The sequence below is a fragment of the Bradyrhizobium sp. BLXBL-01 genome (assembly GCF_051853025.1).
Classification (GTDB): Bacteria; Pseudomonadota; Alphaproteobacteria; order Rhizobiales; family Xanthobacteraceae; genus Bradyrhizobium.
Genome location: NZ_CP182471.1, coordinates 3,231,334 through 3,343,260, shown reverse-complemented (window position 1 = coordinate 3,343,260; position 111,927 = coordinate 3,231,334). Strand labels below are relative to the sequence as shown.

104 protein-coding genes, 3 tRNA genes and 1 pseudogene (2 of these 108 cut by a window edge) are annotated in these 111,927 nt (G+C 65.1%); 58 read left to right on the top strand and 50 right to left on the bottom strand.

All coding sequences use genetic code 11. The features are described 5' to 3' along the window. Nucleotides 1-373 carry the 3' portion of an iron-sulfur cluster assembly scaffold protein gene (locus ACNJYA_RS15310; protein ID WP_172783113.1) on the top strand. The gene continues 83 nt to the left of window position 1, outside the view, so the window shows 373 of its 456 coding nt (coding positions 84-456); the start codon falls outside the window, past its left edge; its stop codon occupies nucleotides 371-373. A 141-nt stretch (nucleotides 374-514) separates the two neighbouring features. On the opposite strand, the gene ACNJYA_RS15305 is transcribed toward ACNJYA_RS15310, so the two are convergent. After that, complete coding sequence (locus ACNJYA_RS15305; protein WP_439366785.1) at nucleotides 515-1,408, bottom strand: hypothetical protein; 894 nt, start codon at nucleotides 1,406-1,408, stop codon at nucleotides 515-517. Between the two features lie 255 nt (nucleotides 1,409-1,663). Here ACNJYA_RS15305 and yidD point away from each other — a divergent pair, with 255 nt between their 5' ends. Continuing rightward, a complete protein-coding gene (yidD, locus tag ACNJYA_RS15300; protein ID WP_212260308.1) occupies nucleotides 1,664-2,002 on the top strand; it encodes a membrane protein insertion efficiency factor YidD in 339 nt (112 codons plus the stop codon). Nucleotides 2,003-2,092: 90 nt separating this feature from the next. Beyond that, nucleotides 2,093-2,299: a hypothetical protein gene (locus tag ACNJYA_RS15295; protein ID WP_212260307.1), complete on the top strand. Its 207-nt coding sequence runs from the start codon at nucleotides 2,093-2,095 to the stop codon at nucleotides 2,297-2,299. Here the strand turns inward: ACNJYA_RS15295 and ACNJYA_RS15290 are convergent, their stop codons facing one another. Both ACNJYA_RS15290 and ACNJYA_RS15285 read right to left on the bottom strand, forming a co-directional pair. Then, the gene (locus ACNJYA_RS15290; RefSeq protein ID WP_439366784.1) at nucleotides 2,300-3,514 is read right to left on the bottom strand and encodes a hypothetical protein; all 1,215 of its coding nucleotides are present in this window, start codon (nucleotides 3,512-3,514) and stop codon (nucleotides 2,300-2,302) included. Between the two features lie 2 nt (nucleotides 3,515-3,516). Then, on the bottom strand, nucleotides 3,517-4,884 hold the full coding sequence (locus ACNJYA_RS15285) for an APC family permease (protein ID WP_260379778.1): 1,368 nt from the start codon (nucleotides 4,882-4,884) through the stop codon (nucleotides 3,517-3,519). Nucleotides 4,885-5,215: 331 nt separating this feature from the next. On the opposite strand from ACNJYA_RS15285, the gene ACNJYA_RS15280 reads away from it, so the two are divergent. Then, entirely contained in the window at nucleotides 5,216-6,538 is a 1,323-nt protein-coding gene (locus ACNJYA_RS15280; protein ID WP_172783107.1) for an alpha/beta hydrolase, read from the top strand. A 25-nt stretch (nucleotides 6,539-6,563) separates the two neighbouring features. On the opposite strand, the gene ACNJYA_RS15275 is transcribed toward ACNJYA_RS15280, so the two are convergent. Both ACNJYA_RS15275 and ACNJYA_RS15270 read right to left on the bottom strand, forming a co-directional pair. Further along, nucleotides 6,564-6,941 carry a hypothetical protein gene (locus tag ACNJYA_RS15275; protein WP_172783106.1) on the bottom strand — a complete coding sequence of 126 codons (378 nt, stop codon included), beginning with the start codon at nucleotides 6,939-6,941 and terminating at the stop codon, nucleotides 6,564-6,566. 89 nt (nucleotides 6,942-7,030) lie between these two features. Next, the gene (locus tag ACNJYA_RS15270; protein WP_439366783.1) at nucleotides 7,031-8,206 is read right to left on the bottom strand and encodes an MFS transporter; all 1,176 of its coding nucleotides are present in this window, start codon (nucleotides 8,204-8,206) and stop codon (nucleotides 7,031-7,033) included. 187 nt (nucleotides 8,207-8,393) lie between these two features. On the opposite strand from ACNJYA_RS15270, the gene thrS reads away from it, so the two are divergent. From thrS to ACNJYA_RS15255, 3 genes are all read left to right on the top strand, one after another. Then, nucleotides 8,394-10,436 carry a threonine--tRNA ligase gene (gene thrS / locus ACNJYA_RS15265; RefSeq protein WP_439403190.1) on the top strand — a complete coding sequence of 681 codons (2,043 nt, stop codon included), beginning with the start codon at nucleotides 8,394-8,396 and terminating at the stop codon, nucleotides 10,434-10,436. 93 nt (nucleotides 10,437-10,529) lie between these two features. After that, the gene (locus ACNJYA_RS15260) at nucleotides 10,530-11,093 is read left to right on the top strand and encodes a nitroreductase family protein (protein WP_212260297.1); all 564 of its coding nucleotides are present in this window, start codon (nucleotides 10,530-10,532) and stop codon (nucleotides 11,091-11,093) included. A 63-nt stretch (nucleotides 11,094-11,156) separates the two neighbouring features. Continuing rightward, nucleotides 11,157-12,425, top strand: a complete 1,269-nt coding sequence (locus ACNJYA_RS15255) for a serine hydrolase domain-containing protein (protein ID WP_260379780.1) — start codon at nucleotides 11,157-11,159, stop codon at nucleotides 12,423-12,425. On the opposite strand, the gene ACNJYA_RS15250 is transcribed toward ACNJYA_RS15255, so the two are convergent. The 3 genes from ACNJYA_RS15250 to ACNJYA_RS15240 form a co-directional block, all read right to left on the bottom strand. After that, nucleotides 12,411-14,873, bottom strand: coding sequence for a putative bifunctional diguanylate cyclase/phosphodiesterase (locus ACNJYA_RS15250; RefSeq protein ID WP_212260294.1), 2,463 nt, complete (start codon nucleotides 14,871-14,873; stop codon nucleotides 12,411-12,413). The genes ACNJYA_RS15255 and ACNJYA_RS15250 overlap by 15 nt on opposite strands. A 1,125-nt stretch (nucleotides 14,874-15,998) precedes the next feature. Next, a complete protein-coding gene (locus tag ACNJYA_RS15245) occupies nucleotides 15,999-16,238 on the bottom strand; it encodes a hypothetical protein (RefSeq protein ID WP_246571525.1) in 240 nt (79 codons plus the stop codon). 325 nt (nucleotides 16,239-16,563) lie between these two features. Then, nucleotides 16,564-17,637, bottom strand: a complete 1,074-nt coding sequence (locus ACNJYA_RS15240; protein ID WP_172783100.1) for a hypothetical protein — start codon at nucleotides 17,635-17,637, stop codon at nucleotides 16,564-16,566. A gap of 248 nt (nucleotides 17,638-17,885) precedes the next feature. Between ACNJYA_RS15240 and ACNJYA_RS15235 the strand changes: the two genes are divergently transcribed. Beyond that, nucleotides 17,886-18,932: a patatin-like phospholipase family protein gene (locus ACNJYA_RS15235; protein ID WP_439403189.1), complete on the top strand. Its 1,047-nt coding sequence runs from the start codon at nucleotides 17,886-17,888 to the stop codon at nucleotides 18,930-18,932. On the opposite strand, the gene ACNJYA_RS15230 is transcribed toward ACNJYA_RS15235, so the two are convergent. Both ACNJYA_RS15230 and ACNJYA_RS15225 read right to left on the bottom strand, forming a co-directional pair. Continuing rightward, nucleotides 18,933-19,361, bottom strand: coding sequence for a CBS domain-containing protein (locus tag ACNJYA_RS15230; protein ID WP_439403188.1), 429 nt, complete (start codon nucleotides 19,359-19,361; stop codon nucleotides 18,933-18,935). Between the two features lie 189 nt (nucleotides 19,362-19,550). Then, nucleotides 19,551-20,381 carry a rhomboid family intramembrane serine protease gene (locus tag ACNJYA_RS15225; protein WP_172783097.1) on the bottom strand — a complete coding sequence of 277 codons (831 nt, stop codon included), beginning with the start codon at nucleotides 20,379-20,381 and terminating at the stop codon, nucleotides 19,551-19,553. 432 nt (nucleotides 20,382-20,813) lie between these two features. Between ACNJYA_RS15225 and ACNJYA_RS15220 the strand changes: the two genes are divergently transcribed. Continuing rightward, a complete protein-coding gene (locus tag ACNJYA_RS15220; RefSeq protein WP_439403187.1) occupies nucleotides 20,814-21,368 on the top strand; it encodes a PAS domain-containing protein in 555 nt (184 codons plus the stop codon). A gap of 43 nt (nucleotides 21,369-21,411) precedes the next feature. Beyond that, on the top strand, nucleotides 21,412-21,918 hold the full coding sequence (locus tag ACNJYA_RS15215; protein WP_212258134.1) for a GNAT family N-acetyltransferase: 507 nt from the start codon (nucleotides 21,412-21,414) through the stop codon (nucleotides 21,916-21,918). Between the two features lie 434 nt (nucleotides 21,919-22,352). Here ACNJYA_RS15215 and ACNJYA_RS15210 read toward each other — a convergent pair whose 3' ends face one another. From ACNJYA_RS15210 to ACNJYA_RS15195, 4 genes are all read right to left on the bottom strand, one after another. Then, entirely contained in the window at nucleotides 22,353-22,838 is a 486-nt protein-coding gene (locus ACNJYA_RS15210; RefSeq protein WP_246708693.1) for a phasin, read from the bottom strand. Nucleotides 22,839-23,243: 405 nt separating this feature from the next. After that, entirely contained in the window at nucleotides 23,244-25,169 is a 1,926-nt protein-coding gene (locus tag ACNJYA_RS15205; RefSeq protein WP_439403186.1) for a DEAD/DEAH box helicase, read from the bottom strand. A gap of 223 nt (nucleotides 25,170-25,392) precedes the next feature. Beyond that, nucleotides 25,393-25,815 carry a VOC family protein gene (locus ACNJYA_RS15200; RefSeq protein WP_439403185.1) on the bottom strand — a complete coding sequence of 141 codons (423 nt, stop codon included), beginning with the start codon at nucleotides 25,813-25,815 and terminating at the stop codon, nucleotides 25,393-25,395. Between the two features lie 139 nt (nucleotides 25,816-25,954). Next, nucleotides 25,955-27,106, bottom strand: coding sequence for a zinc-binding dehydrogenase (locus tag ACNJYA_RS15195; RefSeq protein ID WP_439403184.1), 1,152 nt, complete (start codon nucleotides 27,104-27,106; stop codon nucleotides 25,955-25,957). Nucleotides 27,107-27,512: 406 nt separating this feature from the next. Here ACNJYA_RS15195 and ACNJYA_RS15190 point away from each other — a divergent pair, with 406 nt between their 5' ends. From ACNJYA_RS15190 to ACNJYA_RS15180, 3 genes are all read left to right on the top strand, one after another. Continuing rightward, nucleotides 27,513-28,703 (top strand): MFS transporter, encoded by a 1,191-nt coding sequence (locus ACNJYA_RS15190; protein WP_439403447.1) that lies wholly within the window; start codon nucleotides 27,513-27,515, stop codon nucleotides 28,701-28,703. A 140-nt stretch (nucleotides 28,704-28,843) separates the two neighbouring features. Then, a complete protein-coding gene (locus ACNJYA_RS15185; protein ID WP_025037137.1) occupies nucleotides 28,844-29,455 on the top strand; it encodes a PilZ domain-containing protein in 612 nt (203 codons plus the stop codon). Nucleotides 29,456-29,785: 330 nt separating this feature from the next. Further along, a complete protein-coding gene (locus tag ACNJYA_RS15180; RefSeq protein WP_212258130.1) occupies nucleotides 29,786-30,412 on the top strand; it encodes a transglutaminase-like cysteine peptidase in 627 nt (208 codons plus the stop codon). A 117-nt stretch (nucleotides 30,413-30,529) separates the two neighbouring features. Here ACNJYA_RS15180 and ACNJYA_RS15175 read toward each other — a convergent pair whose 3' ends face one another. Both ACNJYA_RS15175 and ACNJYA_RS15170 read right to left on the bottom strand, forming a co-directional pair. After that, nucleotides 30,530-32,290, bottom strand: coding sequence for a CYTH and CHAD domain-containing protein (locus ACNJYA_RS15175; protein WP_439403183.1), 1,761 nt, complete (start codon nucleotides 32,288-32,290; stop codon nucleotides 30,530-30,532). A 176-nt stretch (nucleotides 32,291-32,466) separates the two neighbouring features. After that, complete coding sequence (locus ACNJYA_RS15170) at nucleotides 32,467-34,014, bottom strand: FAD-dependent oxidoreductase (RefSeq protein ID WP_212258128.1); 1,548 nt, start codon at nucleotides 34,012-34,014, stop codon at nucleotides 32,467-32,469. Nucleotides 34,015-34,717: 703 nt separating this feature from the next. Here ACNJYA_RS15170 and ACNJYA_RS15165 point away from each other — a divergent pair. Further along, nucleotides 34,718-35,695: a Bug family tripartite tricarboxylate transporter substrate binding protein gene (locus tag ACNJYA_RS15165; RefSeq protein WP_349628422.1), complete on the top strand. Its 978-nt coding sequence runs from the start codon at nucleotides 34,718-34,720 to the stop codon at nucleotides 35,693-35,695. 38 nt (nucleotides 35,696-35,733) lie between these two features. Here the strand turns inward: ACNJYA_RS15165 and ACNJYA_RS15160 are convergent, their stop codons facing one another. Continuing rightward, nucleotides 35,734-36,441, bottom strand: a complete 708-nt coding sequence (locus ACNJYA_RS15160; RefSeq protein WP_172783088.1) for a GntR family transcriptional regulator — start codon at nucleotides 36,439-36,441, stop codon at nucleotides 35,734-35,736. 258 nt (nucleotides 36,442-36,699) lie between these two features. Here ACNJYA_RS15160 and ACNJYA_RS15155 point away from each other — a divergent pair, with 258 nt between their 5' ends. The 6 genes from ACNJYA_RS15155 (at nucleotide 36,700) to ACNJYA_RS15130 (ending at nucleotide 42,276) form a co-directional block, all read left to right on the top strand. Beyond that, entirely contained in the window at nucleotides 36,700-37,686 is a 987-nt protein-coding gene (locus tag ACNJYA_RS15155; RefSeq protein WP_439403182.1) for an ABC transporter ATP-binding protein, read from the top strand. A 43-nt stretch (nucleotides 37,687-37,729) separates the two neighbouring features. Next, nucleotides 37,730-39,019, top strand: coding sequence for an ABC transporter substrate-binding protein (locus tag ACNJYA_RS15150; RefSeq protein ID WP_172783086.1), 1,290 nt, complete (start codon nucleotides 37,730-37,732; stop codon nucleotides 39,017-39,019). A 5-nt stretch (nucleotides 39,020-39,024) separates the two neighbouring features. Then, entirely contained in the window at nucleotides 39,025-39,978 is a 954-nt protein-coding gene (locus ACNJYA_RS15145; protein ID WP_212258126.1) for an ABC transporter permease, read from the top strand. Between the two features lie 3 nt (nucleotides 39,979-39,981). Next, complete coding sequence (locus tag ACNJYA_RS15140) at nucleotides 39,982-40,860, top strand: ABC transporter permease (RefSeq protein ID WP_157333548.1); 879 nt, start codon at nucleotides 39,982-39,984, stop codon at nucleotides 40,858-40,860. Between the two features lie 20 nt (nucleotides 40,861-40,880). Beyond that, nucleotides 40,881-41,612, top strand: coding sequence for an aspartate/glutamate racemase family protein (locus tag ACNJYA_RS15135; protein ID WP_439403181.1), 732 nt, complete (start codon nucleotides 40,881-40,883; stop codon nucleotides 41,610-41,612). Between the two features lie 169 nt (nucleotides 41,613-41,781). Further along, entirely contained in the window at nucleotides 41,782-42,276 is a 495-nt protein-coding gene (locus ACNJYA_RS15130) for a hypothetical protein (RefSeq protein WP_172783083.1), read from the top strand. 181 nt (nucleotides 42,277-42,457) lie between these two features. Here ACNJYA_RS15130 and ACNJYA_RS15125 read toward each other — a convergent pair whose 3' ends face one another. Both ACNJYA_RS15125 and ACNJYA_RS15120 read right to left on the bottom strand, forming a co-directional pair. Continuing rightward, nucleotides 42,458-42,814, bottom strand: coding sequence for a hypothetical protein (locus tag ACNJYA_RS15125; RefSeq protein ID WP_439403446.1), 357 nt, complete (start codon nucleotides 42,812-42,814; stop codon nucleotides 42,458-42,460). A gap of 106 nt (nucleotides 42,815-42,920) precedes the next feature. Further along, entirely contained in the window at nucleotides 42,921-43,256 is a 336-nt protein-coding gene (locus ACNJYA_RS15120; protein WP_260379791.1) for a hypothetical protein, read from the bottom strand. A 93-nt stretch (nucleotides 43,257-43,349) separates the two neighbouring features. On the opposite strand from ACNJYA_RS15120, the gene ACNJYA_RS15115 reads away from it, so the two are divergent. Then, nucleotides 43,350-43,514 (top strand): hypothetical protein, encoded by a 165-nt coding sequence (locus ACNJYA_RS15115; protein WP_212258121.1) that lies wholly within the window; start codon nucleotides 43,350-43,352, stop codon nucleotides 43,512-43,514. Here ACNJYA_RS15115 and ACNJYA_RS15110 read toward each other — a convergent pair whose 3' ends face one another. Both ACNJYA_RS15110 and ACNJYA_RS15105 read right to left on the bottom strand, forming a co-directional pair. Beyond that, nucleotides 43,515-44,045, bottom strand: coding sequence for a gamma carbonic anhydrase family protein (locus tag ACNJYA_RS15110; RefSeq protein WP_212258120.1), 531 nt, complete (start codon nucleotides 44,043-44,045; stop codon nucleotides 43,515-43,517). An 84-nt stretch (nucleotides 44,046-44,129) separates the two neighbouring features. Continuing rightward, on the bottom strand, nucleotides 44,130-44,459 hold the full coding sequence (locus ACNJYA_RS15105) for a DUF6949 family protein (RefSeq protein ID WP_172783078.1): 330 nt from the start codon (nucleotides 44,457-44,459) through the stop codon (nucleotides 44,130-44,132). Nucleotides 44,460-44,682: 223 nt separating this feature from the next. On the opposite strand from ACNJYA_RS15105, the gene ACNJYA_RS15100 reads away from it, so the two are divergent. The 3 genes from ACNJYA_RS15100 (at nucleotide 44,683) to ACNJYA_RS15090 (ending at nucleotide 49,384) form a co-directional block, all read left to right on the top strand. Beyond that, nucleotides 44,683-45,390, top strand: a complete 708-nt coding sequence (locus ACNJYA_RS15100; RefSeq protein WP_439403180.1) for a hypothetical protein — start codon at nucleotides 44,683-44,685, stop codon at nucleotides 45,388-45,390. Between the two features lie 288 nt (nucleotides 45,391-45,678). Further along, complete coding sequence (locus ACNJYA_RS15095) at nucleotides 45,679-47,508, top strand: caspase family protein (RefSeq protein ID WP_439403179.1); 1,830 nt, start codon at nucleotides 45,679-45,681, stop codon at nucleotides 47,506-47,508. 37 nt (nucleotides 47,509-47,545) lie between these two features. Then, a complete protein-coding gene (locus ACNJYA_RS15090) occupies nucleotides 47,546-49,384 on the top strand; it encodes a caspase family protein (RefSeq protein WP_439403178.1) in 1,839 nt (612 codons plus the stop codon). Between the two features lie 480 nt (nucleotides 49,385-49,864). Here ACNJYA_RS15090 and ACNJYA_RS15085 read toward each other — a convergent pair whose 3' ends face one another. Together ACNJYA_RS15085 and cysE are read right to left on the bottom strand one after the other, a co-directional pair. Continuing rightward, nucleotides 49,865-50,083, bottom strand: a complete 219-nt coding sequence (locus tag ACNJYA_RS15085) for a DUF3126 family protein (protein ID WP_007602550.1) — start codon at nucleotides 50,081-50,083, stop codon at nucleotides 49,865-49,867. 131 nt (nucleotides 50,084-50,214) lie between these two features. Beyond that, a complete protein-coding gene (gene cysE, locus ACNJYA_RS15080; protein ID WP_172783075.1) occupies nucleotides 50,215-51,039 on the bottom strand; it encodes a serine O-acetyltransferase in 825 nt (274 codons plus the stop codon). Between the two features lie 286 nt (nucleotides 51,040-51,325). On the opposite strand from cysE, the gene ACNJYA_RS15075 reads away from it, so the two are divergent. Together ACNJYA_RS15075 and ACNJYA_RS15070 are read left to right on the top strand one after the other, a co-directional pair. Then, nucleotides 51,326-52,729: a hypothetical protein gene (locus tag ACNJYA_RS15075; protein WP_439403177.1), complete on the top strand. Its 1,404-nt coding sequence runs from the start codon at nucleotides 51,326-51,328 to the stop codon at nucleotides 52,727-52,729. Nucleotides 52,730-52,863: 134 nt separating this feature from the next. Beyond that, complete coding sequence (locus ACNJYA_RS15070) at nucleotides 52,864-53,685, top strand: dienelactone hydrolase family protein (RefSeq protein ID WP_439403176.1); 822 nt, start codon at nucleotides 52,864-52,866, stop codon at nucleotides 53,683-53,685. Nucleotides 53,686-53,892: 207 nt separating this feature from the next. Here ACNJYA_RS15070 and ACNJYA_RS15065 read toward each other — a convergent pair whose 3' ends face one another. After that, entirely contained in the window at nucleotides 53,893-54,306 is a 414-nt protein-coding gene (locus tag ACNJYA_RS15065; protein WP_439403175.1) for a hypothetical protein, read from the bottom strand. A 108-nt stretch (nucleotides 54,307-54,414) separates the two neighbouring features. Between ACNJYA_RS15065 and ACNJYA_RS15060 the strand changes: the two genes are divergently transcribed. Continuing rightward, nucleotides 54,415-55,350, top strand: coding sequence for a LysR family transcriptional regulator (locus ACNJYA_RS15060; RefSeq protein ID WP_439403174.1), 936 nt, complete (start codon nucleotides 54,415-54,417; stop codon nucleotides 55,348-55,350). A gap of 94 nt (nucleotides 55,351-55,444) precedes the next feature. Here ACNJYA_RS15060 and ACNJYA_RS15055 read toward each other — a convergent pair whose 3' ends face one another. Both ACNJYA_RS15055 and ACNJYA_RS15050 read right to left on the bottom strand, forming a co-directional pair. Further along, a complete protein-coding gene (locus ACNJYA_RS15055; RefSeq protein WP_439403173.1) occupies nucleotides 55,445-56,200 on the bottom strand; it encodes an alpha/beta fold hydrolase in 756 nt (251 codons plus the stop codon). A gap of 165 nt (nucleotides 56,201-56,365) precedes the next feature. Then, nucleotides 56,366-57,502, bottom strand: a complete 1,137-nt coding sequence (locus ACNJYA_RS15050; RefSeq protein ID WP_439403172.1) for a hypothetical protein — start codon at nucleotides 57,500-57,502, stop codon at nucleotides 56,366-56,368. A gap of 307 nt (nucleotides 57,503-57,809) precedes the next feature. Here ACNJYA_RS15050 and ACNJYA_RS15045 point away from each other — a divergent pair, with 307 nt between their 5' ends. Then, on the top strand, nucleotides 57,810-58,055 hold the full coding sequence (locus ACNJYA_RS15045) for a zinc-finger domain-containing protein (protein ID WP_007602543.1): 246 nt from the start codon (nucleotides 57,810-57,812) through the stop codon (nucleotides 58,053-58,055). A gap of 20 nt (nucleotides 58,056-58,075) precedes the next feature. Then, nucleotides 58,076-59,278: an FAD-dependent monooxygenase gene (locus ACNJYA_RS15040; protein WP_439403171.1), complete on the top strand. Its 1,203-nt coding sequence runs from the start codon at nucleotides 58,076-58,078 to the stop codon at nucleotides 59,276-59,278. A 25-nt stretch (nucleotides 59,279-59,303) separates the two neighbouring features. Here ACNJYA_RS15040 and ACNJYA_RS15035 read toward each other — a convergent pair whose 3' ends face one another. Continuing rightward, nucleotides 59,304-59,726: a twin-arginine translocation pathway signal gene (locus ACNJYA_RS15035; protein ID WP_260379800.1), complete on the bottom strand. Its 423-nt coding sequence runs from the start codon at nucleotides 59,724-59,726 to the stop codon at nucleotides 59,304-59,306. 172 nt (nucleotides 59,727-59,898) lie between these two features. Here ACNJYA_RS15035 and ACNJYA_RS15030 point away from each other — a divergent pair. Beyond that, nucleotides 59,899-59,987: transfer RNA gene (locus ACNJYA_RS15030), tRNA-Leu, on the top strand. 9 nt (nucleotides 59,988-59,996) lie between these two features. On the opposite strand, the gene ACNJYA_RS15025 is transcribed toward ACNJYA_RS15030, so the two are convergent. Further along, nucleotides 59,997-61,298, bottom strand: coding sequence for a hypothetical protein (locus ACNJYA_RS15025; protein ID WP_439403445.1), 1,302 nt, complete (start codon nucleotides 61,296-61,298; stop codon nucleotides 59,997-59,999). Nucleotides 61,299-61,639: 341 nt separating this feature from the next. On the opposite strand from ACNJYA_RS15025, the gene ACNJYA_RS15020 reads away from it, so the two are divergent. Continuing rightward, entirely contained in the window at nucleotides 61,640-62,887 is a 1,248-nt protein-coding gene (locus ACNJYA_RS15020) for a multidrug effflux MFS transporter (RefSeq protein ID WP_439403170.1), read from the top strand. A gap of 54 nt (nucleotides 62,888-62,941) precedes the next feature. Then, the gene (locus tag ACNJYA_RS15015) at nucleotides 62,942-63,082 is read left to right on the top strand and encodes a hypothetical protein (RefSeq protein ID WP_172783065.1); all 141 of its coding nucleotides are present in this window, start codon (nucleotides 62,942-62,944) and stop codon (nucleotides 63,080-63,082) included. A gap of 159 nt (nucleotides 63,083-63,241) precedes the next feature. Here the strand turns inward: ACNJYA_RS15015 and ACNJYA_RS15010 are convergent, their stop codons facing one another. The 3 genes from ACNJYA_RS15010 to ACNJYA_RS15000 form a co-directional block, all read right to left on the bottom strand. Further along, nucleotides 63,242-64,831, bottom strand: coding sequence for a glycosyltransferase family 39 protein (locus tag ACNJYA_RS15010; protein WP_439403169.1), 1,590 nt, complete (start codon nucleotides 64,829-64,831; stop codon nucleotides 63,242-63,244). 74 nt (nucleotides 64,832-64,905) lie between these two features. Further along, on the bottom strand, nucleotides 64,906-65,028 hold the full coding sequence (locus tag ACNJYA_RS15005; protein WP_260379802.1) for a hypothetical protein: 123 nt from the start codon (nucleotides 65,026-65,028) through the stop codon (nucleotides 64,906-64,908). Nucleotides 65,029-65,044: 16 nt separating this feature from the next. After that, complete coding sequence (locus ACNJYA_RS15000) at nucleotides 65,045-66,652, bottom strand: ABC transporter substrate-binding protein (RefSeq protein WP_439403168.1); 1,608 nt, start codon at nucleotides 66,650-66,652, stop codon at nucleotides 65,045-65,047. On the opposite strand from ACNJYA_RS15000, the gene ACNJYA_RS14995 reads away from it, so the two are divergent. The 9 genes from ACNJYA_RS14995 to ACNJYA_RS14955 all read left to right on the top strand — a co-directional run bounded on the left by ACNJYA_RS14995 (nucleotide 66,639) and on the right by ACNJYA_RS14955 (nucleotide 77,284). After that, a complete protein-coding gene (locus ACNJYA_RS14995) occupies nucleotides 66,639-66,917 on the top strand; it encodes a hypothetical protein (RefSeq protein WP_172783062.1) in 279 nt (92 codons plus the stop codon). The genes ACNJYA_RS15000 and ACNJYA_RS14995 overlap by 14 nt on opposite strands. 1 nt (nucleotide 66,918) lies before the next feature. Next, nucleotides 66,919-68,049, top strand: a complete 1,131-nt coding sequence (locus ACNJYA_RS14990; RefSeq protein ID WP_439403167.1) for a M20/M25/M40 family metallo-hydrolase — start codon at nucleotides 66,919-66,921, stop codon at nucleotides 68,047-68,049. Nucleotides 68,050-68,274: 225 nt separating this feature from the next. After that, the gene (locus ACNJYA_RS14985; protein ID WP_172783060.1) at nucleotides 68,275-69,216 is read left to right on the top strand and encodes an ABC transporter permease; all 942 of its coding nucleotides are present in this window, start codon (nucleotides 68,275-68,277) and stop codon (nucleotides 69,214-69,216) included. A gap of 18 nt (nucleotides 69,217-69,234) precedes the next feature. Then, nucleotides 69,235-70,122, top strand: coding sequence for an ABC transporter permease (locus tag ACNJYA_RS14980; protein ID WP_212258103.1), 888 nt, complete (start codon nucleotides 69,235-69,237; stop codon nucleotides 70,120-70,122). 133 nt (nucleotides 70,123-70,255) lie between these two features. Continuing rightward, nucleotides 70,256-71,905 (top strand): ABC transporter ATP-binding protein, encoded by a 1,650-nt coding sequence (locus ACNJYA_RS14975; RefSeq protein WP_439403166.1) that lies wholly within the window; start codon nucleotides 70,256-70,258, stop codon nucleotides 71,903-71,905. A 214-nt stretch (nucleotides 71,906-72,119) separates the two neighbouring features. Next, complete coding sequence (locus tag ACNJYA_RS14970; RefSeq protein WP_439403165.1) at nucleotides 72,120-73,625, top strand: M81 family metallopeptidase; 1,506 nt, start codon at nucleotides 72,120-72,122, stop codon at nucleotides 73,623-73,625. A gap of 13 nt (nucleotides 73,626-73,638) precedes the next feature. Next, nucleotides 73,639-74,811 (top strand): M20 aminoacylase family protein, encoded by a 1,173-nt coding sequence (locus tag ACNJYA_RS14965; protein WP_439403164.1) that lies wholly within the window; start codon nucleotides 73,639-73,641, stop codon nucleotides 74,809-74,811. Further along, complete coding sequence (locus ACNJYA_RS14960) at nucleotides 74,804-76,225, top strand: amidase (protein WP_439403163.1); 1,422 nt, start codon at nucleotides 74,804-74,806, stop codon at nucleotides 76,223-76,225. The genes ACNJYA_RS14965 and ACNJYA_RS14960 overlap by 8 nt, the downstream gene beginning before the upstream one ends. 168 nt (nucleotides 76,226-76,393) lie before the next feature. Continuing rightward, complete coding sequence (locus tag ACNJYA_RS14955; RefSeq protein ID WP_172783054.1) at nucleotides 76,394-77,284, top strand: crotonase/enoyl-CoA hydratase family protein; 891 nt, start codon at nucleotides 76,394-76,396, stop codon at nucleotides 77,282-77,284. Nucleotides 77,285-77,422: 138 nt separating this feature from the next. Here the strand turns inward: ACNJYA_RS14955 and ACNJYA_RS14950 are convergent, their stop codons facing one another. From ACNJYA_RS14950 to ACNJYA_RS14940, 3 genes are all read right to left on the bottom strand, one after another. Next, entirely contained in the window at nucleotides 77,423-78,400 is a 978-nt protein-coding gene (locus ACNJYA_RS14950; protein WP_439403162.1) for an NADPH:quinone oxidoreductase family protein, read from the bottom strand. Beyond that, nucleotides 78,400-79,008: a 2-hydroxychromene-2-carboxylate isomerase gene (locus ACNJYA_RS14945; protein ID WP_172783052.1), complete on the bottom strand. Its 609-nt coding sequence runs from the start codon at nucleotides 79,006-79,008 to the stop codon at nucleotides 78,400-78,402. Before ACNJYA_RS14945 ends, ACNJYA_RS14950 begins: the two co-directional genes overlap by 1 nt. 134 nt (nucleotides 79,009-79,142) lie before the next feature. Further along, the gene (locus ACNJYA_RS14940) at nucleotides 79,143-79,844 is read right to left on the bottom strand and encodes a glutathione S-transferase N-terminal domain-containing protein (RefSeq protein ID WP_439403161.1); all 702 of its coding nucleotides are present in this window, start codon (nucleotides 79,842-79,844) and stop codon (nucleotides 79,143-79,145) included. Between the two features lie 146 nt (nucleotides 79,845-79,990). Between ACNJYA_RS14940 and ACNJYA_RS14935 the strand changes: the two genes are divergently transcribed. Next, entirely contained in the window at nucleotides 79,991-81,013 is a 1,023-nt protein-coding gene (locus ACNJYA_RS14935) for a methionine synthase (RefSeq protein WP_439403160.1), read from the top strand. 19 nt (nucleotides 81,014-81,032) lie between these two features. Here the strand turns inward: ACNJYA_RS14935 and ACNJYA_RS14930 are convergent, their stop codons facing one another. The 3 genes from ACNJYA_RS14930 to ACNJYA_RS14920 form a co-directional block, all read right to left on the bottom strand. Then, complete coding sequence (locus ACNJYA_RS14930; RefSeq protein WP_439403159.1) at nucleotides 81,033-81,650, bottom strand: hypothetical protein; 618 nt, start codon at nucleotides 81,648-81,650, stop codon at nucleotides 81,033-81,035. 156 nt (nucleotides 81,651-81,806) lie between these two features. Continuing rightward, entirely contained in the window at nucleotides 81,807-82,334 is a 528-nt protein-coding gene (gene gpt, locus ACNJYA_RS14925; RefSeq protein ID WP_439403158.1) for a xanthine phosphoribosyltransferase, read from the bottom strand. 35 nt (nucleotides 82,335-82,369) lie between these two features. After that, a complete protein-coding gene (locus tag ACNJYA_RS14920) occupies nucleotides 82,370-83,107 on the bottom strand; it encodes a competence/damage-inducible protein A (RefSeq protein WP_172783047.1) in 738 nt (245 codons plus the stop codon). Nucleotides 83,108-83,384: 277 nt separating this feature from the next. On the opposite strand from ACNJYA_RS14920, the gene ACNJYA_RS14915 reads away from it, so the two are divergent. The 6 genes from ACNJYA_RS14915 (at nucleotide 83,385) to ACNJYA_RS14890 (ending at nucleotide 88,928) form a co-directional block, all read left to right on the top strand. Continuing rightward, a complete protein-coding gene (locus tag ACNJYA_RS14915; protein WP_172783046.1) occupies nucleotides 83,385-84,803 on the top strand; it encodes a circularly permuted type 2 ATP-grasp protein in 1,419 nt (472 codons plus the stop codon). Between the two features lie 4 nt (nucleotides 84,804-84,807). Further along, nucleotides 84,808-85,752: an alpha-E domain-containing protein gene (locus ACNJYA_RS14910; protein ID WP_172783045.1), complete on the top strand. Its 945-nt coding sequence runs from the start codon at nucleotides 84,808-84,810 to the stop codon at nucleotides 85,750-85,752. 108 nt (nucleotides 85,753-85,860) lie between these two features. Then, nucleotides 85,861-86,709, top strand: a complete 849-nt coding sequence (locus ACNJYA_RS14905; protein ID WP_439403157.1) for a transglutaminase family protein — start codon at nucleotides 85,861-85,863, stop codon at nucleotides 86,707-86,709. A gap of 61 nt (nucleotides 86,710-86,770) precedes the next feature. Then, complete coding sequence (locus ACNJYA_RS14900; RefSeq protein WP_172783043.1) at nucleotides 86,771-87,178, top strand: carboxymuconolactone decarboxylase family protein; 408 nt, start codon at nucleotides 86,771-86,773, stop codon at nucleotides 87,176-87,178. 206 nt (nucleotides 87,179-87,384) lie between these two features. Then, nucleotides 87,385-88,143, top strand: coding sequence for a proteasome-type protease (locus tag ACNJYA_RS14895; protein WP_025037198.1), 759 nt, complete (start codon nucleotides 87,385-87,387; stop codon nucleotides 88,141-88,143). Between the two features lie 26 nt (nucleotides 88,144-88,169). Further along, entirely contained in the window at nucleotides 88,170-88,928 is a 759-nt protein-coding gene (locus tag ACNJYA_RS14890) for an SDR family oxidoreductase (protein ID WP_212258092.1), read from the top strand. Between the two features lie 209 nt (nucleotides 88,929-89,137). Here ACNJYA_RS14890 and ACNJYA_RS14885 read toward each other — a convergent pair whose 3' ends face one another. Next, nucleotides 89,138-90,376 carry an MFS transporter gene (locus ACNJYA_RS14885; RefSeq protein ID WP_439403156.1) on the bottom strand — a complete coding sequence of 413 codons (1,239 nt, stop codon included), beginning with the start codon at nucleotides 90,374-90,376 and terminating at the stop codon, nucleotides 89,138-89,140. Nucleotides 90,377-90,537: 161 nt separating this feature from the next. Between ACNJYA_RS14885 and ACNJYA_RS14880 the strand changes: the two genes are divergently transcribed. Next, nucleotides 90,538-91,788, top strand: coding sequence for a NupC/NupG family nucleoside CNT transporter (locus ACNJYA_RS14880; protein ID WP_439403155.1), 1,251 nt, complete (start codon nucleotides 90,538-90,540; stop codon nucleotides 91,786-91,788). A gap of 110 nt (nucleotides 91,789-91,898) precedes the next feature. Here the strand turns inward: ACNJYA_RS14880 and ACNJYA_RS14875 are convergent, their stop codons facing one another. After that, complete coding sequence (locus ACNJYA_RS14875) at nucleotides 91,899-92,744, bottom strand: rhomboid family intramembrane serine protease (protein ID WP_439403444.1); 846 nt, start codon at nucleotides 92,742-92,744, stop codon at nucleotides 91,899-91,901. An 18-nt stretch (nucleotides 92,745-92,762) separates the two neighbouring features. Here ACNJYA_RS14875 and ACNJYA_RS14870 point away from each other — a divergent pair, with 18 nt between their 5' ends. Next, nucleotides 92,763-92,999, top strand: coding sequence for a hypothetical protein (locus ACNJYA_RS14870; RefSeq protein WP_439403536.1), 237 nt, complete (start codon nucleotides 92,763-92,765; stop codon nucleotides 92,997-92,999). A gap of 250 nt (nucleotides 93,000-93,249) precedes the next feature. Here ACNJYA_RS14870 and ACNJYA_RS14865 read toward each other — a convergent pair whose 3' ends face one another. Continuing rightward, nucleotides 93,250-93,777, bottom strand: coding sequence for a cupin domain-containing protein (locus ACNJYA_RS14865; protein WP_439403154.1), 528 nt, complete (start codon nucleotides 93,775-93,777; stop codon nucleotides 93,250-93,252). A 413-nt stretch (nucleotides 93,778-94,190) separates the two neighbouring features. On the opposite strand from ACNJYA_RS14865, the gene ACNJYA_RS14860 reads away from it, so the two are divergent. Next, nucleotides 94,191-96,317 carry a tetratricopeptide repeat protein gene (locus ACNJYA_RS14860; protein WP_439403153.1) on the top strand — a complete coding sequence of 709 codons (2,127 nt, stop codon included), beginning with the start codon at nucleotides 94,191-94,193 and terminating at the stop codon, nucleotides 96,315-96,317. 128 nt (nucleotides 96,318-96,445) lie between these two features. Here the strand turns inward: ACNJYA_RS14860 and ACNJYA_RS14855 are convergent, their stop codons facing one another. Beyond that, on the bottom strand, nucleotides 96,446-96,733 hold the full coding sequence (locus ACNJYA_RS14855) for an usg protein (protein WP_036029809.1): 288 nt from the start codon (nucleotides 96,731-96,733) through the stop codon (nucleotides 96,446-96,448). Between the two features lie 399 nt (nucleotides 96,734-97,132). Between ACNJYA_RS14855 and ACNJYA_RS14850 the strand changes: the two genes are divergently transcribed. The 3 genes and pseudogenes from ACNJYA_RS14850 to ACNJYA_RS14840 all read left to right on the top strand — a co-directional run bounded on the left by ACNJYA_RS14850 (nucleotide 97,133) and on the right by ACNJYA_RS14840 (nucleotide 99,559). Next, nucleotides 97,133-97,447: a co-chaperone GroES gene (locus ACNJYA_RS14850; protein ID WP_025037205.1), complete on the top strand. Its 315-nt coding sequence runs from the start codon at nucleotides 97,133-97,135 to the stop codon at nucleotides 97,445-97,447. A 47-nt stretch (nucleotides 97,448-97,494) separates the two neighbouring features. Beyond that, on the top strand, nucleotides 97,495-99,135 hold the full coding sequence (groL, locus tag ACNJYA_RS14845) for a chaperonin GroEL (protein ID WP_212258087.1): 1,641 nt from the start codon (nucleotides 97,495-97,497) through the stop codon (nucleotides 99,133-99,135). Between the two features lie 141 nt (nucleotides 99,136-99,276). Further along, nucleotides 99,277-99,559: pseudogene (locus tag ACNJYA_RS14840) on the top strand (GIY-YIG nuclease family protein). 112 nt (nucleotides 99,560-99,671) lie between these two features. Here the strand turns inward: ACNJYA_RS14840 and lepB are convergent. The 6 genes from lepB to ACNJYA_RS14810 form a co-directional block, all read right to left on the bottom strand. After that, entirely contained in the window at nucleotides 99,672-100,418 is a 747-nt protein-coding gene (gene lepB / locus ACNJYA_RS14835) for a signal peptidase I (RefSeq protein WP_439403152.1), read from the bottom strand. A 160-nt stretch (nucleotides 100,419-100,578) separates the two neighbouring features. Further along, nucleotides 100,579-101,712, bottom strand: a complete 1,134-nt coding sequence (locus ACNJYA_RS14830) for a slipin family protein (protein ID WP_439367477.1) — start codon at nucleotides 101,710-101,712, stop codon at nucleotides 100,579-100,581. A 365-nt stretch (nucleotides 101,713-102,077) separates the two neighbouring features. Beyond that, nucleotides 102,078-102,143 (bottom strand) — tRNA-His (locus tag ACNJYA_RS14825). 4 nt (nucleotides 102,144-102,147) lie between these two features. Beyond that, nucleotides 102,148-102,217: transfer RNA gene (locus ACNJYA_RS14820), tRNA-Phe, on the bottom strand. 203 nt (nucleotides 102,218-102,420) lie between these two features. Beyond that, entirely contained in the window at nucleotides 102,421-102,708 is a 288-nt protein-coding gene (locus ACNJYA_RS14815; protein WP_439366741.1) for a GIY-YIG nuclease family protein, read from the bottom strand. 140 nt (nucleotides 102,709-102,848) lie between these two features. Then, on the bottom strand, nucleotides 102,849-103,682 hold the full coding sequence (locus tag ACNJYA_RS14810) for a LysR family transcriptional regulator (protein WP_439366740.1): 834 nt from the start codon (nucleotides 103,680-103,682) through the stop codon (nucleotides 102,849-102,851). 128 nt (nucleotides 103,683-103,810) lie between these two features. On the opposite strand from ACNJYA_RS14810, the gene ACNJYA_RS14805 reads away from it, so the two are divergent. Together ACNJYA_RS14805 and ACNJYA_RS14800 are read left to right on the top strand one after the other, a co-directional pair. Continuing rightward, entirely contained in the window at nucleotides 103,811-104,404 is a 594-nt protein-coding gene (locus tag ACNJYA_RS14805; protein ID WP_439366739.1) for a cysteine hydrolase family protein, read from the top strand. A 12-nt stretch (nucleotides 104,405-104,416) separates the two neighbouring features. After that, the gene (locus ACNJYA_RS14800) at nucleotides 104,417-105,055 is read left to right on the top strand and encodes a glutathione S-transferase N-terminal domain-containing protein (RefSeq protein WP_439366738.1); all 639 of its coding nucleotides are present in this window, start codon (nucleotides 104,417-104,419) and stop codon (nucleotides 105,053-105,055) included. A 93-nt stretch (nucleotides 105,056-105,148) separates the two neighbouring features. On the opposite strand, the gene ACNJYA_RS14795 is transcribed toward ACNJYA_RS14800, so the two are convergent. Continuing rightward, the gene (locus ACNJYA_RS14795; protein WP_439366737.1) at nucleotides 105,149-106,240 is read right to left on the bottom strand and encodes a DUF2778 domain-containing protein; all 1,092 of its coding nucleotides are present in this window, start codon (nucleotides 106,238-106,240) and stop codon (nucleotides 105,149-105,151) included. A gap of 667 nt (nucleotides 106,241-106,907) precedes the next feature. On the opposite strand from ACNJYA_RS14795, the gene ACNJYA_RS14790 reads away from it, so the two are divergent. Both ACNJYA_RS14790 and ACNJYA_RS14785 read left to right on the top strand, forming a co-directional pair. After that, nucleotides 106,908-107,432 carry a FecR domain-containing protein gene (locus ACNJYA_RS14790; protein ID WP_439366736.1) on the top strand — a complete coding sequence of 175 codons (525 nt, stop codon included), beginning with the start codon at nucleotides 106,908-106,910 and terminating at the stop codon, nucleotides 107,430-107,432. Nucleotides 107,433-107,492: 60 nt separating this feature from the next. After that, nucleotides 107,493-109,382 (top strand): CHASE2 domain-containing protein, encoded by a 1,890-nt coding sequence (locus ACNJYA_RS14785; RefSeq protein WP_439366735.1) that lies wholly within the window; start codon nucleotides 107,493-107,495, stop codon nucleotides 109,380-109,382. A 218-nt stretch (nucleotides 109,383-109,600) separates the two neighbouring features. On the opposite strand, the gene ACNJYA_RS14780 is transcribed toward ACNJYA_RS14785, so the two are convergent. Both ACNJYA_RS14780 and ACNJYA_RS14775 read right to left on the bottom strand, forming a co-directional pair. Further along, nucleotides 109,601-111,103 carry a glycosyltransferase family 39 protein gene (locus ACNJYA_RS14780; RefSeq protein WP_439366734.1) on the bottom strand — a complete coding sequence of 501 codons (1,503 nt, stop codon included), beginning with the start codon at nucleotides 111,101-111,103 and terminating at the stop codon, nucleotides 109,601-109,603. 6 nt (nucleotides 111,104-111,109) lie between these two features. Then, nucleotides 111,110-111,927, bottom strand: the 3' portion of a protein-coding gene (locus tag ACNJYA_RS14775) for a glycosyltransferase family 2 protein (RefSeq protein WP_172783026.1). The gene runs 310 nt beyond the window's last position; the window shows 818 of its 1,128 coding nt (coding positions 311-1,128); its start codon lies beyond the right edge, outside the window; the stop codon is at nucleotides 111,110-111,112.

The window sequence follows — 111,927 nt, the reverse complement described above, 5'->3', positions numbered from 1 at the left end:
CAGCGCGACCGCCCACTCCAAGCTGTGCGGCTCGACGGTGAAGGTCGATCTCAAGATGGACGGGGACACCGTCACCGACTTCGCCCATGACGTGAAGGCCTGCGCCTTGGGCCAGGCCTCTTCATCCATCATGGCAAGTCACGTGGTCGGCTCGACTGCGAGCGAACTCCGTGAGTTACGCGAAACCGTTCGCAAGATGCTGAAGGAGAACGGCGCGCCTCCTCAAGGCAAATGGGAGGAGATCAAGTTCCTCGAGCCGGTCCGCGACTACAAGGCGCGCCATGCCTCGACGCTTCTCACCTTCGATGCCGTGGTTGATGCCATCGGCCAGATCGAGGCCAGAACCAAGCAGCCGGCCGCAGCGCAGGGCTGAAGCCCCTCTCCGTCATTCCGGGGCGATGCGCAGCATCGAACCCGGAATCGCGAGATTGCAGCGCGAGATTCTCAGGTGCGCACTTGCGCACCATGGTTCGCGCTGAGGCGCGCCCCGGAACGACTGCCAGGATTTAAGAGCTTACTTCTGCGTCGCCGCAGCCGGCGTGGCAACGCTACCGGTCGGCACCACGGCCTCCGCCGTCTTGGTCGACTTGGAAGCCTGCTCCGGTTCCGCGCCGAACCTAGCCTGCGTCTTCGCTGCAAGCTCCGCCATTGCCGGCGCCGAGATGTCCACGTGCGGGAGCACGTCAGCTACGAGATCGGTCGTGACCAGATTGGTGAGCTTGAGCTCGCCGGCGTCAAGCTCGTGCAGGTCCTCCCAAGGCGGGACGCTGAGCGCAAGCGACAGCAGGTCGCCGGCCCCGCCCATGTCGAAGGTGTACTTGGCGAGGCGGCCGATGTCGCGCTCTACGATCATCAGGTCCTGCGCGCTGTAGCTCGCCGCCTTGGCATCGTCGGCGCGGTCGCCCATCCAGATCTGGTGAACCCGGACATGGGCGGCTTCCGGCACGTAGCGCTTCTTGCCGGCCAGCAGCAGGAACACGCACATGGATTCGCAATAGGCTTCCGGCGCGACCGCCGGGCGCGTCGATGGGCCGCCACGGAGGCTGACGCCGACCGTGGTCAAAAGCCCGAGGTTACGGAAGCGCCGGCCGAGCGTGATCGCGTCATTGACGGAACCGCCGCTGGAATCGAGCACCACCGTGGCGCCGCCGAGCTGCCGGCCGCGCGAAAACTCTTCGAATTCTTTGGGCGTATCGGCCGTGATGATGCCGACTGCGCTGACCCAGCCGCGGCAGTTCGGCTCACAGGCGACCCAGTTGAACTTCATCGGCAGCTTGCGCTCTTCGAGGGCAACGCCGGCGCGGGCCGACGATCCGAATGTTGCGACGGCGCCAGCCAGCGCGACTCCACATACGGCTGTTCCCACCAGCAACCAGCCGCGAAGATTAAGGGAGTTCAGAAGTCTCAATCTGGTTCCTTCCCCAAGCCCCAATGCCACAAGGTCCCCAAACAATCCCCGGTAGCGCTATCTGAGTCCATCATACAGGCGTATGTTTCTACACACGGCCGTCATAAAAATGGTATCCGGGCGAATACAGATCGTCCACAGATACTTGCTGCACTGCTCCCAAAAAGCATGCAAAATATGGCGTGGAAACAACAGCTTACAGTTCCCTGCGCCGGAACCGGGCAACACCTCGCTCAACATTGCAGCATAACGCACATGAAGCATTCAGCCTGCGAGCATTGTTCCAGTTCCGGCGATGGTGCGCTCCGGCTGCCGCGCAGATTCGGCCGCGCGCTGATCTGGCTGTATCGCCATACGCTGTCGCCTCTGGTCGGGTACAATTGCCGGCACCTACCGACCTGCTCCGTCTATGGCGATGAGGCGATCGACCGGTTCGGGCTCTGGGCCGGCGGCTGGATGACGCTCGCGCGCCTGCTCCGCTGCAATCCCTTCGGCACATCCGGCATCGACAACGTGCCTCTCACCGCGCCGCGAGGCGCACGCTGGTATCTGCCCTGGCGCTACGGCCGCTGGCGCGGGGTCAATGCATCCTGACGTTGCCGCGCACTTATGCGGCGCTGCCTCGACCGGAACCTTGAAGTTTCCACTTGCGTTGTTTTGGTGCTCCCACGGGAGGAAACAACAATGCGCTGGAAAATCAGCCCGCACTTTCACGTCAAGCCTGGTCCGAATCTCGATCACAGGGGCCACGATCCGAGAACCATCGACCTGCTCGCCATCATCGCTTTGCTTGCGCTCGTCCTCGGCTCCGGCTGGTATCTGACGAGGAGCCTTACGACACAACCGAGCACGACGACCTTCATCGTGCCAAGCCAGAGCGTGCATTGGTGATCACCGGAACCAGAAAAAACGTCCCTGTGACGGCGGGACCGATTCCGGCGGCCGTAGCCGCTTCGGGCGCGGCGGCTTCGGCGCCGGCTCGGCCGCCGAAGTGGTCTCCATAGCCGGTGCGGCGTCGCTGCCCGGCACCTTCACCGACAGCAGCAAATTCGATTCATGCATGCGCCAGCGATAGCCGACGCCGAAATCGATCGGCTGGGCCCGCGTGAACAGCTCGGCGTAGCGCTGCTGGTGGCGGCCGGGGAATTCGTCAATCGGACCGAGATAGCGGCCGAACGGAAAGAACCGCCATTGCCGCGCATTGTAGTTCGCGAGCGGGATGCCGGAATCGTCCTGGACGATGGTGGCGCTGTTGGCGAGCAACCAGTCCCGAACGACGGTGAAATTGCCGGAATGCAACAGGTAGGACGCACTCTTGAGCAGGCTGTTGCCGGGTCCGAGCGTCTCGCAGAACTTCAGGAAGCCTGCGGCACGTGCGCCGGAATTGGAGAGGTCGGTCGAGAAATAATACAGCGTGCGCGTTTCCCCGTCGCTGCCGGCGAAGGTGATGCGGACGCCGCGCGTGGCGTTTCGTCCGGGATTGTCGTCGCCGACATGTACTCCGCCCTTGTCGTCGAGCGCGACCATCTCGACATTGCGGATGGTCTTGCCGGAGCGGGCGAGGAAGACGTAGAGGATCGGCAAGGTGCCGTTGACCTGGTTGGCGTGCAGGTCGACCTTCATCTGCTTGGTGATGAAGAAGGAGAAGCTCAGGATCGAGCCGAGCGAGCGTTCGACGTTGTAGAGCGCAGCGCTGACCGAGCCGCGCGGCAGCCGCGTCAAATCGGGCACCGCGCCGACCGGCTCCAGCGCGCCGAGCACGTAGGTGCTGGCCTTGGAATAGAAGGCATTGGCGTAGAGGAAATCGGGGCCGCTGAACATGTAGAACATGGTCGGCCGCGGCGCGGCGAGATTGAGGTCGGCCCAGCTGCGGATCTTGGAGAGCTGTCGCTGCTCGAGCTGAGCGAAGGCGCCGTCGAAGAATTTCGCGTGACGCTGCCAGGCCGGGTCCCTGGTGAGCGGCACCAGCGGCGAGTCCGCCGAAGGCTGCATGCCCGCAAGGAAGCGCGCCGTGTCGTCGAAGGTGACGTCAGCGGCACGCGCGAACGAGACGGCCGCAGCCAGGAGGGCGAAGGCAACGGCCGCAATTCTCAGGGGGCGGAGCATGTCTATTTGCGATGCGGTGAGGCGGCAGCAGCAGCGGGCCGCCTGCGGAAAACAGCGTAAATCAAAAGGCCGGAGAGCATGACCAGCATTCCCGACAGCGACTGAACCGGCCGCTCCGTCAAAAGGTAGTACATCATGAATGCGGTCACGAGCAGGAAAACGAGCGGCGTGAACGGGTATCCCCAGGCGCGATAGGGCCGCGGCAGATCGGGATCGGTGATACGCAGCTTGATGACGCCGGCGACCGTGAAGAACGAGCAGAACAACAGCGCGAACTGGATGAAGTCGAGCACCGCCTCGAAGCTGCGCGTGAACAGCAGGAGATTGGCGACGGCCAGTTGGAACAGGATGGCATACGCCGGCGCGCCGCTTACCGACCGCTTCGAGAAGACGCGCAAGGCAGGAATGTCCTCTCCCATCGTCATCATCACGCGCGGGCCGATCCACATCATCGCGCTGATCGACGAGATCAGACCGAAGCAAATCATGGCGCCGACGATCCGACCGCCGAGACTGCCGAAGATGGCGGTGCCGGCGACACTGGCGACGTCGAGCTGGCCGGCGAGCGCGCTGACCGGCGTGGAATGCAGAAAGACCGCGTTCAGCGCGACGTACAGCACGAGCACGATCAGCGTGCCCGCGAGCAGCGCGCGCGGCAGGCTGCGCTGCGGCGTCTTCATCTCACCGATGATGTAGGTCGCCGCATTCCAGCCCGAGAACGAATACATCACGAAGACGAGTCCGATCGCGAACGGCGCGCTGACGATGTGGGCGATATCGCCCGGCTGCGGCGTGAAGGTGATCGGCTGCGGCACGGCGATGACGAAGCCGGCGACCAGGAAGGCGACGATCAGCACGACCTTGAGGACCGTCGAGATCAGCTGGAATGTGGATGAGTGCCTGACGCCGGTCAGTTGCACGAGGGAAACCAGCCACACGACGCCGATGGCGAGCGGAATCGCCGGCAGATCGGGTACGACCGACTTGGCATATTCGCCGAACGCCATCGCGGCGAGCGCGACCGGCGCCGCGAAGCCGACCGTGGCCGACACCCAGCCGGCGAGGAAGCCGAAGGCCGGATGAAAGGCGCGGCCGAGGAAATTGTACTCGCCGCTCGAGCGCGGAAACATCGCACCCAGCTCGCTGTACGCGAACACCCCGCACAGCGCGACGATGCCGCCGACCGTCCAGAGCAGGAGGATGGAGAAGCCGGACGGGATGTCCTTGACCTGAAAGCCGAGGCTGGTGAAGACGCCGACCCCGATCATGTCGGCCACGACGATGGCGGTTGCGACCGGAACGGAGACCCCGGCCCGGCTCCCGGTCAGCCGGTCCGTCCAGGGCGGGGTACCCGCATCTGATGCCGTCATCGGGGTCCTTAACCTCAGGCGCGTCGCCTCGTGGGCCCATCGTGCACTTTGGCCCAGTCAATTCAAGCAGGGTTAACAAGGGTTAAATGAGGCAAGGGAAGCAGGTACCGAAACACCGTAAACGCGCGTTTTTGGTCTACGGCACTGGATTTACCGGGATTTGCCCGTTTCCCTTCCCCACAATCAGGACACGATTGCATGGTCCTTTTGAGCGTTCCGGATGTGGGGAGTTTCTCCGGACGCTTAACGTCGCCTAAACGCCAGTCGGCTCAATTGTCTCAAGATTGCCGATGGGCGTGTGACTTGGGTCGTGACTTGGGGTCATGGGTGGATGGTCGGGGCCGCTCCGAAACTGAGAGCTGATGATCGTGCCGATCGGACACCGTCCGGTCGGCATGGTCGTGCGCTCCGGGCCGGTCTGATCTCAACCCTGGTGCCGCTGTCGCTGACGCTGGTTCAATGCGGCAAGGCGCCAGATCCGGCGGCGCTGGCGGCGAACTCCCAGGCGAATGTCCAGGTGGTCGCCAAGACCAATTCACAGACGGCGAACGCGCGCGTGGCAGGCGGCGACACGTTCGAGGATCGCTTCCCTGCCCCGCAGTTCAAGGAGCGCTTTCCCTCGGCGAGTGAAGGCTTTCTGCAACGCCAAATGTCGGACTTCTCGCCCAAGCGCGCGGTCCAGCGACAAGGGCCGGAGCAGGCGCCCTACAAGGTCGCCTCGCTCGAGCCGCAAGTCCCCTACAAACGCCCCGCGCGCGAGGACCTGACGACACTCGTCAGCATGAAGTCGTCGGCCTTTCCCTATTTCGGCAACAACCCTGCCTCCGACGCGCCCTTCCTCAACATTTCCAAAGGCGACCGCCGCGGCCACCGCAGCTATTCCGGCCGCGTCTACTGGCAGGACGAGACCTACAGCGACAGCCGCGTGCTGGTGCACGTGCCCGAGCATTTCGACCTGCGCAAGCCGGGCGTGATCGTGGTGTTCTTCCACGGCAATGGCGCAACGCTCGAGCGCGACGTCCGCGACCGGCAGATGGTGCCGAAACAGATCACCGATTCCGGCGCCAATGCCATATTGCTTGCGCCGCAGATGGCGGTCGACGCCGCCGATTCCAGCGCCGGCAAGTTCTGGCAGCCGGGCGGCTTCAAGCGCTTCATGGCGGAATCGGCTGACCACCTCGCCCGCCTCACCGGCGATCCCAGCAGCGCGCGCGCCTTCGCCAACATGCCGATCGTGATCGTCGGCTATAGCGGCGGATTCCTGCCGACGGCCTGGAGCCTCGAGGTCGGCGGCATCAGCGACCGCGTGCGCGGCGTGGTGCTGCTCGATGCCGTCTATGGCGAGATGGACAAGTTCGCGTCCTGGATCGAGAGCCACCGCTCCGGCTTCTTCGTCAGCGCCTACACCCGCTACACCGCGCGGCGCGACCGCGAGCTGATGAGCATGCTGAGGCAGAAGGGCATCAGCGTCGCCGAGGACATGGACGGGCCGCTACGGCCCGGCAGCGTGGTGTTCGTGGAGACCGGCGAGGGCATCACCCATCGCGACTATGTCACCCGCGCCTGGACGCGCGATCCGCTCAAGGACGTGCTGGTGAAGATGGCGGCGACGCCGTCGCTCGCGCTCACGCGCGTCGCCTCCACAAATCCCTAGCCGGCGCAGATATCAGTTCCAAATATTAGTTTTTGGGCAGCTTCGGAATGCTCTCGGCAAAGCCGTTGAAGCAGGACAGACGCTCGTCCTCTTCCTTGAAGAAGCGACAATCGGCGTAGCCCTTGGCCTTGGCTGGCTTCGGCTTCGGCGCCGGCGGGATGACGGCGTCGTAGCAGTTGAGGCGATCCTTGGTACCGTCGTCGATCTCGAGGCAGGCCTGGAGGCGGACGGCGACCGATTGCGGCTTGCCCTTCGCCGCCGCGGCGGGCTTGGCCGCTGCCTCCTTGGTCCCTTTGGGCTTGACCTGCACGAGCGGCTTGTCCCCCACCATCGGTGGCTTCTCGGTCTGCGCAAACGCGGAGGCTGAATAGAGCACCGCGGCAACCGCCAGAATCATCCTCATCTCAGTCAACTCTCTTTGATCCCCACGCCGGCCTTCTACCGCTCCGGCGCGAGGTTTGCCAAGCGCCTTGCGCATACGACCTGCAGCGTTCAGGCGGTGGCGGCAGCCGCCCGCCGGGGCCGGGTCACGACCACGAGGATCAGTGCCAGCACGACGAAACCGACCGCGACGAAGCCGAGCGTGTGCAGGAGCTCGCGGGCGAACAGCAGCCCGCCGACGGCGGAGCCGACCGCCTGGCCTATATAGAGGACGGACGTGTTGAGCGCGACGGTGGCCGAGGCCAGCGGCGGCGCAGCCGCGACCAGCCGGACCTGCTGCATCGAGTTGGTCGAGGCGAAGCCAAGGCCCCAGACTGCGACCGCGCCCGCCATCATGACGAGCGAGCCGGCACCGAGCGCCCAGCCGCTCATCCCGGCAAGCAGCAGGCACGTGAACAGCAACGAGGTGCGGTAGGGCCCCGAAGTGTCGACGATGCGGGTCGCGACGACGACGCCGAGGAAGCCGCAGATCCCGTAGAGCGCGAAGACCGAGCCGATCGCATCGGGGCCGGCGCCGGTGAGCTTGTTGAGCAGCGGCCCCATATAGGTGAACACGACGAACTGCCCCGACATTTGCAGCATCGTGATCGCAAGCAGCAGCAGGATCGTCCTGCTTCGGCCGACGGCGGCCCATGTCTTCAGATCGACCGGTGCGCCCTTCAGGCCGCCCGGCAGACGCAGCAGCAACAACAGCAGGCTGGTGCAGCCGAGCGCGCCAATCCCGCCATAGGCCGCGCGCCAGCCATAACGGCTGGCGATGAAGGTGATCAGCGGCAGGCCGATGGCGGCTGCGAGCGACCAGCCGAGGAAGATGTACGCAATGGTGCTGCCGCGCCGTTCCGCCGGCACGATCAGTGCAGCCGTGCCGGCGGCCTGGGGCGTATAGAGCGCGCCGATTGCGAGCATCACGAGGCGAATGATGAGCAGGCTGGTGTAATCAGGCGCAAACGCGGAGGCGAGATTGCCGAGAGCGAGCACCGCCAGCGTCGTGGCGAGCAGGGTCCGCCTTTCGATGCGGCTGGTCAGCCACGCCGTCAGCGGCGAGCCGACGCACAGCGTCACCGCCCCGAAGGTGATCAGGAGCCCCGCCGCGTGGATGCTGATCCTGAGCCCAGCCGACAATTCGGGCAGCATGCCCGCCGGTGCCAAGACCGAGCAGCCGGTGACGAGATTGCCGAGCATCAGGGCGGTCGGCGCGAAACGACCGGCGGCGGGGGCATTTTCCATGCAAACGCATGTAGCGGCGGCCTGCGGCAGGTTAAAGGGTACAACGTCAAATAGTTGCGGGCTCCGCCCCGGGTTTTGCGCGCCACTTTCTTGGAAATGCCGGATTGCACAGGCCGAATCGCCTGATATATCGCTCGTTCCCGCTTACCTGCGCTCGTTCGCAGGAGTGAGCCTCAGGAGAAAAGCAATGTCCGACCAGCCCAAATCCGAGTCCGGGTTCCAGTACAGCCTCTCCAATTTGAAGCCCGTGACCCCCGCTCCCAAAGTCACCCTCACCTTCCCCGACGGCGCCCAGCGTCAGTTCGACAAGGGCATCACCGGCCTCGATATCGCCAAGGGCATCTCGCCCTCGCTCGCCAAGCGCACGGTTGCAATGGCGCTCGACGGCGCGCTCGCCGATCTCAACGATCCAATCGAGGCCGACGCCAGGATCGAGCTGGTCAATCGCGACGATCCGCGCGCGCTCGAATTGATCCGCCACGACTGCGCGCACGTGCTGGCCGAAGCGGTGCAGACGCTGTGGCCGGGCACCCAGGTCACGATCGGCCCGGTGATCGAGAACGGCTTCTATTACGACTTCTTCCGCAACGAGCCGTTCACGCCGGAAGATTTTGCCGCGATCGAGAAAAAGATGCGCGAGATCATTGCGCGCGACAAGCCCTTCACCAAGGAAGTCTGGGACCGCGAAAAGACCAAGCAGGTGTTCCGCGACAAGGGCGAGGCCTTCAAGGTCGAGCTGGTCGACGCCATTCCCGGCACCGAGCCGATCAAGATCTACTACCAGGGCGACTGGTTCGACCTGTGCCGCGGCCCGCACATGACATCGACCGGCAAGGTCGGAGGCGCCTTCAAGCTGATGAAGGTGGCCGGCGCCTATTGGCGCGGCGATTCCAACAACCCGATGCTGACCCGCATCTACGGCACGGCCTTCGCGAAGCAGGAGGACCTCGACGCTTACCTGAAGCAGATCGAGGAAGCCGAGAAGCGCGACCATCGCAAGCTCGGGCGCGAGCTCGACCTCTTCCACTTCCAGGAGGAAGGTCCGGGCGTCGTGTTCTGGCACCCGAAGGGCTGGACCATCTTCCAGCAGCTGATCGCCTATATGCGCCGGCGCCTCTCCGGCGACTACAGCGAGGTCAACGCGCCGCAGATCCTTGACAAGGTGCTGTGGGAGACCTCGGGCCATTGGGGCTGGTACCGCGAGAACATGTTCGCGGCGCAATCGGCCGGCGACGAGGCCGAGGACAAGCGCTGGTTCGCGCTGAAGCCGATGAACTGCCCGGGTCACGTGCAGATCTTCAAGCACGGCCTGAAGAGCTACCGCGACCTGCCGCTGCGCCTCGCCGAGTTCGGCGTGGTGCATCGCTACGAGCCCTCGGGCGCCATGCACGGGTTGATGCGCGTCCGCGGCTTCACCCAGGACGACGCGCACATCTTCTGCACCGAGGATCAGCTCGCCGAGGAGTGCCTGAAGATCAACGATCTCATTCTGTCGACCTATGCCGACTTCGGCTTCACCGGCGACCTCACGGTGAAGCTGTCGACCCGGCCGGAGAAACGCGTCGGCACCGATGCGATGTGGGATCACGCCGAGCGCGTGATGGCGACGGTGCTGCGCGAGATCCAGTCGCAGAACAATCACATCAAGACCGAGATCAACCCGGGCGAAGGCGCGTTCTACGGGCCGAAGTTCGAGTACGTCCTGCGCGATGCCATCGGCCGCGACTGGCAGTGCGGCACCACGCAGGTCGACTTCAACCTGCCGGAGCGGTTCGGCGCGTTCTACATCGACCATGACGGCGGCAAGAAGCCGCCGGTGATGGTGCACCGCGCGATCTGCGGCTCGATGGAGCGCTATATCGGCATCCTGATCGAGCACTATGCCGGCAACTTCCCGCTCTGGCTCTCGCCGGTGCAGGCGGTGGTCACCACCATCACCTCGGAAGGCGACGAATACGCCAAGGTGGTGCTGGAGCACGCGCGGCGCGCGGGGCTTCGGGTCGAGATCGACCTGCGCAACGAAAAGATCAACTACAAGGTCCGCGAGCACTCGCTGGCCAAGATCCCGGCCCTGCTCGTGGTCGGCAAAAAAGAGGCCGAGACGCATTCGGTCTCGGTCCGCCGGCTCGGCAGCGACGGCCAGAAGGTGATGACCACCGCCGAGGCGATCGCCGCCCTGGTCGACGAGGCGACGCCGCCGGATGTGAAGCGGGCGCGCGGCGCCGTCTGAGCCCTGAAATCGATCTAAATTCGCTTCCGGTTGCGGGCGTGCATGCTTATCTCGGCATGGCACGCCCGCCGACCATTTGAAGAGGATATCGCAGTGCCCGATGCCATCGAACTCCTGAAGACCCGCCGCTCGGTCAAGCCGCGCGAGATGACGGGGCCCGGCCCCTCGCCGGCCGAGCTCGAGACGATCCTCACCATCGGGGCGCGCGTGCCCGATCACGGCAAGCTCGCGCCGTGGCGCTTCATCATCTTCGAGGGCGACGCCCGCGCACGTGCCGGCGAGGTGATCGCGAGGGTCTTCGCCAGGAAGAATCCCGGCGCGCCTGCGGCCGACGTCGAGACCGAGCGCAAGCGCCTCATGGACGCGCCGCTGGTGATCGGCATCGTCAGCTTCACCAAGCCGCATCCGAAGGTGCCGGCGTTCGAGCAGGAATTGTCGGCGGGCGCCAGCGCCATGAACATCGTCACGGCCGCCACCGCGCTCGGCTACGGCGCCTGCTGGCTGACCGGCTGGTTCTCGTTCGACCGCGACGTGCTCGAAGGCCTCGGCCTCAAGCCGGATGAGAAGCTCGCCGGCTTCATTCATGTCGGCACCCCGACCAAGCCGAGCGAGGACCGTCCGCGTCCGTCGCTTTCGGACATCGTGACGCGATTTTAATCGATGTCGTGTTGACGCACCGAGCGTCTTGCGGCTTGATCCCGCCGAGGGAGGAAGGTGCGGATGAGACGCCGTGAATTTCTGGTCGGGGCCGCGATGCTCGCCGGTACGATGGCGCGAAGCCGGGCCGCGGACGTCCCCGCCCCGTCGCCCGACGGGCTCGACCGCATCACCGCGTTCTTCGACAACGAGGTGACAAGCGGCCGCCTGCCGGGCGCGGTGATCATGGTGCAGCAGCACGGCAAGCCGGTCTACCTCAAGACCTTTGGCGTGCGCGACACCAGGACCGGCCTCGCGATGACGCCGGATACGATCTTCGCCATCCACTCCATGACCAAGCCGATCACGTGCCTCGGCGCGATGATGCTGATCGACGAGGGCAAGCTTGCGCTGACCGACCCCGTGTCGAAATACGTTCCGCTGTTTGCCGAGACCAAGGTCGGCCTCGAGGTGACCCGGCCCGGTGGCAAGCTGGAGCTCGACTTCGTCCCACCTGACCGCCCCGTCAACATCGAGGATCTGCTGCGGCATACTTCGGGCATCAGCTACGATTATATCGGCAGCGAATGGGTCGAGCACGCCTACAAGGCCGCCAACATTTTCGAGGGGAACTTCAACAACAGGGAATTCGCCGATCGCATCGCCAAACTGCCGCTGGCGCGGCAGCCCGGAACGCTGTGGCGCTACGGCCATTCCACCGACGTGCTCGGCAGCGTCATCGAGATCATCTCGGGACAGACGCTGTACGCCTTCCTGAAGGCCCGCATCTTCGATCCGCTCGGCATGAACAGCACCAAATTCGCGCTCGCGACCGAGGACGAGCTGGCGCGGATGGCGCGGCCGCTGCCGAACGACTTCATCCTGCTCGCCGGCGAGCGCGACCGCCTGGACCATCCAGAATGGCAGTCGGGCGGCGGCGGCCTGCTCTCGACCATCACCGACTATCAGCGCTTCGCGCAGATGCTGCTCAACGCCGGCGAGCTCGAAGGCAGGCGCTATCTCAGCCCCGCCGCGTTCAAGGCCATGACGAGCGATCAGATCGGGCCGGGCTCCGGCGTCGGACGCGACTATTTCTATTTCCCGGGCGACGGCTTCGGCTATGGCTACGGCCTTGCGGTACGCACCGATCCCGGCAATGCAAAGCCGCCGCCGCCGGGCTCGCTCGGCGAGCTGAAATGGGACTCGGGGAGCGGCACCTATTTCGGCGTCGATCCCAAGCTCGACATGGTCTACCTCATGATGCAGCAGACCCAGAACGAGCGCGGCCGCATCACGCCCGCGTTCAAGGCGCTGGTCTACGATTGCTATCCGCCCGCATTACGCCGCCCGTGAGGTGCGCTGGCCGAAATCGGCGAGGAGCTTTCCGATCTCGGCAGCCGGCCGCGCGGCGCTGAACAGAAATCCCTGCACCTCGTTGCAGCCTTCGGCGCGCAGCCAGTCGAGCTGATCCTCGGTCTCCACGCCCTCGGCCGTCGTGGTGATGTTGAGGCTGCGGCCGAGCCCGGAGATCGCGCGCACGATCGCACCACAATCGGGCCGCTGCGCCAGATCCTTGACGAAGGAGCGGTCGATCTTGATCTTGTCGAACGGAAAGCTGCGGAGATAGCTCAGGCTGGAATAGCCGGTGCCGAAATCGTCCATGGAAATGCCGACGCCGAGCTCGCGCAATTGGTGCAAGGTGGCGACATTGGCATCGGTCTCGGCCAGGAAGATCGACTCGGTGATCTCGAGCTCGAGCCGCTTCGGCGACAGGCCGGACTGCGCCAGGGCCGAGATCACGATCTGGACCAGGTTGCGGCTGCGGAATTGCGCCGGCGACAGGTTGACGGCGACCTTGACGTCGACGGGCCATTTCACCGCCTCGGTGCAGGCTTCGCGCAGCACCCATTCGCCGAGCTGGGTGATCAGGCCGATGTCCTCGGCGACCGGGATGAACTCGGCGGGCGAGATCATGCCCTTGTCCGGATGACGCCAGCGCAGCAGCGACTCGAAGCCGGAGATGCGGTCGGAGGCGATCGACACCAGCGGCTGGTAGTGCAGCTCGAACTCGCCATTGGCGAACGCCCGGCGCAGATCCAGCTCCATGTCGCGGCGCCTCTGCGCCTGGAGGTCCATCTCGCGCTCGAAGAAGTGGTGCACGCCGCCGCCGTCGGCCTTGGCCCGGTACAGCGCCATGTCGGCATTGCGCATCAACTCTTCCGGCGTCGTGCCGTCGCCCGGCGACAGCGCGATGCCGATGCTGGCGCCGATCACCATCTCCTGTCCATCGACGTCGTAAGGCGCCTTCAGCATGTCGATCAGCAGGGACGCGCAGGCGCTTGCCTCGTTCGGCGAGACGTCGGTTGCCAGGATGACGGCGAACTCGTCGCCGCCGAGCCGCGCGGCGAGATTGCTGCCGCGGACCGCAATGGTCAGGCGCTCGGCGACCTGCTTCAACAAGCGATCGCCCACCGGATGACCGAAGGAATCGTTGATGTTCTTGAACAGGTCGAGATCGATGTAGAGCACGCCGACCCGTTTTCCCGCGGCCTGGTCCAGCGCCTGCTTCAACCGCTCCTGGAAGTGTTCGCGGTTCGGCAAATCGGTGAGCCCGTCGTGGTGCGCCATATAGGCGATGCGCGCTTCGGCCTTGCGCCGCTCGGTGATGTCGACCACGGCAACCAGATAGCCATCGCGCTCGTCGAAGGCGACGCGACGGCCGAAGGTGAGCACCTCGATCTCGCTACCGTCGGCGCGCAAGTGTCGCCAGTTGCGCGACGAGTGGTAGGCGTCGCCGAGACGCTCCAGCGCCGCGGCGTGGCTGTCCCATTCGTCCTCCGGCCATATCTCGTGCAGCTTCATGCGCAGGAAGGTCGCGCGGCTGTAGCCGTAATGCTGGACCGCGGCGTCGTTGACGCTGAGGAACGCCTTGGTCTCTGCGTCGAACACCCACATCGGCATCGGGTTGTTGTCGAACAGCAGTCGGAACGAAGCATCGCGCCGCTTCAAGACGGTGACATCGGAGATGGTCAGCGAGACCACGTCGGCGAAGGCGGTGGCGCTGAGCCTGAGGTAGCGCCCCGCGCTCTCGATCTCGAGCTGCTCGCCGCGGCCGCCCGACACGGCCTTGAGCAGGAATTCCATCACCTCGGGCAAGGCCAGCAGCGTGCTGCCCTCGCCGATCCGCCACCACAGCAGGCTTCCACCCACAACCTTCAACAGCTCGCCCGCGCTCCTGTTGTGGTGCACAACCTGAAGGTCGAACGCCTTGCCAGCGGCATCGCGCAGCGTCGCCAGCGAGACCACCGCGTCGTCGGTCGCGGAAAAGATGGCGTCGAGGAGATTGTATTGCGCGCCGCGCTCGTTGACATAGGCGCCGATCAGCGTCGCGCCCCAGCGCGAGGACGTCGGCAGCGCCAGCACGTCATAGGTCCTGACCATGCCGTCGCGCACGCAATGCGCGCTGGCGCGGTGCGGCCGCCCGGCCGCCAGCGCGCTCGCCGCCGCTTCCGACAGCGCGGTGGCGCAATCGGGCGACAGCTCGGCAAGGGGAATGTCCCAGCGCTCCTCGCCGAGCCATTTCTGCACGTAACGTCCGCTGCGCGACAGCTCGAGCACACCATCGTTCTTGAGCAGCGCGATGTGGTCGGCGAGGCGTCCGAGGCTGCCGAGCATGACGTCCTCGTAGCGCGGCAGCCGCTCGCCCGGCTTCAACGCCGCACGCCATTTGCGCTGAAGCACCGGGATGTCGTCGAACATTTCGGCGGCCGGTTTTCCCGGCATCTTCTTCGCGGCAGTCATTGCAGTCCCCAACGCACTTTCCCGCCGCATCCAATGCAGGCGCGCTTAACGACGTGTAAAAAGCGCGAAGGCGTGGGTTCCATTCGGCGATTATGACAGTTTTAAGTCAGGTGTTGGTTAGTGGGCGTTAGAGACTGTGACGGTTGCGCGAAAGGTGCTCTCGTGTCCCGGAGGCGACGCGGAGCGCAAGTGATGCGGCGCAGAGCCGGGACCCAGCACGCTGCGGAGTCGCTGATGCCTGGGCCCCGGCTCTGCAGCGCATCGTCGCACCGGACGATGCTTCGCATCGCCGGGGAGACGCTGCGCTGCGTCCGGGGCACGCGAGCGGGAGTTTTCGCACACCTGCCTCAACATCGTCATTGCGAGCGCAGCGAAGCAATCCAGGAATGCATCCACGGAAAGACTCTGGATTGCTTCGCTGCGCTCGCAATGACGGCGTGTGGCAGGAAATCGTCCTGCAAATGCGATGGATCGCCCGGTTAAACCGGGCGATGACAGCGAGTGTGTCGTTGCAGACGCGCTTCCGCGTCCTCGCGGCGCATTTCGCCCGAGCTTTGCTCGTCGTCTCACCCTCAATTGAAAGAGGGCGCAGGGAAGACCGGGTGCCGGCCGGGCACCCACGGTCCACTGTGCGAAAGGTGGCAACAAGAATTTGCACAGCGGCATACAGGTGAAGCCAAACATCCGGCCTTCCCTGCGCAGTGGTTTTACGGCTTATGTCGCGCTCTCCCCGGGGAGCGATGCACTATTGCCCCCGTCGCCTTGCGGATGGCTGATGCGCATCGCCCGGTCGGGCAACCACATCACCACAAGACTTGACGCACAGACCCCGGGCGTCAGGACCACACGATTTTGCCGTACGCGAACCGCACCCGTCGTTGGCACGAGGTCTTCGCTCACGGCTCTCCGCCCTGCGAAGCTTTTCGCGCCGATGTGGCTCGCGTCCACCGCCCCCCGGCCCGCGTTCGTGACGATCGCGATACGCCCCTCTTCCTTGGGCCGGGTTGCGCGACACATACGCGGTTTCCGAATTTCGGTAAAGCGGAATATTTTCGACCGAATGCATTGACCCATGAATCGGGTGTTTTGCCCGTCGGGCAGCGCAAGGGATTGTGGCCCGCCCGACTAATCCTCGCTGGAGGCCGCCGAGCGGTTGCGCAAATGGGCCTGGGAAAGCAGGAAGAACAACGCGCGCTCGCCTTGATATTTGGCGGACGGACGCGTGCGCTCGAAGCCGTCGGCAAATATCTTGCCGGACTGGTCGCACACCTGCCACCGCCAGCCGAACCGCTTGCGCCTGGTGAGGATCACTTCGAACATGCCGACGAGCCTGGTCCCCTGCTCCGAGCCGGTCCTGCAAGGCAAGCGCCTGCTCCGGCTTCCCCCGTTGGACGGACGCCAGACATATAGCGCAGCAGGATGGAAAGAGAATAAAATTGATGATCGGAAATACGTATCGTCCACGGTCGTGAGCGAGACGCGCCGCTGCTGGAATAAGCCGATGCCGCCGGTGTTTGTTGGCCGCTGCAGGGGACTGGTGGCGCTACCAGTGTTCAAGACAGAACACTGAAGAGTGGGGGACGGTTACTTGGCAGAAACCCGCTGAAGCCGACGGTAATGGAGGATGCACATCCGTGCGCGCGATGAGAATTGTCGTGCCGGAGTTTCTCGCCGCGGGCCGCCCCCCGCCTTAGCGCGCGATGACTTCGACTTCGCCGTCGACGCCGTTGACGACGTTGAATCCGCGCTCGTAGACCTTGCCCTCGTTCTTGGCGATGGCGCGGTACTCGCCTTCGGACAGCACGACGCGCGGGAACGCGCCGATCGATTCCTTGATGACGTCGCCGCCCGGCGTCAGCACCGACCAGGCGGTGTTGGCGAGCGCCTCGCCGCCACGGTCGCTGACCAGCTTGAGGGTGATGACGGCGGCGCGGTGGGTGATGGTGACGTCGGTGAGCTTGCCGGCCTGAACGCGGATGTCCGAGCGCACCACCGAATTGGCATCGCCGTAGTTGGAGACAATGTAGTAGGTCCCCTCCGGGATCAGCACGACGTCGCCGGCGGCGACGTTCGGCACCAGGGAAGCGCGCTCGCCGGATTCGAACTGGCTGCCCTTGTAGATCGCGAACGAGATCTGATTCTGCGGAATGCGGCTGGTGCCGACGCGGCCCTCGATGCGCAGGCCGCCGGCCGGCAGCACGAAGGATTCGCGGTTGGTCTCGGATTTCAGGCTGACGGTGCGCACCGCGCTGACGAGGCCGAAGGCAACGTGGACGACATAATTGCCGGGCGGCAGCACGATGTTCGGCGTCCCGCTGCGGTCCTCGCGGATCAGCTTGAAGGTGCCGTTCTCGTCGGGCCGGTCGGCAAACACGCGCCAGACCAGGCCACTGGTGATCGGAGCCGAGTCCTTGCCGTATTTCGCGGTCAGCGACAGCACGCCCTGTCCGGGCACGGCGGCATTCAGCGGGGCGGCCGGCGGCACGGTCGAGACCGCGGGCGGCGGCATGCTCGGGGTCGCCGGCTGCATCAGGGTCGGGGGCAGGCTTGGGGGTCCCGCGCCCGGCCCGGAGGGCGGCGCCAGGCTGACGGCGTTGCCGGGGTCGGGCACAGAGGCCGGCGGCACCGGCGGCGGACGATCGGAGAAGAGCTGCGCCTGGGCAGCGTTTCGGCCGGAGATAATGACGCACGCGGCAAGGATCAGCGCCGGCAGCAGCCTGCCGCTGCGCCGCCATCCGATAATGCCGTCACCCCCGCGTGTCATGCTCCTTGCTTTTCACCGAAAACGCGGCAAATTCAAGCCTCTGAAACCCCAGGAAATACGGCCCCGGAGGGTTCTGTGGAACCGGGTTGACGGCTGCGTGATTAGTTCGCAAGCAACCGCCCCTCGCCATACTCCTGCCCCGTGCCCTTTCCAAAGCGGCATAAACCATGCCTCGCGCCTGATATGGCGGAGGGCACGTGCGATGCCTAGTCTGACGATGCGGGCTGGCCCGGCGTAGGAGAGTTGCGGTGCTGGACAGATTGAAAGGCCGGGGCGCGAACGGCTCGAACGGCGAGAAGGTGGGCGAAAAAGTCGGCTTGGGCAGCATCCGCCGGCCGGTCATCGGCCTTGCCCTCGGCGGCGGCGCGGCGCGCGGCTTTGCCCATATCGGAATCCTGAGGACACTGATTGCCAATGGGATCGTGCCCGATGTCGTGGTCGGCACGTCCATCGGCGCCGTGGTCGGCGGCCTCCATGCGGCCGGCCGGCTCGATACGTTCGAAGACTGGGGACGCAGCCTGCAAGGGATGCGCAACATCCTCGGCTATCTCGATATCCGTCTCAACGGCTCCGGCCTGCTTGGCGGTGAGAAGCTCGCGACCCGGCTCGAGGAGGCGATCGGGCAGGTGCTGATCGAGGACCTGCCCATCAAATTCGCGAGCGTCGCGACCGAGGTTCGCACCGGCCACGAGATTTGGCTGACGCGCGGCCGCGTCGTCGACGCCATGCGCGCGTCCTACGCCCTGCCCGGCATCTTCGCGCCGGTGCTGATCGGCGACCGCTGGCTGGTCGACGGCGCGCTGGTGAACCCGGTGCCGGTCTCGGCCGCCCGCGCGCTCGGCGCCGAAATCGTCATCGCCGCAAATCTTTCCAGCGACATCTTCACCCATTCCACCACGATCTATTCACACGGCGCAGCGCCCGCCCCGGTCGTGCCGACGGCCGAGGAGCCGGCGGCCAAGCGGCGCTTCCCGCGCCTGTTCTCGCCCGAGAAGACGATGAAGCGCGAGTTCTTCGGCGGCAACGGCCGGCCCGGCATCTCGTCGGTGATGGTCGACGCCTTCAACATCATGCAGGACCGCATCACCCGCGCCCGTCTGGCCGGCGATCCGCCCGACATGCTGATCACGCCGCGGGTCGGCCAGTTCGGCTGGTTCGACTTCCACCGCTCCGAAGACCTGATCGCACATGGCACGCGCGCCGCCGAGCGCGCATTGGAGTCCATCCAGGAGGCGATCCACGTGCTGGCGCCGGCGCCCGCGGGCACCGCGCCGAAAGCCGACGACCAGGCCTGATCAGGCCGTCTTGATGTAGTCGCGCAGGGCTTCCTGCTCGGTCTCGTATTCGCGGACACGCCATTTGACGATGTCGCCGATCGAGATCAGGCCGACCACCTTGCCGTTGTCGATCACGGGCAGATGGCGGAACTTGCCCGTCGTCATCGTCTCCATGAGCTCGGCCACGGTGTCGGTCTCCTTGCAGGTCACGACCTTGCGGGTCATCACCTCCGAGACCGGCGCCTCCAGCACGCCGGCGCCGCGCTCGCCGAGCACGCGCACGATGTCGCGCTCGGACAGAATGCCCTCGAGCCGGCTCTGGTTCATCACCAGCACCGCGCCAATCTTCTTCTCAGCCAGCAGCTTGATCGCGTCCGCCAGCTTGGCGTCGGGCTCGACGCTCATGATCTGGTGGCCCTTGGTGTTCAGAATGGAACGTACCGTCATTGCCGCCTCCCTGAATCCGAGCCCGTCCGCCTTCGGCGGTCCGGACTTGTTCGCGAGTCTTCAACTAACAGTTTCAGCGCCGGTTTCACGCTCGTGCGCTTTGCGAAGCATCGTCGCTAAAGACGTGTCGCTTCGGAACATTCTCGCCCGGAATGATGGATGAATTCGGGCTGCGTCGCAAGCGCCGCATCAGATACGGTCTGAAACGTCTCGTGATGACGCATCCGCAGCATCGCTTCGCACGCGCGGCACGGGATCGAACAGCGCGAACAACAGCAGGCCGGCGAAGAAGCCGCCGATATGCGCCTGCCAGGCCACGCTCGTGGTTTCGGCATCGATGCCGATCGCGCCCACGCCGAAGATGATGTTGACGCCGAACCAGACGGCGAGGAAGCCGACCACCCGCCCGTCGCGGAGCGCGCGCGACAGCGGCAGCGCCGGAACTTTCGCGGCGGTATCGGCATCCGATCGGCTGAACGACAGGAAGCTGCCGCGCACGAAGGCGAAGCGGATTGCGGCGGCCATCGCGCCCGATACCGAGGCCGAGGCGCCGATCATCGGCGCCACCGCATGCTCGTGGGTGACGAGATGGGCGAGCGCGCCGGCCGCCGCCGTCACTGCCAGGAAGACGAAGAACCTGACCGTGCCGAAGCGCCGCGCCAGCGCGCTGCCGAACGGCAGCAGCCACAGCACGTTGAAGCCGAGATGGGTGAGATTGGCGTGCAGCAGCGAATAGGTGACGAAAGTCCAGACCTTCGCCCCCGCCCCGCCCGGGATCTGCAGATTGAGCAGCGAGGAATCGTAGCGCTTCGGGATGAAGCCGAAGACGTCGATGGTCCAGTTCTCGAGTTCCGGCGGCAACAGCACCCGCAGATGGATCGCCGCCAAGAGCAGGACATAGGCGGTCAGCGCCGGAGGCAGCGTCAGGATCGGCTCGCGCGGAGCCTCCTCGTTGACGGCCGGCGCATCCGGCGACGAATCTTGCGGGGAATCCAAGGCAGCTTCGCTTTCAGGCGACATCGGAGCGACAGGCTTGGAGATAGTCGCCTTTGCCGTCCCTGCGCAAGTGCACAAAAGGAAAAGGCAGGGCCCTGGGAAAGCCCTGCCTGTCCGTGTCGGTCTTCCGATGGCCGGAGAGATAAGGCGTATCCCCACCCCTCCCCGCGGCCCGTGACCAAACTGTTTGACGCCCTCAAGTACAGGCCCCGCCGAGAACCTGGAGAAAAGCGGCGAGGCTTGCGACCGCGATCACCATAGCAGGCGCGCGGCCGACACGAAGCGCATAGTTAATTTAACGTTAACGACGCAAAGACCGCCTTAACGGGCGCGAAAACGCCCCCGCGGCATGGACGCTGCAAATCCCCTCCTGCACAACAATAGAAGGGATCGCGGGTGCACTGAAGCGGGACAGGTCTGTCTCTTCGAGGTCGCACCCCGGGCGAGCGTTCAGTCATGAAACATCCGTCGAGCCGCGCGTTCTTCGCGTATTGGGACAAGAAGCGCGGCACTGCACGGGCCCCTGACCGGGCCGACATCGATCCGGCCGCGGTCCGCGGCCTGCTCGGTGACATCTTCGTGCTGTCCTGCGAGCCAAAACTCGGCTTCCCGTTCCGCGTCGCCGGCACGCGCGTCTGCGCGCTGGCCGGAACAGACCTCAAGGACCAGAGCTTTGCGGCGCTGTTCACGCCAGCCAGCCGCAGCGAGATCGAGGAGATCACCACGATCGTCGCCGACGAGACGCTGGGCGCGATCGCCGGCGTCACCGCTGCGCGCGAGGACGGCAGCAAGGCGCATCTCGAGCTCCTGCTGCTGCCCTTCAACGCCCGCCCACATACGCCGGTGAGCGTCACCGGCGTGCTCGCGCCGTTCGACGACGAATGCAGCACGCTTTCCGCCTTCAGCCTCACCTCCTGGCGCTACCTGCATCAGCCGGAGAAACTGCTGCCGCGCGCCATCCGGAAATTGCAGATCGCCCGCGGGCTGATGGTGTATGAGGGGCTGCGATAGAAGTCGCGCGTCCCGGCTCGGCTGCGCAAGGATACGCACCGACATGAGCAAGCCGCATTGGCGTCCCGCGCGCGCCTCGGACCTCGCTGCAATCGGCGCGATTGCAGCACGCATCCATCCGGCGTTGCCCGAACGCGCCGAGGTGCTGGCGGAGAAGATGCGGCTATGTCCGGACGGCTGCGGCGTGCTCGATACGGACCAAGGCATCGTCGGCTACGGACTGGCGCATCCCTGGATGCAGTACCGGATTCCGCCGCTCGACGGCTTTCTGCAGGAATTGCCTGACGGCGCGGACTGTCTCTACGTCCACGACGTCGCCGTATTGGCCGAGTTCCGCGGCGGCGTTGTGCGCGCTTATGTTGCCGATATCGAGAAGCTGGCGCGAGCGTCGGGCATCGCAACACTCGCGCTGGTCTCGGTCTACGGCACGCGGCCGCTATGGGAGCGCATGGGCTTTCTGGCCGTGACGGCGGATGCTGAGTTGCGCGCAAAGCTCGCATCCTATGGCGACGGCGCGACCTATATGCTGCGCGACCTCGCCGCGACGTAAGCCAACCCCCAGGGGGCGGCTCACGCCAGCAGAAGCTCAACCGCAGCAAGGTGATGAGCCCGAGGATCGATCGGATTGTTTCACAGGACGCCGTCAGGCCGCTTCACGCCGCCCCCGCGTCGAACGACTGCCTGCCCCCGGACTTGCCGTTTCGTAGACCCAGGCCTCCTTGGCAAACCACTCGTGCGTTGCCGCACACATCCCGCAATAGGTGCGAGAAAAGAATACTGCACTGCACCGAAATCTTTCGCGGTCCATCTCGATGCCGGTCGAAATGGCCCGGCCCGTTTCCGGGCACTTGATCATCACCATACCCATCTGATTTCCTCCAGCTCGGCATCCCTTCACGAAAAGGCGTCGCCGCCATCGGCCGGACGGCGTCTCTTCTGGCGAAGACGCTCGTCCAGCCGATTCACGCGGCCGATAGCCTCGATTCAGGCAGCCCTATGCAGAACCCGGTTGAAGCTCTTCTTGATCGGCTCGGCCGTCTCGGTTGCAACCTTCTGGGCAAGGTCCCAAAGCTCCCGGTTTTGGCCTGACGCCATTTCAAAGGTCCTGCGGCTGTGGGCGGTGGAGAGGTTCACGACATCCGCAAACGACCTTGCATCCGCGAGCTGGGACAGGAATTCCAGCGTGGAGCTGGTATTGATTTTCGATATTTCGATGACCTTGGTGCCGTAGTGGGCGGCATGCGTGGCATTGGTCGCACAGGCTTCGCGGAGAGCGTCGGTGATCTCCTCGGAAGCCGCCTTCATCTGCTCGAGATTTGCCTTGGCCCGTGCGGCGCCCTGCTCGGCAAGATCGCCGAAGATCCCCTGGATATTGAAAAACGGCACGTCGAACTTGAGCCTTGCGTCACCATTCCCACCCGCGGGAGTGGCATTCGTTTCGGCTTTCACATTGGCATCATTCATCGTCATTCCATCCTTTCACGCGAAACCAGATTGTTGGATTGAAGACTTTCAGAAGCTCCCGGGTGCGGGCCGCACCGGGAAACCAGTGCCCCTACTCTCAAAATGGAGGGATGCTGCTGATGAGCTGCTCTCGCCCCCTGCCGCCGACTATGACCAACCAGGATCGGACCTTCAGTTCGCTTTCAGACTCTCGACTTGATTAAATTCGGTTCAAGCGACGACTCGCCGCAGGCGCTGCTATTGTTTCTTTGAAGTTGCCGAAAAGGTTTCTGCCAACTCGAGAAAGCGCGGGCTCCCAACGCGTCCGGATGGCGCCATGTTACCGATTGATTGCGAGTGGATGCAGCGCTCCATAGCGCAACGCGCGAGCCTTCGGCGGCACTAGTCAAGCCGTGGACGGAAAGCGGCAGATCAGCCCCGACGCTTCTTCTTCGCATTCTTTCCGGGCGCGCCCTTCACAGGCCATGGCGTAACCGACGGCTCTGCGTGGCCCAACTTGTTCTTGTGCTTCTTTTTCTTTGCGAAAGAACGCGCATCGTCGAATTTCGGCGCGCGCTCGGCGTGAGGCTTGCTGCGTGGCTTGAATCCACTTGCCTCGCGCGGGCGATCATCGCGCCGTTCATGATGAGCGCCGGCCTCGCGCTGCGGCGCGCGAGACCGCTCCCGGGGAGCTTCTTGGCGCTGCGGTGCATCCGCCATCGGCTCGATCCGGATGCTGTCTTCCTTGTCCGGACGCTTGATCTTCGCCGCAAAGGATTCGGCGACCCGCTCGGAGATCTCGAACTCGGTGGTGGTGTCCATGATCTTGATGGCGCCGATGTCGCGCTTGTCGATGCCGCCGCGGCGGCAGATCATCGGCAGCAGCCAGCGTGCCTCCGCGTTCTTGCGGCGCCCGATGGCGGCGCGAAACCAGACGCTGCCCTCAGCCATGCCGTGCTTCGACGCCTTCCCGGCCTTCGATCGCGGCTTGCCGCGGTCGTCGCCCTCTTCCAATCTATGACGTCCGCGTTCCGGCTTGCCGCTTCGCTCGCCGGGATCGATGATGTCCTCGGGCGACGGCAGCCGCGCGCGATAAAGCCGCGCGAGCGCGGCGGCGATATCCTCGGGCGAGCGCTCGGCCAAGAGCGCCTGCGCCAGGGCCAGATCGTCGGGCGTCGTCTCCTCCGTGAACAGCACGTCCTTCATGCGGGCGTGATCGAGCTTGCGGATGTCATCCGCCTGCGGTGCCGTGCCCCAGGCCGCGTCGATACCGGAGAGATTGAGCAACAGCTCGGCGCGCCGCCGCCGCGCCGGCGGCACCAGGAGAACGCTCGTGCCCTTCCGGCCCGCGCGCCCGGTGCGGCCTGAGCGATGCTGCATGACTTCGGCGTCGTTGGGCAAATCGGCATGAATGACGAGGTCGAGGCTCGGCAGGTCGATGCCGCGGGCGGCAACGTCGGTCGCAACGCAGACGCGGGCGCGGCCGTCGCGCAGCGATTGCAGCGCCAGGGTGCGTTCGTTCTGCGTCAATTCACCCGACAGCGCGACCACCGAAAAGCCGCGCTCCAGGAGCGCTGCCTGCAAATGCCTGACGGCATCGCGCGTGCTGCAAAACACCAGCGCGCTCGGCGCCTCGTAGAAGCGCAGCACGTTGACGACGGCATGCTCGACGTCGGCGGGCGCGATGCGGATCGCGCGGTATTCGATGTCGGCGTGGCCGCCCTCGTCGCCGGCGACCTCGATCCGGAATGCGTCGCGCTGATATTGCCGTGCCAGCGCGACGATGCCGCGCGGAAACGTCGCCGAGAACAGCAGCGTTCGGCGCGCCTGCGGCGTGGTCTCGAGGATGAATTCCATGTCCTCGCGAAAGCCGAGATTGAGCATCTCGTCGGCTTCGTCGAGCACGACCGCGGCGAGCTCGGAGATATCGAGGCGGCCGCGCCGCAGATGATCGCAGAGACGCCCGGGCGTGCCGACGACGATGTGCGCGCCGGCGGCGAGCTCCCGCTGCTCGCGCCGCGGATCCATGCCGCCGACGCAGGACACGACACGCCCGCCGGCATGCCCATACAGCCAGGCCAGCTCGCGCTGAACCTGGAGCGCAAGCTCGCGGGTCGGCGCCACGATCAAGGCGAGCGGCGCGGCCGCTTGTGCGAACTGCTCGGCGTCATCGAGGATGTTCTTCGCGATGGCCAGACCGTAAGCGACGGTCTTGCCGGAACCGGTCTGGGCCGAGACCAAGAGGTCGCGGCTGGTGGCTTCATGAGCGAGCACCGCGAGCTGGACGGGCGTCAGTGAATCATAGTTCCGCTCGGCCAAAGCGCGGGCGAGCGGCGGGGTCAGGGCCGGAAGAGACACGAGATGGAGACCTTGGTTGAATTCAGGCGCGCAAACGGTGAACCGGCGCCTAAAGCTGCGTGCGCGGCAAACGGCCCGGCCGCACGCTGGATTTGATCTGGGCGCTCTTTACGCCATGCGCCGGGAAATCACCATGGCTTTGATGCATGGCTTGACGGGGAGCCGCGCCTGAAGGTGGACAGGCGATTTCTGACGGCCTCCTGGATATCGATCCGGAGCCTCCTCAGATCTCTCCGTACACCTCCAGCAAATTCCCGTCGGGATCGCGGAAGAACAGCGTGCGATGACCGAAGGACTGGTCCGTCGGCGACGACACCAGCGCCACGCCCCGGCGCACGAGTTCATCGGCGCACGCGTCGACCTCGGCGGCCGAGACCTTGAACGCCAGCTGCAGCGAGGCGCTGCCCGGCGGCACTGGTGCATCACCTGAGGTGCGGCTCGGCCGTGCCAGCGCCAGCGTGTTGCTGCCGATGCCATACTCGATCCAGTTCGGCGACAGTTCGCGCGAGAGTGGAAAGGCGAGGACGTCTTCGTAGAAGCGGCGCATCGCCGCCATGTCGCGCACGAAGATGACGGTGTAGTCGATCGCGCGGATGGCGTTGAAGGGGGAGCGAGCGTGCTGGCCAGGTGTCTGCCGGTCCGTCATTTCATCATTGATCCAAACTCCGACTCGTAGCCCGTATGGAGCGCAGCGGAATACGGGGAGTCGCGGGCGAGAATCCCGGATTGCGCTTCGCTCCATCCGGGAAGACTCGCGAAATATCTTGAGGCGCGGACGGCACTGTCTACTCCACCAGCTCCGGCCACGGCACGATGGTCGACTTCACCGTCTTCATCGCCATCGCGTCCTTCACCGCCTGCGCAACGCCGGCTTCCGTGAACGGGTAGATCGTCTGCATCTTCAGCCACGGATATTTGTCACGCGTGCGGTAGAGCATGTCGACGCCGAGCGGGAGATCATTGCCGGTGAAGCCCCAGGATCCCAGCACGTTGAGGTCCTTGGTGCAGATGCGGTGCCAGGAGGTGTCGATCGAGCCGGCATCGGTAAACTGGCCCATCTCGACATAGGTGCCGCCATCGCGCAGCATCTCGATGCCTTCGGGGCCGGCGGTCGGATGTCCCGAGCAATCCATCACGAGATCGGCGCCGAAGCCGCCGACGATGTCGCGCACGCGCGCGATGCGCGCCTCGGGTGACTTCAGCTCCTCGATGTTCACGGTCGCCTCCGCGCCGAACTCGCGCGCCAGCTTGAGCCGCGGCTCCTCCGGCGCGCCGACGCAGATGACGCGCCCTGCCCCCATCTCCCTGGCGGCCGCGACCGCCAAAATGCCGATCGGGCCGGAGCCCTGGATCACGACGGTGTCGCCCCAGCTGAATCCGCCGGCGCGCGTGGCGCGATTGAAGGCGCGGATGCAGGATGTCAACGGCTCCGACAGCGCACCCAGGCGCAACGACATGTCGTCCGGCAGCTTGTAGATCTTGGTGCCCGGCAGCATGTCGAGATCGACATAGACATATTCGGCCCAGCCGCCCCACAAATGCGGCGGCTTGTCGAAGCCGAGATAGCGGCCGTAATAGACCGGCGTCAGGCACTTGTTCGCGGTTTGCGGATAATGGATGCAGTAATAGCAGCGGCCGCACGGCATCAAGGGCGGGATCATCACCTTGGAGCCGACTTGAAGCGGCTTGCTCATAAAATCCTCGGAAAATTCATCGCCGCATTCGACGATGATTCCGCCGAGCTCGTGTCCCAGCGTGAACGGCCAGGGCAGCGGCTTCGGCCAGTGTCCTTTGAGGATGTGCAGGTCGGTGCCGCAGACCCCGCAGGCGCCGACCTTGATCAGTGCGGCCTTCCGGCCGACCTTCGGCCACGGCACGGTGCGGATGACGGGCTCCGAGCCGGGACCAGCGTGGGTGCAGACGCGGATTTGCTGCATGGCTGTTTCCTCAGTGCCCGTCTGTTATGATTGGTGGTGCGGGCTGATGGCAAAGCGTATGTGAGATGCGCGGTCGTGCCAAGCGGGCAGACTCGTAGCGCGCAGGAAGCGACGTGCGCGAATAGCGACCCGGGATCTCGCTCCGCTCATCCGCTAAACGCGCCACAAGCTCGACCGTCATCCTGAGGCGCGAGTGGCGCGATGCGAAGCATCGCGCCGGGAAATTTGCTCGCGCCTCAGGATGACGGTCGAGTGTGTGGCTGCAGTGCATGGCTGCTGTTCAAGCACGTCCAATTGTCTTGAGCGCCGTCCGGCGAACGTGTAATGCGCCAAAAGTCTCACCTCAGGTCATCCCGTGAACCCCCTTCCCCAAAATCCCATGGCCGCGTCCGGCTCGTTCGCGGCGATGAGGTCCGTGCCCTACCGTCTGCAGTTCGCCTCTTACGTGCTGGCGATGATGGCGGACAATATCGAGCATGTGATCAGCTATTGGGTGGTGTTCCAGAAATTCCATTCGCCGACGCTGGGCGGGTTTGCCGTGCTGTCGCACTGGCTGCCGTTCCTGCTGTTCTCCGTCGCGGTCGGTGGCCTCGCCGACCGGTTCGATCCGCGCCGCATCATCCAGTGCGGCATGCTGCTGTTCATCGCCGCCTCCGCCGGTTGGGGCTACTTCTTCCTGACCGATACGATCCAGATGTGGCACGCGATGCTGCTCCTGGTGATCCATGGCTGCGCCGGCGTGCTCTGGCAGACCCCGAACCAGCTGTTGCTCTACGACCTCGTCGGCCCGGCCGATCTGCCGAGCGCGGTGCGGCTGAACGCGATGGCGCGCTATCTCGGCATCCTGGTCGGGCCTGCGGTCGGCGGGATCATCATGCTGACGCTCGGTCCCTCGCACGGCATCATCTTCAACACGCTGTTCTATCTGCCGATGCTGATCTGGCTGTTCTGGGCTCCGATCAGGGACAAGAGCGTGGCGGCGCGCCGCTTCGCGGTGCGCGGCCTTGCCGACATCGTGCTCACCATCCGCGCCATCGGCACCCAACCGGTGCTGTCGGCGATGACATGGCTTGCCGGCCTCACCTCCTTCATGATCGGCAACGCCTATCACGCCCAGATGCCGGGCTATGCCGGCGATCTCGGCCATGGCGATCCCGGCGTCTCCTACAGCGTGCTGCTCGCCGCGGACGCGGCCGGGGCACTGCTGGCCGGCATCGCGCTGGAATCGTGGGGACGGCTGAAGGGCACCCCGCGCACCGCGATCACGCTGGCGATGCTGTGGAGCGTGGCGCTGCTCGGCTTCGCACTGGTGCCGGTCTATCCGGTCGCGATCGCGCTATTGTTCTTCGCAGGCTTCTTCGAGCTCTCGTTCAACACCATGGCGCAGGCGCTGGTGCAGCTGAACGCGCCGCACGACATCCGCGGCCGCGTCGTCGGCCTCTACAACATGGCCGGGCTCGGCATGCGGGCCTTCAGCGGCATCACGGTCGGAGTAGCAGGCGCGGCGATCGGCATCCACTGGTCGCTCGGCCTGTCGGCCGCCGTGCTGCTGGCGCTGCTGTGCCTGCTGTATGGGCACAGGGCACGGACGGCGTGACGATCACTCCCTTCGGGATGTGGCTTTTCGAGCGCATCGTGTCTGTCCGCAACCGGCGCGCCCGATCATAACGCGGCATTAACCCTATGCACCTTAGGGTCGTCCCGGACTCCGCCCGGGCGGGGGGTCGGGTGTTGGAAATGGCGTTAGCGAACAAAAAATTTCTTCCGGCCGCCGAGGAGCGCAGGCGCTTCCAGCGGGTGAAGGTGCACCTGCTCGGCCGCTACATGCTGCCGGACCGCCGGGAATTCCCCTGCCAGGTGATCAACATGTCGCCGGGCGGCCTCGCCTTGCTCGCCCCCGGCATCGGCAATGTCGGCGACCGCGTGGTCGCTTATCTCGACCATATCGGCCGCGTCGAGGGCAAAATCACCCGGATCATCGACAACGGCTTCGCCATGACGATCGGGGCGACGCCCAGAAAGCGCGACAAGCTCGCGGCACAGCTGACCTGGCTCGCCAATCGCGACATCCTCAATCTGCCGGAGGACCGCCGCCACGACCGTATCGTGCCGCGCAACCCGATCGCGGTGCTGACACTCGAGGACGGCACCAAGATGACCTGCCGCATCATCGACCTCTCGCTGTCGGGCGCGGCAATCGCCGCGGAGAACCGGCCGCCGCTGAAGTCGACCGTTCTGCTCGGCCGGGTCCAGGGCCGCGTGGTCCGAAACCTCGAAGACGGCTTTGCGCTCGAGTTCATGCACGAGCAGCCGGTGGAGACACTCGAAGAGAGCGTTACCGCGCGGTAAAGCGCCGGGACGCGAAAACCCTGATATTTCCAGGCTCGAAGGCGGCTTCCGCGATGCGGACGCCGCCTTTTTCACGTCCCGCGGCGAGCGGCCAGCGGTTAACGGAGGGGCTGCAGATGAGCGCAAACAACGCTTCGCCCAGCGCTTCCGCGTTAACAGATAAAATTTGAATCAATTTCAGTCGTATCGAATTTTACGCAAATTCTATTCAAGTATAGATCGAATTCGCCGCTCGTTTTACTTGTATTCGTCTCGACTTGACTTGGTCGACTTAGCGGCAACTCAAAAGCTCCGTGCGAAATGTGGTCCCAACAAGAAACGGGGGCCGCAATGTTTGACTTCAGGGGACAGGGGAAGGGACTGGCGCTGGCCGCCATGCTCTTCGGGATCAGCGCGGCGGCGCAGGCCGGCGAAGGCCGTCTGCTCTACGCGAGCCTCGGCGACACCACGCGTGCGCCGATCGGCTGGGTCGAGTTCTGCGCGGACAATGCTGCTCAGTGCCAGGGCGCGCCGCTGCAGCCGCGCGACATCGTGATGTCGCAGGCGGCATGGCGCGACCTTATCAAGGTCAATCGCTGGGTCAACGAGACCGTCAAGCCTCTGACCGACCAGGAGCACTGGGGCGTGATCGAGAAGTGGTCGCTGCCATCAGACGGTTACGGCGACTGTGAAGACTACGTGCTGTTGAAGCGCAAGATGCTGATGGATGCAGGCTGGCCGCGCCAGGCCCTGCTCATCACCGTGGTGCGCGACAAGAAGGGCGAAGGCCATGCGGTGCTGACGGTGAAGACCGACAAGGGCGAGTTCATTCTCGACAATCAGAACGAGAATGTCCTCGCCTGGACGGAGACCGGCTATCGCTTCGTCAAGCGCCAGTCGCAGGGCGATCCCAACGTCTGGGTCTCGCTGGGCGATACCAAGCCGGCGGTCTCCACCGCCAGCGCCAAAGATCAGTAGGAACGAGACAACAGGTTACGCGACCCGGTCACATCCCCACCCCTCCCCGTCCCAGACCGGTTCGCGCGCGGCCAGCCATCCCCCAATGGCTGGCCGCAACTTTTTGAGGCGACGCGATCAGCTCTGCTGGCCCTGGCGCGACCAGGGCACGCGCGCGGCGGTGAAATCCCGCCAGCTATCCTGCAAGCCCTGCTGCACGCCGATCGATGCCCGCGCCTGCCAGCCGGCGATCGCGGCCGCCGCAATGGCGCTGTCGCGATCTTCGGAACCGAGCCCGTCGAGCAACGAGGCCGTCACGGCCATGTCGTTGAAGACGCCGAGCTCCTCCTGCAAGCCGGCGAGCCGGCGCGCGAATTTTCGGGCGGACTTACGATCCTCGTACAGCGGCAGCAGGAACTCGCTGAGATAGCGCAGCCGCTTGGTGGCGAGCCGCAGGCGGTGCAGCTCGTCGATCGTGAGCGACTTGAAGCGGCGGCCGCGCTTGAGCACCTTGGCATACTGCTCGGACAGGACGCGCTGCGCGAAATTGACGGCGGGCTCGGCGAGCCGGCCGAGATCTTCCGGCGCGACGCCGTTTCGCCAGCCGCGCGTCTCGATCCAGCCGCCGAGGCCGATCAGGAAGACGGCACAGCGGCGATCATCGAGCGCATTGCGAGCCCTGCGATAGGCTTGCGCCTGACGCTGAGCCGCGACCTGCCCAAGCGCATCGAAGCCCGCGACCGAAGGACAGGCTTTTGCGATCGCCGGCAAGGTGGCGAGCTGGAACACGTCCCAGTCGCGCGCCGCGGACAGGCCTTGCGCCAGCCATTTGGCTTCCGAGCGCAGCGCATCGACGTGGCTGAGCGCGCCGACCGATCGCATCAGGTCGAGCGCAGACCGCAGCCGGCGCAGCGAGACACGCAGCTGATGCACGCCTTCCGGATTGCGGCCGTCCTCGGCCGCCGGCAGCGATTGCAGCAGGTGCAGGAAGCAGGCGCGCAGGATGGTCGCGAAGGCCTCGTCGAGCGTCACGGAAGGATCGAGGCGAAGCTTGCGCGGCCGGCGCGCCGACGGCGGCAGGTCCCCGGCAAGGTCGAAGCCGCGTGCGGACTTGCTGCGGATGGACGGCTTCACCGTTCCGTGCTCCGCAAGGCGCAGCGCGATCTCGTAGATCGCGCTCGGGCTGCCGCTCTTCAGCTCCAGCTCGATCTCGCTCACCGGCATTGACCTGCCGCCTGCGCTCAGCCCGCCCTGGTCGAAGGCGACCTCGACCGTGCCGGACGGCAGGTCGACGATGCGCGTGTGCCGATGCACATCGGCCGAGAACACCGCTTCGAGCGGTTGCGCGTCGAGATGGCCGCGGAGCTTGTCCGGAATGAACGGCATCGCCAAAGCGAAATCGGGCGCAAGCGACGGCACACTTGCTTCCCATTCGCCGCGGCGCAACGGATCGTCCGCAACCTCGGTCTTCACGGTCTGCACGAAACGCGTGCCGCTCTGGCGGACGCGCAAGCTCAGGCCGGCGCGTCGTAGCGCCCGCTCGGGCGTGTCGTAGTAGACGGATTTGAGGCGTTTGCGCGCGCCCTTGTTGCGCGCGTTCGCCGCGATGACGGGCGCTGCGCGGAAATCCGCCATGCGATCGGCATCGACGAGAAGCTTGAGCTCGATTTCACCGGCGGGATGAGCGGGCTGCGTTGGGTTCGGCGCGGGCGTCACATCCTGCGATGGCGTCTGCTCAATGGGAGTGCGCTCCTCGGCCGTCGCGGGTTCCACGCTGACTTCCTCTCGTTGCCCCAGGAAGCCGGTGCGGAGCTGCGTTCTCTTGGTGTTCCCGAGAGCAGGACTGGTTTCCGGCGCGCTCGGAGTCTTGCGAGCCGGCGCAGCGTCTGACTTTAGCATTTGCGGTAACATGACAGTTCAATGACAGGCGACAGGATATAGCCTGTACAGCCTGCGAGGACTAGTCACATCAGATCGGCGCGCATCATGATTCACATGCAGCTCGCCAGGTAAAAGCTGCAGCCGTCGGCGCAAGCCCCCTTAAATCCTGACCACAACACGCCGAGGGATGCCGGTCATTCTGCCGCTTCAAGATTGGCCGGCTTTTCGGCCTCGCCGAGCGGGGAAACTGCCGGGCCGTTGAGCGCGGTGCCATCGGGTGCAAACTGCGATCCGTGACATGGGCAATCCCAGCACTGTTCGAGTGAGTTCCAGTGCACGACGCAGCCCAAATGGGTGCAGCTCGCCGAATGCAAATGCAAATGTCCGCTTCGGTCCCGGCACGCCGCGATCTTCTTCAGGCCACTTCGGAAGAGACGCCCCTCGCCGGGCCGCAGATGTTCAGCGCTCGCGATTTCACTTGCGGTGAGATACTCCGCGAAGTTCTTGATAGGGGTGATGTTCTCGCTGATGAACTCGCCGATATTCCTCTGAATCTTCCGTGACGGAGCGTAGACGTCCTCCCAGGGACTGGCGCCGCTGGTGATGAGATCCGCGATCAGCATGCCCGCCACGAGTCCGTTCGTAATCCCCTGCCCGGAATCGCCGCTGACAATGAATACATGCTCCTCGTCGGGGCTGCGGCCGATGAAGCCGGCGAAATCGACCGGTTCCAGCACCTGACCCGACCACCGATGAGTGACCTCGCGCAAATCCGGCAATCGCTCGCGCGCCCAGCGCTCAAGCGCGTCAAGTCGCTGTGCGCCATCATTCGCCTCACCCGACTTGTGATCTTCGCCGCCGATGATCACGATGTCCTCGTCGGCAGACAATGGTTGGAGGCGGACATAATGATAAGGATCGAGCGTATCCCAATAGAGCGCATCCTCCACGGCGCCGGCCGCAATCTTCGCGGCGAGCGCATAAGTGCGGTAAGGCGCCTGCTTGGTGTGGATCGCCACCTGCACGTTGACGGGCGAGTTGGTCGCCACCACCACGTCGGCGGCATGAACCTCGTAGCCTGAGGCGGTGCTCACGACCATGCTGCCCTGGCGTTGCTGGATGCTCTCGACACAGGTGTCGGCGTAGAGCTGGGCGCCCCGGCGCTGCAGTGCGCTCGCCAGACCGGCGAGATATTTAGTCGGATGCAGGCGCGCCTGGCGCGGAAAGCGCAGAGAACGCGTCTGACCCCTGTCATGGAATGGTGTCGGCTCAAGGCGATTCTCGACCGGAATCTGCAGCTTGCGACAGCGGTCCAATTCACTATCCAGCTCGGATGCGGACGTTTCGGGTGCCTGTACCCAATAGCCATCGACGCGTTTGAAACCGCAATCGATGTGCTCGGCGCCCTGGATGGCCTCGACGCGGTCGATCGCGGCAGCAACGCTCTGATAGTAACGCCGCGCACAGTCAGGGCCGCGGACTCGCACGAACGCATCGTAACCGTCATCGAGCGCGGTCGCCAGATGCGCCGTGGTGCGCGCCGTCATCCCGCTGCCGATGCGGCCACGATCGATGACTGCGACCGAACGTCCATGGCGGGCAAGTTCATATGCGACCGAAAGTCCGGCTATTCCGGAGCCGACCACGGCAACGTCCACGCCGACCGTACGCGACAGCACCGGAGCCTCCGCGACAGATACGTCCATCCAGAGGGACCGCGTGTGCTCATCCCGTACGTTCATGGCGCTGCTCCTCGAAACAACAAACGATGCAGCAGAATGACGGTTCCTACGTGCGCTGCCGAACGACACGCCGATGAGATAGCCGCATTCATTAGGAACCTTCACCGTGCTCAGGCTTGAACCGGCATGAAAGATCCGTCACCCGGAATGCGAAGGGCATTGCGTCAGGCCCAATTGTACGGCCACTTGCTCGTCCGAAACGACAGGCTGTATTACCCAGGAGGCAATCATCCGATCTGCTCAGTGCAGCTCGCACGAGAGATGGTCAGGTCAGGATGGATGACAAAGCAGGACGGCGAATACGAGATCACGCCAGAGGGGCAGCTTGCCGCCGAGAGCGAACTCGGCCGCTGAGGAGCCAATGCGGTGCCCGCGCGCGGCTTGTCGCGCTTGGGGTCGGAGCGCGACTTGCTCGGCGGGCAGCCGGGATATGTTTGACTGATCCGGCGATTGCTTCATGGACGAGCAGCACGGTCCCACAAAGAGCTGCCATGCCATTATTCCGTCCCGAGGAAGATCTCCGGCGCCGCCTCGCACTGGCCTAGGCGCTCGCCGCCAACCTTGCTGCGGCAGGCCCGTCTTCGTCGTCAGGAGACCGCCATTTCACACAGTAAAATGTTGTTTCTATTTGCCTCCGCTCGTGTGACATCTCTGCCCGGCGACCGCAGGGCGCCCAAGACGCAGAGCGAAACGGGAGGGGCAAGTGAGGACATTCGTCGGAATGGTGGGCGCGGCAATTGCAAGCCTGGTGATAGCGACCGCTGACGGATCTGCGGCCGAAGCCTGGCCCACCAAAGCCATCAAGATCGTCGTTTCGACGCCCGCCGGCGGCATCACCGATGCATTCGCCCGCGCCTATGGCGATTACATCTCCCAGAAACTCGGGCAGCCCGTCATCGTCGAAAACAAGACGGGAGCGAGTGGCGCGCTGGCAGCGCAATCGGTCAAGGAGTCGCCGGCGGACGGCCACACGCTGATGTACACGATCTCATCCACGTTGCTTGGAAACCGGCTGCTGCTGAAATCGCTGGCCTATGATTCGGACAAGGATTTCACGATCGTCTCGGTGACGCCATCGGGTCATCTTCCGCTGGTCGTCCATTCCGCCACCGGTGCAAAGTCCATCGAAGATTTCGTCGCCTATGCACGCCGCAACAAGGTCACGGCAGGCTCGTATGGAATCGGTTCGTTCGCACACATCGCGATCGCCGAGCTCAACCGCCAATATGGCCTCGACATCTCCATCGTGCACTACCGCGGCGAAGCGCCAATGTGGCAGGACCTGGCGGCCGGCGTCATCCAGGCGGCGACCGGCAGCTATCAGGCTGCGCTTCCAGTCCTCGATACCGGCGTCGGCCGCGCGATCGCCGTTCCCTCACTGGTTCGCATGAAGAAACTGCCGGACACCAAGACGTTCACCGAGCAGGGGGTCACCGGCAAGGTGTTCCAGCTCACGAGCTTCACGACCCTGGTGGCGCCCGCTGCAACACCGCCCGACCGGATCGAACTGCTCGCCAAGCTCATGGTCGAAGGCGGCAAGACAGAACGTGTCCAGAAGCTGCTCGACGCCTTCGGCGTCGACTCGCCGGCAATGGATCGCGCATCCTCGATCGCCCTCTACGAAAAAGAAGGGCCGGTCTGGCTGGAGTCGATCAAGAACCTCGGCCTGGAGCCGCAATAGCTCCCGGCTCGCCGGTCCCATGCCGACGCAAGCAGCCCTCAGGCCCCCAGCACATCCGCCAGCCGCAGCTCGTCGGCGGCGGGATCCTTCAGGAAAAGCTCTGCCTCGATCTCGTTCAGGTGCGACAGCATCAAGGCGCCCGCGCGCGCCTTGTCGCGCTTGCGGATCGCGGCGACGATCTCGGCGTGATGATCGGTGCCGCACGCCGGCGTGTCGTGGCGGCGGTAGAGCAGGATGATGAGCGAGGAGCGCGCGATCAGCTCCTTCAGGAAACCGACATAGATGCTGTGGCCGCTCATCTCGGCGACGAGGCGATGAAACTCGCCGGAGAGACGGACGGAGGCGCGCGCATCGCCGCGCAATTCCGCTTCACGCTCCTCATCAAGATGCTGGCCGAGGCGATCGAGCCAGGCCGGCGAGACCGCCTCGATGGCGTGATCGACGATGCTGGGCTCGATCAGCCGGCGCGCCTCGAACACCTCGCGGGCGTCGGCCGGGGTCGGGCGCGCGACGAAGGCGCCGCGATTCTTCTCGATGCTGACGATGCCCTCATGCGCGAGCTGCTGCAGCGCGGTGCGCACCAGCGTCCGGCTCGCGCCGTAGATGTCGCCGATCTCGTCCTCGCCGAGCTTCGTGCCGGGCAGCAGGCGATGCTCGAGGATCGCGGCGGTCACACCCTCCCGGATGCGGCTGACGCGATCGCTCGCATCGGGCGCATCGGGTTTCTGGCGGGTCTTGGCGGCCATGATTGTGAGGGCTCGATCGACGAACGTTCGGCCTGCAATGTTAGTCGACGAGCTGTATCCAATCACAGGCGAAACTTTATACAATCTTCGCCCGTTTTGTGTGCAGGTGACTGCACAGGCGGCGGGCGGACAAATTGGCCCGGAATCGATCTAACGATCTGACTCCGTTGCACAGTTTTGGAAATTCGCACTGTCGTTGGCTGTTGGCACGGACCTTGCGGAGAGAGGCGGGACGCATCGCCCCTCCTCGGATACGCCATGGCCATTCCCGCCGCTCTCGAACTGGTCGCCGTCACCAAGCGCTACGACGCCACGCTGGCGGTCGATAACGTCAACCTGAAGATCCCGGCCGGCACCTATTGCTGCCTGCTCGGCCCCTCCGGCTGCGGCAAGACCTCGACGCTGCGCATGATCGCAGGCCACGAGGCTGTGAGCGAAGGCGACATCCTCCTCGGCCCGCAGAACGTCACCGACCTGCCGCCGGCCGAGCGCGGCACCGCGATGATGTTCCAGTCCTATGCGCTGTTTCCGCACCTCTCCGTGATCGACAACGTCGCGTTCGCCTTAAAGATGCGCGGTATCGACAAGCCGACGCGGCACAAGCGCGCCGGCGAATTGCTCGAGCTGGTGGCGATGAGCCAATATGCAGGCCGTCTTCCCGCGCAGCTCTCCGGCGGCCAGCAGCAGCGCGTGGCGCTCGCCCGCGCGCTGATCACCGAGCCGCAGATCCTCTTGCTCGACGAGCCGCTCTCGGCGCTCGACCCGTTCCTGCGCGTCAAGATGCGCGGCGAATTGAAGCGGCTGCAGCGCGAGCTCGGCATCAGCTTCATCCAGGTCACCCACGGCCAGGAAGAGGCGATGGCGCTCGCCGACCACATCGTGGTGATGAACCACGGCAAGATCGAGCAGCAGGGCACGGCGCGCGACATCTTCCATCATCCCCGCACCGAATTCGTGGCCCGCTTCATCGGCGGCCACAACGTGCTCAGCGACGCCGGCAATCTCATCGCCGTCCGCGCCGATCAGCTCGGCATCGCGCCGTTCACCGACGGCGCCTTCGGCGCGCCGGCGCTGCTGACCCAGACCGAGTACCAGGGCTCCTACATCGCCGTCTCGCTCACGCTCGACGACGGCACCGCCCTGTTCTCTCACGTTCCCGAGGCCACCTTCGACGTGCATCCGTTCCGTCCGGGCGATCGCGTCCTGGCGACCTGGGATCCCGCCAAGGCGCAACGCCTGCAATAGCACCCTTCACCACGGAAATGCGCAACACAGAGGAGTGAGCGAAATGACCGAGACGACCAGGAAGACCGGCGTCAGCCGCCGCACGCTATTGAAGGGCACCGCAGGTCTCGCCGGCCTCGCCGCCGGCTCCGGCGCGATCACCGGCTTTCCCTACGTGAAGTCGGCCGATGCGAAGGTGCTGCGCTATCTCGGCACGGCGGTGAACGAGGGCGACGACATCTCCAAGCAGTGCCTGAAGGACACCGGCATCAAGATCGAATACATCACCGCGACCACCGACGACGTCACCAAGCGCGTGATGACCCAGCCGAACTCCTTCGACGTGCTGGACACCGAATATTTCTCGCTGAAGAAGCTGGTGCCGTCGGGCAACATCCTCGCGCTCGACGCCAAGAAGATCAAAGAGTTCGACAACATCACGCCCGTCTTCACCAAGGGCGAGACGCCCGGCGGCAAGAAGATCGGCGGCCAGGGCACCGCGCCCTGGAAGGTGCTCTATCTCGAAGGCAAGGATTCCAAGAAGTTCGCGACGTCGGCGACCGAATTCGTCACGCTGATCCCGACCGTCTACAACGCCGACACGCTCGGCATCCGCCCCGACCTGATCAAGCGTCCGATCAGCACCTGGGCCGAGCTGCTCAACCCCGAGTTCAAAGGCAAGGCCTCGATCCTCAACATCCCCTCGATCGGCATCATGGATGCCGCGATGGTCGTGGAAGCCTCCGGCAAGTACAAATATGCCGACAAGGGCAACATGACCAAGGAAGAGATCGATCTCACCATGAAGGTGATGACCGAGGCCAAGAAGGCCGGCCAGTTCCGCGCCTTCTGGAAGGATTTTAATGAGAGCGTCAACCTGATGGCATCGGGCGAGACCGTGATCCAGTCGATGTGGTCGCCGGCGGTGACGAAGGTCCGTTCGATGGGCATCCCCTGCACCTTCCAGCCGCTCAAGGAAGGCTACCGTTCCTGGGCGTCCGGCTTCTGCGTCTCCAAGGGCGTCTCGGGTCAAAAGCTCGAATGGGCCTATGAATTCGTGAACTGGTTCCTGTCCGGCTTTGCCGGCGCCTATCTCAACCGCCAGGGCTACTACTCCGCCGTGCTCTCCACCGCGAAGGCGCACATGGAGCCCTACGAATGGGCGTACTGGATGGAGGGCAAGCCGGCCGAGAAGGACATCAAGGCGCCCGACGGCTCGCTGCTGGAAAAGGCCGGCGCGGTGCGTGACGGCGGCTCCTACGAGGACCGCATGGGCGGCGTCGCGTGCTGGAACGCCGTGATGGACGAGAACGACTACATGGTCCGCAAGTGGAACGAGTTCATCGCGGCGTAACGGACATGTCGGAAGAAGTCCTGCAACAGGCTACCCCGGGCTTGATCCCGGGGTCGGGCACAGCGCGCGCCGCAAAGCCGACGCGCCTGTCGCCGTCCTTCATCTCCTGGCTCCAGGCCGGGCCGATGATGCTGGTGTTTCTCGCCTTCTTCCTCATTCCGCTCGTCTTCGTCGTCATCGTCTCGTTCTGGGACTACAACGAATACCAGCTGCTGCCGGCTTTCTCCGGCCGCGGCTACACCGACACGTTCGAGGGCTGCATCGCGCAGCTTCCCGACCTCTGCACCATCGGCAAGACCTATCTGATGACGCTGAAGCTCTGCTTCATGGTCTGGGCCATCACTCTCTTCGTCGGCTTCTGGGTCGCCTACTTCCTCGCCTTCCACGTCAAGTCCAAGACCTGGCAGATGGGCTTGTCGCTGCTCTGCACGATCCCGTTCTGGACCTCCAACGTGATCCGCATGATCGCCTGGATCCCCCTGCTCGGCCGCAACGGCCTCGTCAATTCCGGTCTGGTCAAGACCGGCTTGATCAATCATCCGCTGGAATGGCTGCTGTTCTCCGAATTCTCGGTGGTGCTGGCGCTGGTGCACCTCTTCACCTTCTTCATGGTGGTGCCGATCTTCAACTCGATGGTGCGCATCGACAAGTCGCTGATCGAGGCCGCCTATGACGCCGGCGCGACCGGCTTCCAGACCCTCGTCAACGTCGTCATTCCGCTCGCCAAGCCCGGCATCGTGATCGGCTCGATCTTCGTCATCACCATCGTGATGGGCGACTTCATCACCATCGGCGTGATGGGCGGCCAGCAGATCGCCGCCGCCGGCAAGATCATCGAGACCCGGGTCAACGCCCTGCAATTCCCCGCCGCCGCGGCCAACGCCGTGATCCTGCTCGCGATCACCTTCCTGATCATCACCATGATGTCGCGCATCGTCGACATCAAGAAGGAGCTCTAGAGCATGAAGGAAGGACGCCCGCGCTCGTTCTACGTGCTCGCGATCTTCTTCGCGGCCTATGTGCTGTTTCTCTACGGGCCGATGATCGCGATCTACGTGCTGTCGTTCCAGGGGCCGCAGGGCGGCCTCACCTTCCCGATGAACGGCGTGTCGACGTTCTGGATCGCAAAGCTGTTCCAGGGCACCGGCATCGTCGATCTCGGCGCCGCCTTCCGCCGCTCGCTGCTGCTCGGAATCATCGTGATGATCGTCACCGTCGTGCTGTCGGTCGCCGCCGGCATGGCCTTCCGCCGCAAGTTCAAGGCACAGAGCATCCTGTTCTACTCGGCGATCGCCAGCCTCATCGTGCCCTCGATCATCACCTCGCTCGGCATCTCGCTCGAGTTCCGCATCATCGACGACCTGATCAAGGCGCATTGGAACGAGAATTTCGAGACGTCGATGGGCCTGCTCACGTCCGGGCTCGGCGCGCACCTGACCTGGACGCTGCCGTTCGGGCTGCTCATCATGTTCGCGATCTTCAACCGCTTCGATCCGCGCCTGGAAGAAGCCGCGCGCGATCTCGGCGCAACACCGTGGCAGACGTTCCGGCATGTCGTGCTGCCGATCATCCTGCCCTCGGTGATCGGCATCGGCCTGTTCGGCTTCACGCTGTCCTGGGACGAGCTCGCGCGCTCCAGCCAGGCGATCGGCGCGGTGAACACGTTGCCGCTCGATCTGCAGGGCCTCACCACCACCGTGACCAATCCCGACATCTACGCGCTCGGCACCGTCATCTCGGCGGTCTCGTTCACGGTCATCACGCTTGCGCTCGGCACCATCCACATGCTCAACAAGCGGCAGGCGGCCAAGGGCTCGGACGCCGGCAAGGGACTCGTCTGAGAAGGGACTCGTCTGTTCCGATGCGGCTTCACGTGGTGAATCCCAACACAACGGCGTCGATGACGGCGAAGATCGCCGCTGCCGCGCGCAGCGTTGCCCTCGCCGACACCGTGGTCGATGCGCGTCAGCCGGCGATGGGCCCGGTCTCGATCGAGGGGTTTTACGACGAAGCTTTTGCGGTACCGGGCATGCTCGGCTGCATCCGCGAGGCCGATCGCGACGGCGCGGACGCGCACATCATCGCCTGCTTCGACGACACCGGCTTGGATGCCGCGCGTGCCGCCGCCAAGGCACCGGTGATCGGTATCGGCGAGGCCGGCTTCCACCTCGCGAGCCTGATCGCCGCGCGCTTTGCCGTGGTGACCACGCTCGGCGTCTCCATCGTGCCGATCGAGCACAATCTGCGGAAGTACGGCCTGGCCGAACGCTGCGCCCGCGTCCGTGCCGCCGAGGTCCCGGTGCTGGCGCTCGAGGCGCGCAACGCTGAGGCGCTCGGCAAGATCTCGGCGGAGATCACCGCCGCGATCCGTGACGACCGGGCAGAGGCCATCGTGCTCGGCTGCGCCGGCATGGCCGATCTCGCGGGCGAGCTCGCCGCCGCGCACGGCCTGCCCGTGGTCGATGGCGTCGCCGCCGCCGTGACGCTGGCGGAATCACTGGTGCGGCTGGGACTGACGACGTCCCGCGTCGGCCCCTATGCGGCCCCGCGCACGAAGAGCTATTCCGGGCCGTTTTCTCAATTTCAGCCTTGATCCTTACCGTTCGGGGCCGGCAAGGCTCGCTGAACACTGGTTTTTTTGCGCTCAGCCTCTTTTTGGTCCCATTCCTTGCCGAAACGTAAGGCTTTCGGGACGCCCCGGTGACCCCTCTGGGTTGCCGGTCTTCGCCACTCACCAAGTTTCAATTTGGGTTTTGTCAGCGATGATCGATCTCGCCCAGGACACGCCGTCCAACCCCCTCCTTCGCCTCGGCGCCCAGCCGATCGCGCTGACCGCCGCCGCCCTTCTCCTGCTGATCGCCGGCGTGACCTCGATCGCGATCTGGCGAGCCTATTCCGGCGCCGCCCCCGAGTCCGACCGGGTGGTGGCCTCGCGGCAACTTCAGGCCCGCACCGCCCAGGCCTCCGAGCAGCTGGTCGAGAAGACCAAGGGGCTGGAAGCGACCCAGCAGGAATCGATCGACCAGCTTCAAGTGGTGCAGGACCAGCTCCAGACGATGAAGCGGCTGATGGCGGCGCAACAGGCCGACACCAAGCGTCTGTCCGAGCAGGTCACAGCCTTGAACGAGTCCATCGACGGCCTGCGGCAGTCCTTTGCCAGTGCACGGGCGACCGAGGTCGAGACACCATCGGTCACCCGCAGGAAACCGGCACGGCACCGCGTCCAGGCCAGCGCGCGCAAGCGCTCGCGCGGCTGAGCCGATCACAAGGCGGGAACTTTATTTTTGGCCAGTTGTGAACTGGATCACATTCGCCGGTGTGATTCCGCGCGATGCTCGCAATCACCGGATGGCGTGAGCCGATTTCAATATCCGGGGCTGGCAAGGTCGTTGACGGTATACTGCGTCAACGGCCTTGTTTTTTAACAGCTATTCCGCCTCACTCGCAGACGTCGACCCGGCGGTAGCGCCATCCCGATGGCGTCATGACACGCTTCCGCGCGACATAGCAGCCGCCATAGCCATCGTTGTAGGCGGGGCCATAGTCATCGGGTACGGCGTAATAGGGATAGCCGTAGCCATATCCGTAATAGCCGCCGTACAGGCCGGCACCGGCGACGCCTGCTCCGATCGCCACGCCAGGCCAGAAGCCGCCGCCAGGCCAGTGGCCGCGATGGCCCCAACCGCCACCATGACCCCACCCACCGTGTCCGAATCCTCGCGCCTCGGCCGCCTGCGGCGCTGACAAGCCGATCACTGCAACGGCCAGCGCCGCTTTCATCATCCTGCGTAACATCACTCTCGATTCCTGGGCGTGGACACGCTCCACGCTTCAACGCAGGACCAAGCTAACGTCAGCCGGTCATTCGTGACAGCCACACTGTCTCACTTCCGCGCGAGTGTCAGCAACCGCGGCAGATGCTCTTCAATTTCCTGTCGAGCTGGCGGTTCTCGGCGTTGACGGCGGCATCAACCCCGCCGCCACCTGCGCCACTGCCGGTCGTGACTCCGGAGCCCGGCCCGGAAGATTGCGCCGTCCCCAGGCTGTTGGTGCCAGGCGGCGGTGCTGGCGAATTGGCGATACCTCCGGTCGATCCCACCGAGCCTCCCGGCGACCCCATCGAGGCTCCGCTCGATCCGGCAGACCCGCCCGCCGTTTGCGCGAATGACGCGGCCGGCATCGCCGCGAGTGCGAGGATCAGAAGCGCGGTCTTGATCGAAGCGCACGACCTGGCCATCGGAAATTCTCCTTTGCCAGTCAACGGTCGCCGCGAAGACCTGTTCCGGAACAAACGCCGTCACATCAGCTTGACGTCGCAGGAGCAGTCACGATGACCGATCGCGATCCATTTGCAGAGGGCGAACGCGCCGCGCGCGAAGACATTCCGGCTGAGGCCAATCCCTATCGCGACGGCAGCGACGAGCACGCGCTCTGGGCCGCCGGCCACGAAAAGGTGGCAGGCGCGATCGAAGCGCGCCAATCCGAAGGCAGCTGATCAGCCGATCCGCTTCAGGCCCTGCTTGAAGCGCGGACCGTTGGCCACGTAGAACCTCGCCGCACTCCCCATCTTCTGCACCTGCGCGTCGTCGAGGGTGCGGATCACGCGCGCGGGCGAGCCGATGATCAGCGAGCGCTCGGGGAACTCCTTGCCCTCGGTGATGACGGAGCCGGCACCGACGATGCAGTTGCGGCCGATCTTCGCGCCGTTCATCACGATCGAGCCCATGCCGATCAGCGCGCCCTCCTCGATGGTGCAGCCGTGCAGGATGACGTTGTGGCCGACGGTGCAGTTCCTGCCGATGACAAGCGGAAAGCCGAGATCGGTGTGGCAGGTCGAACCGTCCTGCACGTTGGCGCCCTCGCCGATCTCGATCCACTCATTGTCGCCGCGCAGCACCGCGCCGAACCAGACGCTCGCGCCCGGCTTCAGGCGCACCCGGCCGATCACGGTCGCGGTCTCGGCGATGAAATAGTTGCCGTCGGCGGGAAGGTCGGGCGCCTGCCCGTCGAGCTCGTAGATGGCCATGGGGGTCTCCTGTCGCGTTGACGACTGGCATAGCCAAACGGCCGCCCCGACGCAAAGGGCCGGCCGCGCTCGAGCGCGCGGGCATCAGGCCAGAAGGCCGGCGGCGCGCAGCGTCATCAGGAAGAAGGTGCCGCTCATCATGCTCCAGAACCCGGCGATGAGGGTTGCCATCATCACGAACTCGACGCGGCGGCTTTCCACCCGCATGCCGCGCAGCGTGTTGCGCATGATGATGAAGGGCGCGGCGAACACCAGGAACGGAACCGCCGCGAAGGTTTTCGGCGCCACGCCGTCCTGCAGCAGGCCGAAGCCGGCGGGCCGCTGCGCGAGCGCCTGGTATCCGTTCACGAGCGCGCCCGCGAGCGCGAAACCGATGCAGATCGAGAAGAAGGTGTTGAAAGCTTCAGGTGTCATCGGAACTGCTCCGCCCTTACGCAACGCGCGTGCCTTCCTGTGACAAAGAGTGCGCCTTAACGCTACATTATCCTTAAGGAAAGGTTAACGCGGCCGGCCGGCCCGCGCAGGGGCCGTCCCCGCTTCCCGCAGCCGGGAACGCTCCGCGAAATCGCCGTCGCATGGCATATTCGCCGCTGATTCGTCGGCCATCGGCCGACCTCCGGTCGACCTTGCGCAATTCATGACCTTGTTCTCGGCAGCTTCCCTCAGGTCCCCTCGCACGCGCACCCGGGCGCACGTCGTCCCGATCGTGCTCGGCGGTGCTGCCGCGGCGTGTGCGGTCGCGCTCGTCGCCTATCTGTTGTGGCCGACCTGGGGCAGCGGCGGCGCGAATGCCCCGGACAAGCTGCCGGTGAGCGTCGGCGGCACGTTGTTCAACCTGCCGGTCACCGCGATCCGGATGAAGATCCAGCGGCACTCGGGGCCGCAGGAACGCATCGATCTCGACTTCCTCTATCCTTCGCTGGAGCCGCCCGGCGCGCCCAAGCACGTCACCTCCGACACGGCGGAAGCGGCGCTGCAATCGATCGACCGCATCTTCCTGTCGATCGCGGCCCATCACGATGCGCTCTCGCCCGAGCAGCGAACGACGACGATCTATCCGCGCTATCTCGACCAGGCCGCGGCGATGCCGGTGGACGGCCTGACCATGCGGATGTTCCGAACCGTCACGCCCTACGGCAGCGAGGACCTCTATTCCGCTGCGAGCCCCGCGCTGACCGCGCGCTGCACGCGCGATGCGGCTACCCCGGGCATGTGCCTCGCCGAGCGCCGCGTCGGCGGCGCCGACCTCACCTTCCGCTTTCCACGAAGCTGGCTGTCGCAATGGCGCGACGTGGCGGAGGCGATGGACAGGCTGACCGCGCAGCTGCGCGGGCCGCGGGGCTGAGCGAGGCCGGCTGCAGCCTCCGAAATAGAAAATCGAAAACAACCCCATGCACAGTAGCCAAGCGTGGGCAGCATCGAGCTTTTTCGTATTTTTCGAATAATGATTGACCTGTCGGGGCAAAACAGGGCATGATGCCACGATGCGGTGGCCCACTGGGGGGGCCGGCGTCTTTCACCGGCACCGGGGTTTGCCCGGATGGCCGCATGGATATGTGACTGATATCACTGAGCACAGATTGCGTTTGGCTATCCTGCGAATAATCTGACGCTATTGCATTCGGGGGCTGGAATGCGGCTTCGGCTGTTTGTTTTGTTGATTGTTGCGATCTGGGTCGGAACCGGACCGGCGTTGGCCGAGAAGCGCGTCGCGCTCGTCATGGGCAACTCGGCCTACACGAACGTGGCGAGGCTGGCGAACCCCGCGAACGATGCCGCCCTGGTCGGTGGCATGTTCAGGAAGGCCGGGTTCGATATTGTCGACATCAAGCTTGATCTGAACGTCGTCGACATGCGCAAGGCATTGCGCGAGTTCGGCAGCAAGGTCCGAGATGCGGACGTTGCAGTCGTCTACTACGCCGGCCATGGCATCGAGCTTGACGGCACCAATTATCTGATCCCGACCGATGCCGCGCTGGAGACCGACACCGACGTTCTCGACGAGGCGTTCCCGCTCGACCGGGTGCTGTTTGCGGTGGAGCCGGCCAAGCAGCTGCGCCTCGTCATCCTGGACGCCTGCCGCGACAATCCCTTCGCCAAGACGATGAAGCGTACCATCGCCTCGCGTGCCGTCGGCCGCGGGCTCGCCAAGGTCGAGCCGACCAGCCCGAACACGATGGTCGCCTTCGCGGCCAAGGCGGGCTCGACTGCCTCGGACGGTGATGCGAAGAACAGCCCGTTTGCCACGGCTCTGGTCGACCGCCTGCCGACGCCGGGGCTCGACCTCGGCAAGGCCTTTCGCTTCGTTCGCGATGATGTGCTCAAGTCTACCAGCAACAAGCAGGAGCCGTTTGTCTACGGCTCGCTCGGCGGCGACGACGTGGCCCTGGTTCCGGCCAAGCCAATCGTCACCGGCCCTCAAGCCAATCCACAGGACACCGTACGTCGTGATTATGAGCTGGCGCTTCAGCTTGGTACGCGTGACGGCTGGACCGCCTTCCTCGCTAGCTTTCCCAGCGGTTTCTATGCCGATCTTGCCAAGGGTCAGTTGAACAAGATTGCCGCCGAAGAAACCCGCGCCGCCGCTGCGGAGAAGGCCAGACAGGCCGAGGACGAGAAGGCAAAGCTGGCGTCCGACCGCGCCAAGAAGGCCGAGCAGGAGAAAGCAGCAGCCGCCGCGAAGGCCGCTGAGGACGCCAAGGCAGCGGCGGAGAAAGCCAAGCAGGTCGAGGAAGCCAAGGCAGCTGCTGCCGAGCAGCGCAGGAAGGACGCAGAAGCGGCTGTCGCCAAAGCCTTGGCCGACAAGCAGGCTGCCGAGAAGGCGCTCGCCGACAAGACTGCGAACGACAAGGTCGTCGCCGAGAGGCAGGTGACCGAGAAGCCGCAAATAGCCGATGGTCCACAGAAGGTTGCAGCCGTTGCCCCGACCTCATCGCAGCCGAGCCTGTCCCCTGCGGAAACGGCGAAGCTGGTTCAGTCCGAGCTGCGCCGTGTCGGCTGTCTGGCGGCCGCGGCCGACGGCGACTGGAATGGGTCATCGCAACGCTCGCTGACGCTGTTCAACAAATATGCCGGAACGAAATTCGACGCCAAGCTCGCGAGCTTCGAGGCGCTCGATGCGATCAAGGCCAAGCCGGGCCGGGTCTGTCCGCTCGTGTGCGATCACGGCTTCAGGGCCGATGGCGATGCTTGCGTGAAGATCGCCTGCCGCGCCGGCTATCGCGTCAATGACGACAATGAATGCGAGAAGGTGCAGGACAAGAAGCCGGTTGCCACCCGCGAGGACGCCAAGGCGCGGGACACGGAGCGGAAAAAAACTGAAGCGGCTCCTTCGAAGCCCTCCGCATCTGGGCAAATGTACTGCAACAACGCGGGCTGTCGACCCGTAGCCAAAGGGTGTCACCTGGATCCCCAGCCTCGCAATGGCAATGTCATTACTTCGCCTCGCGAAATCTGCGATTGAGCGGCCGTCGGCGGCTGCTTGGTGACTTGGGGCTGTTATGAGCGCGCTTCGGTTTCTCTTGTTGATTCTTGCGGTATGGCTCGGATGCGGTCCGGCAATGGCCGAACGGCGCGTCGCGCTCGTCATGGGCAACTCGGCCTACAAGAACGTGGCGCGGCTGGCGAACCCGGCGAATGATGCCGCCCTGGTCGGCGGCATGTTCAAGACGGCAGGCTTCGATACCGTCGATGTCAGGCTCGACCTCAACGGTTCGGAGATGCGCAGGGCGCTGCGTGACTTTGGCGGCAAGGCGCGGGATGCGGAGGTCGCCGTGGTTTATTACGCCGGGCACGGCATCGAGCTGGACGGCGTCAACTATCTGATCCCGACGGACGCGACGCTGGAGACCGACAGCGACGTGCTCGACGAAACGATTGCGCTGGACCGCGCGCTGTTCGCCGTCGAGCCGGCAAAGCAGCTGCGCCTGATCATCCTCGATGCCTGTCGCGACAATCCGTTCGCCAAGACGATGAAGCGGACCATCGCCTCGCGCGCCATCGGCCGCGGCCTTGCCAAGGTCGAGCCGACCAGCCCCAACACCATGATTGCGTTCGCGGCGAAGGCAGGCTCGACGGCGTCCGATGGCGACTCCAAGAACAGCCCATTCGCTGCAGCCCTCGTCGAACGCCTGCCGACGCCGGGGCTCGACCTCGGCAAAGCTTTTCGCTTCGTGCGCGACGACGTGCTCAAGAGCACCGGCAACAAACAGGAGCCGTTTGTCTACGGCTCGCTCGGCGGCGACGACGTGACCCTGGTGCCGGCGAAGCCGGCAGCAGCGCCGGGCCCGCAAGCCAATCCCCAGGACAGCATCCGCCGGGACTATGAGCTGGCGCTCCAGACCGGAAACCGGGACGCATGGGAAGCCTTCCTTCAGGCTTATCCGGACGGCTTCTATGCAGGCCTCGCCCGCGCGCAATTGAAGAACGTCGCAGCCGAGGAGACGCGCGCAGCTGCGAGCGCGAAGGCTCGCCAGGCCGAGGACGAAAAGGCAAAGCTCGCCGCCGAGCGTGCGAACAAGGCCGAGCAGGAGAAGGCCGCTGCCGCCGCCAAAGCCGCCGAGAATGCCCGCCTTGCCGCCGAGAAGGCCAAGCAGATCGAGGAGGCCAAAGCGGCGGCCGCCGAGCAGCGCAGGAAAGATGCAGAAGCAGCCGTCGCCAAGGCGCTGGCCGACAAGCAGGCCGCCGAAAAGGCGCTGGCCGAGAAGATTGCAAACGACAAGGCAGCTGCCGAGCTCGCCGCCAAAGAGAAGGCTCAGCGCGACGCTGAGCAGAAGGTCGCGGCCGTGGCCCCTACTCAATCGCCGCCCTCTCTGTCGCCGCAGGAGACAGCCAAGCTCGTGCAGTCGGAACTGCGCCGCGTCGGCTGTCTCGCGAGCAATGCCGACGGCGACTGGAATGCGACCTCGCAGCGCTCGCTGGCCCTGTTCAACAAGCATGCCGGCACGAAGTTCGACGCCAAGCTCGCAAGCTTCGACGCCCTCGATGCCATCAAGGCCAAGCCGGGCCGGGTCTGCCCGCTGGTGTGCGATCGTGGCTTCAAGGCGGACGGCGACACTTGCGTGAAGATCACCTGCCGCGCCGGCTATCGCGTCAATGACGACAATGAATGCGAGAAGATGCAGGACAAGAAGCCGGTCGCGGCCCGCGAGGATGCCAAGCCGAGGGACGACGCCGGGAAGAAAGCCGAAACTGCCCCTGCGAAGCCGCAAGCCGCTGGGCAGTTGATATGCAATAGCGCGGGCTGCCGTCCGGTAAAGCCTGGATGCCGGGTGGTGCCTTATCAGCAATTCAAGCATGGGGCGGTCAGTCATGGCCAGCCTCAAGAAGAGTGCAACTAGCGCGTTAGTGGCGACTCATGTCAGGTGCTGGTGTCTTGTCGTTAAAGCCTAAGTGGCGCATCGCGTTCGGCGGCGCTTCCCGTGCAAGGCGGTCGCAGCACCGCTCAGTGAAGCGCCTTCGCCGTGCGGTCGGCATCATCGTTGCCGACACTACGGCTCGGCTGCACGTGCTCGTCATTGCGAGCGCAGCGAAGCAATCCAGAATTCCGCTGCGGAAAGATTCCTGGATTGCTTCGCTGCGCTCGCAATGACGGTGTTGAGAAAGCGTTCCTCGATCTCGATGCGTGCCCCGGACGCAGCGCAGCGTCTCTTCGACGGTGCGCTGCTGAGCCGGGGTCTATGCTGGAGAGATGCGGCGTGTGACTTCTGGGTCCCGGCTCTGCACTGCAACGCTATGGAGCGTTGCAGTGCGTCCGGGACACGGAGAACGCCGCGGCGCGAGCGAAGGCTCCGCTTCGCTCGCGACGACGCCGTGACAAACTATTCCTGATCGACCAGATCGTCCTCGAGGATCGCCATCTGGAACTGGAACGAGCGATCGTCGTCCTCGTCGTCGACGAAGAGCACGCCGATGAATTCCTCGCCGATATAGACCTCGGCGGAATCGTCCTTCTTCGGCCGCGGCACGACGCGGATCTTGGGATTGCCGAATACGCGCTTCAGATACGCATCCAACTTTCTGACTTCTTTGACGTCCACGGCAAGTCTCCGATCGAAAATGGTCGGCGGGTTTTAGGACGAGACGCGGCGAACCGCCAGCACGAATTGTCAAAGAATTTTGGGACGAAAAGGGCCGGAAAATCCGGCCCATCTCAGCATCAAAAGCCTTCTCAGAGCCCCATCGCGTTGATCATCTGGTCCATGGTGCGCGACGGCTCGGCGCAGCCGGCCTCGCCGACGATCTTGGCCGGCACGCCCGCGACCGTGACGTTGTGCGGAACCGGCTTGACCACGACCGAACCCGCGGCGATGCGCGCGCAATGGCCGATCTCGATGTTGCCGAGGATTTTTGCGCCGGCCCCGATCAGCACGCCGTGGCGAATCTTGGGGTGACGGTCCTCGTTCTCCTTGCCGGTGCCGCCGAGCGTGACGCCGTGCAGGATCGAGACGTCGTCTTCGATCACAGCCGTCTCGCCGCAGACGAAACCGGTGGCGTGGTCGAGGAAGATGCCGCGGCCGATGCGCGCGGCGGGATTGATGTCGGTCTGGAACACCGCCGACGATCGGCTCTGAAGGTAATAGGCGAAATCCTTGCGGCCCTTCAGATAGAGCCAGTGCGCGAGGCGATGGGTCTGGATGGCGTGAAACCCCTTGAAGTAGAGCAAGGGATCGATGAAGCGCGAGGTCGCGGGATCGCGGTCGTAGACGGCAACGAGATCGGCGCGGAAGGCGTTGCCGAGATCGGGGTCGTCGCGCAGCGCCTCGGAATAGGCCTGGCGCACGAGATCGCCCGACAGTGCGGAATGATCGAGCCGGTCGGCGACGCGGTGGACCACCGAATCTTCAAGGCGGCCGTGATGCAGCACCGCCGAATAGATGAAGGTCGCAAGCTCGGGCTCGCGTCGGACGATGTCCTCCGCTTCGCCGCGGATCCGGTCCCAGATCGGATCGAGCGATGCGAGCTTTCCTCCCGGATTGACCTGATGCACTGCCATGGATTTTCTCTTTGGAATTTTGCTCTACGAATGGGCGTCTTTTGCTCTCTGTATAGCACAGTCTAGGCGACAAAGTCCTGACGGGCTTGCCTGAGAGTGAACAGCATCTTGCCCCACAGAGCATGCCAAGGCCTTGAAACACAACAGTTTCTTTTGACGCCCCAAGCGGCAAGGTCGGCTCAAAATGGTCAGAGTTTCGCCAAATTCAAGCCGGGCGGCCTCAAACTATTGGTGAATTCTCTTCCAACCCTTATTGCGGTCATGTCCAGACGGGACGGGAGCTGATTTGAGCATCACCACCGATCAATTGCGCGCGCGCGCCGCGGCCTCGTCTTGGCTGCGGCTGGCGGCGGTGGCCCTGCCCCTTCTCTTGCCCCTCCTGATGATCGCGCCGGCGGTCTGGAACGGCTATCCGCTGTTGCAATGGGACACCGGGGGCTATCTGGCGCGCTGGTACGAGGGCTATCTCGTCCCCAGCCGCTCCACGGTGTTCGGCCTCTACCTGCACTATGGCGAGGGTTTTGGCTTCTGGATCAACCTCGCGGTCCAGTCGCTGGCGACGCTGTGGCTGCTGCAGCTCACACTTCGCGTGCTGGGTTTGATGCAGACCTTCCGCTTCGTCGCGATCAGCTTCTGCCTGATGCTGTCGACCGCGCTGCCCTGGCTTGCGAGCATGCTGCTCACCGACATCTTTGCCGGGCTCGCGGTGCTGTCGCTGTTCCTGCTGGTGGTCGGCGCAAGCCGCACCTCGTCCCTCGAGAAGATTTCGCTGTTCGTCTTCACCGCCTTTGCCGTGGCGACCCACAGCGCCACGCTCGGCGTGTTGCTGGGGCTGTGCGCCGCCGGCTGGATGATGCGGCCGTTCGTTGGCGGGCGGCTGCCGCTCGCCGGATTGACGCAGGCGAGCCTCGCCATCGTCGCGGGTGGCCTGATGCTGGTATCGGCGAATTATGCGCTGTCCGGCAAGCTGGCCTGGACGCCCGGCGGCTACGGCGTCGCCTTCGGCCGCATGATGCAGGACGGCATCGTCGCACAATATCTCAACGACCGTTGCCCGCGCGAACGCTACAAGCTCTGCCCCTACCGCAACGAGCTGCCCGCGAGCGCCGACGAATTCCTGTGGGGCAAGAGCATGTTCAACACGCTCGGCCGCTTCAATGGGCTCAACGATGAGATGGGCACCATCGTCGTGCAGTCGCTGAAGGATTATCCGGCCTGGCAGGCCGGCGCGGCGCTGCGCGCGATGGGGCAGCAATTGCTGCATGTGGCGACCGGCGAAGGCACCAACGGCTGGATTCCCCACACCCGCGGCATCATCGAGCGCTACATCCCCGCACAGGCCGCGCCGATGCGCGCGGCGCGGCAGCAGAACTGGGGTGTCAATTTCGATTACGTGAACTGGCTGCATGTCCCGGTCGCGCTGGCCTCGATGCTGGCGCTGGTCGCGCTGCTTGCACAAGCGCTGGCGAACCGCCGGCTGGACGATCTGACGCTGCTGGCCGGAACGGTGACGCTGGCGCTGCTCGGCAACGCCTTCATCTGCGGCGTGATCTCAGGGCCCCACGACCGCTACGGCGCGCGCATGGTGTGGGTTGCGACGTTCGTGGCGCTGATGGCAGCGGCGCGGCGTTGGGGACCTGGCGATGCGGGCCAGGACGTTCGCCAACCAGGCGGCCGCCATCGGCATTAGCAGCTTCCGCTTCGTCGAGGTCGTATTTCCATGGAGAAACGCCGCGCGGTTACGTCGCTCGGATCGACTGGACTGCCGCCTGCCCTGTACGGCGATAACAACCGCGCTGTTTGGATTCAAAAGGGGGAAAATCTATGCATCGTGTCGCCTGCACCATTGCGGCCGCGTTGACGGTCCTGTTGTCGACCCGGCTCGAGGCTGAAACGCTCTCGTTCGAGAGCGTTGTCTCTCCTTCCGAGCGGACCGCAATTCTGACTGGCACCTTGTCGCTTCCTCCAGGACCCGGGCCTTTTCCCGTGGTCGTCTTGATGCATACCTGTGGCGGGCTCGACCGGTTTGGCGTGGCGACCCTTCAGGCGCACGCGAAGAACCTGCAAGCGGCCGGCTTTGGCGCATTCATTCTTGATAGTTTCGGGCCGCGGAATCTCGGCGGAGGAAAGGGTTGTGGACTGGAGGCGTCCCGCTTTCGAAAGGACGATGCCTTTAACGCGAAGGCTTTTCTGGAGAGGAACCCGAAAGTCAGCAAGGACAATCTATTTGCACTCGGCTTGAGCAGCGGAGGTAGCGCAGCGATCGAGATCGCCAGGGGGACAGCCGAAGCCCGATTTAGAGCCGTGGCGGCCTATTACCCGGAGTGCCACGCATTCAGCCCGAACTTCGCGATACAATCGCCGCTGTTGATCTTCGTTGCCGGGAATGACGACTGGACGTTGCCAGACGGCTGCCTGCGAGCCAAGAACATCAACTGGGTGGCCGGCGCCGAATTTGACGTGGTCGAGTATCCGAACGCACATCATGGCTTCGATCAACAGCGCGACCGTCCCTTCAAATACAGAGGACACACGCTCGCCTACAGCCCCGACGCCACGGCCGACAGCCGAAAACGAGTGATTGATTTTTTCGTTCGCCACCTGACGGATGATCTCAAGACAAAAATGCGGAAGGATCGCAACTGATCCCTTTGGGCCCAGGTCGGCACGTTCGAGCAGCTAGCGTCTACAACGTAAAAGATACTGGGCGAGGACGTCAAAGCGCGTGGCAACTCAGGCAACATGGCCTCACCCGCGCCGTGACAAGAACTTCAGCGCGCCGGTCTTGTAGACCTTGTCGCCGACCGCACGCATGTGATCTCTGCACCGTCACCGTAATTCACCCACAATTTTTCACATCTCCTTGGCGAGCGCGAACAGCCGGAAATCCTCGAGCGCCGCGTGCCGATGCGGGGCGGCTTCGCGCCGGTAAGTCTCGGTGTCGACGATCGAGCGGAAGGTGGCGAAATCGCCGTATTCATTGATCGCCGCTTCGTCCCAGCGTTCGCCTGACGCGCCGACGAGGCTCGTGAGGACCGGCCCGGAAAACATCCGCGCGAGCGGCTTGCCGGCCGCAAGACGCCGGAATGCCGGCCTGTAGCGTTCATGAAAAGCCTCGCGGCCCGAGCAGGGCGCGGCGTCGAAGCCGTCCTCGTAACGCGCCTGCGCGCGGTAGCGCAGCAGATTGAGCATATAAACCGGCTGGCCGGGTGGAATCGCGCGCTCGGCGGCGTCAAGGGCTTGCAGGGTGATCTCGATGGGGTTCATGGGACTTCCCGCGTTTTAAGCGCCGCAGAATGCGCGCTGACGCTTCCTGAATTAGCCGTTCGGGAATGTCTCTTGTAGTGATCGCCCGGCCATGGCTATGTGGACTACATGTCCACAACGACCTTGCCTCCCGATCTCTCGCGTCTCCTCGCCTTCGTCCGCGTCGTCGAGGCGGGCTCCTTCGCCGAAGCCGCGCGGCGGGCGGGGACGACCACCTCGGCGATGTCCAAGGCGGTTGCCCGCTTCGAAAAGGCTCACGGGTTGCGGCTTTTGCATCGCTCCACCCATTCGTTGGCTCTGACCGAGGAGGGCGACCGGCTGATGGCGGCGGGACGCGCCTTGGTTGAAAGTCTCGCCCGTGTCCAATCTGCGCTCGGCGAAGTCGCGCGCGACGATGGCGGACGGGTGCGCGTGACCGCCCCCGCTTCGTTCGCGCGCGCCTGCATCCTGCCGCGGCTGCCCGCGTTCCTGCGGGAACGACCGGAGCTCGAGATCGAGGTCAAATTCCGCAACGAGATTCTCGATCTCGCGGCGGAAGGCGTCGACGTCGCGATCCGCTCAGGGCCCCTCGACCGCGCGCCCGGCCATCAGGCCCGGCGGCTTTGCACGTTCTCCTGGATCGCTTGCGCTTCGCCCGCCTATCTGAAGGCGCGCGGCGCGCCGGCCACTCCCTTTGAGCTTTCCGCGCACGACCACGTCGGCTTCCGCAATCCCGCGAGCGGTCAGATCCTGACCTGGCGCTTCGCCGACCCGCGCGGCAAAGGACCCATGCGCGTCACGCCCAAGCCCAAGCACATTTGCGACGACGCGCATGCTTCGCTCGCTTTGATCGCGAATGGGTTTGGGATCGGCTGGGGGCCAGCGTGGCTCGTTGGCGAAGACCTTCGCACCGGCCGGCTGGTCGAAGTGCTGGCGCCCTGGCGCGCACCTAAGGAACCGCTATGGATGGTGCGCACCTCCGACCGCCGCCCGCCCCTGCGCACGCAGCGCGTCATCTCGTTCCTCAAGACGCTTCCCGCCGTGTTCAGCGACGAGGCAGCGTGAAGCAGCGGTCGACACGGAAATTGAGGGGCCAAGAAACTGGGCTAAAGGTCCTAGGGATTAGTAGGCGAAGACCCCCGCTTGGCCCTTTGCCAACTCACCCCCGCCGTGACAGGAAATCCAGCACGCCGGTCTTGTAGACCTTGTCGCCGACCGCACGCATATGGTCGCGGTTCGGAATGTCCAGCACTTCCGCGCCGGGGATGATGGCGCCGAGCGCGCTGGCACTTCCTGCGACGTCGTCGGCGCTGCCGACTGCGATCAGCACCGGCACGTCGATGCGCGCGGCTTCCTCGCGGGTCATGAGATCGCGCGTGCCGCGGAGGCACGCGGCGAGCGCGCGGCGGTCGGAGCGGGTCTGGTCGGCGAACGCGCGAAACGTGCGGCCGACGGGATCGGTGACGTCATCCAGCGCGGGTGCCTCCAGCGCCTTCGCCACGTTCTCGCCGGGCCCGCTGCCCTCGATCAGGCCGCCGATGCCGATGCCGCCGAGGATCGCCGAGCGCAGGCGCTGCGGCTCGTTGAGGGAGAGCCAGGCCGTCATCCGCCCGCCCATCGAATAGCCCATGATGTCGGCCTGCGGGATGGCGAGATGATCCATCAGCGCGAGCACGTCGCCGGCCATCACGGGAATGGAGTATTGTGCGGGCTCGTAGAGCTTTGCGCTCTCGCCATGGCCGCGATTGTCGAGCGCGATCACGCGCCGGCCGTTCTTGCGCAGTTCCGAAACCCAGGTCGGATAGACCCAGTTCACGTTCTTGCTGGAGGCAAAGCCGTGCACCAGGATGATCGGATCACCCTCGCCTTCGTCGAGATAGGCAATTTCAACGGCGCCGTTGTGAAAGCTCGGCATCATCAGTTCCGTGGGGTCTGGAGGGGAATGGCCGATCTTAGAGCACGATCCGGACAGATGTGCAGCGGTTTTTCCGCGCGACAAACGCGGAGCGCGCTTGCGCGGAGATCATGCTCAAACAATGACCCGGAGTGCGCCGACGATTGACCGCAATTTCGTCGCGCTTTAGGCCTTGAGAGCCGCAGCTTCCAGCGCAGCTTCGGCGGCGATCTGCGCGCGGCGAAGCCGCCGCGCTCGCCTGCGATCGCACCAGGCCTGGGTCAGGCGCTCGGTCGTCGCCTTGATGGAGGAGAGCAGGCCGAACAGGGTCACGACCGCGCCAAACAGCCAGAGCGCCAGATCGAACGCGCCGCCGACGAGCAGCAGCGCGCCCCGGCCGAGCAGCTTCATGATCGCACGCGTCTTGCCGCCTTGCGCTTCCGCAAGCCGCGCCGCGCGCGCGACGTCCTTCGGGCCTTCGGCGATGCGCAGCGTATCCATCGCCCCGCGCGTGCCGGTCTTTCCCGCGACGCGCGTGACGTCCTTGCCGAGCCGGACCAGCGCACCGGCCTTCTCTGCGCGGAACGCGGCCTTGATCGCGCTCACCGTCTGGCCCGGCCGCAGCACCGAGCCTGATGCCACCGCGTTTCGGAGCATCGGCGTGTCGACGACCTCGCGCGCGGACCGGCCGGCCCATGCGGCGAGCCCTTCGCCGAGCCGTCCGAGCTTGCGCGCATCCTTCACCAGCGTCAGTCCGGCGCGCACCGGCGCGGCACCGCCGACGGAGACGTAGGTTACCGCCGTCACCGCAAGGCCGGCCGCCGCAAGGGAGAGCACGAGGCGGTCGGTCTCCTCACCCATGGCGAGGTGCTTGCCCTCGCGCACCACGTCCCTGATGTCGCCGAACACGAACAGATCGCCGGCCACGGTCCCGGACAGGCTCGCGACATCGTCCGCGTTGCCGGTGACGAGACCGGTGGCGAAGCGCTTGGCGAAATGCGAGGTCGAATTCTCCGCTTTCACGGCGTCGCCGACGCGGCTCAGGAGATCGTCGGGAAGCGCGATGTTGCGGTCACGCGCCAGCGCCACGAAACTGTCGGCGAGATCGGCGTCGCCGACGGCGAGCGCGGCCTCGATATTGTCCTGAACCAGGCGGTCGTTGTGCCGCAGCACTGCATCGAGCTTCAGTTCGGAGAGTGCGGCCGGATCGTCCTGGGCGGCCAGGATCGCGCCGGCCTCGCGGGCATGCGGCGCCACCTGCGCAAGCATGAAGCCGCACGCGGCCACTCCCGCCAACGCCGTACTGATTCGAAACCACCTCATGTGGAAAAGCCCGGATGCCCTTGGATGCCCGCGCGGAACGATACGCCTTTCGTCCCGATTTCACGCAACCACAGAGATAGTATGCCAAAATTGCGACACAACGTCCCCGACGAAAGAAGGGCTTCTCTCAGGCCGCAAGATTGTGTCGAATTTGCATGAGCCAATGAGCATGGGGCACTTGCGGAGCTTTTCGGTTCCATTGGACTAGCAATCATCTGCACCCGCCAGTATGGTCCGCGGCGCCTCAAAGATGCCGCGTCAGTCGTTGATTGTGTCTGCCGCCTCTGCCACTCCAGGATGAACTACGATGTCCGACCATGTCGTCCCGCACTTTCATAACGATGCCGGTGTCCCCGTCATCGAGATCGGCTCGCAAGAGTTCATGTGCGTGGGCGCCAACCCTCCGTTCGACCATCCGCACGTCTTCCTCGACCTTGGCAACGACAACGAGATCATCTGCCCCTATTGCTCGACGCTGTACCGCTTCGCGGCCGACCTGAAGGCGGGCGAAGCCCGCCCGCCGGAATGCGTGCTGAAGGACAAGGTGGCCTGACCGCGTCCACCGGCTAAGGGGTGGCGCTCTCCCGAACGATTGTCATCGCCGGTGCGGGCATCGGTGGCCTGACGGCCGCACTCGCGCTCGCCGCGCGCGGCTTCCGCATCGTCGTGCTGGAAAAGGCCGAACGCCTGGAAGAAGTCGGCGCCGGCCTGCAGCTCTCCCCCAACGCCAGCCGCGTGCTGGTCGAGCTCGGCCTGACCGAACGCCTCAAGCTGCGCGCCGTCACCCCGGAGGCGGTTTCGATCATGAGCGCGCGCGCCGGCGGCGAGCTGCTGCGCATGCCGCTCGGCGAAGCCGCATCCGCGCGCGCCGGCGCGCCCTATTGGGTGGTGCACCGTGCCGACCTGCAATCGGCCCTCGCCGGCGCCGTTGCTGACCATCCCGACATCGACCTGAAGCTGGGCGCGACGTTCGAGGATGTGGCGCCCCATGCCAAGGGCCTGACGGTCGTCCATCGCAGCGGCACGATCCGCCGCAGCGATCTCGCCAGCGCGCTGATCGGCGCCGATGGCATCTGGTCGACGGTGCGCCAGCATCTGTTTCCCGAGGTGCAGCCGCGCTTCTCCGGCCTGATCGCCTGGCGCGGCACGCTCGATGCCACGCAACTGCCGAAGGACTATACCGCGCGCCGGGTGCAGCTCTGGATGGGGCCGAACGCCCATCTGGTGGCCTATCCGATCGCGGGCGGGCGCCAGATCAACGTGGTCGCGGTGCTGCCGGGCACCTGGAACCGGCCGGGCTGGAGCACGCCCGGCGATGTCAGCGAGGCGATGGACGCCTTTGCCGGCCCACGCTGGCCGCCGGCGGCGCGGATGATGCTCGCCGCGGTCGACAGCTGGCGCAAATGGGCGCTGTTCGGCGTCCCCGACGGCTGCCCCTGGAGCAAGGGTTCGGTGGCGCTGCTCGGCGATGCCGTGCATGCGATGCTGCCGTTCGCAGCGCAAGGCGCCGGCATGGCGATCGAGGATGCCGCCGTGCTCGCCCGGCATTTGAGCCTCGAGGCCGCCGAGAGCAGCAAAGAGGTCGCCGCCGCGCTGACGCAATACGGCCGTGCGCGCCAGGCGCGGGTGCGGCGGGTGCAGCGGACCGCGCGGCAGCAGGGCCGCATCTATCATCTCAGCGGGCCACTCGCGCTCGCACGCGATCTCGCGATCCGCGCGCTCGGCCCGGAGCGCATGCTGGCGCGGCAGGACTGGATCTACGGCTGGCGGCCTTGATGAGAAGCGCGCTCGGCAGGACGCCTCAACGGGCGGCTTTGCCGGATTTCGCTGCGGGCTTGGCGGCGGCCGCCGGCGATGCCGGAGGCGGCGGCTCCTCAGGCGGCGACTCCCGGCATCTGTTGCGGCGCCAGGCGTCCTCGGCCATTTGGGCCTGCCCGCGCACGGCGACATAATCGTTGCGATAAGCGAGCTCGGACACGACCGCGCCACCGGTCCCGGTCTCGGCCTTCTGCATCAGCGCCCGCAGATCGTCAGTGCGCTTTGCGAGCCCCTTGCGCTCGGTCTCCAGCTGCTTGCAATCGTACAATTCGTATTTGGCGGGATCGGCGAAGGCCGGCGCGATCGTTTCGCTCACGCTGGCGCAGCCGGACAGCGCGAGGCCAGCCGCAAGCAGCGCGAAGAGCGCGCCATCGCCGCGCAGCGAAGAGGAAAACGAAGCAGCCATGCCGGATGAATAGCCCCCGTGGATTGAGAATGCCTAAAGCAGCAACAGATGTCCGGATTGAGGCTTTGCCTTGTGCGCCCGGCTCGCTTAAGGAAGAACCGTCCTTTCGGCTGCGAACGCGCCAATTCCAGACCGCCGGAACGGACTTAAGTGTTTGATCTCGTTGGATCAAGCGGGCATGGCGGAATTGGTAGACGCAAGGGACTTAAAATCCCTCGGTGCGCAAGCGCTGTGCCGGTTCGACCCCGGCTGCCCGCACCATCGATTGAATCATCCCTGCTCGAGTCGCTTCGGCTCTGCGCGGAAATCGAGCAGCACGATCCAGAAGCAGATCAGCGCGGTGACGAGGAGGATGAAGGTGCCCTCGATCGGCGCTCCCAGAAGCGAGACCAGTGCCGGCAAGGCGAGGCCGACGCCGAGGATGGCGGCGAGCGCCAGGGACGGAAGATCGACGATGAGGATCGCGGCATAGAGCGCGAGCTCGAAGAAGGCATATTCCTTCAGACGCGGCGAGCAGAGATAGAGCGCGAACATAGCGAGCACCGTGATGCGCATGGCCGTGCGGGGGTGATCCATCAGCCAGCGATCGAGCTCGGTCGGGAGCGATGTCCATCCCCGCGCCGATCCGCTCGCGGCCGCGCGCAGGACGGACTGCGCGAACGGCACGAGCACCAGCGCGAGTGCCGCGAGTGCATAGGCCGCCAACATCGCCAGCTTGCTGTCGCCCAAGCCGGCCTGGACCATGAGATCGCGCGCCAGCAGCAAGAGCGACGGATTGGTCTCCACGAGACCGACCGCATGCTGGCCGGGAATTTGTCCTGCGATCGCGAGCAGCCAGCTCGCGAACAGATCGGGATACAGCAGCCGCGACGCTGCGACCGGCAACGCGAAGGCGAACGCGCCCACGGCGATCAGGGCCAGCTTGCGGCCGCGCGGCAGCGGCAGAAAATAGAGTGCCGCCAGCACCGGGAAGAACACCAGCTTGAACGAGGTCACGAGGCCGAGCAGCGCGGCGCCGCCGAGGCGAAAGGAAAAACTCGGATCTCGTCCGGACGCGAGCGGACGTAGCAGGAGCTTCAGCGCGATCGCGGTCAGCACACCGCTCAGCAGCGCAAAATTCCCCGACGCCAGCACAAACTCGAAGCCCACGAACGCGCCGAGCGCGCAGAGCACTTTCAAGCCAGAATCGCGCGCGCTGGGACGCGTCCGGCCGAGGCCGGGCAGAAGCAACCCGCAGAGCACGGCGAGGACGAGATAGATGCTTCTATAATGATCGACCAGAACACCGCCCGCGCAGAGGGGACGGAAAACGTCCAGCGTCACCGGCAGGTAGGGGTAAGAATAATTGGTGCCCTTCAGGTTCTTGACGAAGTAGGGATCGAGCCCTTCGGCATGCGCATCGACGGCTGCGCAATTGACCCGGACGTCCCAGCCATATGGCAGGTCGAGCGAGGCATCGTTGGCGAGATTGCCGAGCGCCAGCAGCGCCGTCAGCGCGATCAGGCAGGCAAGCCAGGCGTTGCGCTTGCCGGCACTCGCCGCAGGCGCCAACCATCGTGCTGCACCGGACATGTCGGACACGGGCGATACCCTGCTTGGCCTGGCTTCTCCCGGCGCCGTTGCGGCAGCCGGTCCGGCCACAATGGACAGGACGTGTTGCCGATTCATCTCCCCGGCGGGCCATGCGCGATCTTATGGTGAATCCCTGGTTGCCGGGCCCTACCCTCGTTGACGCGGTTTCGGAAAGCGCTTCCATGCGCGCCGCGATCCGGTCGAGCATGACCATCAGGCCGGCAGCGGGGGCCTCACCAGGTCTTGACCGCCCCTGCTCCGCCTGCCAGCCATCCCGAAACATGGGTTGTGCAACGCAGCATCAGGGCTAGATAAGTCCTTCGATTGCAGGGGTAAGCTTCTTGTCTGACGTCAATGCCGACGATTGGGTGTCCGCGGGACACCGCCCGATGGGTTTTCCGGAATTCGTCATCGTGATCGCGTCCATCATGGCGCTGAATCCGCTCGCCATGGACATGATGCTGCCGGCACTGCCCAATATCGGGGCCGCCTTCAAGATTCCGGTCGAGAACCATCTTCAACTCGTGCTGTCGACCTTCCTGATCGGCTTCGGCGCCGGCCAGTTCGTCATGGGTCCCCTGTCGGACCGTTTCGGTCGCCGGCCGGTGCTGCTCGGCGGCATGGCGGTCTATGCGGTGGCGAGCGTGCTGGCGGTCGCCGCGCCCTCGTTCGAGACGCTGTTGCTGGCACGTGCGCTCCAGGGGCTGGGCACCTCGGCGACGCGCGTGATCGCGACCTCGATCGTGCGCGACTGCTATGTCGGCCGCCGCATGGCGAGCGTGATGTCGCTCGCCATGATGGTATTCATCGCGGTGCCCGTGGTCGCCCCCTCGTTCGGACAGGCGGTGCTGCTGGTGACGGCGTGGCGCGGCATCTTCGTGGTGCTGATGCTCTATGGCTTGCTCGCACTCGCATGGTGCGTGTTGCGGCTGCCTGAAACGCTCCCCCCGTCCGAGCGCCGATCGCTGGCGCCCGCGGACGTGCTCTCGGCGTTCCGGCAGACCGTGACCCATCGCCAGACCATCGGCTATGCCACCGCGGCCGGCAGCGTCATCGGCGCGCTGTTCGCCTATGTCTTCTGCGCCCAGCAGGTCTTCACCGGCATCTATCATCTCGGCCGCTACTTCCCGCTCGCTTTCGCCGCGATCGCCGCCGGCACCGCCATCGCCGGCTTCCTCAATGCGAGGCTGGTCGGCCGGCTCGGCATGCGCGTCATCTCGCACGGCGCGCTGATGCTCTACACATTCGTGGCCGGCGTGATGCTGCTGACGGAATGCCTCGGCGTGCTGCCACTCGCCTTGTTCATGGTGCTCTCCGCCCTGATGATGTTCTCGTTCGGCATGATGGTCGCCAACTTCACCGCGCTCGCGATGGAGCCGCAGGGCCACATCGCCGGCACCGCCTCCTCGCTCTACGGCTCGATCACCACGCTGATCGGAATCGTGGTCGGCATGGCGATCGGGCAGAGCTTCGACGGCACGCTGCTGCCCTTCTCGATCGGCTTCTTCCTGTCCACCCTCGCCGCGGTCGCGATCGTGCTGGTGGTCGAGAAGGGACGGCTGTTCAGGCCGCAGCATCGTCCCGTCTGAGGAACCAGGAGGCGGCCTCGATGTTGTCCTGCAGCAATTCTAGAGGATGCTGTAATGGAACTGGAACATCGCGAAGACCACGCCGAGGCAAAGCTTCAAAATGTGGAGCCGTCTGAACCGCGGGCCGAGCAGGTCACGTTCACCGCGCCTCTTGCGAGCGAGGGGCTCGAGCAGGTGCGCGACAGCCATTGCTAGGTCAAATCGATGGCCGCGCCGGGCGAGGGCTTTCTCCTCTTAGAGATTGTCCCGTCGTGGAAGCACCCTCTCCCCAACCCTCTCCCGCAAGCGGGAGAGGGAGCGCACCTCGGTCGCTGCAGCGAATTGATTTCATTTCATCGCGTTTCAGAACGACCTCTAGTGGGTTCCTCGCCGGCTGGCGCTGAAATCATCCGCAGCGCTCGGTGCCGGGCTTGCTTGCGGCAGCGCCATCAGCACGATCACCTCGCGAGACACGCCAAGCCGGCCCCATAGCGAGGCCTGCACGGTGAACTCGCGCCTGACGAAACGTCCGCCACGGGCGGACACCCATTCCAGCCAGCGATTGCAGTGCGCCTGCCCCTCGAAACAGAGTGCGGCCCAGCCGCGGTCCAGCGTCGTCCTGCGCGGCAGGCCCCAGGTGTATTGATGCGCGAACGGCCGCGCGTAATAGGGATGGTCGGGGCTGTAGAACGCCGTCGCGAAGGCGAGTGCATCGTCGCCGCTGACGGCGCTCAGCGGCTCGCCGGTCACCTCGCGCCACTGGCGCGTCAATTCGATGGCCGCCTGCACGTAAAAATTCCGGCCCTCTTCATAGCCGTGATCGTTGCGATGGACGGCATGGATCGGCGCCGCGACCAGGACGGCGGCGAGCGCAGCGCCGGCAACGATCATCGTGACGTTGACCGTGTGGAAGCGCTCGATCCGATAGCTGGTGCCGCAGACCACGAGAATGGCGAACAGGAACAGGCCCTGCAACGCCCAGAGCGACGGCAGATCGGTGCCCATCACAAGCGACGTCAGCACCGGAAGCACGATCGTGCCGATCGCGACGTAGAACAGAAGCCGCAGGCCCGGGCTCATGGCCGCGAAGTCGGCCGGAAACCGCCTCAGGCGCGGTCCTGCGATGAGCAGCCAGATCACGGCCGATATGCTCATCGCCGCGGCCAGCCCGAGCAGAAAGTTTCTTACCTCGTGGAGTGAGGTTGCGAGGTTGCCGTTGGCATGCGCCAGCGCGTAGGTGAAGGTCGAGGCGCCCGTGGTCGCGAGCCAATGGATGTGGGGCGACAGCACCGCGAGCCCCACGACCACCGATATCCATGGCGAAGCCGAGCTGAAATAAGCGCGCCGCGCCGGGTGCGCCAGCGCAGCCAAGGCGAAGCTCGCGACGAGGAAGATCGAGTAATATTTGCCGACCATCGCCAGCGCGGTGGTGCATCCCGCCGCGATTGCCCACGGCCAGGTGCGCGTCTCGAATGCGCGCAGGAAGCACCAGGTCGCAAGCGGCCAGATCGCCAACAGCACCGAATTGGCATTGAAGCGCTGGGCGTGAAATTGATAGACCGGCGTCAGCATCAGGAGCAGCAGCACCAGGACGCGCTTGTGCCCGGTCACGAATTGCCGCGCGATGCGGTCGACGAAGACCAATGCAAGCCCGGCATTGGCCATCGCCATCAACTGCAACGACCAGTCGCTGAGCGGGAAGACGGAGGTCCAGCCAGCGGCAAGCCAGCCGGTCAAGGGCGGGTGCTTGTGATAGCCCCAGGCGAAATGCCGGCCCAAGGTCCAGGCCTCGAGCGTATCGGGGTGCAGACCGCCGCCGGCATAGGCGATCGCCAGATAGAGCGTCCAGATCACAACGAAGCAGGCGATGAGAAGCGGCACGGCCCAGCCGGCCTCGACACCGTCGAGCCAGCGCAGGAACGGCCGCCGCCAACGCGCCGGTGCGCGATCTGACCGTTCGGCCATCGCCTGAAGTGCAAAATCGATCGGCACGAGAATCAGATTTGAAGACGGAAAAAAGATGCGCGCGGACGACGCATCTATTTCAGGATTGAAGCAAATAGCAAGAATTGCAGATTGGAAGGGTTAAAAGCACGCGCCTTCTTAGCCGAAAAGACAGCGGCGCCGCTGATCAGCGGCGCCGCCTTTTTGTCCGAGGTCACGAAGGAGGTCCCCGGCTTACTCCGACTTGTCGACGTTCCAGAACACCGGCGTCGCGGGACCGTCGAGCACGCCGGCCAGCGATTTGCGCCAGCCGCTCGGGATGAGATACTGCCCGAGCGGAATGTAGATCACCTGCTCATAGGCTTGCTTCTGAATGTCGGCGGCGATCTTCTTCTGCTCGTCGATCGAGGACGCGCGGACGAAAGCGTCCTTGAGCTGCTCGATCTTGGCGTCCTCCGCCCAGCCGAACCAGCCTTTCTTGCCCTGCCCGCCGATCGAGAGATTGGCGATCGGGTTGGACACGTCGGCCGCGACCCAGTTGGTGAAGAACATGTTCCAGCCGCCTTCCTTCGGCGGCTTCTGGCTCGCACGGCGGCTCACCACCGTCTGCCAGTCGGTCGCCTGCAGGTCGACCTTGAAGCCGGCTTCGCGCAGCAGCTGGGCCGCGACGATCGGCTGCGCCTTCAGCGTCGTGACGTCGCCGGGGGCCATGATCACGATCGGCGTGCCGTCATAGCCGGACTCGGCGAGCGCCTTCTTGGCTTCCGCCATGCCGTTCCCCTTCACCAGGGTCTCGGAGCCTGCATCGGTCGCGAGCGGCGTGTCGCAAATGAAGAAGGCGCCGCAGATCTTCTGATATTTGGCATTGCCGACCAGCGCGTCGAGCACGTCCTTCTGATTGATCGCCAGCAACGCTGCACGCCGCACCTTCACGTTGTCGAACGGCGGATGAAGGAAGTTCATCCGGCCGAGAGTCTGAAAGCCGAACTTGTTCAGGACCTGGATCGTGAGCTCCTTGTTCGCTTCCAGCACCGGCAGCATGTCGAACGGCAGGTTCTCCATGAAGTCGATGTCGCCCGACTGCAGCGCATTCACCGCCGTCTGCGAGTCCGGCATGGTGAGCCACTCGACGCGATCGACCTTCACCACCTTGCCGCCGGAGGTCCAGCTCGCCGGCTCCTTGCGCGGCACGTAATCGGTGTTCTTGACGTAGACCGCCTTCACGCCGGGCTGGAATTCGCCCTGCACGAACTTGAACGGGCCCGAGCCGATCTGCTCGGGAATCTGCTTGTCCGCCGGCGTCTCGGCAAGGCGCTTCGGCATCATGAAGGCGACGCGCGAGGACGGCTTGCCGATGGAATCGAGGACGAGGCCGTAGGGCTCCTTCAGCTTCAGCGTGATGGTCTTGGCGTCGGTCGCCTCGATGCTGGCGGTGAAGTCCATGAGCTTCTGGCCCATGCCGTCGACCGCGGCCCAGCGCTTCAGCGAAGCGACGCAATCTTCCGCCGTAACCGGCGCACCGTCATGCCACTTCAGACCGTCGCGCAGCGTGAAGGTGTAGGTGAGCTTGTCGTCGGAGATCTTCCAGTCCGCCATCTGCGGCTGGACCTTGAAGTTGGAATCGGTGGCCACCAGCGTGTCGTAAACCATGTAGCCATGGTCACGCGTGATGTAGGCCGTGGTGAAGATCGGGTCGATGATGCGCAAATCCGAGTGCATCACTGCGGTGAGGGTCTTGCCGGCCGCAAGCACTGGCGAGGCCAGCGCGGTCGAAAGCGCGACGACCGACAGCGCAAGTGTGGAGGCGAACGCACGAGGCCCCCGGCGCATGAAGTGGAACATAGAAAGTTCTCCTGACGTGAAACTGTTCAAAGGCGGATTATTGGTTGAGCATCCGGTTCGTTCTTTGGGCGAACTAACCATATGCAATGCCTTTATCTTTTCGAGACTTGCAGACAGTGCCGAGCGCGTCAATCCGGTTTCGTTGCAAGCCCTTGCGGCGCATGCACGGGCTCCACCGGGATCGATTTGGCTCTACAACACCTCCACTTGTCCTGACCGCGCCGATGCAATGCGCGTTCCATCTTTCCAGCTCGAGAGACATTGAGATGAATCCTGCCAATCTCCCCTTTGATTCCGAGGCCATGCTCGAGGGCTTGCGCGGCTGGGTCGAATGCGAAAGTCCGACCTGGAACGCAGGCGCCGTGGACCGCATGCTCGATATCGCGGCGCGGGATATGGCGATCATGGGTGCGACGATCGAACGCATCTCCGGCCGCCAGGGTTTTGCCGGCGTCATCCGCGCGCGCTTTCCCCACCCGAAGCAGGGCGAGCCGGGCATCCTGATCGCCGGCCACATGGACACCGTCCACCCGGTCGGCACCATCGAGAAGCTGAAATGGCGGCGCGAGGGCAACAAATGCTACGGCCCCGGCATCTACGACATGAAGGGCGGCAATTATCTCTCGCTGGAAGCAATCCGGCAGCTGGCGCGCGCGTCCTTCACCACGCCGCTGCCGATCACGGTGCTGTTCACGCCGGACGAGGAAGTCGGCACGCCCTCGACGCGCGACATCATCGAGGCTGAGGCTGCGCGCAACAAATACGTGCTGGTGCCGGAGCCCGGTCGCGCCGACAACGGCGTCACCACCGGACGTTATGCCATCGCACGCTTCAACCTCGAGGCGACGGGCCGGCCGAGCCACGCCGGCGCCACGCTGTCGGCGGGACGCTCGGCGATCCGCGAGATGGCGCGGCAGATTCTCAGCATCGACGCGATGACGACGGAGGATTGCACCTTCTCGGTCGGCGTCGTGCACGGCGGCCAGTGGGTCAATTGCGTTGCCACCACCGCGACGGGCGAAGCGCTGTCGATGGCCAAGCGCCAGGCCGATCTCGATCGCGGTGTCGAGCGGATGCTGGCGCTGTCGGGCACCAGCAACGATGTCACCTTCAAGGTCACGCGTGGCGTGACGCGGCCGGTCTGGGAGCCGGATGCCGGCACCATGGCGCTGTACGAGAAGGCGCGCGGCATCGCCAAATCCCTTGGCATGGAACTGCCGCATGCAAGCTCCGGCGGCGGCTCCGACGGCAACTTCACCGGCGCGATGGGAATCCCGACGCTCGACGGCCTCGGCGTGCGCGGCGGCAATGGCCACACGCTGGAGGAGTATATCGAAGTCGAAAGTCTCGTTGAGCGTGGTCGGCTGATGGCGGGGCTGCTGGCGACGCTGGAGTGATCGCGAAGCTATTCCGCAGGGTGGGCAAAGGCGCAAAGCGCCGGGCCCACCGTTTTTCCTGAGTGAAAGGAGGTGGGCACGCTCCGCTTTGACCACCCCATCAGGACTGGCTGCACCGCAAAAACTGTGGCCCTCATGGCACGGGAATTGCTGAAATGTTAGGCTGGTGGCAGAACTGACCTCTCGCCGCTGCTGCCGATTTGACTCTAAACTGACGGATCCACCTTGCTCGGATATCTCCTTCGCCGAATTCTCGCCGCCGTGCCCGTGATGGGCGTGGTCGCGCTGTTCGTGTTCCTCCTGCTCCGCCTCACCCCCGGCGATCCCGCCGCGATCCTCGCCGGCGACAATGCGACGCCGGAACGGCTCGAGCGCATCCGCGAATCGCTCGGTCTCAATGAGCCGCTGATCGTGCAGTTCATCACCTGGGTGAACAAGCTGCTGCATGGCGATCTCGGAACCTCGCTGATCTCCAACCTGCCTGTCATGAAGATGATCGGCCAGCGCGTCGAGCCGTCGATCTCGATCGCGCTGTGCACCATCATCCTCGCCGTCATCGTCGCAGTTCCCTTGGGGGTGATCGCGGCGTGGAAGCACGGCACCTGGATCGACCGTTTCGTGATGGGTCTGTCCGTGCTCGGCTTCTCGGTGCCGGTGTTCGTGGTCGGCTATGTCCTCATCCAGGTCTTCGCGATCGAGCTGCGCTTGGTGCCGGTGCAGGGCTTCCGTAGCATCTTCAACGGCTTCGGTCCGTTCTTCGAGCGCATGATCCTGCCGACCTGCGCGCTGTCCTTCATCTACATCGCACTGATCGCGCGCATGACGCGTGCGGCGATGCTCGACGTGCTCGGCGAGGACTACGTGCGAACGGCGCGCGCGAAGGGCATCAACGAGGTCGCGGTGATGATGCGCCATGCGCTGCGCAACGCCGCCGTGCCCGTGATCACCGTGATCGGCACCGGCTTTGCGCTCCTGATCTCCGGCGTCGTCGTAACCGAGAGCGTGTTCAACATCCCCGGCATCGGCCGCCTGACCGTCGATGCGGTGCTGGCGCGCGACTATCCGGTGATCCAGGCGATGATCCTGCTGACCTCGCTGATCTACGTCGTCGTCAATCTTCTCATCGACGTCGCCTACACCCTGCTCGATCCCCGGATCCGGTACTGAGGCAAGGACAAGAACAGAATGTCGGTCGATACCCTTCCCCAGTCGTCCATTCCGATCACGTCGCCGCTGCGGCCGCGCTTCGGATTCCTCACCTCGACGCCGATCATCGCCGCGGCGACGGTCCTGCTCGCCTTGATCGTGCTGATCTCGATCCTGGCGCCGCTGATCGCGCCGCACGATCCGATCCAGCTCGCCCCGTCGCAGCGGCTCAAGCCGTCCTCCGCGCAATTCCTGCTCGGCACCGACGCCTACGGCCGCGACCTGTTGTCGCGCGTGATCTATGGCGGCCGCGTCTCGCTCTTGATCGGCATCGGCGCGGCGATCCTGTCGATCGCCATCGGCCTTGCGATCGGCCTCGTCTCCGGCTTCTTCAAGCTGGTCGATTCCGTGATGATGCGCGTCATGGACGGCCTGATGGCGATGCCGAGCATCCTGCTCGCGATCGCCGTGGTGTCGCTCTCCGGCGCCAGCCTCTGGACCGTGCTGATCGCGATCACGATCCCCGAGATTCCGCGCGTGGCCCGCTTGGTCCGCTCCGTCGTGCTGTCGGCGCGCGAGGAGCCTTACGTCGAGGCCGCGATCTCGGTCGGCTCGAGCCTGCCGAAGATCATGTGGCGCCATTTGATGCCGAACACGATCGCGCCGCTGATCGTCCAGGGCACCTATATCTGCGCCAGCGCCATCCTCACCGAGGCGATCCTCTCCTTCCTCGGCGCCGGCATCTCGCCGGAGACGCCGACCTGGGGCAACATCATGGCCGAGGGCCGCCAGTACTTCCAGATCAAGCCGTCGCTGATCTTCTGGCCGGGCCTGTTGCTCTCCATCGCCATCCTCAGCATCAACCTGATCGGCGACGCCGCCCGCGACGCCCTCGATCCGCGCATGAAGCAGCGGGAGGGGAAGTGAGGATCCTTCGTTTCGTCATTCCGGGGCGCGACGAAGTCGCGAGCCCGGAATCCATCTCACCACTTGCATCGCGGCTCAATGGATTCCGGGTTCGCGCTACGCGCGCCCCGGAATGACGGCGGAGAGAATTGACGTGACCAACACCATCCTCGATATCAACAACCTCGTCGTGTCCATCGGCAAGAAGCCGAAAGGCGCTAACATCATCGACGGTATTTCGATCCAGGTGCGCGAGCGCGAGACGCTGTGCCTCGTCGGCGAAAGCGGCTCGGGCAAGTCGGTGACCTCGCTCACCACGATGGGCCTGTTGCCGAAGGGCACGCTGGTGCCGACCGCCGGCAGCGTGAAGCTGGTCGGCGAGGAGCTGCTCACCGCCACCGACCGCCGCCTGCGCCAGCTGCGCGCGACCAAGATGGCGATGATCTTCCAGGAGCCGATGACCGCGCTCAATCCGGTGGTGCCGGTCGGCCGCCAGATCGACGAGGTGCTGCGCGCGCACACCAAGCTCGATGCCAGGGCGCGCAAGAAGCGCATCCTCGACATGATGGAGCAGGTCCGCCTGCCCCAGGTCGAGCGCATCTTCGCCTCCTACCCTCACCGCCTCTCCGGCGGCCAGCGCCAGCGCATCATGATCGCGATGGCGCTGGTGCTGGAGCCGAAGCTGCTCATTGCCGACGAGCCGACCACCGCGCTCGACGTCACCACGCAGAAGCAGATCCTGACCCTGATCCGCGACCTCCAGCGCGATCACGGCACCGCCGTGCTGTTCATCACCCACGACATGGGCGTGGTCGCCGAGATCGCCGACCGCGTCGCGGTGATGCGGCAGGGCCGCCTGGTCGAGACCGGCGCGCTCGAGACCGTGCTGCGCAACCCGACCATGGAATACACGCGCAACCTGCTCGCCTCGGTGCCGAGCCTGGTGCCGCGGGCGCCGCGCGAGGAAACCCGCGAGCCGGTGGTGCTCGAGGCCAACGAGCTCAGCAAGGTTTACAAGGAGCGCGCCTTCTTCGGCAAAGGCCGCGAGGTCGTCGCTGCCGACAAGGTCACGTTGACGCTGCGCAAGGGCCGCACGCTCGGCATCGTCGGCGAAAGCGGCTCGGGCAAGTCGACGGTGGCGCGCTGCATCGTGCGCCTGATCGACCCGACCTCCGGCGGTGTGCGCCTCGCCGGCCGCGAGATCGCCGACATTTCGCGCCGCCTGCTGCAGCCGCACCGGCAGAAGATCCAGATCGTGTTCCAGGATCCCTACCGCTCGCTCAACCCACGCGTCACCGTCGGCGAGAGCATCGCGGAAGGCCCGATCAATTACGGCACTTCGCATGCCGACGCGATGAAGCGCGCGCGCGAGCTGCTCGAGCTGGTCGGCCTGCCGCCCGACGCCGTGTCGCGCTATCCGCACCAATTCTCCGGCGGCCAGCGTCAGCGCATCGCCATCGCCCGGGCGCTCGCGCTCGATCCCGACGTGCTGGTCGCGGACGAAGCGGTCTCCGCGCTCGACGTCTCCGTGCAGGCGCAGGTGCTGGAACTGCTCGACGAGATCCAGAAGCGGCTCGGCATCGCCATCCTGTTCATCACTCATGACTTACGCGTCGCAGCCCAGATCTGCGACGAGGTCGTGGTCATGCAGCACGGCCGCGTCGTCGAACAAGGACCGGCCGCCGAAGTGCTCACCCATCCGAAGGAGGCCTACACCAAGGCCCTGCTGGATGCAGCGCCGGGACGCAACTGGGACTTTGCGAACTTCCGGCCGGTGGCGGAGGGCGTTGCGGCGAGCGCGTAGGTCTATCCGCTCGTCATTGCGAGCGCCGCGAAGCAATCCAGCATCCCTCCGCGGAGAAAGTCTGGATTGCTTCGCTACGCTCGCAATGACGTGTGCGCGGCACGCATTCCCAAAACAGCTTGAGGCCATGCACGGCGCGATGGCCTCTCACCTTGCTCTCTCCGCAGGGCCAAGGCTAACGTCGCGCACTTTCAAAACGCTGGACCTGAACTGAATGACACGCATCGCCGTCGGCGGCTTCCTGCACGAGACCAACACCTTCGCTCCGACCAAGGCGACCTTCGCCGACTTCCAGCATGGCGGCGGCTGGCCGGCGATGACGCAAGGCCAGGACGTCTTGAAGGTTATGCGGCGCATCAATGTCGGGCTCGCCGGCTTCGTCGACAGCGCTGAAGCGAACGGTTGGGAACTCGTTCCGACGATCGCCTGCGGCGCGAGCCCCTCCGCTCACGTCACCAAGGACGCCTTCGAGCGCATCGTGAAGGTCATGGTCGACGGCATCGCCGCCGCCGGGCCGATCGACGCCGTCTATCTCGACCTGCACGGCGCCATGGTGACCGAGCATCTCGACGACGGCGAAGGCGAGATTCTGGCGCGCGTGCGCCGCGTCATCGGCAAGGATGTTCCGCTGGTCACCAGCCTCGACCTCCACGCCAACGTCACGCCGGAGATGATGGCGCAAGCCGACGCGCTGATCGCCTACCGCACCTATCCGCATGTCGACATGGCCGAGACCGGCCGCGCCTGCGCGCAGCACCTCGCGCTGCTGCTGCAGACGAAGCAGCGCTTCGCAAAGGCCTTCCGGCAATTGCCGTTCCTGATCCCGATCAGCTGGCAATGCACCAACGACCAGCCCACCAAGGGCATCTATGAGAGGCTCGCCGCGCTGGAGAGCGATGCCGTCCCGACCCTCTCCTTCGCGCCCGGCTTCCCCGCCGCCGATTTCCGCGACTGCGGCCCGAGCGTGTTCGCCTATGGCAAGACGCAAGCAGACGCCGATCGCGCGGCGGACGCGCTTCTGAAGCTGATCGAAAGCCATGAGGACGATTTCGACGGCACGATCTGGTTGCCCGACGACGGCGTGCGCCACGCCATGGAACTTGCCAAGAGCGCCAGCAAGCCGATCATCATCGCCGACACCCAGGACAATCCCGGCGCCGGCGGCGATTCCGACACGACGGGCATGCTGCGCGCATTGGTGCGCAACAGAGCGAGTGCGGCAACCGGCGCGATCTACGATCCGGAATCGGCCAAGGCCGCGCATGCGGCCGGCGTCGGCGCCACCGTGACGCTGGCGCTCGGCGGCAAGTCCGGCATTCCCGGCGACGCGCCCTATCGCGAGACTTTCGTGGTCGAGCAGCTTTCCGACGGCCGCTTCATCGCGCCCGGACCGTATTACGGCGGCCGCGAGATGGAGATGGGCCCGTCCGCAGCCTTGCGCATCGGCGATGTCCGCGTCGTCGTCTCCTCGCACAAGGCGCAGCTCGCCGACCAGGCGATGTACCGCTATGTCGGCATCGAGCCGACCGAACAGAAAATTTTGGTCAACAAGAGTTCGGTGCATTTCCGCGCCGATTTCGAGCCGATCGCCGAGAAGCTGATGATCTGTGCCGCGCCCGGCGCGATGCCGGCCGACACTGCTTCGCTGCCCTGGACGCGCCTGCGGCCCGGCATCCGCATCAAGCCGAACGGCCCCGTTTTCAATCCACCTTCACGCTAACCGGACAGGACACATGCCCACGATCGATCGCATCGACGGCTACGCCGACGAACTCACCGCCATCAGGCGCGACCTTCACGCCCATCCCGAGATCGGCTTCGAAGAGGTGCGCACCTCCGGCATCGTTGCCGACAAGCTGAAGAGCTGGGGCATCGAGGTGCATCGCGGCCTCGGCGGCACCGGCGTGATCGGCGTCATCAAGGGCAAGGGCTCCGGCAGCAAGCGCATTGGCCTGCGCGCCGACATGGACGCGCTGCCGATGGAAGAGAACACCAACCTGAAATGGAGCTCGAAGATCCCGGGCCGCTTCCACGGGTGCGGCCATGACGGCCACACCACCATGCTGCTCGGCACCGCGCGCTATCTCGCCGAGACCCGGAATTTCGAGGGCACCGTGCATCTGATCTTCCAGCCGGCCGAGGAAGGCCTCGGCGGCGCCCGCGCCATGATCAAGGACGGCCTGTTCGAGAAGTTTCCGTGCGACGAGCTCTATGGCCTGCACAACGCGCCCGACCTCAACCACGGCGAGATCGCGATCCTGCCCGGCCCGGCGATGGCCAGCGCCGACTTCTTCGACCTGCGCATCACCGGCTACGGCGCGCATGGCGCGATGCCCGAACGCTCCAAGGACGCAGTGATCATCGCGACCACGCTGGCGCAGGCGATCCAGACCATCGTCAGCCGCAACGTCGACCCGCTGCAGGCTGCGGTGGTGTCGATCACTCAGATCCATGCTGGCTCCGCCTACAACGTCATTCCCGGCGACGCGCATCTGTGCGGCACCATCCGCACCTTCTCAAAGGAAGTCCGCACCCTGGTCAGCGAGCGCATCCGCACCATCTGCGCCGGCATCGCGAGCGCCTATAGTTGCGCGATCGACGTCGACATCCGCGACACCTTCAACGTGCTGGTCAACCAGGTCGAGCAGTCCAAGGTGGTCGAGGAGGTCGCGCGCACGATCGTCGACCCCGCCAACGTGATCACCCGCACCCAACCGAAGATGGGCAGCGAGGATTTCGCCGACATGTTGGAGACCATCCCCGGCGCTTACTTCTGGGTCGGCCATGACGGCTCGGTGCCCGTGCACAACCCCGGCTTCGTGCTCGACGACAAGATCCTGCCGATCGGCGCCAGCATGTTCGCCCGCATCGTCGAGACGCGCATGCCGGTGGGTGGCAATGCATAAAAAGAGCGTCCAGGAGGCGGTCACCTCGCTGCACGATCTGTCCGCGGTCGACCTGATCGCGGGCTATCGCGCCAAACAGTTCTCGCCGAGCGAGGTGCTGGAGGACGTGCTCGCGCATGTCGCGGCGTGGGAACCGCATCTGAAGGCGCTCTATGCGTTCGACCCTGACGGCGCGCGCGAGGCCGCCAAGGCTTCGACCGCGCGCTGGAGCGGCGGCGAGCCGTCCGGCGCTCTCGACGGCGTGCCCGTCACGGTGAAGGACAACATCGCGACCAAGGGCGTGCCGGTGCCGCTGGGCGCGGCCAGCGTGAAACTCGTGCCGGCGGAGAAGGATGCGCCGCCCGCCGCGCGGCTGCGCGAGGCAGGCAGCATCATCTTCGCCAAGACCACCATGCCCGATTACGGCATGCTGTCCTCCGGGCTCTCCTCGTTCCATGCGCTCGCGCGCAATCCGTGGGACCTCAGCAAGAATCCCGGCGGCTCCAGCGCCGGCGCAGGCGCCGCTGCTGCGGCCGGCTATGGCCCCTTGCATCTCGGCACCGATATCGGCGGCTCGGTCCGTCTGCCCGCTGGCTGGTGCGGCCTCGTCGGCCTGAAGCCCAGCTTCGGCCGCGTGCCGATCGATCCCACCTATGTCGGCCGCGTCGCAGGTCCCATGACCCGCACGGTTGATGATTGCGCGCTGATGATGAGCGCGATCGCCAAGCCCGACCGGCGCGACGGCATGAGCCTGCCGGCCGAGCCGCTGAACTGGAAGGGACTGGAGAAGTCGCCCCGCAAACTGCGCATCGGCTTGATGCTAGATCCCGGGTGCGGCCTGGCGCTGGAGAAGCCCGTGCGCGAGGTCGCGGTGAAGGCCGCGAAGGCGTTCGAGTCCGCTGGCAGCGTCGTCACCGAGGTCGGCGGCATCCTGACCCGCGAGATGCTCGACGGCCTCGACAATTTCTGGCGCGCGCGGATGTGGGACGATCTGTCCAGGCTAACGGCGACCGAGCAGGCCAAGGTGCTGCCCTATATCTTCAGATGGGGCGAGTCCGGCGCGAAGCTCTCGGGCGTCGACGTCATCCGCGGCTTCAACCAGACCATGGCGATCCGCGCGGCCGCGGCGAAGCTGTTTTGCGAGCTCGACTATGTGATCTCGCCGACCGCGCCGAACGTGAACTTTCCGGCGGAATGGGCTTCGCCGACCAACGATCCCATGAAGCCGTTCGAGCACATCGCCTATACCGTACCGTGGAATATGTCGGAGAACCCGGCGATCTCCCTCAACGGCGGCTTCGACGCCAAGGGCTTTCCCATCGGCGTGCAGATCGTCGGCCGCCGCTTCGACGACATCGGCGTGCTCGGCATGGCCAAGGCGTTTGAAGGTCTCCGCGGCCCGCAGCGGCCCTGGCCGAAGCCGCCGGCGAAGTAGAGATCTTCCGTCATTCCGGGGCGTCGCGAAGCGACGAGCTATGGTGCGCAATTGCGCACCTGAGAATCCATAACCACGATAATGAGTATGGATTCCGGGCTCGCGCCAAGAGGCGCGCCCCGGAAGACGTGCTAAAGAGAGAATAAGAAACAAAGGAAGGAAACCACCATGGCGTATGAGACGATCAAATACGAGGTCGCCGAGCAGATCCTCACCATCACGCTGAACCGGCCCGACAAGCTCAACGCCTTCAACGCGCAGATGCAACGAGAGCTGATCGACGCGTTCGACGCCGCCGACAAGGATGACAATGTCCGCGCCATCATCGTCACCGGCGCCGGCCGTGGCTTTTGCGCGGGCGCCGATCTGTCGTCCGGCGCCGACACGTTCGACCGCGACGCGCGGCGCGGGCCGGTCAAGCGCTTCGCGGACGGCAAGGTCGACTATAGCGACCCGCAGGTGCGCGACGGCGGCGGCCAGGTGACCTTGCGCATCTTCAAGTGCCTCAAGCCCGTGATCGCCGCGGTGAACGGCCCGGCGGTCGGCATCGGCGTCACCATGCAGCTGGCGATGGACATCCGCATCGCCTCGGAGGCGGCGCGGTTCGGCTTCGTGTTCTCCCAGCGCGGCATCGTCCCGGAGGCGGCCTCGAGCTGGTTCCTGCCGCGCATCGTCGGCATCTCGCAGGCGCTGGAGTGGTGCTATTCGGGCCGCGTCTTCCCGGCCCAGGAAGCCCTTGCCGGCCGCCTCGTCAGCAAGGTGGTCGCGCCGGACGATCTGCTGCCGACCGCACGTGCGCTGGCAAAGGAGTTTTGCGCCAAGACCGCGCCGGTGTCGGTCGCGCTGATCCGCCAGATGATGTGGCGCATGATGGGCGCCGACGATCCGATGGAGGCCCACAAGGTCGACAGCCGCGGCATCTACGCCCGCGGCCGCTCCGACGACGTCAAGGAAGGCGTGGTGTCGTTCCTGGAGAAGCGGCCGGCGCAGTTCAAGAACAGGGTCTCGACGGACATGCCGGATTATTTCCCGTGGTGGACGGAGCGGGAGTACAAGTGACGCTCTCGTAGGGTGGGTTAGCCGAAGGCGTAACCCACCTCTTTGAATATCCGCGGTAACAGACGTGGTGGGTTACGCCGAGCAGATGCGCTTCGCGCATCTGCAGGGCTAACCCACCCTACAAGGCAAACGGCACCGTCACTGCATCAGCAGCGCGACCCGTCCGATCGCCTTGCGGTCGATCAGCAGCCGCATCGCCTTCGCGTAGTCATCGAGCGGCAGGCGGTGCGAGACGTTGGGGCGCAGCTTGCCCTCCTCCGCCCATTGCAAGAGCGCCTTCAGGCGGACCTCTCCGAGCGCAGGATTCTTGCGCACCGCTTCGCCGGCGCGCACGCCAAGCACGCTGGCGCCCTTGATCAGCAAGAGATTGGTCTTGGCCGAGCCGATGCCGCCGGTGAAGCCGATCACCAGCAGCCGCGCGCCCCAGGCGATGCAACGCATCGAATCTTCGAAGACCTGGCCACCGACGGGGTCGAACACGACGTCCGCGCCGCGGCCGTCGGTGATGCGCTTGACGGCATCGCGAAACGGCTCGCGGTCGTAGCGGATAAGATGATCGGCGCCGCGCGATCTCGCGATCTCGAGCTTCTCGTCGCTGGAGGCGGTCGCGATCACGGTCGCACCCAGCATCTTGCCGATCTCCACGGCGGCAAGGCCGACGCCGCCGCCGGCGCCGTGGACCAGCAGCACCTCGCCCGGCGCGACCCGGCCGCGATCGATCAACGCATGATAGGCCGTGCCGTGGCCGGCGAGATAGGTCGCAGCCTCGGCATAGTCGAAGGTGGACGGCATGGGGGTGAGCTGCGACGGCGTCACCACGGCTTCATCGGCAAAGGCGCCATGGCGCATCTTGACGATGACCTTGTCGCCGACGGCAACGCCGCTCGCCTCCGCGCCCACCTCTGTCACGTTACCGGCCGCTTCCATGCCGGGCGTGAACGGCAGCTCGGGCTTGAGCTGATACTCGCCCGCCGCCATCAGCACGTCGGGAAAGTTCAGCCCGGCGGCGCGGATGGCAACGCGCACCTCGCCCGGCTTCAGCGCGCGCGACGGAAATTCTTCCAGCCGCAAAGTCTCGGGCGCGCCGAGTTCGCGGCAGATGACGGCGCGCACCATCAGGCCGCGCTCGCCTTGCTGCGCTGAAGCGCTTCGCGGATCAGCGGCAGGCGGTCATTGCCGAAATACATGTCGGTCTTGTTCACGAAAATCGTCGGCGAGCCGAAGCCGCCGCGCGCCATCACCTCCTCGGTATTGGCCTTGAGCTGGTCCTTGATGTCCTGCTCGGCAATGCCGGCGAAGAACTTCTGCTCGTCGATGCCGACTTTCCTGCAGATCTCCGCGAGCACCGCGTCTTGCGAGATGTCCTTGTCCTCGCCCCAATAGGTCTCGAACACTGATGTCGCGAACGGCACCATGTCCTGACCGAGCCAGAGGCAGCCGCGCATCGCCTTGACGCTGTTCACCGGAAACACCGTCGGCGGCATCTTGATGGCAAGGCCCGCCGAACGCGCCCAGTCGGCGAGGTCCTTCTTCATGTAGCGCGCCTTCAGCGGCACCGGCTTCTCGCGCTGCGCGTAGACGCTCGGATTGACCGTGTTGAAGATGCCGCCGACCAGGATCGGACGCCAGGTGATGGCGGCGCCGAGCTCTTTGGCGAGCGGCTGGATGTTGTGGAAGGCGAGATAGGTCCAGGGGCTGGAGCAGTCGAAGAAGAATTCGATCATGGGGGTTCCTTGTGTCTTGTTTCTCTCGATCTCTCCCCCGTCATTGCGGGCGAAGCGAAGCAATCCAGAGTCTTTCCGCGGAACCAGTCTGGATTGCTTCGCTTCGCTCGCAATGATGAGGAGGGAGCGGAGGCCTACTTCCTTCCCAACACTTCCTTCGCACGCTGGCCGAACATGATCTTGCGTGATTCCTCGTCGAACGGCTCTTTCACGAACTTTCCGATCGCGAGCCCCGCTTGCACCTTCGGCCTCGCCCGAACCTCGGCGTACCAGCGCTTCACGCTCGGATAGTCCTCCAGCGTAAAACCTTGCGCCTTGTGCGTCATGGTCCACGGGAAGCAGGCGATGTCGGCGATGGAATAGTCGCCGGCGACATAGGCGCCGGTCTTGGCCAATTGGCGATCGAGCACGCCATAGAGCCGCGCCGCCTCGTCGCGATAGCGCTCGATCGCGTAAGGGATCTTCTCGGCCGCATAGAGCGCGAAATGGCCGTGCTGGCCGAGCATCGGCCCAAGGCCCGCCATCTGCCACATCACCCACTGGATCGTGGTGGAGCGCCCGCGCAAATCAGCCGGCAGGAAACGGCCGGTCTTCTCCGCGAGATAAACCAGGATCGCGCCGGTCTCGAACGCCGAGAACGGCGCGCCGCCATCAGCGGGATCGTGATCGACGATGGCGGGAATGCGGTTGTTCGGAGATATCCCCAGAAACTCAGGATTGAACTGCTCGCCGGCGCGGATATTCACCGGGATCACCTTATAAGGCAACCCGAGTTCCTCCAGCATGATCGAGACTTTCCAGCCGTTCGGCGTCGGCGCGTAATAGAGGTCGATCATGACCTTTCCATTGGCCTTTCCTCTGGCCCTTGCTTGGGCCTTTCCCTGTCGCCGCTGCTGGAATGGAGAGCGACTTTCGTTGTTCTGTACCTCGACGTTAGGACATGGCAGGAAGGGGCGCAACTCAACCTGCCGGGAGGGCCGCCATGCTGTTTCCAACCACGATCGCCGGCTCCCTGCCGAAGCCGGAATGGCTCGCCGAGCCCAACATGCTCTGGGCGCCCTGGAAGTCCGAAGGCGACGAGCTCGCCCGCGCCAAGCGTGATGCGACGCTGATCTGGCTGAAGATCCAGGAGGACGCCGGCATCGACATCGTCACCGAAGGCGAGCAGGCGCGGCAGCACTTCGTGCACGGCTTCCTGGAGAAGATCGAGGGCATCGATTTCGCCCACAAGGTCGAGATGGGAATCCGGAAAGATCGCTACAAGGCGATGGTGCCGCAGGTGGTCGCGCCGCTCCGGCTGAAGGGCCGCGTCCATGATCTCGAGGCGCGCGTCGCGCGCACGCACACGAAGAAGCAGGTGAAATTCACCCTGCCTGGCCCGATGACCATCATCGACACCATTGCCGATCGCTACTACGGCGATCGGGTCAAGATGGCCTTTGCCTTCGCAGAGCTCTTGAACGAGGAAGCCAAGGCCTTGCAGGCCGACGGCGTCGATCTCGTGCAGTTCGACGAGCCCGCCTTCAACGTCTACATGGACGAGGTCAACGATTGGGGCATCAAGGCGCTGGAGCGCGCCGCGCAGGGCCTGACCTGCGCCACCGCCGTGCACATCTGCTACGGCTACGGCATCAAGGCCAACACCGACTGGAAGGAGACGCTCGGCAGCCAGTGGCGGCAATACGAGCAGATCTTCCCCGCGATCGATGCCAGCCCGATCCAGCAGGTCGCGATCGAGTGCCGCAATTCCAAGGTGCCGCTCGACCTGCTCGCGCTGCTCAAGAACAAAATCGTGCAGGCCGGCGTGATTGACGTCGCCAGCGACACGGTGGAGACGGCCGAGGACGTCGTGAAGGTGATCGAGGCGGTGTCGCAATTCGTGCCGAAGAGCAACATCATCGCCACCACCAATTGCGGCATGGCGCCGATGCGGCGCGAGATCGCCGAAGCCAAGCTGATGGCGCTCGGCGCGGGCGCGGCGGTGGCGCGCGAGAGGCTGGGCTGATCACGAGGATATCGGCGCTTCAGCCCGACGCCGTCGGATGCAGCACCGGCCGATAACCGGCCATGATGGCGCGCAGCGTGGAAGGTGGCGTCAACAACATCGCCCGATCGACCATACGTGCATGCGACGCGTAGCCCGCCGGCGACCACAGCCGCGTCTGTCCCTGCATCACCAGAAAGCTGTCTTCGTCCTGCTGCACCATCGCGCCGTCGGGCAGGTCCGCCAGCGGCATCGGGAGCAGGTGCAGTTGCTTGCGGCCGCGATCGAGACGCTCCCGATGCAGGACGGCATCCATCGCCTTGGCGCTGATGTTGCTCGCACCATTGCCCTTCTCCCACGCCGCGCGAAATCGTTTGGCGTCGTCGCGCCGGCAAAAGAAGCAGGGCCGGTGCCCTGCCGCGAAGGCGGTGGCCTCGTCGAGGAAGAACAGCTCGGTCCAGCTCCGCCGCGCCATCACCGGACGACGCCAGCCGCGGAATTCGCACAGGCATGTGATCCAGGCCGGCGTCGACCAGCGCTTCTTCAGCAGCGTCTTCCTCGCGGGATCGTGGATGATGCCGCGATTGCCGGTGAAGAGACCGCGGTGTGGCGTGGCGATGATGTCGCCGGTAGGCGTGACGCGGTTTTGGAGGGGCATGGTGCGGGTCCACTCCCTCTCCCCGTTCTTACGGGGAGAGGGTTGGGGTGAGGGGCTGCTTCCGCAAATTCGGTGACAGTGGGACTCGCGCAGAGTCCCCCTCACCCGCGCCTTCGGCGCGACCTCTCCCCGCAAGCGGGGCGAGGTGAAGAAAGCTCACGCCGCCCCGTCGCGCAGTGGCGGGTGGTAGGACAGCGCGGTGTCCCAGGGGAAGAAGATCCAGGTGTCCTGCGACACCTCGGTAATGAAAGTGTCGACCAGCGGGCGTCCCATCGGCTTGGCGTAGACGGTGGCGAAATGCGCATCGGGGAGCATCTCGCGCACCAGCTTGCCGGTCTTGCCGGTGTCGACGAGGTCGTCGACGATCAACAGGCCCTTGCCGGTGCCGCCGCCGAGCTTCATGGCCGCCTCGGAAATGCCCTTGAGCACCTGAAGGTCGCCCTGCTTGTTGTGGTCGTAACTGGCGATGCAGACCGTATCGATCACGCGCACCCCCAGCTCGCGCGCCACGATCGCGGCCGGCACCAGGCCGCCGCGGGTGATCGCGATCACCGCATGGAACGGGCCGACCTCGTTGAGTCGCCAGGTCAGCGCCCGGCAATCCCGGTGGAACTGGTCCCATGAGACGGGAAAGGCCTTGCCTGCCCGCTCCTGCGCGCTCAGTTCCGGTGCTTCACCACCCATCGCCTTTCTCCTGCAATCTCGTCCGGCAATCCCTGCTAGCGGTTGACGTTCAATCCCGCCAGCATTTCCTTCACCGCGGCCATTGCTGCCCCGAGCTTCTCCGGATCGCGCGAGCGCACAACCAGGTTGGTGTTGGGCTTCTGCTCCTCGTCCATGAAGGGATAGCTGCCGATGATGGTGTCGGGATGGGCGGCGGCGATCGCCCGCAGCGGGCCGCCAATGTCGCCCTCGCGTGCATTGGCGCGGACCGATTCGGACAGCATGCGCACGCCCGACTTCAGCTTGGGCGCGACGATGTCCATCATCGCCTGCATGATCGACGGCACGCCGGCCATCACGATGACATTGCCGATCTTGAAGCCGGGCGCGAGGATGGTCGCGCTCTGGATCAGCTCGGCACCGTCGGGGATGCGGGCCATCCGCAGGCGGGCCTCGTTGAGATCCTGCTCGCTCCAGCGCTCGCGGAAACGGGCGACCACCTCCGGGTGATGGTCGATGCCGACGCCGAACGCCTTGGCGACGCTATCTGCGGTGATGTCGTCATGGGTCGGCCCGATGCCGCCGGTGGTGAAGACGTAGGTGTAGCGATGCCGCAGTGCATCCAATGCGGCGATGATGTCGGGCTCGTCGTCGGAGACGACACGGACCTCCTTCAGGTCGATGCCGATATTGGTCAGGTATTCGGCGATGAAGCCGATATTCTTGTCCTTGGTCCGGCCGGACAGGATTTCGTCTCCAATGACCAGAATGCCCGCCGTGACGATCTCGCTCATGCCTTAAGTCCCTCACCTGTGACGCCGACTTTGCCGAGGTAACGCGTTGAAGTCACGCGGTTTTGCTTCCGAAATAAGCAGTCTTCAGCCATTTTTTCAGGCACGCCACCGGCCATCGGCGGCAAATGCCCCTTCTCCATGCTTATCGCGCTGGCCCGGCCCTTGCTACCACATGAAAGTCATGCACTGTTGACGCGTGGCCAGGACGTTGCGGTCTTCACCAAGGCCTGACGATCTGTCGAATGGCGCAACGCCTTGCGGAGACAAGTCGGGATCTATGGCAGTCGCGTTTGATGAAATGAACATTCCCGGCGGGGACCTTCGCCCCGCCTATCAGGAGCTGGCACGCTGGCTCAAGGAGACGCCTCCCGAGGCGCTTGAATATCGCCGCCAGGAAGCCGAGCTCCTGTTCCGCCGGATCGGCATCACCTTCGCGGTCTACGGCGATTCCGAATCCACCGAGCGCCTGATCCCCTTCGATGTGATTCCACGGATCATGTCCGCCAAGGAATGGGGCGTCCTGGAGAAGGGCCTGAAGCAGCGCGTGCGCGCGCTCAACATGTTCCTGCGCGACATCTATCACGGCCGCGACATCCTTCGCGCCGAAATCGTGCCCGACGATCTGATCTTCCAGAATCCGGTGTTCCGGCCCGAGATGAACGGCCAGCAGGTGCCGCATGACGTCTACGTGCACATCGCCGGCATCGACATCGTCCGGGTCGACGCCGAGGACTTCATCGTGCTGGAGGACAACGCCCGCACGCCGTCGGGCGTCTCCTACATGCTGGAAAACCGCGAGATCATGATGCGGCTGTTTCCGGATCTGTTCGCCCGCCACAGGGTGGCGCCGGTCGAGCGCTATCCGGACGAGTTGCTCGCCGCGCTCCGCTCGGTCGCGCCGCAGAGCGCTTCGGGCGAGCCGACGGTGGCCCTGCTCACCCCGGGCGTCTACAATTCGGCCTATTACGAGCACTCCTTCCTCGCCGACAAGCTCGGCATCGAGCTGGTGGAAGGCCGCGACCTCGTCGTCAAGAACAACGAAGTGTTCATGCGCACGACGGAAGGGCTGAAGCGGGTCGACGTGATCTATCGCCGCGTCGACGACGACTTCCTCGATCCCCTCACCTTCCGTCCCGATTCCGTGCTCGGCGTGCCCGGCCTGATGTCGGCCTATGCGGCCGGCAACATCACGCTCGCCAACGCCGTCGGCACCGGCATCGCCGATGACAAGGCGATCTACTCCTACATGCCCGACATCGTGAAATTCTATTTGGGCGAGGAGCCGATCCTGAAGAACGTGCCGACCTGGCGCTGCCGCGAGCCGAAGGACCTCGCCTATGTGCTGGACAATCTGAGCGAGCTCGTCGTCAAGGAAGTGCACGGCTCCGGCGGCTACGGCATGCTGATCGGTCCCGCCGCGACCAAAGCGACGATCGAAGCGTTCCGCGACAAGCTCAAGCGCGAGCCGGAAGGTTTCATCGCCCAGCCGACGCTTGCGCTCTCGACCTGCCCGACCTGCACGGCGTCGGGCCTCGCGCCCCGTCACGTGGACCTGCGGCCGTTCGTGCTCACGGGCAGCAAGAGCACGACGATCGTGCCGGGTGGCCTCACCCGCGTCGCGCTCAAGGAAGGCTCCCTGGTGGTGAACTCGAGCCAGGGCGGCGGCACCAAGGACACCTGGATTTTGGACGAGTAGAGAGATGCTGTCGCGTACTGCCGAAAACCTCTACTGGCTCGCCCGCTACGTCGAACGGGCCGAATATCTCGCGCGCACCATCGATGCGACGCTGCGCGTCACCGCGCTTCCCGCCGCCTATATCGGCAAGACCAATGAATGGGATTCGGCGCTGCTCACCGCCGGCGTCGCTGCGAGCTTCTATCAGGCCTATGAGGAAGCCAACGAGCACAATGTCGTCGAGTTTCTCTCGTTCTCCCAGAACAACCCGTCCTCGATCCGAAACTGCATCGAAGCGGCGCGGCTGAACTCGCGCTCCGTGCGCACGGCGCTCACCAGCGAAATGTGGGACACCATCAACTCGGCGTGGATCGAGCTGCAGGCGGTCTGGAGCAAGGGCACCTCGACGCGCGAGGACCTCGCAAAATTCCTGCGCTTCGTGCAGGAGACCTCGCTGCGCTTCGACGGCTCGGCCTACCGGACCATGCTGCGCAACGACGCCTATTGGTTCTCCCGCATGGGCGTGCATCTCGAGCGCGCCGACAACACCGCGCGCATTCTCGACGTGAAGTACCACGTGCTGCTGCCCGAGGAAGAGCATGTCGGCGGTCCGCTCGACTTCTACCAGTGGAGCTCGATCCTGCGCTCAGTCTCCGCGCTGACGGCCTATCACTGGGTCTATCGCGAGACGCTGAAGCCCTGGCTGATCGCGGACCTCCTGATCCTCAACGACACGCTGCCGCGTTCGCTCGCCAGCTGCTACGGCAACCTTGTTCGCAACCTCGACCAGATCGGCGTCGCCTATGGCCGCCAGGGCCCGGCCCAGCGCCACGCCCGCGGCATCCGCAACCGACTGGAACACAGCAACATGAACGACATTTTCCAGCATGGCGTGCATGAATTCATTCAGGAATTCATCGCGGACAATTCCAGGCTGGGCGAAATCATCACGAAGCAGTATTTGATTTGATCCACGCTGTCGTTCCGGGATGGTCCGAAGGACCAGACCCGGAATCTCGAGATTCCGGGTTCGATGCTGGCGCATCGCCCCGGAATGACGCCAGAACAACGGTCCACCATGCGCCTGCGAATCCAGCACACCACGACTTATCGCTACGAGCCGCCGGCCACCAGCGTGATCCAGATTCTGCGCATGACGCCGGGTAGCCATGACGGGCAGTACGTCGCGGAATGGCAGATCGACGTCTCCACCGACACCAAGCTCGAGATGCATGAGGACGCGTTCGGCAACGTCACCCACGTGCTGTCCTGCGGGCCCGTCGGCGACATCCAGATCATTGCCGAAGGGCTGATCGAGACCCACGACACCGGCGGCGTGCTGCGCGGCGCCGATGAGCGGTTTCCCGCCGGCATGTTCCTGCGCGCCACCGATCTCACCTCCGTCAATCCGGCGATGGCGGCAGTCGCGCGCCAGTTGCGCAGCGAGGCCGAGAGCGACACGCTGGGCTTCCTGCACACGCTGATGACGCAGGTTGCCGATCACATGACGTTCGACGAGGACCCCACCAACAGCGGCACGTCCGCGGCGGAGGCGTTCACGCTCAAGCGCGGGGTCTGCCAGGATTACGCGCACATCTTCATCGCCTGCGCCCGCGCCGGCGGCGTGCCGGCGCGCTTCGTCTCCGGGCATTTCCTGCGGGCGGACGACACGGTGCACCAGGACGCCGGCCATGCCTGGGCGGAGGCCTACGTGGCCGATCTCGGCTGGGTCGGCTTCGATCCCGCCAACAGCATCTGCGCCACCGACGCCCATGTCCGCGTCGCAATCGGGCTCGACTATCTCGGCGCCGCCCCGGTGCGCGGCACGCGCTACGGCGGCGGCACGGAAACGCTGACGGTGGCCGTGAAGGTCGAGCAGGCCGGCCGCGCCGGGCAGTCGCAATCGCAGTCCCAGCGGCAGGGCTAGGCGCGGCCGTCGGGCCACGTCGGCCGTGCTACACTCGCGGATCAGATACCGCGAGGTACCCATGGCCACCGTAAAACTGCTTTCGGACGATGAGCTCTCCAGCGAGGCGCGCGCCGTCTTCGACGATATCCGCAAGGTGCGGAAATCGGACTTCGTCAACAATTTCTGGCGCGCGCTGGCGCATGATCCGAAGACGCTGCGGCGAACCTGGGAGAGCATCAAGGAGGTGATGGCTCCCGGCGCGCTCGATCCCAAGGTCAAGGAAATGCTCTATGTCGCGGTGTCGATCGCGCATGGCTGCAGCTATTGCATCCACTCCCACACGGCGGCGGCGCGGGCCAAGGGCATGACCGAGGCCGAATATGGCGAGCTGCTCGCCATCGTCGGCATGGCCGCGGAGACGAACAGGCTGGTCACGGCGCTCGGCGTGCCCGTCGACGAGGCGTTTCTGGTCGATGCGGCGGATTGAGGCCTGAGCGGAGCGCTAAGCCGATTCCTCGTCATTCCGGGGCGCGCGTAGCGCGAGCCCGGAATCCATTCATCCACCAACTCTGCGGCCCGATGGATTCCGGGCTCGCGACTTCGTCGCGCCCCGGAATGACGGCCGGAATCGGGGGTTGGAGTGGCCCCTGAAATTGGCTAGTAATTCCGCGCAAACGCGTTCGGGGACTGGAAATGACCTATTGCTGCGGAATCCTGGTTCGGGACGGTCTGGTGATGATCGCCGACACCCGCACCAATGCCGGCCTCGACAACGTCTCGACCTTCCGCAAGCTGCACATCTTCTCCAAGCCCGGCGAGCGCATCATGGCGATCGCCAGTGCCGGCAACCTCGCCATCAGCCAGTCGGTGCTGTCGACGCTGACCGAGGGCCTCGAAGACCCCAACACGGGCGAGATCGAGACGCTGATGAACGCGCCGACCATGTTCCAGGCCGCCCAGCGCATCGGCCGTGCGATCCGGGCGGTGCATGCCACCGAAGGGCCGGCGCTGAAATCCGAGGACGTGTCCTTCGACGTCTCCTTCCTGTTCGGCGGCCAGATCAAGGGCGCGCGCATGCGCCTGTTCATGGTCTACACCGCCGGCAATTTCATCGAGTGCACCACCGACACGCCCTACCTGCAGATCGGCGAGCACAAATACGGCAAGCCGGTGCTCGACCGTGCCATGCACTACGACGTCGAGCTCTACGAGGCGCTGAAGACGGGCCTGATCTCGATGGACTCGACGATGCGCTCGAACCTCGGCGTCGGCCTGCCGATCGACGTGCTGGTGGTGCGCACCGACGCCTGCGAAGCCGATCTCAACCATCGCATCGAGGCGGGCGAGCCTTATTTCCACGACCTGCGCTCACGCTGGTCGGCGGCCTTGCGCGCGGCGCACCAGAACATTCCGCGCCCGCCCTACAAGAACGACAAAGAACCCAAAACCTGACAGCAGAAGAGAAAAGGCAGGAAACGATGAGTGACGCGAAAAAGATCGCATTGGTGACGGGCGCCGGCACCGGCGTCGGGCGAGCGGCGTCGCTGGCGCTGATGAACACCGGCTTCACCGTGGTGCTCGCGGGGCGCCGGCTCGACATGCTCGAGGAGACGGCGAAGCTCGGTCCCGCGGGGAAAAGCCTCTGCGTCACCGCCGACATGACCAAGCCGGACTCCATTGCCGCGCTGTTCGACAAGGTGAAGGCGACCTATGGCCGGCTCGACGTGCTCTTCAACAATGCCGGCATGGGCGCGCCGGCCGTGAACTTCGAGGACCTCAGCCTCGAGCAATGGCAGGCCGTGGTGAACACCAACCTCACCGGCCCGTTCCTGTGCACCCAGCACGCCTTCCGCATCATGAAGGACCAGACCCCGCGCGGCGGGCGCATCATCAACAACGGCTCGATCTCGGCCCACGCGCCGCGGCCGTTCTCGGCGGCCTACACCTCGACCAAGCACGCCATCACCGGCCTGACCAAGGCCAGCAATCTCGACGGCCGCATGTACGACATCGCCGTCGGCCAGGTCGATATCGGCAATGCCGCGACCCCGATGACCGACCGCATGGTCAACGGCCCCGGCGTGCTGCAGCCCGACGGCACCACCAAGCACGAGCCGCGCATGGATGCGAAAGCGGTCGGCGATGCCGTGGCCTACATGGCCGGCCTGCCGCTCGATGCCAACGTGCTGACCATGACGGTGATGGCGACCAAGATGCCGTTCGTGGGGCGAGGCTGAACCCAAACTGCGAAAACAACCCCATGCACAGTAGGCGGCGTGGGGTTGCAACGGGCTTCGGCGCGCGAGGGTGACGTCAGCTAAATCCCGGCGCTGCCTCCACAATCGTCATTGCGAGCGCAGCGAAGCAATCCAGGCTGCCTCCGCGGTGACATTCTGGATTGCTTCGTCGCAAGGGCTCCTCGCAATGACGTGGAGAGAGCGGAGGCCTACTCTAGGGTCTCCACCTTCCGCAGGGTCGGAAACAGCTTCATCCACAGCAGCGCCACCGCGACGGTGGCGACGCCGCCGAGCACGGCGGCGGGCATGACGCCGAACAGGGCGGCGGTGAGGCCGCTCTCGAACTGGCCGAGCTGGTTCGAGGCGTTGATGAACAGGAAATTCACCGCCCCGACCCGGCCGCGCATCTCGTCGGGCGTCGACAGCTGCACCAGCGAGAAGCGGATCACGACGCTGATTGTGTCGGCCGCACCGAGAATCGCGAGCGACAGCACCGACAGCCACATCCAGGACGACAGCGCGAACACGATGGTGGCGAGGCCGAACACGATCACCGCCTGGAACATGCGCAGGCCCACATGCCTGGAGATCGCGTGTCGCGCCAGCACCATGGTCATCAGCAAGGCACCGACGGCGGGCGCGGCGCGCAGCACGCCGAGCCCGACCGGGCCGGTCTGGAGGATGTCGCGGGCATAGATCGGCAGCAGCGCCGTGACGCCACCGAACAGCACGGCGAACAAATCGAGCGAGATGGTGCCGAGGATTGCCGGGTTGCTGCGAATGAAGCGGACGCCGGCGAAGATGTTGTCGGAGTCCATCCCCTCCCTTGCGATCGCCTGCGGGCGCGGACGGATGAAACCGGTCAAAATCATCCCCAACACCCAGAACAGGACCATCACGGCATAGGCAAGGTGCGGGGCGATTGCGTAGGCGATGCCGCCGAGCGCAGGTCCCGTGATGGTCGCGACCTGCGCCGCCCCACTGGAGACGGCGGTGGCGCGCTGGAGCGAGCCCTGCGGCGCGATCAGCGGCAGCAGCGCCGCCGTGGTCGGGCTCTCGAACGCGCCGGCGATCCCGAGCAGGAAGGTCGCGATGAAGATCTGCACCTCGCTGACCGCGCCGAGATAGGTGATGGTCGCGAGATAGAGCGCGGTCGCGGCCTCCACCAGCTGGCAGAGCTGGACCACGCGCTTGCGCTCGTAGCGGTCGGCGGCGTGGCCTGCGACGAACACCAGAAGCGCCGTGGGCAGGAACTGGACGAGGCCGACCATGCCGAGGTCGAAGGCCGAGCCGGTGAGATCGTAGATCTGCCAGCCGATCGCAACCGCCGCGATCTGGCTGGAGAAGCGCGACAGGCTGCGCGAGAGCAGGAAGAACAGGAAGGCGCGGTGGGCGAGAAGCGCGCCGGCGCTGACCGGTCGATGTCCGGATATTGGCTGCTCTGGCATCGCCTGTCGGGTCACCCTCGGACCGCTCTTTCCCTCGATGTCGAAGGCCTCCCGCGTGGCCGAGGTGGCCCCGCTTGTCAACACTGGGGCGTTTCTGGCCGGTCCCGGCATTGCCTTTGCAGCGCAGGCGCGGCCATAATCATTGAGGGTTTGGGGACACCATGCTGCGCTTGCAATCGGCACTCGGCATTTTCGCATTGCTGTTGATCGCCTTCGCGCTGGCGGAGAATCGGCGCGCCGTGTCGCTGCGCCAGGCGGCGATCGGCCTCGCCGCGACCTTCGTCACCGCCCTCGTGCTGCTGAAGCTGCCGGTCGTCGCCCATGCCTTCGGTGCCATCAACGACGCGGTCGGCGCGATCTCGGCGGCTTCGCGGGCCGGCTCCGCCTTCGTGTTCGGCTATGTCGGCGGCGGAGCCCTGCCCTTCGACCTGAAGGCGCCCGGCGCGGACTTCATCCTGGCGTTCCAGGCGCTGCCGATCGTGCTGGTCATGAGCGTGCTGACGACGCTGTTGTTCTATTGGCGCGTGCTGCCACCGATCGTCCGCGGCATGGCCTGGCTGCTGGAGCGTACGCTCGGCGTCGGCGGCGCGGTCGGTCTCTCGACCGCCGCCAACATCTTCCTCGGCATGGTCGAGGCGCCGCTGTTCGTGCGGCCGTATCTGGCACAGATGACGCGCAGCGAGTTGTTCCTGGTCATGACCGGCGGCATGGCCGGCATCGCCGGCACGGTGCTGGTGCTCTATGCGACGCTGCTGGCCCCGCTCATCCCCGACGCCGCCGCGCATTTCGTCATCGCCTCCGTGCTCGGCGCGCCAGCGGCGATCCTGGTCAGCCTGATCATGGTGCCCGAAACATCCGACAAGCGCACCGGCGGCGCGCTGGAGGATCCGGAGATGGAGGTCGCCAGCACGATGGACGCGATCGTCAAAGGCACCAGCGCGGGGATCGAGCTGCTGATCAACATCGTCGCGATGCTGCTGGTGCTGGTGGCGCTGGTCTACCTCGTCAACGCAATCCTCGGCCTGCTTCCACACATCGGCGGCGCCGCGATCTCGCTGCAGCGGCTGCTCGGCCTCGTCATGGCGCCGGTGTGCTGGCTGATGGGGTTGCCGTGGGATCAGGCGATCACCGCCGGCAGCCTGATGGGCACCAAGACCGTGCTCAACGAATTGATCGCCTATGTCGACTTCTCGAAGCTGCCGCCCGATACGCTCGATCCGCGCTCGCGCCTGATCATGCTTTATGCGATGTGCGGCTTCGCCAATTTCGCCAGCCTCGGCATCATGATCGGCGGCTTAGGGGTGATGGCGCCGGAGCGGCGCGAGGAGATCAACGCGCTGGGGCTGAAGTCGATCGTGTCGGGGACGCTGACGACGTGCCTGATGGGCGCGGTGGTGGGGGTGCTGGCGTAGGCTCTCTCTACCGTCATTGCGAGCGAAGCGAAGCAATCCAGGCCGTTTCCGTAGATACATTTCTGGATTGCTTCGCTTCGCTCGCAATGACGGCGGAAGGAACGTACGGCTCAACCGCATAGTTTCGATTTCTGCAGGATACGGCGCACCTCGGGCATCTTGGCACGGCATGGCTCGGCGGCCATGGCCTTCGCTTCGCTGGTTCGCCCCTGCGCCCACAGCAACACCGCCATCAAGCCCTGCGCCCCCGCACGCACCGGCCCGCCCGCCACGTCCGAAGCTGCGAGCGCCATGGCGGTTCGCGCTTCCGTCTCGGCGGCACTAAGGTTCGCTTTTTCCAGGAAGAAGACCGCACGGTACACGTGAGCCCGCGCGTCTTTCGGGTAGCGGGTGACGAGATCGAGCGACCGTGAGACCATCTCGTCAGCCTTCACCGGCACTTCCGAGGCGCGGATATAGTGCGCGGCGTCGGCCATGTAAGCCGAATAATGCGCGGCGGCGAAGCCGGCGCAGATGAGAGATCCGATGGATCCTGCAAGCAAGGTCATGCTCGCACTTCGCGGCAGGCTGTCATAGGACCAGAAGGCCAGCCACGGCGTGACGGCGAGCGCGGCGCCGGCCACGGCACCGCCTGCATGCGCATAATAGTTGACGTTGCCGGACGCGCCGAAGGCAAGCGGCAGCAGTGCGGGAACCCCGAAGAACAGCGACGTCTTCAGCCTCGATATGGTTTGATCGGCGTCCGCTTCTGGATCGAAGCTCGCGACGAACAGCGCGGCGATCAGCCCGGTGATGGCGCCGGATGCCCCGACGCCGACCGTGCCGGGACCGTTGCCCAGCAGCGAGCCGGCCTCGCCGGCCAATGCACTGGCAACGAAGATCAGCGCGAACCAGCCGCGGCCGATCAGCGACTCCAGCCTGACGCCGACGATGAACAGCGCCACGCAATTGCTCACGAGGTGCCACCCGCTGCCATGCAGAAGCGGCGCAAGGCCGATCCGCCACCACTCCCCCCTCCCGACGACGAGATCGTAGCCGGACGCGCCCTGAGCGATCAGCGAGCGGACATCGAGGTCGCCGTCCCGCGCAATGTCGACGGCCAGACTGCGTTGCAGAGCGAAGATCAGGAGCAGAGCGAAGATCAGGCCAAGGGTGAGGAAGGGGATATCGGCCAGAAGCTTGTTGTCGGCAAAAAGCGTCTCCTCGCTTGACGAGGGCTTCTCCACAGCGATCGGCGCGGCTGCGGGTTGAAACAATGCTCTTGGAGCTGGCGCTACGGTGCCGCGTCGGCCAAAAGTGTTGGTCGCCATGAAAGCATTTCCCGCGTTGTCACAGCCTTGAGTTGACGCGAGAGGTGTTTTCGACTGGTTAGCACCGAGTTTGCGGGGCGGCCGAAATCATCCCGATTGCTGACCGCCCGGTTTCGCGGATCGACCGCATTTTAGCGATCAAGGGTCGCGCTTACGCCTTCAACTCCACCGTCTTGAACTCAGCGGGGAGGATCACCTCCAGCAGCTCCACGTCTTCCGAATAGTCCAGGATCATGTGCCTGATCTTCGGCGGCTGGGTCCAGGCGCTGCCTTGCTTCATCAAGGTCTCGCCCTGTCCGTCCATATAGGTCTTCACCCACCCCTTGAGCACGTAGACCATCTGGAATTCGACGTCGTGATAGTGGAGCTTGGAGACCTCGGCCGGATTGCAGGGGCCTTGCAAGCGGATCACATGCGCCTGCGCCAGGCCATGGGTCGCCTCGGCGATGCCGAGATCGCGGTACTTCGCGTAGGTGCGCAGGCCGTCGGCCTTGAAGTCTTCCTCGCGGTGATGGCTGACGGCGATGCGCTGCTTCGGACGTGCGGGCTTCTTCGGGGCGGCAGTGCGCGCCTTCGCCTTCACGGCCTTGCGTGCAGAGGATCGCGCCGCCGCCTTGGCGCCGCTCCGCTTCTTGACCGCGGTCTTCATTGCAGGCCTCGATGCCTTTTGCTTGGCCATTGTCTGCCTCCCTGTTCTGAGCCGCGCCCGTCGCACCGGTGTGGCCCGAACGCCAGATTACCCAGTCGTGGGCGAAGCGGCAATTGCGGGCTGATTGTGCTGAGTAGCGCCGCATCTGCGCTTACCCTCCCCTGGAGGGGGAGGGTCGATCGCGCGAAGCGCGAGCGGGGTGGGGTGATCTCTCCACTCGGACACTGTTCGACGTCGAGAGACCGTCACCCCACCCCGTCTCACATTTCGCTCCGCTCAATGTGAGCCGACCCCCCCTCCAGGGGAGGGTAAGAGGCTGTTGGCCAATCACGCGATCTCCGCATCGATCGTAGCTTGCCCCAGGCTGTCGTGGCGAGCGGCCGTCGTCTCGTCTTCGTTCTCGCGCTGAACTAGTCTCACCGGGGAAATCCGGGGAATGATTCATGGGCAGCAATGTCGGTCAGCGTGCATTTCAAAATGCCCGGCTTCAGAAACGGCAAAAGGCCGAATCGCTACCCTTGCTCGGGCAAGCGCTCGAATTGCACAAGAAGGGACGCCTGCCCGAGGCCAAGGCTGCCTATCGCCAGCTCCTGCAGATCGCACCCAATCAATTCATCGCCCTGCATATGCTCGGCGCCCTGGAGTCCGATGCGAAGAACTATCAGCAGGCCGAGATCCTGCTGAGCCGGGCGGTTGCCGCGGATCCGCGATCGGCCGAAGCCCATATGAGCCTGGGCGTCGCGCTGAACGGGCTGAAACGTCACGCTGAGGCCCGCGAGATTTATCGCAAGGCCCTCGCCTTGCGGCCCAACTACGCCCTCGCCCTGTCCAATCTCGGGAACGCGAGCGCAGCCCTTGATCGCTACCAGGAAGCGCTCGAGAGCTACGATCGGGCGCTCGCCATCGACGGAAACCTGGCCGAAGCCCACAACGGCCGGGGCTCTGCGCTCTGCCGTCTGCGCAACTACGACGAGGCGCTCGCAAGCCTGAACCGCGCGCTCGCGATCAAGCCCGACTATGCGGCGGCGCTGGCGAACCGCGCCGTTGCACTCCGGGAGCTGCAGCGATTTGACGAGGCCATGGCGGATTGCAATCGGGCGATCGCCCTAGCCCCTGACGACGTGAACGGATGGCTCTGGCGCGCCAATGTCTTGCTCCAGACCCAGCAGATGGCCCAGGCATTGGCCGATTGCGAAAAGGCGCTCGCGATCGCGCCCGATTCCGATCAGGCTCACCTGGTGCTGGGCCTCTGCCTTGCCGGGCTCGGCCGGGTCGACGAAGCCCTGGCCAGTTTCGACAGAGCCCTCGACATCCGGCCCGACCTCGAGAGCGCGATCTCCAGCAAGATCTTCGCGCTCGACTTCGTGCCGGACGCGAGCGTCGCGCAGCATCAGCAGGCGCGACGCGTATGGTGGGAGCGGATCGGCGCGAAACTCGCGTCAGAAGCGGCGGCACCGCATGACAACAGCCGCGATCCGGATCGCCGCCTGGTGCTGGGCTACGTCTCGTCGGACTTCAACGCGCATTCGGCCGCGTTCATTTTCAAGCCCGTGCTGCAACACCATGATCGGGCCCAGTTCGAGATCGTGTGCTACTCGTGCTCGTCGAAAGTGGACGCGACGACACGCGAATTTCAAGCCATCGCCGATCGCTGGCGTGATGCCTCGCAATGGAGCGACGATCGCCTTGCCGCCCAGATTCGCGACGATCGCATCGATATCCTGATCGATCTGTCCGGCCATACCAGAGGAAACCGCCTCGGTGTATTTGCGCGCAAGCCGGCACCGATCCAGGCGCACGGCTGGGGCCACGGCACCGGCACCGGACTGCCGACGATCGACTATCTGTTCTCGGATCCGGTCGGGATTCCTTCGGCGGTTCGGCCTCTGTTTGCAGAGACGGTCGTCGACCTGCCGTGCTTCGTGACCCTGGCGCCGCTGCCTGCCGGAATTGCGCAGGGCAAGACGCCGGCGCTCTCGAACGGCTTCGTCACATTCGGTGTCTTCAACCGCATCAGCAAGATCTCGGACGAGGCAGCGGCAGTCTGGTCCAGGATTCTCGCGCGGGTGCCGGGCTCGCGACTGCTGATCAAGGACGTTGCGCTCGACGATCAACTGGTCCGCGACAAGCTGCTGGCGCGATTTGCGGCGTGCCGATTGCCGGCCGAACGCGTCGATCTGCTTGGAGCCACCTTGCGGGACGAGCATCTGGCATCGTTCAACCGCATCGACATTGCCCTCGACCCGTTCCCGCAGAACGGCGGCGTCAGCACATGGGAAGCCCTGCAGATGGGCGTGCCCGTGGTGGCGAAGCTGGGGAGCAGCCTGCCCGGCCGCGCTGCCGGGGCCATCCTCACCGCGCTTGGCCTGCCGGACTGGGTCGCCGACAGCGAGGAGGCCTATGTCGAGATCGCGGCCAGCCGTGCGGCTGAGATTGGCGAGCTCGACCAATTGCGCCGCGAATTGCCCGCAACGATCAACGCCGCGGCCGCGGGCAACCCCGTCGCATATGCGCAAGCGGTGGACGAGGCCTATCGCGCGATGTGGACGCGCTATTGCAGCGGCATCTGATTGGGAGATCTAGTAGGGTGGGCTAAGCGTAGCGTGCCCACCATTGCCAGATATTGCGCAGAGATGGTGGGGTGGGCACGGCGCGCGAAGTGCGCGCCTTTGCCCACCCTACGAGACCGCTGCGCTGTTCAATGCAGCCGGAACACGCCGTCGACGGCGCGGAGCTCGGCCGGCTTGATCAGCTTGCAATGTGCCACCGTGACCGAGTGGAGGGGACCGTCGAGCTTCTCCTGCCAGAACGCCAGGAAGTCGGTCAGCGCGGGGAATTTCGGAAACATGTCGTAGTTCTGCCAGACATAGGTCTGCAGCAGCGAGGGATGATCCGGCATCCGATAGAGAATTTGTGCCGTCGTCAGCCCGTAGCCCAGCATCTGTTTCCGGAATTCCTCGGAAACGCCCCCAACGCGCAGTCCCATGCCAAACCTCCTTTGCAGGAGCGCATTTGCGGGGGTGGCCTGTCCGTGCCCCGGGAGCCACCCGGAAACGATGCGCTCACATGAGAGAAATGTGACGCAAACTGACAACTCATCTCAAGCCCAAAAGTTTAACAAGCTGTTGAAATTCAATGCTTTAGCAGCAGAGACGACTCCGTGCTAATACGGCCTCCCAAGCGGCCTCGAAGAGGCCTCCGAGGCTGGTTAACGATGGCAAAGGGTTTCTGGCAGTCCGCGCTTTCGGCTGCTAATTTTTCTGCTACAAACCCTTGCCCCCGCAAAATTCCTGTCCTATTTCAGCGTCGCCCGTGCTAGCACTCACGGGCAACGATTGCTAACAACCTCAAAACCTCAACCCGAGCAATTGCTTAGGAGGACTGCATGAAATTCCGTCCGCTTCACGACCGCGTCGTGGTCAAGCGCATCGACGCCGAAGAGAAGACCGCTGGCGGCATCATCATTCCCGACACTGCCAAGGAAAAGCCCTCCCAGGGCGAAGTCGTCGCCGTTGGCCCCGGTGGCCGCGACGAAGCTGGCAAGCTGATCCCGATCGACCTGAAGGTCGGCGACCGCGTGCTGTTCGGCAAGTGGTCCGGCACCGAGGTCAAGATCGACGGCCAGGACCTGCTGATCATGAAGGAGAGCGACGTGATGGGCGTTCTCGAAGTCAGCGAGTCCAAGAAGAAGGCGGCTTAAGAGCCCCTCTCCTCCCTCCAGTCAAACTCACCTAAGGAAAACTCCAGATGGCAGCCAAAGAAGTCAAATTCTCGGTTGAAGCGCGCGACAAGATGCTGCGCGGCGTCGACGTTCTCGCCAACGCGGTGAAGGTCACGCTCGGTCCGAAGGGCCGCAACGTCGTGCTCGACAAGTCGTTCGGCGCTCCCCGCATCACCAAGGACGGCGTCACCGTCGCCAAGGAGATCGAGCTCGACGACAAGTTCGAGAACATGGGCGCGCAGATGGTGCGCGAAGTCGCCTCCAAGTCCGCTGACGCGGCCGGCGACGGCACCACCACCGCCACCGTGCTGGCCCAGGCGATCGTGAAGGAAGGCGCCAAGTCGGTCGCCGCCGGCATGAACCCGATGGACCTCAAGCGCGGTATCGACCTCGCGGTCGAGGCCGTCGTGGCCGACCTCGAGAAGAACTCGAAGAAGGTCACCTCGAACGACGAGATCGCCCAGGTCGGCACCATCTCGGCCAACGGCGATGCCGAGATCGGCAAGTTCCTCGCCGACGCCATGAAGAAGGTCGGCAACGAGGGCGTCATCACCGTCGAGGAAGCCAAGTCGCTCGAGACCGAGCTCGACGTGGTCGAGGGCATGCAGTTTGACCGCGGCTACATCTCGCCCTACTTCGTCACCAACGCCGACAAGATGCGCGTTGAGATGGACGACGCCTACATCCTCATCAACGAGAAGAAGCTCTCCTCGCTGAACGAGCTGCTGCCGCTGCTCGAGGCCGTGGTGCAGACCGGCAAGCCGCTGATCATCGTCGCCGAGGACGTCGAGGGCGAAGCGCTCGCGACCCTGGTCGTGAACCGTCTGCGCGGCGGCCTGAAGGTCGCGGCCGTCAAGGCTCCGGGCTTCGGCGATCGCCGCAAGGCCATGCTGCAGGACATCGCGATCCTGACCGGCGGCCAGGCGATCTCGGAAGATCTCGGCATCAAGCTCGAGAACGTCACGCTCAACATGCTCGGTCGCGCCAAGAAGGTGATGATCGACAAGGAGAACACCACGATCGTCAACGGCGCCGGCAAGAAGGCCGACATCGAGGCGCGCGTGGCCCAGATCAAGGCGCAGATCGAGGAGACCACCTCGGACTACGACCGTGAGAAGCTCCAGGAGCGTCTCGCCAAGCTCGCGGGCGGCGTCGCGGTGATCCGCGTCGGCGGCGCGACCGAGGTCGAGGTGAAGGAGCGCAAGGATCGCGTTGATGACGCGATGCATGCGACCCGCGCGGCCGTGGAAGAAGGCATCGTTCCGGGCGGCGGCGTCGCCCTGCTCCGTGCCTCCGAGCAGCTCAAGGGCCTGCGCACCAAGAACGACGACCAGAAGACCGGCGTCGAGATCGTGCGCAAGGCGCTGTCGGCGCCCGCTCGCCAGATCGCGATCAACGCCGGTGAAGACGGCTCGGTGATCGTCGGCAAGATCCTGGAGAACAAGGCCTACAATTACGGCTTCGACTCCCAGACCGGCGAATATGCCGACCTCGTCAAGAAGGGCATCATCGACCCGACCAAGGTGGTCCGCACCGCGATCCAGAACGCAGCCTCGGTGGCCGCGCTCCTGATCACCACGGAAGCCATGGTCGCCGAGCTGCCCAAGAAGGGCGGCGCCGGCCCCGCGATGCCCCCGGGCGGTGGCATGGGCGGCATGGACTTCTGAGTCTGGCCGTTCAGGCAAAGTCGAGACACGCGAAACCCCGGCAGCGATGCCGGGGTTTTTGTTTGGGGGCGATGCACGTCAAAGTGGTAAAATGGTGGCGCGACGAAGTCGCGAACCCGGAATCCATTTCACCACTTGCTCATGGCCCACTACGTCTATCTCCTCGCCAGCAAGAAATACGGCACGCTCTGGCGTGACGAACGACATCGTTCGCCGTATCCATGAACATAAGAGCAAAGCCGTCGCCGGTTTCAGCAAGAGATACTCTGTCGACAGGCTCGTTTGGTTCGAAATCTACGACGATCCCCTAACTGCCATCGCGCGCGAGAAGGAATTGAAGAAGTGGCGACGGGAATGGAAGGTCCGGCTTATTGAGGAGAAGAATCCCCAGTGGATCGACCTATATCCACAAATCGCGAGCTGAGCTTGCAGATTGATGGATTCCGGGCTCAGCGCTTCGCGCTGCCCCGGAATGACAGCCCGGATAGAGCGCGCGCAACCAAGCGCTGCGCGCTGCCCCGGAATGACGGGGCGCCTCACTCCACCTTCCCGATCCGCTCGAAGCGCGGCTCGCCGTCTTCGTCGAGCGACCAGAAAATCCGCGTCACCTTGCCGATGAGATTGTCCATCGGCACGAAGCCGAATGTCGACTGCATGCGGCTGTCGGTGGAATTGTCGCGGTTGTCGCCGAGCACGAAGAAGTGGCCCGGCGGCACCGTGAAGACGTTGGTGTTGTCGAGGGTGCCGTCGTCGGCGCAGTCGTAGGTCACATAGGACGCGCCGCTCGGCAACGTCTCGCGCCAGCGCTTGACGGCCGCGCGGTCGTCGACACCGCAGGCCTCGCCGGCGGGTGTCGCCTCGAGGGCGACGCGCGTCACCGGGCGACCGTTGAGGATGAGCTGGCCCTGCCGCATCTGGATGCGGTCTCCGGGCAGGCCGACGACGCGCTTGACGTAGTCGACAGAACTGTCCTTCGCCGTCCGGAACACGACGATGTCGCCATATTCGGGATCGGCGGCGAGGATGCGGCCCGAGATCCAAGACGGCGCGAACGGGAGGGAATAGCGGCCATAGCCGTAGGCATATTTCGCCGCGAAGACGTAGTCGCCGACCATCAGCACCGGTGCCATCGAACCGGAGGGGATGTTGAACGGCTGGTACAGGACGAAGCGAAACAGGATCACCGGCGACCACAGCACCGGGATCATCAGGATCAGGACAGAGATCGCCTTCCAGTCGCTGGATCGCGCCGCGGGGCGGATCGATTCCTGAAGAACGGTCATGTGCCTTCCCTGATCAAGACGTTGCGGCCCCAAGATGACGCAACCTGCGAGCGCGCTCAATCCCCGACCAGCTCAAATTGGTCGCGCCGCGCGCCGATCGCGTTCATCGCAGACGGCGGCAACGCAGATGTGAAGGGCCGCCCGTGGGCGGCCCTTCGGTTCATGCGCTCTCGGGCGCCTTCAGGCGCACGAGCCGGGTCAGCAGCGCATCGAGGCCCTGGCCGTCACCGGCATGGAGGTCGATGCGGCCGACCTTCTCGACCAGCCGCTCCAGCGACTCCAGCTCCTTGAGCCGCAGCAGCAGGGGGTTCTCCTCCATCAGGCGGGCAGTGTTCAGGAGCGAACGCGTCGCCGCGGTCTCCTCCTGCCGGCGGATCAGGTTCGCCTTCGCGACCCGCTCCGCCTCCACCACCTTGTTCACCAGCTCCCGGATCTCGCCGGGCAGGATCACGTCCTTGACGCCGAGCTCGGTGACCTCGACGCCGGACTCCGCGACGCGTGCCCGCACATAGTCGCGCAGCTCCGCATCCAGCGCCGCCTTCGCCGACAGCACCTCGTCCAGCGTCCGGCCAGCTACCGCCTCGCGGATCGCGAACTGCACCAGGCGGTACAGCCACGCATCCACGTCGGGCACGGTCGCAACCGTGCGCTCGGGATCGACCACCTTACGGAACGCCGTCAGCGTCACCCGCAGCGCGATGCGATCCTTGGTCAGCATCTCCTGCGCGGTGATCTCGACCGCCTGGGGCCGCAGGTCGAGGCGCTTCACCTCGATCTTGCGGCCGACGGTCCAGAAGGCGTGCCGGCCGGGCGCGAGCCGCTCGGTGAGCCGGCCCTCGACATAGAGCAGGCCCGCCTCGTGGTTCTCGACCACCGTCTCCGACGTCACGGCCGAACGGTTGCGCTCGATCATGGCCAGATGTCGCGCGCTGACCTTGGGATCAGCGGACACATCGATGCGCTCGACATCGATGCGGGTTGCGACCTTCCAGTAGACGCGCACCTGCCAGGGCGTCATCAGATGCACGGGCCGGCCGTCGAGGCTGACGATGGCGATCTCGTCCGCCTTGGTCTCGACCGCCTCGAACAGCTCGGCGGCCAGATCAGGCCGCGCGGCCTTCAGCACCGCGTAGCGCTCCGCAGGAAATTCGCTGCGGACCACGTCGAGCACCTCGGCGCTCAGCTCGTGCAGGGGATCGAACAGGCGATGCTTGCCGGGCGCGAGCACGCGCACGAGCTGCCCGTTGCGCGTCAGCAACGCACGCTCGCCATCCTTCACCGTCACGTTCAGCATCAGCAAGTGCCAGCCCTTGTTCAAAGTCATGGCACGCCTCCTTCATTTGCGCCCGGCCGAATGCCGGACGACAGGTTTCGTTTGCAAAGGACTTGAGGACGCGGACGACGCTTCCCATGAAATCGGCGGGCCGGGGCTTGAGCTTGCACGATGACGGGCGCACGCGCGCGATCGCGCGACTGACGTCGCGCGGTCATGCGGAGCCACCCGGCATCGGCGCAAGCGGTATCGACCCGCGGCGCAAAGCCGGTCTCACAGTGTCGTTGTTCGGACGAAAGCCTTTTGGGCAATGCGGCCGGACGGCGACTGAAGCGCGCGTCCGGTCCCCTTCAGAGGTATCAGCTTATGAGGCTGAAACGGAGCGCTGGAGCGGGATTCGAACCCGCGACAGGATGAGTCACAATCATCTGCTCTACCAAACTGAGCTATCCTTTGTGCAAGAGACCGGAATCGAACCGATGCCTTCGGGCTTTCAACCCGACGCTCTCCATGAGCTACGTCCTGCGTTTCTCCTTCATTCGGCGGGACACGAAACCGGAAGACCGGCCCGCGCCAGTCGGGATCTCAACGAGCCCGAACCCACGGCCTAGCGAAGGACGGCGCTAATAGACCAGGCACGTTCGGGTTGCAAGGGGGTGATGCAAGATTTTTCATCCGTCATTCCGGGGCGCGGCGAAGCCGCGAGCCCGGAAGCCATAACCACAAGTCCTAGTTGGAGATCCCGTTGTTGAGATCATCCCAGTTGGGATTCTGTTCGTCGATCAATCGCGTCTTCCAATCCCGACGCCATTTCTTCAGTTCTTTTTCTCGAGCAATCGCACTCGCGGGGTCGTCGAAAATCTCAAACAGAACCAGCTTGTCGACGCCGTATCGCTTGGTGAATCCCGGGACGACTTTGGTCTTGTGCTGGTAAACGCGTCGAACGAGGTCGCTGGTTACGCCAATGTAGAGCGTGCCGTATTTTCTACTCGCCAGGATGTAGACGTAGTACGCCATTCCATCGGCCTGTGATTATGGATTCCGGGCTCGGCGCTTCGCGCCGCCCCGGAATGACGAGCGGATGTTAGGATGAAGCGGAGAGTACATCAACCAAAAGCTGTAGTCGCAGTATTGCGATCGTTGCTCCGCGAAGCGCCTCAACCGCGCGACATCGCCTGGAAGCACGCCCTCACCCAGTCGATGGTCACGCGCGCTGCAGCGTCGCGCTTGAGATGGTTCTGCACCAAGAGCCAGACGTCGCGGCGCTTCGGTAGCAGCGTGGCGCGCAGGCGGCGATCGCCGAGCAAGTCCGCGCAAACATACTCCGGCAACACGCCTGCGGCCTGATGCGCGCGGATCAGGTTACGGATGACACGAACGTTGTCGGTGACGCAACGCGCGCGGGCTTTCTTGGTGCGCAGGAATTGCATCTCGGGAATGGCACCGAGCTCGTCCGGATAGACGCAGAGCATCGGCTCGCCTTCGATCCTCGCAGGCTCGAAGTAATAGAGCTTGATGTCGCCGACCCTGGAGATCGCGAAATCGCCCTTGTCGGGCTTGCGCAGGCGGATGGCAAGATCGGCCTCCCAGCGCGAGAATTTGACGTTCTCGCTCGAGGTGAGGAATTGCAACGTCAGGCCGGGATGAGCGCGCAGGAAGTCGCTCGTGCGCGGCGACAGCACCGCCTCGGCGACCGTATTGGTGGAGGCGATGCGCAGACGTCCGACCGGACCTTCCAGGCTCTCGCTGAGGCGACCGATCTCGGCGGCATGTGCGGCCATCGCCTCGACATGCGCCAGCACCGCCTCGCAACTCCGCGTCGGCCGGCGGACGCCGTCGGCGGCCTCGAACAGACGCAAACCGAGCGCACGCTCGATGCGCGACAGCCTGCGTCCGACCGTCGTTTCGTCGATGCGCAGCCGCGCGCTGGCGCCGGCGTAGGTGCCCTCCTCCCTGACGGCAGCGATGATGCGCAGATCGTCCCAGTTCATTGCGCGAGGCTATACCGGCCCCGAGCGGCCTGCAATATCGCAGCCACCCGCTGCAATATCCCTGCATATCGGCAGGCCTCCGCGGCGCTATGTTTCGTTCAGCCTTTGCCCCGGAGATTCCCAAGACCATGACGACCGCGAAGACCCTGCTGCAGCTCGCCGGCGCCGATCTCAACCCGCCGCGCCTTGCCGACGCCGCGCTGGTGCTGATCGATATCCAGAACGAGTATCTCGAAGGTCCTCTCGCTTTGCCCGAGGCGAGACCTGCGATCGCGCGGGCGGCTGCGCTCCTGGCACGGGCTCGCGACAGCGGCGCCGCGATCTTCCATATTGCCCATCGCGGCAAGGCCGGCAGCCTGTTCGATCGTGGCGCTGAGCGCGGCGCCATCGTCGCCGAACTGAGCCCCCGTGCCGGCGAGCTGGTGATCGAGAAGGAGTTGCCGAATGCGTTCGCCGGCACTGATTTGCAGGCGCGCCTTGCCGCAACCGACAGGAAGAACATCGTGCTGGCCGGCTTCATGACGCATATGTGCGTCAGCTCCACCGCGCGCGCCGCGCTCGACCTCGGTTTTCGCACGACGATCGATGCCGATTCCTGCGCCACGCGCGACCTGCCGGACGGCCGCGGCGGCACGCTGGACGCTCGAACCATCCATGAGGTTGCACTCGCCGAGCTATCCGACCGCTTCGCCATCATCGCGCGCGGCGACGCACTGAAATAATGGAGCAACGCGATGCTGCAACTCTATTTCTCGCCGATGGCCTGCTCGCTTGCGAGCCGCATCGCGCTGATGGAAGCAGGCCTCGAGGCGCACTATCATCTGGTGCATCTCAGGACCAAGCAGGTCGTGGACGACGACAGCGACTTTCGCGACGTAGCGCCGAAGGGAGCGGTGCCGGTCCTCGTGCTGGAGAACGGCGATCGGCTGACGGAGAGCGCGGCGGTGCTGCAATACATCGCCGATCTGAAACCGGAGACGGGTCTTGCGCCGCGGTTCGGCGATCCCGATCGCTATCGCCTGCAGGAATGGCTGAGCTTCGTCGGCGCCGAGATCCACAAGGCGTTCCTGTTTCCGACCTTCTGGTACAAGGACGACGGCTCGCTCGCCAAGCCGCGTGCACGGATCCCGCAGACCCTGTCGGTGCCGTCAGCGCATCTGGCAGACCGCGAATTCCTCGTCGGCAACGGCTTCACCGTGGCAGATGCCCATCTCACCTGGGCCTTGCTGCTGCTCCGTCCGGCGGGGGTAGACATCACGCAATGGCCGCCGCTGGCGGCCTATCTCGAACGCATGCAGGCGCGGCCCGTGGTGCGAGAGGCGATCGCCACCGAGATGGCGCTGCGCAAGACCATGCCCGCCAATGCCGCGTAGCAGGTCACCGATGCGGGCAATGGCGCTGGCAAAGCGAAAAAACAAAAGGGCCGCAGTGAGCGGCCCTTTTGCGTTACCGGGAATTGACTGAGATCACTCCACCCGCGCCAGCACGGCGAGCTTGCGGATGCCCTTGTTGCGGTAGGCGTCGAGGAACGCGTAGTAGTCCTTGAACGACACGCAGCCGTTGGAATCACCGTTCGGCCCGAGCATGAAGGTGTGAGCGAGCAGGCCGTCGCGGCCGTAGATCGCACTCTCGCCGCCGATCGGGGTCAGGCGCAGCGCCGGCACGCCGTGGAACAGCGCCTCGCGCGGCTTCAGCGTGTAGATGTGCGGGGGCGTCACGCCGCGCATGCGGATCTTCGAGGAGCGCGGATCGTCGAGATTGGAGCCGAGGCCGGAATGCGCCTCGAGCCTGGTGCCGTCGGGCAGATACACCGTTTTGGCGGTGATGTCGTAGACCGCGGTGTCGCGCTCATAGGGCGGCGCGCCGCCGAGCATGGGGTTCTGCTCCTTCGGCGCGATGGATGCCGTCACGCTGGCATCGGCCGAGGCGTAGGCGAGCAGTCCACCCGACGGCTCGCGCTTGCCCCAGAGCTTTTCGACCATCGACTGGCGCGGAGCGGTGATCGACATCACCGCGGCCTTGGCGCGATCGGCGAAGGATTTCGGTTTCGCTTCGGGCGCCGGCACGATCTCGGCCGGGTCGGCCGAGGCCAGTTGCATCTGGCCCTCGCGCTTGGCCTTGTCAGCAGGCTTGTCGATGGTCTTGTCAGTGGATTTGGCCGCCGGCTTCAGCGCGTCCGCGACCTTGGCGATCACGCTCTGCTTCGGGGCGTCCTTCGAAGTTTCCTTGGTTGCCGCAACCTGGGCTGCGGGTGCGCTCGCGGCATTCGACGGCACGCCTTGCGTCGCCGCCGCGGCAAAGCGCTCGTTGAACATCTCGCGCGAGATCGGAGCTGCGACCTGCAGCCGGTCGGGCAGCAGCGCGAAAGTTTCCTTGATGGCTTCGCCCGCCTCACGCAGTGCCACCCTGGGCGCGCGCTTGATCACCGGCTCGTCGTAGCCGATGCTGCCCACCGTCGGATAGACGCTCGCGCCGAAGATGTTGCTGTGGATGGTCCAGCCGGCGCCCATCACGACGCAGCCGATCGCCGCGGCGCCAAGCCAATTGGTCGTTGTCATTTTCCGGGAAGATTTCCGCGAATTGTTCTTGGAGAAATTCTTGGACTTCCGTGCCGCGTTACTCTGCGCAGCGATACTCGTACTCATTCGCCTTGCGTCCAGGACGGTGTCACTCAGTCCCCCTTCGAAGCGCCGCTGGTCACGATCCGGGAACAGCATCTCGCAGAGGGTCGGAGCGTCATTAAGGCGACTTTTAGTTAAATGCGGATTAAGTTCGGGCGGATCTGGGGCAACTCGTTAACGTTGTCCCGTTTTGAGAAAAAAGCCCGCAGAACTACGGACTTAGTCGGGTCTGTTCACCATAATTCTCGGCCGATTCAGCACGCTCTGCGGACGTCCTCGGCCACATCCATGACGCACTCAACAACGTCATTTTCGTGATCCTCGACTGCCCCCAAAACGTAATGCGCAAGCGTTGCGCGAGGCTGGTGGAGCACGCGTCCGATAGGCCTCTTCCGCCGGCCATGCGGCACCGGCCCAGGCGCATGACGCGTCACGCGACCTCACGCGGCACGGCGCCGTGACTGAAAGTTGATCGCGTCGGTTCTGGACATCGCCACCGCGAGAAAATAGCTGCCACGTCGGCACTTCTCAGCAGCCTCTGCGTGTGATACGGTACCGTATCGTCCCGCCCTGACCTGTGCCGAGCACGCAAACGGAGGCTGGCATGAGAGGGATCGCGCGCGCAGGGCTTTTCGCCCTGGCGGGGTCGCTTCTGTTGATTGGATCTGCGATGGCGCAGCCTGCGGCCGATGCGGGCTGCACGGCATCGCCGTCGGCTGCCGGGACGCAGACCTGGCGCTGCGACAACGGCATCACCATCGTCGCGGAAAACGGCGCCAAGTTTGAACTGAAGGACGCCAACCGCGACGGACATATAGACTCGGTCGAATTGAGCAGCAAAGCCTTGCTGCTCGAGGTGCCCAAGAAGCCGCGGGGCAATCCCTTCAAGGTGCTGACGCCGCAAGCGATTGCCGCGGTGCGCGGCACCAAATGGGCGGTCGATGTCGCTGACGCCAAGACCGCCGTGTTCGTCGCAGACGGCCGGGTCGGCGTGAGCCGCAGGGCTCGTGGACGCGGCGTCGTGCTTGGGCCCGGCGAAGGCGTCGATGTCGAGGCAACCGGCCCCCTGATCGTCAAGACCTGGGGCCAGCCGCGCGTCGATGCGCTGATGGCAAGACTCGGGCAATGAGCCCCTGGTCGACCAGGCCCGGCCCATGAAATTTGGACAATAGGATTGCAAGACGACCGCATGCGCAGCCGACGCGTTCAGATCCTGGTGGCACTCGTCCTCACCGCGCTGTGGGGCGCGGGCATCTATGCCACGCATGCCGACGGCCATCTGCGCTTTCTCGACCGCCTCGAAGCGACGCTGACAGACTGGCGGACGCAGGCCCGCGGCGTGCAGCGTCCGCCGGATCTCGTCACGATCGTCGCGATCGACGACACCGTGGTGAAGCGGGGCGGCAGCTATCCGCTGCCGCGCGCCGATCTCGCCCGCGTCGTCGACACCATCGTGCAGTTCAAGCCGAAGGTCGTGGCGATCGACCTGCTGCTGGTCGATCGCAGCGCAGCGATCGGCGATGCGACGCTCGCCAACACGCTCGCCACCGGCCCGATGGTGCTCGCCGCCGCGGCGATCTTCCCCTCCGCCAGCGAAACCGTGGCCCCCAGCAGCGAAGGTCCGCTGGCCGTGCTGCCCGAGGCCGAGCGCTTCCTGCAGCCATTGCCCGCATTCGCCGTTCACGCCGAGGTCGGCGTCGTCAACGTCGCGACAGGGCAATCAGGCTCGCCGCTCGCGGTGCCGATGCTGTTCCGGACCCGCGACAAGGTCGAGCTGTCGTTTCCGTTGCGCGTCGCGGCCCGCGCGCTCGACAAGCCGCTGACCGTCGCGCCGGGCCATCTCATGCTCGGCGATCGCCTGGTGCCGACCGACAGCAATCTGGCATTGCCGATCACCTATTACGGCCCGCGCCGCACCATCCGTACCGTCAGCGCACAGAGCATCTTCGACGGCACGCTCGATCGCGCGGCCATCGAGAACCGGATCGTCGTGATCGGCGCCTCCGTCGCCGGCGGCGGCGATTTCTATCCGACGCCGTTCGATTCGCTGATGCCCGGCGTCGAGGTGGTCTCGACCGCGATCACGCATCTCGTTGCCGGCGACGCCATCTTGCGCGACCACAGGGTCCGCATTGCCGACGCGCTCACGGCGATCCTGCTGCCGATGCTGCTGGTCGGCCTGCTCGCCTGGCAGCGCATCGCGCTCGGCACCATGGCCGCGGCCGCGGTGATGATCGCCTGGGCCGGGCTCAACCTGTTCGCGTTCATGCATGGCGTCTGGCTGAACGCCGCGACCACGCTCGTCGCGGCGGTACCGCCGGTTGCGGTCTTTGCCGGCGTGCAGCTGTGGGCCGGGGGCCGCCGCACGCAATATTTCGCCGCCCGGAGCAGGTCGCTCGCGCAATTCCAGGCTCCGGCGCTGCAGGATTGGCTGGCGCGAGATCCGAACTTCCTGTCGAAGCCGGTGCGGCAGGACGCAGCCGTGGTGTTCGTCGATCTCTCCGGTTTCACCGGTCTGAGCGAGCGGATCGATCCGGACGAGCTCACGGATATCCTGAAGGCGTTTCATGCGCTGATCGACCGGACCGCGATCGATTGCGGCGGCATGATCACGGGCTTCCTCGGCGACGGCGCCATGATCCTGTTCGGGCTGCCGCGCGCGATGCCCGACGATTCGGCACGCGCGCTGAAATGCGCGATCGATCTGCATCGCGGCCTCGCAGGCTGGATCGCCTCGCTGCCGCCGGCGATCGCAGGTCAGCTCGGCTTCAAGATCGGCGCGCATTGCGGCCCGATCGTCGCCTCGCGGCTCGGCGAAAGCCATCAGCACATCACGGCGACAGGCGATACCGTCAACGTCGCAAGCCGGCTGATGGAGATTGCCGCCCAGAACGATGCGCGCCTCGCGCTGAGCGACACGCTGCTGGATGCGGCCGACTTCCAGGGCGCGCCCGACGGCGTTTTGTCCGGCCCCCTGCTCGCTCAGGTCCGCGGCCGCTCCGGCGTCGTGACCGTCTGGTTCTGGCGCGACCGGGATGGACCAGGCCAGGATGCGGCCAAGGCCGAGATGATGGGCTAAAGCGCGATGAAGTGAGGCTCGATCGCTGCAAAGACGGAGGTGCGCTCCCTCTCCCGCTTGCGGGAGAGGGTTGGGGAGAGGGTGTTTCCGCAATGGGACAATCCCCTGGAGGAGAAAACCCTCACCCGCGCCTTCGGCGCGACCTCTCCCGCAAGCGGGAGAGGTTGCACCGAGCCCGCGGCAATCGATTCGACCTAGAGCCATTCCGCTCTAAGGCGCTACCGCGCTTCCGGCGGCGGCGAGCGGTCCAGCACCTCGCCCTTGGCACCTTCCAGCAGGTCGATGCCGTAGGTCTCGACCACGAGCGGCCCGCGCTTGCGCTGCAATTGCGCCACCTGCGTCACCTGCGCAAAGAGAGCATTGAGGGCGGGATTTCCGTCTGCGCGTAGCTCGTCGACATAGAGCAGCCTGCCGGCGAGCAGCTTGGGATCGGGCTCTTTCATGTTGATCCAGCGGATGCGCTGGCTTTGCTGCGCGACGCAGGTGCCGCGCGGCAGATAGAATGCGAGCCAGCTCGTGGTGCCGTAATCCTGCGCGAGCACACAGGTCGCGCCACTGCGCACGCGCACCGCCTCGATCTCTGCCGCGAGCTCGCGCCAGCCGACACCGACACTGCGCACGGTGGCATCGCGGCGATATCCGGACAACCAGCCGGTATTGGCCTGCACGATCAGGGCTGCGAACATGACGATGCCCACCGGCGCGGCCCAGCGCAGGCAAAAGTCGACGAGGCGCCGCTGACGCGGCTTCCACTGCGCGAGATTGGCGGCGGCGGCCGCGGCTATGACAAACGGCGGATACACCGGTGCGAACCAGTTGGCCTCGACGCGGGCATGCAGCGAATGCCAGACGAAATAGGCGACGATGGTCCAGAACATCGTCTCGATCAGCACCCGCGAGGCCAGCGCGCCGGCGCGCTGCCAGGTCAGCGCGTGCAGGCCCATTGCGCCGAGGATGAAGACCAGCGGCGTTGCGAACGCGATCTGGGTCGGGATCAGCTCGGCGATGAAGACGGGGCGGAAGTCCTCGATCCTGGCGCGGCCGAGCTGCTTTGCGAACGAGACCCATTGATGGTCTGCATTCCAGAGGATCACCGGCGAGAACAGCGCCAGGGCCACGAGGCCGCCGAGATAGGGCCAGGGCGAGAGAAACCAGCGCCGGAGTTTTGGCACGGATGCGAGCCAGATCAGGATCGCCGGCCCGAAGAACATCGCGGTGTATTTCGACAGCAGCGCCGCGCCGACCGCAACGCCAACCGCGAGCCACCAGGCGCCCCGTCCCGTCTCCAGCACCTTGGCGAGGAAGAACAGCACGAAGCTGGAGGCGACCAGCAGCGGCGCATCGGGCGTGACGATCAGTGTGCCGACGGAAGCAAGCAGCGTCACATTGAGCAGGATGGCGCTGGTCGCGGCCACGCGTGCGCCGCCGAACAGGATCGCGGCGGAGCGATAGACCGCGTAGCTCATCGGCAGCGCCAGCAGGATCGAGACGAGGCGGACGCCGAGCTCGGTATCGCCCGCGATCATGGTGCCGGCGCGGATCACATAGGCGACCATCGGCGGATGGTCGTAATAGCCTCCGGCGAGGCTCTTCGACCACATCCAGTAATAGGCTTCGTCGAACGTGATCGGGGTGAACGCGGCTGCAACGAGCCGCAATCCCACCAGCGCGAGAATCAGCAGCGCGGTATTGCGGACGATCCGCGCGTCAGCTCCGCCCATGTCGCGCTATTTCTTGCGCCAGACGAACAGTCCGGACATCGCGTAGTTCCACACCACGCCCATCAGCGCGCCGGCCATGCCGGCCAGCCACCAGATCGGCTCCTGGTCGTAGACCGAGAAGGCGACGCCGACATTGGCGAGCAGGCCGACGCTGCACACGATGTAGAAGGCGATCAGGCCGCGCAGCAGCGCAAAGCCCTTCAGCCGCTGGTCGCGATAGGTGAGGAAGTTGTTGAGGATGAAATTGCTGGTCATGGCGACGATGGCGCCGGCGGCCTGCGCCTCCGCGAATGGCGCGTTGAACAGGCGAAGCGCGATGAACAGCGTGGTCAGGTGCACCACCAAGCCGAAGCCGCCGACCATCGCGAACAGGATGAAGCGCAGCGAGACGACGTCGTTGGTCAGCTTGGCGAAGACGAGACCGAGGAAGTCGAGCGCGACCATGGAATCGAGCTTGCTCTCGCCGTGCTGGCGGGCGCCGAAGGTGTAGGGAATCTCGACCGCCCGCAAGCTGCCATGCGCGGTCGCGACGATGTCGAGCAGGATCTTGAAGCCGTGCACGGAGAGCTTCGGTGCGAGCTGCTCGAAGCGGTCGCGGCGGATCATGAAGAAGCCGCTCATGGGATCGGCAATCTCGACCCGCAGCATCTTCTTGGCGACCTCGGTCGCGAGCGCGCTGGCGCCGGCGCGCTGCTTGTTGAAGCCTTCGCTCTTGTAGCCCTCGATGTAGCGGCTGCCAACGACGAGGTCGGCCTGATCGCTTGCTAGCAGCAACAGCATCTTGGGCAGCTGCGTCTCGTCGTGCTGGAGGTCGGCATCGATCA

Excerpts from the sequence above, each read along its gene's own strand:
- yidD (WP_212260308.1), top strand. The coding sequence starts at position 1,664 with ATGAAGCATTCAGCCTGCGAGCATTGTTCCAGTTCCGGCGATGGTGCG.
- ACNJYA_RS15295 (WP_212260307.1), top strand. The coding sequence starts at position 2,093 with ATGCGCTGGAAAATCAGCCCGCACTTTCACGTCAAGCCTGGTCCGAAT.
- ACNJYA_RS15290 (WP_439366784.1), bottom strand. The coding sequence starts at position 3,514 with ATGCTCCGCCCCCTGAGAATTGCGGCCGTTGCCTTCGCCCTCCTGGCT.
- ACNJYA_RS15285 (WP_260379778.1), bottom strand. The coding sequence starts at position 4,884 with ATGACGGCATCAGATGCGGGTACCCCGCCCTGGACGGACCGGCTGACC.
- ACNJYA_RS15280 (WP_172783107.1), top strand. The coding sequence starts at position 5,216 with ATGGTCGGGGCCGCTCCGAAACTGAGAGCTGATGATCGTGCCGATCGG.
- ACNJYA_RS15275 (WP_172783106.1), bottom strand. The coding sequence starts at position 6,941 with ATGAGGATGATTCTGGCGGTTGCCGCGGTGCTCTATTCAGCCTCCGCG.
- ACNJYA_RS15270 (WP_439366783.1), bottom strand. The coding sequence starts at position 8,206 with ATGGAAAATGCCCCCGCCGCCGGTCGTTTCGCGCCGACCGCCCTGATG.
- thrS (WP_439403190.1), top strand. The coding sequence starts at position 8,394 with ATGTCCGACCAGCCCAAATCCGAGTCCGGGTTCCAGTACAGCCTCTCC.
- ACNJYA_RS15255 (WP_260379780.1), top strand. The coding sequence starts at position 11,157 with ATGAGACGCCGTGAATTTCTGGTCGGGGCCGCGATGCTCGCCGGTACG.
- ACNJYA_RS15250 (WP_212260294.1), bottom strand. The coding sequence starts at position 14,873 with ATGACTGCCGCGAAGAAGATGCCGGGAAAACCGGCCGCCGAAATGTTC.
- ACNJYA_RS15240 (WP_172783100.1), bottom strand. The coding sequence starts at position 17,637 with ATGACACGCGGGGGTGACGGCATTATCGGATGGCGGCGCAGCGGCAGG.
- ACNJYA_RS15230 (WP_439403188.1), bottom strand. The coding sequence starts at position 19,361 with ATGACGGTACGTTCCATTCTGAACACCAAGGGCCACCAGATCATGAGC.
- ACNJYA_RS15225 (WP_172783097.1), bottom strand. The coding sequence starts at position 20,381 with ATGTCGCCTGAAAGCGAAGCTGCCTTGGATTCCCCGCAAGATTCGTCG.
- ACNJYA_RS15220 (WP_439403187.1), top strand. The coding sequence starts at position 20,814 with ATGAAACATCCGTCGAGCCGCGCGTTCTTCGCGTATTGGGACAAGAAG.
- ACNJYA_RS15215 (WP_212258134.1), top strand. The coding sequence starts at position 21,412 with ATGAGCAAGCCGCATTGGCGTCCCGCGCGCGCCTCGGACCTCGCTGCA.
- ACNJYA_RS15210 (WP_246708693.1), bottom strand. The coding sequence starts at position 22,838 with ATGACGATGAATGATGCCAATGTGAAAGCCGAAACGAATGCCACTCCC.
- ACNJYA_RS15200 (WP_439403185.1), bottom strand. The coding sequence starts at position 25,815 with ATGACGGACCGGCAGACACCTGGCCAGCACGCTCGCTCCCCCTTCAAC.
- ACNJYA_RS15195 (WP_439403184.1), bottom strand. The coding sequence starts at position 27,106 with ATGCAGCAAATCCGCGTCTGCACCCACGCTGGTCCCGGCTCGGAGCCC.
- ACNJYA_RS15190 (WP_439403447.1), top strand. The coding sequence starts at position 27,513 with ATGAGGTCCGTGCCCTACCGTCTGCAGTTCGCCTCTTACGTGCTGGCG.
- ACNJYA_RS15185 (WP_025037137.1), top strand. The coding sequence starts at position 28,844 with ATGGCGTTAGCGAACAAAAAATTTCTTCCGGCCGCCGAGGAGCGCAGG.
- ACNJYA_RS15180 (WP_212258130.1), top strand. The coding sequence starts at position 29,786 with ATGTTTGACTTCAGGGGACAGGGGAAGGGACTGGCGCTGGCCGCCATG.
- ACNJYA_RS15175 (WP_439403183.1), bottom strand. The coding sequence starts at position 32,290 with ATGCTAAAGTCAGACGCTGCGCCGGCTCGCAAGACTCCGAGCGCGCCG.
- ACNJYA_RS15170 (WP_212258128.1), bottom strand. The coding sequence starts at position 34,014 with ATGAACGTACGGGATGAGCACACGCGGTCCCTCTGGATGGACGTATCT.
- ACNJYA_RS15160 (WP_172783088.1), bottom strand. The coding sequence starts at position 36,441 with ATGGCCGCCAAGACCCGCCAGAAACCCGATGCGCCCGATGCGAGCGAT.
- ACNJYA_RS15155 (WP_439403182.1), top strand. The coding sequence starts at position 36,700 with ATGGCCATTCCCGCCGCTCTCGAACTGGTCGCCGTCACCAAGCGCTAC.
- ACNJYA_RS15150 (WP_172783086.1), top strand. The coding sequence starts at position 37,730 with ATGACCGAGACGACCAGGAAGACCGGCGTCAGCCGCCGCACGCTATTG.
- ACNJYA_RS15145 (WP_212258126.1), top strand. The coding sequence starts at position 39,025 with ATGTCGGAAGAAGTCCTGCAACAGGCTACCCCGGGCTTGATCCCGGGG.
- ACNJYA_RS15140 (WP_157333548.1), top strand. The coding sequence starts at position 39,982 with ATGAAGGAAGGACGCCCGCGCTCGTTCTACGTGCTCGCGATCTTCTTC.
- ACNJYA_RS15135 (WP_439403181.1), top strand. The coding sequence starts at position 40,881 with ATGCGGCTTCACGTGGTGAATCCCAACACAACGGCGTCGATGACGGCG.
- ACNJYA_RS15130 (WP_172783083.1), top strand. The coding sequence starts at position 41,782 with ATGATCGATCTCGCCCAGGACACGCCGTCCAACCCCCTCCTTCGCCTC.
- ACNJYA_RS15125 (WP_439403446.1), bottom strand. The coding sequence starts at position 42,814 with ATGTTACGCAGGATGATGAAAGCGGCGCTGGCCGTTGCAGTGATCGGC.
- ACNJYA_RS15120 (WP_260379791.1), bottom strand. The coding sequence starts at position 43,256 with ATGGCCAGGTCGTGCGCTTCGATCAAGACCGCGCTTCTGATCCTCGCA.
- ACNJYA_RS15115 (WP_212258121.1), top strand. The coding sequence starts at position 43,350 with ATGACCGATCGCGATCCATTTGCAGAGGGCGAACGCGCCGCGCGCGAA.
- ACNJYA_RS15110 (WP_212258120.1), bottom strand. The coding sequence starts at position 44,045 with ATGGCCATCTACGAGCTCGACGGGCAGGCGCCCGACCTTCCCGCCGAC.
- ACNJYA_RS15105 (WP_172783078.1), bottom strand. The coding sequence starts at position 44,459 with ATGACACCTGAAGCTTTCAACACCTTCTTCTCGATCTGCATCGGTTTC.
- ACNJYA_RS15100 (WP_439403180.1), top strand. The coding sequence starts at position 44,683 with ATGACCTTGTTCTCGGCAGCTTCCCTCAGGTCCCCTCGCACGCGCACC.
- ACNJYA_RS15095 (WP_439403179.1), top strand. The coding sequence starts at position 45,679 with ATGCGGCTTCGGCTGTTTGTTTTGTTGATTGTTGCGATCTGGGTCGGA.
- ACNJYA_RS15090 (WP_439403178.1), top strand. The coding sequence starts at position 47,546 with ATGAGCGCGCTTCGGTTTCTCTTGTTGATTCTTGCGGTATGGCTCGGA.
- cysE (WP_172783075.1), bottom strand. The coding sequence starts at position 51,039 with ATGGCAGTGCATCAGGTCAATCCGGGAGGAAAGCTCGCATCGCTCGAT.
- ACNJYA_RS15070 (WP_439403176.1), top strand. The coding sequence starts at position 52,864 with ATGCATCGTGTCGCCTGCACCATTGCGGCCGCGTTGACGGTCCTGTTG.
- ACNJYA_RS15065 (WP_439403175.1), bottom strand. The coding sequence starts at position 54,306 with ATGAACCCCATCGAGATCACCCTGCAAGCCCTTGACGCCGCCGAGCGC.
- ACNJYA_RS15060 (WP_439403174.1), top strand. The coding sequence starts at position 54,415 with ATGTCCACAACGACCTTGCCTCCCGATCTCTCGCGTCTCCTCGCCTTC.
- ACNJYA_RS15055 (WP_439403173.1), bottom strand. The coding sequence starts at position 56,200 with ATGCCGAGCTTTCACAACGGCGCCGTTGAAATTGCCTATCTCGACGAA.
- ACNJYA_RS15050 (WP_439403172.1), bottom strand. The coding sequence starts at position 57,502 with ATGAGGTGGTTTCGAATCAGTACGGCGTTGGCGGGAGTGGCCGCGTGC.
- ACNJYA_RS15045 (WP_007602543.1), top strand. The coding sequence starts at position 57,810 with ATGTCCGACCATGTCGTCCCGCACTTTCATAACGATGCCGGTGTCCCC.
- ACNJYA_RS15035 (WP_260379800.1), bottom strand. The coding sequence starts at position 59,726 with ATGGCTGCTTCGTTTTCCTCTTCGCTGCGCGGCGATGGCGCGCTCTTC.
- ACNJYA_RS15025 (WP_439403445.1), bottom strand. The coding sequence starts at position 61,298 with ATGTCCGGTGCAGCACGATGGTTGGCGCCTGCGGCGAGTGCCGGCAAG.
- ACNJYA_RS15015 (WP_172783065.1), top strand. The coding sequence starts at position 62,942 with ATGGAACTGGAACATCGCGAAGACCACGCCGAGGCAAAGCTTCAAAAT.
- ACNJYA_RS15010 (WP_439403169.1), bottom strand. The coding sequence starts at position 64,831 with ATGGCCGAACGGTCAGATCGCGCACCGGCGCGTTGGCGGCGGCCGTTC.
- ACNJYA_RS14995 (WP_172783062.1), top strand. The coding sequence starts at position 66,639 with ATGAAGTGGAACATAGAAAGTTCTCCTGACGTGAAACTGTTCAAAGGC.
- ACNJYA_RS15000 (WP_439403168.1), bottom strand. The coding sequence starts at position 66,652 with ATGTTCCACTTCATGCGCCGGGGGCCTCGTGCGTTCGCCTCCACACTT.
- ACNJYA_RS14990 (WP_439403167.1), top strand. The coding sequence starts at position 66,919 with ATGAATCCTGCCAATCTCCCCTTTGATTCCGAGGCCATGCTCGAGGGC.
- ACNJYA_RS14980 (WP_212258103.1), top strand. The coding sequence starts at position 69,235 with ATGTCGGTCGATACCCTTCCCCAGTCGTCCATTCCGATCACGTCGCCG.
- ACNJYA_RS14970 (WP_439403165.1), top strand. The coding sequence starts at position 72,120 with ATGACACGCATCGCCGTCGGCGGCTTCCTGCACGAGACCAACACCTTC.
- ACNJYA_RS14965 (WP_439403164.1), top strand. The coding sequence starts at position 73,639 with ATGCCCACGATCGATCGCATCGACGGCTACGCCGACGAACTCACCGCC.
- ACNJYA_RS14960 (WP_439403163.1), top strand. The coding sequence starts at position 74,804 with ATGCATAAAAAGAGCGTCCAGGAGGCGGTCACCTCGCTGCACGATCTG.
- ACNJYA_RS14955 (WP_172783054.1), top strand. The coding sequence starts at position 76,394 with ATGGCGTATGAGACGATCAAATACGAGGTCGCCGAGCAGATCCTCACC.
- ACNJYA_RS14950 (WP_439403162.1), bottom strand. The coding sequence starts at position 78,400 with ATGGTGCGCGCCGTCATCTGCCGCGAACTCGGCGCGCCCGAGACTTTG.
- ACNJYA_RS14945 (WP_172783052.1), bottom strand. The coding sequence starts at position 79,008 with ATGATCGAATTCTTCTTCGACTGCTCCAGCCCCTGGACCTATCTCGCC.
- ACNJYA_RS14940 (WP_439403161.1), bottom strand. The coding sequence starts at position 79,844 with ATGATCGACCTCTATTACGCGCCGACGCCGAACGGCTGGAAAGTCTCG.
- ACNJYA_RS14935 (WP_439403160.1), top strand. The coding sequence starts at position 79,991 with ATGCTGTTTCCAACCACGATCGCCGGCTCCCTGCCGAAGCCGGAATGG.
- ACNJYA_RS14930 (WP_439403159.1), bottom strand. The coding sequence starts at position 81,650 with ATGCCCCTCCAAAACCGCGTCACGCCTACCGGCGACATCATCGCCACG.
- gpt (WP_439403158.1), bottom strand. The coding sequence starts at position 82,334 with ATGGGTGGTGAAGCACCGGAACTGAGCGCGCAGGAGCGGGCAGGCAAG.
- ACNJYA_RS14920 (WP_172783047.1), bottom strand. The coding sequence starts at position 83,107 with ATGAGCGAGATCGTCACGGCGGGCATTCTGGTCATTGGAGACGAAATC.
- ACNJYA_RS14915 (WP_172783046.1), top strand. The coding sequence starts at position 83,385 with ATGGCAGTCGCGTTTGATGAAATGAACATTCCCGGCGGGGACCTTCGC.
- ACNJYA_RS14910 (WP_172783045.1), top strand. The coding sequence starts at position 84,808 with ATGCTGTCGCGTACTGCCGAAAACCTCTACTGGCTCGCCCGCTACGTC.
- ACNJYA_RS14905 (WP_439403157.1), top strand. The coding sequence starts at position 85,861 with ATGCGCCTGCGAATCCAGCACACCACGACTTATCGCTACGAGCCGCCG.
- ACNJYA_RS14900 (WP_172783043.1), top strand. The coding sequence starts at position 86,771 with ATGGCCACCGTAAAACTGCTTTCGGACGATGAGCTCTCCAGCGAGGCG.
- ACNJYA_RS14895 (WP_025037198.1), top strand. The coding sequence starts at position 87,385 with ATGACCTATTGCTGCGGAATCCTGGTTCGGGACGGTCTGGTGATGATC.
- ACNJYA_RS14890 (WP_212258092.1), top strand. The coding sequence starts at position 88,170 with ATGAGTGACGCGAAAAAGATCGCATTGGTGACGGGCGCCGGCACCGGC.
- ACNJYA_RS14885 (WP_439403156.1), bottom strand. The coding sequence starts at position 90,376 with ATGCCAGAGCAGCCAATATCCGGACATCGACCGGTCAGCGCCGGCGCG.
- ACNJYA_RS14880 (WP_439403155.1), top strand. The coding sequence starts at position 90,538 with ATGCTGCGCTTGCAATCGGCACTCGGCATTTTCGCATTGCTGTTGATC.
- ACNJYA_RS14870 (WP_439403536.1), top strand. The coding sequence starts at position 92,763 with ATGCAGAAGCGGCGCAAGGCCGATCCGCCACCACTCCCCCCTCCCGAC.
- ACNJYA_RS14865 (WP_439403154.1), bottom strand. The coding sequence starts at position 93,777 with ATGGCCAAGCAAAAGGCATCGAGGCCTGCAATGAAGACCGCGGTCAAG.
- ACNJYA_RS14860 (WP_439403153.1), top strand. The coding sequence starts at position 94,191 with ATGGGCAGCAATGTCGGTCAGCGTGCATTTCAAAATGCCCGGCTTCAG.
- ACNJYA_RS14855 (WP_036029809.1), bottom strand. The coding sequence starts at position 96,733 with ATGGGACTGCGCGTTGGGGGCGTTTCCGAGGAATTCCGGAAACAGATG.
- ACNJYA_RS14850 (WP_025037205.1), top strand. The coding sequence starts at position 97,133 with ATGAAATTCCGTCCGCTTCACGACCGCGTCGTGGTCAAGCGCATCGAC.
- groL (WP_212258087.1), top strand. The coding sequence starts at position 97,495 with ATGGCAGCCAAAGAAGTCAAATTCTCGGTTGAAGCGCGCGACAAGATG.
- lepB (WP_439403152.1), bottom strand. The coding sequence starts at position 100,418 with ATGACCGTTCTTCAGGAATCGATCCGCCCCGCGGCGCGATCCAGCGAC.
- ACNJYA_RS14830 (WP_439367477.1), bottom strand. The coding sequence starts at position 101,712 with ATGCTGAACGTGACGGTGAAGGATGGCGAGCGTGCGTTGCTGACGCGC.
- ACNJYA_RS14815 (WP_439366741.1), bottom strand. The coding sequence starts at position 102,708 with ATGGCGTACTACGTCTACATCCTGGCGAGTAGAAAATACGGCACGCTC.
- ACNJYA_RS14810 (WP_439366740.1), bottom strand. The coding sequence starts at position 103,682 with ATGAACTGGGACGATCTGCGCATCATCGCTGCCGTCAGGGAGGAGGGC.
- ACNJYA_RS14805 (WP_439366739.1), top strand. The coding sequence starts at position 103,811 with ATGACGACCGCGAAGACCCTGCTGCAGCTCGCCGGCGCCGATCTCAAC.
- ACNJYA_RS14800 (WP_439366738.1), top strand. The coding sequence starts at position 104,417 with ATGCTGCAACTCTATTTCTCGCCGATGGCCTGCTCGCTTGCGAGCCGC.
- ACNJYA_RS14795 (WP_439366737.1), bottom strand. The coding sequence starts at position 106,240 with ATGACAACGACCAATTGGCTTGGCGCCGCGGCGATCGGCTGCGTCGTG.
- ACNJYA_RS14790 (WP_439366736.1), top strand. The coding sequence starts at position 106,908 with ATGAGAGGGATCGCGCGCGCAGGGCTTTTCGCCCTGGCGGGGTCGCTT.
- ACNJYA_RS14785 (WP_439366735.1), top strand. The coding sequence starts at position 107,493 with ATGCGCAGCCGACGCGTTCAGATCCTGGTGGCACTCGTCCTCACCGCG.
- ACNJYA_RS14780 (WP_439366734.1), bottom strand. The coding sequence starts at position 111,103 with ATGGGCGGAGCTGACGCGCGGATCGTCCGCAATACCGCGCTGCTGATT.